The sequence below is a fragment of the Marinoscillum sp. MHG1-6 genome, from assembly GCF_024714475.1.
In the GTDB taxonomy this organism is placed as follows: domain Bacteria; phylum Bacteroidota; class Bacteroidia; order Cytophagales; family Cyclobacteriaceae; genus JAMZMI01.
In genome coordinates this window covers 689,464-804,806 of record NZ_JAMZMI010000002.1, presented here as the reverse complement: position 1 = coordinate 804,806, position 115,343 = coordinate 689,464, and the positions used below count along the sequence as shown (strand labels likewise).

Genomic DNA, 115,343 nt, shown 5'->3' with positions numbered 1-115,343 from the left:
AACGTGCCACAAAGTTTGGCAACCTCTCTTGAGTGCTGGAGAAGATTCTGTCCGTAGGAGGAGCGGAATCTCATTCTGCCAACATACTTAATGAGCTCAGGGTGAAGTCCGTGAATGCCAAGATCAATAACTGTTCGTTCTCCTATCTCGACAATTTCCTCTTCGATATTTTTACTGGTCTTGCCCACAATCTCTTCAATTCGGGCAGGGTGGATCCTGCCGTCCTGAACAAGTCTGTGAAGGGATAGCCTGGCAATCTCTCTTCTTACCGGATCGAATCCTGAAATGATAATTGCTTCAGGTGTGTCATCTACGATGATCTCAACACCAGTGGCAGCTTCAAGGGCACGTATATTTCTTCCTTCACGCCCAATGATCTTCCCTTTGATGTCGTCACTTTCAATGTTGAAAACGGAGACACAGTTCTCGATGGCATGTTCAGTGGCCGTACGTTGGATCGTTTGAAGCACAATCTTTTTAGCCTCTTTAGTGGCTGTGAGTTTGGCTTCCTCAATAATGTCCTTAATGTGCGCTGAAGCATCTGTGCGGGCCTCATCTTTCAGGGTTTCGATAAGCTGATTTTTGGCTTCCTCGGCTGTCAGATTTGACACCTTTTCAAGGATCGCGATTTGCTGATTTTTCAGCTTTTCATATTCCTCTTTTCTTGATTTGACTACCTCCATTTGAGCTTGAAGGTTTTCTTTCATTGAGTCAAGTTCAGCTTCTGCTCGCTTGTTCTGCTCAATTTGTTTGGAGAGGTTGGACTCCCTTTGCTTGAGCTTGTTTTCGTTGTTGATGATTTGGTTTTTCTTACGATTAGCCTCTTCATCAAATTCCGTTTTAAGTTTTAGAAACTTCTCTTTCGCTTCTAATATCCTGTCCTTTTTGATACTTTCAGCGGTGACCTCCGCCTCTTTCAGGATAAGCTTTTTTTGCTCCTCCGCCTCTTCCAGGTTCTTCTTCAAAATCTTTTTTAGAAGAACGCGATCGATACCTACACCCAGTATGATACCGATTATGCCTAATACGGCATATATGATTACATCATCCATTTGTTTATGTATATATATTGATAGTCAGCGAGTGGAGCTAACTCAATGATGGATGTCTACAGAAAGGAAAAGATTTTGTATTACGTTGCGTCGACAATTAGCTGATTAATCGTGCGAATTTGGTTGAGTGCGAACTCATCCGTGGTTTCAATGGTTTCATCACTTTTCATCTTATCCACGAGAAAATCAAACGCAACCATTGCCAACAGGTCCTGATAATCATCAATACCAAACTGATCCTTATAGGATCTGATTTTTTCATTGATCATTTTTCCTGCCCGCCTAATGCGTTCTTCATCTTCGGCTTTCACCTTCATGGGATACTCGCGATTCCCAATCTTCAGCTTTATTGATAATTCTGCCATTCGGTTTATGCTTCACCCAAATGAGCTATACATTTATCTATTTCCTTGATGTAGCCCTCGATCACTGTCTTCAATTCATTTGAAGTCTTCCCCTCGGCTAACATGCTATCTACAAGTCTACTAATTTTCGCTTGATTTTGAAAGTTTGTCAAATGCCCATTTTGGGCGCTCAGTTGACTTTTCAAATCTTCGTTGGCTTTTTTTAGTTGCTGAATTTCAGATTTCAGTGCGGAATGCTCACTAAGCAAAAGTTTGACCCTTCTTTCAAGTTGACTTAACTCCGTTCTTAGTGTTTCGTTTCCCATTTACTTTCTGATTAATGCACCAATATTTGTTTCAAAAGCTCTGATTAGGTTATTCATCGTTTTGTCGATCACCTTGTCGCTCAGAGTTTGCTCTTTGTCCTGCAGGTAAAAACTAATAGCATAAGATTTTTTGCCAGCATCCAACTTGTCTCCCTTGTAGACAGAAAAAACATTAAGACGATTTAACAATTTTTTTTCAAACTTAAAAGCTAATTGCTTGATCTCCTTATAACTAACGCCCTCATCGATCACCAAAGACAGGTCCCTGCGAACTTCCGGGTATTTTGATAGCGGTGAGAATTCATATTGCGTTTTTGCCCCTTTGATCAGTTTTTTCCAAAGTAATTCAGCATAGAACACTTCCTGATCTATATCAAAATATCCGGTCAACTTGTTATGAAGCTTACCAATCTTGCCAATAACTGCATTGTTATAAGTGACTGTCAGGCCATATGAATAATTTTCGTCGATTAGTTCTTCAAAAGTGGGCTCGTCCATTTTCAGGGAACTGAATACAGAAAGAACAGTTTGCATCAAGTCATAAAAAGTGATTGGATTAGCACTTTTATTCCACGATGCCTCGTTACTCTCACCGGTCAGGTAAAAACTAAGCAGCTCTGTTTCCTTGTAGGTGTCAGCTTTCTGATAGGTTTTAGAAAACTCAAAAAACCTGAGGTTCTTCTGTCTTCTGTTGATATTGTGTCGTAGTGATTCCAAACCCGTGTAAATAGGTGTGGTCTTCATGTAGCCGAGCTCTTCGCTGGACTTATTAAGAATTTCAACCGGATTTTCGCCAACTGGTATTTTATGGAAGTATTCCGGATTGGTAAGAGAGTTGGTTTGGATTTCCGAGTATCCCGATCCTGCCAGATATTGAGAAACATTTTCCTGAAGCTTGTAAGGTTCTTTCTCATTGAAATGAGCCATATATCCTGCAGAGAGCGTTTCCTCTAGCGGGATATTGTTGAACCCATATATTCTAAGAACTTCCTCGACAAGGTCAGCCTCTCTCGTTACTTCGCTTCTGTAGGCCGGAACCACAGCCGTGAAGCCTTCTTCTGTCATTTCAACTGTCTCAATATCTAATCCGTTCAGAATTTCAAGAATGCGTCCGTTAGGAATCTCTTCACCAATCAATCGATGAAAATTATGGAAAGTAGTTGGAATTTTTACTTTCTCGACTCTTGATGGATAGATGTCAGTATAGTCCGACGCCAGATACCCACCGGCATATTCTAATATGAGGGTGGTGGCCATATCAAGTGCCTGGATGGTGATCTCTGGATCTGTTCCACGCTCAAATCGGAAGGAGGCATCTGTTGAAAGGCTATGTCTCATCGCCGTAGCACGAACCCAGTCGGCAGAGAAATAGGCGCTCTCCAGGAAGATGTCCGTGGTAGAGTCTTTTACGCCTGAATCCACTCCTCCAAATACGCCAGCAATGCACATTCCACCTTTATCATTACAGATCATCAGGTCCTTTTCATGCAGCGTTCTTTCGACCTCGTCCAGCGTTTTGAACTTAGTGCCGGACGAAAGCGTACCCACGGTGATCTTTTCACCAGTCACATCTGCATCAAAAGCATGCATGGGTTGCCCCAAAGACATCATCACGTAATTGGTGATATCCACAATATTATTAATTGGAGAAAGACCTACCGCACGTAGTCTCCACTGAAGCCAGTCAGGTGAAGGACCAACCTTCACTCCTCTGATGGTTGCTCCGGAATATCTCGGGCAGGCTTCTGTGTTCTCTACAGAAACTTCAATTGGTCGATCAATCTTTTTTTCAGGAGTCTTAAAGTCCGTCTCAATTAATGGACGATTAAAGTAGGCACGTAAATCCCGTGCGGCCCCTAAATGCCCCGTCGCATCTCCACGGTTAGGTGTTAAGCCGATTTCGAATACGAAGTCTTTTCCAGTATCAAATAACTCTTTAATCGAGGTTCCATTAGGTTTGTCCGTATTCAGCACTAATAAACCATCGTGACTTGCGCCCATGCCGATCTCATCCTCAGCACAGAGCATACCCTCAGATACTTCGCCCCTGATTTTTGATTTTTTGATTTTGAAGGGTTCCCCGGAAGACGGATAGATCATGGTGTTTACTGTGGCCACAATCACTTTTTGGCCGGTGGCTACATTTGGTGCTCCGCATACTATTGGAAGTGGCTCTCCATTACCGACATCAACCCTGGTCAATTTAAGCTTGTCCGCATTTGGGTGTTGCTCGCAGGTAAGGACTTCTCCCACCACAAGCCCCTCAAGCCCACCTTTAATTTTTTCAACTTCATCTATGCTTTCAACCTCTAAACCTGTTTGGGTAAGAATGCTGCCAATTTTTTCAGGGGTTTCATCTATTTGAATGAAATCTTTTAACCAGTTGTAAGAGATTTTCATGGATATTGATTCAGTTTAATAGGTGAGTGATCATATTGTACCTCACCTGTGATTTGTGTTAGTCGGCAAAAATATTAAAGTGGGGTTACTTGCCCTAGCAATTAATGTTTATAATCCATTTCCCCAGCCTCTATTCCAATGGGCAGGATGTTTTCTGCAGGTGGAATTGGGCAAGAGTAACCGGTGGTATAAGCGCAGTATGGATTATAGGCCATATTGAAATCAATAGTTATGTTGTCCGACTTTCCAATTTCAAGGTCAATGTACCTGCCCCCACCATAGGTTGAGGCACCACTGGTTTCGTCTGCAAAACCCAGGAAGTAATGTTCATCAGCTCCAAAACCAGTGGGCTTCAGAATGAGTAATTGATGAGCCTCGCCTTGTAGTTTAAATTTTGCATAGGCGAATTTTATGAAGCTCTTGGTAACTCCATCGCTTGTTTGAAGAATTACTCGTTCGGTTTTCGAGAAACGTTCCAAATTGGCTCGCACTCTGTAGTCAGTTGAGACAGGAAAGTATTTTGGTTCTTCAAAGGGCACATCAAACCTGTTGAAGGGGCTGTCATCAGCTGTTTTGAGATAGGTAATTTGCTCTTGTCGTCTGGCCTGGATTTGATTAATATAATCCTCAGACGAGCCGCTAAGCATTGAGTACCCAATGATGACTATAACGATTGGAATGACCAGGTAAAGAATTTTTTTCATGGTTGATTAATGCGAAACTTTCAGGTTTCGGAATTTAATAAACCATAAAATTACTCCTGCTTGTTCGCTTATCCTATTCAGTTGTCAAAGGGCTTCCGGATATAATGATTGCATAATGGGATGAAGTGAAACATGGAGGGCTGAGCCAGTCTCTCATTGGGGTGGTCAATTAATGTTTCTTCATCATGGCTTTTAGTTGACATCCTGGCTAAAAACCGGTCGCATTGTGTAAGTTCCTGGAGTATTATATTGGAAGGCTCTAGATGAAAGATTTCATTGAGTGTGGTTTTGTATCTTTTATAATATCGGTCATGCAATTTTAAGTGGGACATTGAATCAAAATACAATTCAAAGACTTCCTGATCCCCTTGCCCAGTCAATAATTTTTGGGCAAGTGAATCAGTGTAGTTATTTCCTGTCAGAAGACACCATACCTTTAGAATTGGCTTGTTCATATTTTTTTCAGAAAAATACAACAAGTCTGTTCTGTACATGGAGGAAACCAACAAAGCCTGGTTGAGTGTCATAGCTTCAATGAGGGACCGGAATTGATGCGCGCTGTGGTTTTTAAACCGAAAGGAAGGGGCATGCCAACCTTGAGCGCTTATGTAGCGGAGATTTTTCATCGTAGGGGTGTTAATGTCAGATAGAATTTACTGAATTTATTATAAGTTATTATTATGATCTATAATAAATATTGATCAGTCATGGAGTCTGCTGATGGCTAGAGCAGCGACTCATCCGCGAAGCTTAAATAGCCATTATCGGTGAAAATAATGTGATCGAGTACGGGAATGTCCATGGTTGCTCCAGCTTCTTTGATTTTCCTCGTAAGGCTCAAATCAGCCTGACTTGGTTTGAGGTTGCCAGAAGGATGGTTATGAATCAGGATGATGCTACTGGCCATTTCTTCCAGGGCGCTTTTAAGAATTATCCTGACATCCACAAAGGTGCCTGAAATGCCTCCGGCACTGATCCGCTTTTTCTTAATGATTTCATTGTTTCGCTTTAAAAGGAGTATCCAGAACTCCTCGTGCCTCAAATCCAAAAGCTCCGGACGAATGTATTCATAAACATCTCTGGATTGTTGAATGGTTGGTTTTGCAGTTGGGGTTTCACTCTTTCGTCTTCTGCCAAGCTCTAATGCGCTGACAATTGAGATGGCCTTAGCTTCACCAATGCCCTTAAATTTTATAAGGTCTTTTACCGAAAGTTTGGCCAGCTTGTTCAGGTTATTTTCTGTGGCGTGCAAGATTATCTTGGCGACATCTACTGCGCTGAGCGTTTTTGTACCTGATCCAATTAGAATGCCAATGAGCTCGGCATCGGAGAGGGAGGCTTTTCCCTTAAGTAGGAGTTTTTCTCTGGGGCGATCTTCTTCTGCCCAGTGTTTGATGGAGAAGTTGTCTGACGTTAATTCCATTATGTGTAAAAATGAATTAAATCAGGCAATAAAAAAACCCTGTCCAGTAAAATGAACAGGGTCAGTATATTTTAATACCGCAGTCTAACTTAAAGCGCGTTTACTTTTTGAGTAAGCTTTGATTTAATGTTTGATGCTTTATTCGCGTGAATGATGTTTTTCTTAGCCAGCTTATCAAGCATGCTAGAAACTTGAGGCAATAGCTTTTCAGCTTCAGCTTTATCTGTAGTTTCTTTTAGTCTCTTGATATACGTTCTGGTTGTTTTGTGCTGATACTTATTCAACACACGTTTAGCATCGTTTGAACGAATTCTCTTTAATGCGGATTTATGATTTGCCATGAGCTTTTAAATTCTTCTATCCTGTAAAAGGAGTGCAAAGATAGAATAATTGTGGATAAAACAAAAAAGAATAAATAAACCTTATGTAAAAATATTGAATAGAATTTGATCAATTTTCAAGGATGAAATTGAAAAAGGTATTTTCAGTCTTTCTATTGGTCGTGGTCTCTGTTGGGGTTAGTGGTTGGGGCTTCTTTGCTCATAAGAAAATCAACCGTTTGGCAGTCTTTACCCTTCCTGTGGAAATGGTAGGTTTTTACAAACGAAATATTGCTTATCTCTCAGAAAAGGCAGTAAACCCTGATATGCGGAGATATGTGGTCAAGGAGGAGGCTTGTCGACATTACATTGATCTGGATAAGTATGGAGATAGCGCAGCGAATAGACTTCCCCGTTATTTTAAGGAGGCGGTTGCAAGTCTAACATTGGATACTATGCAGTTGTATGGGATGGTACCCTGGCATATTGATAGGGTTCAATATCGGTTGACTCAAGCTTTTTTGACACAAGATGCAGAGGCGGTTCTTCGTTTGTCGGCAGACCTTGGACATTATATAGGTGATGCGAATGTGCCGCTTCATACGACCTCCAATTACAATGGGCAAAAAACCGGTCAGGATGGGATTCATGGATTTTGGGAATCAAGACTACCAGAGTTGTTTTTTGAGGATTATGATTTTTTCGTTGGAAAGGCTGAGTACGTTCATAATACACAGCTTCGTTCCTGGGAGGCTGTGAAGGAAGCTCATGCAGCACTGGATTCCGTATTGTTAATGGAGAAATTGCTCACAGAAAAATTTCCCGACTCTAAGAAATACAGCTTTGAAGCGAGGGGGGCATCAACGGTACGAGTTTATTCATTTGATTTTTCCAGGAAATATCATGATATGCTAAACGGCATGGTTGAGCGTCAGATGAGAAAGGCTGTAAAAATGACCGGTGACTTTTGGTATACCGCCTGGGTAGACGGAGGACAGCCTCGAATCAATGATTGGGGGGTAAGGCTTGATACTCTTATTGAAAGCAATATGATGAAAGCGGAAATATTACATAGAAGTCACGAGAGTGGGGAGATAATTGAGTGAAACATTCATTTTTTTGGGCTAAAAATTGGATTGTTACATCTGAAAACGTTAACTTATTCTATTATTATCAATTACCAACCAGAAATGACAGTAAAAATTGAGACATTTTTAATGATATGTCTTGCTTTTCTCATTTCCCACAATCTATATTCGCAACAGCAGAATGTTTCAGAAAGCGAAATTGACTTTAGTGTGATCAAGTGGCACTACCACGAGTACCCAAAGTCATCAAATGTAGTATGGAACATTTTTGTGTCACCTGAGAAGGAAACCGTTTATAGAGCTTCTTTTGAGTTTAAGGGGAGAGAAATGACGGCATGTTATGACGAGTCAGGAGAATTGCTGACAGAGTATGAGCACCTTGATGACGAATTACCCATCTCCATTCAGTATTATCTGGAGGGGGAGTATCGAAAGTACAAGGTTATTTCCTTCGTGAAGCAGACAGATTTCTCTACCCAGGATATCTGGTATACGCTTCAGGTGAAAACGAAGGATCAGGGAGAACAGCAGATTGAACTGGACAAAAATCTGATTCCTTTTAAAACAGAATTGCTTACCAGATTCTAACAAACAACTAACAACTTACCTAAAATGAAAAGGCCGACCTGAATCTCAGGTCGGCCTTTTTCGTTGTGGAATTTCATGATTACTTGCCAGCGCTATAAAGCTTGCTTACCTCATCCCAATTGATGACATTGAAGAAAGCAGAGATATAGTCAGGTCTTCTGTTTTGGTAGTTTAGGTAGTAGGCATGTTCCCATACGTCCAATCCAAGGATAGGCGAGCCGCCACAACCAATTCCTGGCATTAATGGGTTGTCCTGATTTGCAGAGGAGCAAACCTCAACTTTACCTCCCTTTTGAACACACAACCATGCCCATCCAGAACCAAACCTTGTTGCTGCGGCATCACTGAAGGCAGTTTTAAATCCTTCGAAGCTTCCGAAGGCCTCATCAATTGCAGCAGCTAATTCGCCAGATGGAGTGCCACCACCATTTGGACTCATGATAGTCCAGAATAAGGAGTGGTTCCAGTGACCCCCACCATTATTTCTTACAGCAGGTATGTCGCTGTGTTCTTTTACAATCTCGTCGATGCTTTTCCCAGCCATCTCAGTGCCTTCAATTGCACCATTTAGTTTTGTGATGTAAGCATTGTGGTGCTTGCCATGGTGGATTTCCATGGTAGCTTTATCGATATGTGGTTCAAGTGCATCGTGAGCATATGGTAATGCTGGTAATTCAAATGACATAATGTTAAGTATTTAGGTGTTAAAAATTCAACTATAATTCGAATATAGAACATTCGTGTTTAGGAATCGTTCCCGCGCATCTTACGAAAAAAAGATTTTACAAGCTCAGAACATTCCTGCTCCATGATGCCGTTCATAATCTCCGTTTTCGGGTGCAGGATATTTTCGGATAATCTTTGATAGCCGCGAGATTCATCACGCGCACCGAAGACCACCTTTTTTATTTGACTCCAATAGAGCGCTCCACCACACATGACACAAGGCTCCAGTGTCACGTAAAGAGTGCATTCATCCAGGTATTTCGATCCCAAAAAGTTTTGAGCAGCAGTAATGGCCAACATTTCAGCATGGGCGGTCACATCATTGAGTTTTTGAACCTGGTTGTAGGCTTTAGCGATGACCCGGTTTTGACAAACTACCACGGCACCTACCGGGATTTCACCATCTTCGAATGCCTTTTCCGCTTCGAAAAAAGCCAGCTTCATGAAATGGTCATCACTATATATGCTTAGATCACTCATTCTTTAATGCGAATGCTTTGCATGATCTCGTTAGCAGGTTGTTGCCATTTTGCTCTACCGGTAGCCCCACAGGTGAAATTGAACAGGAGTACATTTCCTTGATGAAGGGTGTACATAATATATGAGTACTTACTTACGGCTTTATTAAGGCTGCCGAACGTACTTTCTTCATCGTCGATTCGAGAAACAAATTCGAGTACAGCAAAATCCCTACCTGAGATGTTAATAATGTCGTCCTGTATAAACTTAACTTCAGTGAATAGATTGAGTACATTGGCCTTGTAAAAATCTTTCAGGATGGTCAGATCATTTCCCGCCCAGGGGCTGCTGTTTTTGTTGATGCCAAAATCTACTGTTCTATCCTCGCTTGTGAACATGGCTAAGGGGGTTCGATAGGACATGTATTTATTGATCATTTCCGCTTCGGTCATTGGGATAAAGGACTCAGGCATTTTCAGGGAAATCTCATCATTGACCTTAAGCCTGATCATGTCTACCTGAGCGGAAGCCTTACAAATCAAAAAAAGAGAAAGAAAACTAACTACACTAACTGTCAGGGTACGCCTCATCGCTGATTGTTTTATTTTCGTTTCAAAGCTAAAACTATTGTTAAATTTGCGCCTGTTTATTTGAATAGTAGATTAGAATATTAAAGAAAATGTTGAGAACACATACCTGTGGAGAGCTTAGAGAGGAACATATTGGGCAGCAAGTAACCCTGACGGGTTGGGTCCAAAAGATTCGTGACAAAGGCGGCATGATTTGGATTGACGTTCGGGACAGGTATGGTGTGACGCAACTGATCTTTGAGGAAGGAAAAACATCAAAGGAGGCCATTGAACTTGCGAGGCATGCCGGACGAGAGTTTGTGATCTCTGCAACCGGAGAAGTGGTAAAAAGGCTCGCGGTCAATGATAAAATTCCTACGGGGCAGATTGAAGTAAAAGTTGCTGAGTTTAAATATCTCAATAAAGCGAAGGTTCCGCCATTCATGATTGAGGATGAAACCGATGGCGGTGAGGATCTTAGAATGAAGTATCGATATCTTGACCTGAGAAGAGGGATCGTAAGAAAAAATCTGGAGATTCGACATGAAATGCTTCAGAAAACCAGGAGTTATCTATCCAATCAAAAATTCATGGAAGTTGAGACTCCTGTGCTGATAAAATCAACTCCTGAGGGTGCCAGGGATTTTGTGGTTCCTTCTCGCATGAACCCGGGACAGTTTTATGCTTTGCCACAATCGCCTCAGACTTTTAAGCAGTTGTTGATGGTGTCGGGTTTCGACCGATACTTTCAAATTGTAAAATGTTTTAGGGATGAGGATCTGAGGGCGGATAGGCAGCCGGAGTTTACTCAGATAGATTGCGAAATGTCCTTTGTTACCAGAGAGGATATTCTGGAAACTTTTGAAGGTTTGATCAGATACCTATACAAAGAGATCAAGAATGTGGATCTTGGTGAATTGCCTCATATGCCTTATTCGGAAGCGATGAGTAAATATGGTTCTGATAAGCCGGATACGCGTTTTGGGATGGAGTTTGTCGAGCTGAATGAGTTGACTCAGAACAATGGCTTCGTGGTATTCGATAGTGCCGAGTTGGTGTTAGGAATAAATGCAGAGGGATGCGCTGAATACACTCGCAAACAGATTGATGAGCTTACTGATTTTGTAAAAAGACCTCAGATTGGAGCGAAGGGATTAGTTTACCTAAAGTGTAATGCTGATGGAACCTTCAAGAGCTCAGTTGATAAATTTTTCAGTGAAGAGGACCTGAAAAAATGGGCAGAGAAATGTAATGCTAAACCGGGTGACCTGATCTTAATTTTGGCTGGTGATGCTGATGCTACTCGCAAGCAAATGTGTGAGTTAAGGCTGGAAATGGGTAGTAGATTGGGCCTAAGAGATAAAAATAAAGTTTCTGCGCTATGGGTAGTGGATTTCCCTCTGCTTGAGTGGGATGAAGAAACGAAGCGATATCATGCTATGCACCATCCGTTTACTTCCCCTAATCCGGAAGATATGGAAAAACTCAATTCTGATCCGGGTAACGTCAGGGCCAATGCCTATGATATGGTTATCAATGGCGTGGAAGTAGGAGGAGGATCTATCCGAATTTATGATCGTGATGTACAGGCCAGAATGTTTGAAGTTCTTGGTTTTACCAAAGAGGAAGCTCAAGCTCAATTTGGCTTCCTGATGAGTGCATTTGAATATGGTGCGCCACCGCATGGAGGGATTGCATTTGGTTTTGATCGACTTTGTGCATTATTTGGTGGGCAGGATAGTATCAGGGACTTCATAGCTTTCCCTAAAAACACTTCAGGAAGAGATATTATGATTGACTCACCAAGTGCACTGGATCAAGCTCAGTTAGAGGAATTGTCCATCGGCGTAGCAGTAAAAGAGACGAATGATTAATTATTTCTTTGGATGAGGGTTTTGATTAAATTTATCCAACCTTAAGGATGAAACCATGACTAGAAAATTCATCATCTACTCGATGCCCTTTATGATTTTATTTCTATGTGTGGCTCTTTTTGAGCCATGGATTTATAGAAATATTGTAGTGAGTCCAAAAATTGACAAATCCCTCAAAGATAAGTATGTAGAGGTGATTGCTCATAAAGGAGCTTCAGCCCTGGCGCCGGAGAACACTATGGCCTCAATTGGGCTGGCATTGCAAATGGGTGTGGACATGATAGAAATTGATGTCCGGAATACCAAGGATGAGCAAATAGTTGTTTTTCATGATGAAACTCTTGATCGCACTACCGACGGTACGGGTTTAGTCCACGATTATACCCTTGAGGAAATAAAAAAGCTTGATGCAGGTGCCTGGTTCGGGGATGCCAAGTATGTTGGGGAGAGGGTGCCAACCCTTAAGGAGGTCTTAGACTCAATCAATGGAAGATGCAAAGTGCTCATCGAGATCAAACATATGGATCATCCTCATTACCATGACTTTGCTGAAAAACTTATTGATGTGATCCGAAAAGAAAAAAATGGCTACGATTGGGTGATTTTGCAGTCTTATGAAGATAAATATCTCGAGGCGGCCCATGAATATGATGATCACGTTCAGACTAAAAAAATCCTGATAGGAGAAGATTCAACTCCATTGATTGCCTTCTATGTTGAGACAAGACTACATCTTGGTAGGGCTAAGTTGGAAGGCAGGCTGTCAGCGTTGAACCCTGAATTTTCAACAATCTCTACAAGAAGGGTTTTTAGAATGCATGCTCATGGATTTAAGGTGTATACCTACCCGGTCAATACAAGGGAGGACATGGTGAAAATGATGCATATGGGAATCGACGGTATTATCACCGATCATCCCGAGATTATGATGGAGTTGCGTCAGGAAATCAACGCTCTTTAATTGATTAGTTTGGCTGGAGGTTTTTCAATTCAACCTCTGCAGCAATGTATTCGTAAGAATCCCATGTTTCTCCCATGAGAATTCTCTCGAAGATTTTTACTGCTTTCATTTTTTCGCCATTGACTAAATACCATGTTCCTACTCCATAGGATAATACCGGCTCAAGACTATTATCAGGTCGCTCAGAATAAGCCATTAAGTTGTGTGCCTTGACAACTCCCTGGTAGAGCAAAATCCTATTGTAATGATCCGAATAGCTTTTAACCTTTGCGTTTCTTGGGATGGCCATTAGTAATTCTTCGGCTGCCTCATTGTTTCCAAGCTTGCGATAGGTCAAATAGAACCAATCGATAATAAATACCTTTAATTCAATATTGTCTGCATACTTCATGCATTGCTTGAATGAGCTGATCGTTTTGTCGTAGCTCCCCTTGAGATAGTTGACCATTCCCAGGCAGAAGAAAATGTTAAATTTTTCATTACTTCTCGATTCAGTATAGAAATTAGTCAATGCGTACCCCGAGGTTTGCTCATTGATGGCCGGTCGGGAATAGAAAGCGGCCCGCTGAAGGTCTTCCAACGCGAGGTCAAACTGTCTGAGCGTAATGTAAGATTGCCCTCTCAACCTCAATAGTTTGAAAGAGGTAGGGTTTTTATCCAGGCCTTCCGAATAAACGCGTATTGCCTCGTAATACCATCCTAATTCGGATAGCGTTTGACAATATTCTATGACGTTCTGAATATCTGATGGATTTTCGGTGTATCTCAATTTGTTGATTTCCAACTTTCGATTCAGGCTCTTCTGTTTTTCTGCCGAGAGTTTTTTTGCGGGAAGGGGAGTTCTGAAAACTGAGAAAACGGTATTAGAATCTACATCAATATCTTTCTCGGGTGGGTTATAATTATCAAGCGAGGTTTTTTTGTATCCTTTGCTGGACTGGGTTTCTATGCATCCCGTTAGCAGGATGAATAAGGTGATATGATATATGGTGCTTTTCATCCGATCGTAGAAACACAAAATAAAGATAATTATCAGATTTCCTCAGTTATTAAGATCTAAAGTTCAGAATTGGTGGAGGTCTCCCTTTAGCTGTTATAATTTTGAGACATTAAACCAAAATATAATCAAATGGCACTTACACCATCAAACATGTTGCCTTTGGGGGAAAAGGCGCCAGACTTCGATCTGGAAGATACTATTTCTGGCAAATCAGTCGCTTATCAAGATATCAAAGGTGAGCAGGGGACTGTTGTTATGTTTATTTGTGTTCATTGTCCCTATGTAATTCATATTCAGGATGAACTTGCCAGCGTTGCAAACTTTTATAAAGAAAAGGGGATTGGCTTTGTGGCGATCTCCTCGAATGATGTCGAAAAGTATCCACAGGATGCCCCTGAATATATGAGGAAACAGGCTGAGGAGGTAGGCTTTAATTTTCCATACCTTTTTGATGAAAGCCAGGAAGTAGCAAAAGCCTATATGGCGGCATGCACTCCCGATATTTATGTCTTTGATGCTCGTGATCAATGCTATTATCGAGGACGTCTGGATGCTGCAACTCCGGGAAATGGGCAACCTAATGATGGAAAGGATTTACGAAATGCGCTTGAAAGTTTGCTTTCTGATCAAGCGGCTCCTGAAGAGCAGTTGCCAAGTATGGGTTGTAATATCAAATGGAAGCCGTCAGTAGTTTCCCGAGAGGGATGATTTTATTAGTTTTGCGCCTCTTAGCGTCTAATCCGAAGGATACATCAGTATGAGTTCAGCACAGGGCACTTTTAAAAAATTAACGACCCATCGACTTTTGGAAATGAAAGCAATGGGCGAGAAAATAGCGATGCTCACGGCCTATGATTTTTCAATGGCCAGAATTCTGGATGAAGCAGGCATAGATGTTATACTGGTAGGTGACTCTGCTTCTAACGTGATGGCAGGGAATGACACCACTTTACCCATCACCCTGGATCACATGATATGGCATGCTACCTCCGTGGTCAAAGCAGTGAACAGGGCTCTGGTTGTAGTGGATGTCCCATTTGGGAGCTATCAGGGGAACAGTTCTGAGGCGCTCAGGTCTTGCATTCGGATTATGAAGGAGTCAGGTGCTCATGCGGTGAAGATGGAAGGTGGTGTTGAAATTAAGGAGAGTGTGAGTAGAGTGCTCTCAGCGGGGATCCCGGTGATGGGACATCTTGGGCTGACTCCACAATCGATCTACAAGTTTGGTACCTACACGGTCAGGGCCAAGGAAGAGCAGGAGGCAGACAAGCTGTTGTCGGATGCAAAGTTGTTGGAAGAACTCGGATGCTTTGGAGTGGTATTAGAAAAAATACCGGCCCACCTGGCTAAAACAGTAACGGAAGAGCTTAAAATCCCGACTATCGGTATTGGAGCCGGTGCAGAAGTAGATGGTCAGGTTCTGGTTGTTCATGATATGCTTGGGATTACCCAGGATTTCAAACCCCGATTTCTCAGACAATATGCTGACCTCAATACGGTCATTCGTGATGCTACCACGAATTACATCAAAGACATAAAATCAAAAGACTTTCCTAATGATAAGGAGAGTTATTAATTCACAATACAATTCCGGTCTAATAAAATGACAAAAGCAGCTAAAATTATTTACACCATAACTGACGAGGCTCCGGCACTCGCGACCTATTCGTTCCTTCCGATATTGAAGGCGTTTACAGCTCCAGCTGGTGTAGAAGTAGAAACAAAGGATATCTCACTTTCGGGTAGAATTCTTGCCAACTTTCCAGATAAGCTTACAGAAGAGCAAAAGATAGGGGATGCCTTACAAGAGCTTGGTGAGCTTGCAAAAACTCCGGAAGCGAATATCGTTAAGCTGCCAAATATTAGTGCATCAATTCCACAGTTGACAGCGGCCATTAAGGAACTACAAGGAAAGGGCTATGATATCCCTAATTATCCTGCTGAGCCAAAAACAGAGGAGGAAAAGGAGATCAAGGCAAGATATGCGAAGGTTCTTGGTAGTGCAGTTAACCCTGTACTGAGAGAAGGAAACTCGGATAGACGTGCACCTAAAGCGGTAAAAGACTACGCTAAAAATCATCCTCACTCTATGGGAGCATGGTCAGCAGATTCGAAGACCCACGTTGCAAGTATGCCGGCAAAGGATTTTTACGGAAGTGAGAAATCTGTCACGATTGATTCACCAACTTCGGTAAAAATCGAGTTTAAGGGTGCAGACGGTTCTGCAAAAACATTAAAGCCATCTGTTCCATTATTAGCTGGTGAAATTATTGATGCTACCGTCATGAACATGGCGGCGCTGCAAAGTTTCGTGGCAGAGCAGATTGAAGATGCAAAGGCCCAGGGAGTGCTATTTTCTCTTCACATGAAAGCAACCATGATGAAAGTGTCAGATCCTATCATCTTTGGAGCGGTTGTGAAGGTTTTTTATAAAGAAATATTTGAGAAGTATGCTGACTTGTTCGCGGAACTTGGTGTGGATGCGAGCAATGGTCTTGGAGATGTTTACAGTAAGATTGAAGGACATCCAAAGCAAGCAGAAGTGGAAGCGGCCATCGCTGCTTTGTACGCCGAGAAGCCTGATTTGGCAATGGTAAACTCTGATAAAGGAATTACTAACCTTCACGTGCCAAGTGATGTGATCATTGATGCTTCAATGCCGGCCATGATCAGAACTTCTGGTCAAATGTGGAACAAGGATGGCAAGCAGCAAGACACTAAAGCAGTAATTCCGGATAGAAGTTACGCTGGTGTATATCAGGCAGTCATTGAAGATTGCAAGTCTCATGGTGCTTACGATCCTTCAACTATGGGTAGTGTATCCAATGTTGGTTTGATGGCACAGAAGGCAGAAGAATACGGATCGCATGACAAGACTTTCCAAATGGCTGCCGATGGTGTAGTTAGCGTGATTGATGAGGCTGGCAATGTATTGCTTGAGCAAGTAGTAGAAGCGGGAGATATCTTTAGAATGTGCCAGGTAAAGGATGCACCTATTCAGGATTGGGTAAAACTGGCAGTGAATAGAGCAAGCGCCACCGGAACTCCGGCGGTTTTCTGGTTGGATGAAAACAGAAGTCATGATGCTGAGTTAATCAAAAAAGTGAACAAATACCTTCCGGACCACGATACCGCAGGTTTGGAGTTGTTGATAAAATCTCCGGTAGAGGCTACGAAGTTTTCTGTCGAGAGAATCAGGCAGGGACTTGATACCATTTCCGTAACAGGAAATGTGCTAAGGGACTATTTGACTGACCTTTTCCCTATTCTGGAAGTAGGTACCAGTGCCAAGATGCTATCAATCGTTCCTTTGATGAATGGTGGTGGGCTGTTCGAAACCGGAGCTGGTGGCTCTGCACCGAAGCACGTTCAGCAGTTTGTGGCTGAAAATTATTTGAGATGGGATTCTTTGGGTGAATTTTTGGCTACAGCAGTTTCTTTGGAGCACTTGTCAAATGCTTTTGATAATCCGAAAGCGCAGGTGTTGGCGAAGACATTGGATGCTGCTACAGCAAAATTCCTCGAAACGAATAAGTCTCCTGCCAGAAAGGTGGGAATGATTGACAACAGAGGAAGTCATTTTTACCTTGCATTATACTGGGCGCAAGAATTGGCGAAACAGACTGACGATGCTGAGTTGCAGGCTCAGTTTAAGGATGTAGCTGAAGCCTTGACATCTAATGAAGCGAAGATCAATGAAGAGCTGATCGGTGCTCAAGGAGAACCAGTGGAAATTGGTGGATACTATCGTCCGGATTTCGAATTAGCAAGTAAAGCAATGCGACCTAGCGAGACTTTGAACGAGGCATTGATGGCCTTGGTTTAAGTCAGTAATATATTAGAATAATTCAATTGAAAGGCCGACCCATATTGGGCCGGCCTTTTCTTTTTTAGTTAGATCATTCTAATATTCTGCCTAATCGGGTATCTCAGAATAAAATTCTGTATTGAGGTATGATTTCGAAAAAATCGTCTATGAAAATAATGTAATGCACAATCCCCTTGTATAACGCCAATTATATAATGTTCAAAAAATTAAATTGATAATTATCAATATTTTATATTATTGGCTATTCTATTAGATTTTAATTCAGTGATTCTCCATTCTGTTGAAATTGATCTTAACTTTCGATCTTGGATAAAGACAAATGACGGACTACTATTATGGAGATTACAACCAACCAACCAATTGCTGTCCTTGCAGCTAATTTTGCCACTGTGGATACCCTATGGGTACTCATTGCCGCCGCGCTTGTATTTTTTATGCAAGCCGGATTTAAAGTTCTAGAAACAGGACTTGTCAAAGCCGAACACAGACCAGGTATCGGAGTTAAAAACCTGATGGACTGGGTTGCGGGGAGTTTGGCTTTCTTCCTGATTGGTTTCGGACTCATGTTCGGAACATCCGGTTCAGGCCTTATTGGTCTGAATTTCTTTTTGGGTGATGGATTTGATGACGGTTATACGCTGACCTTTTTCATTTTCCAACTTGCCTTTGCGGGAACTGCTCTAACGATTGTATCGGGCGCCATGTCCGGACGAACGGCGTTGTTACCTTACTTCATCACCTCGTTATTTACAGCAGTGATTATCTATCCCATCTTCGGACATTGGGCCTGGGGCAATCTTCTGGACGAATCGAATGATCCCTGGTTAGCGAGCATGGGATTCATGGATTTTGCCGGATCTACTGTGGTGCACTCTGTCGGTGCATGGGTAGCCTTTGTTGGGATTTATATGGTAGGACCAAGGCTGGGACGGTTTTCTGCTAAAGGGAAAGTGCAGCCGGTAAAGGCGTCAGACTATTCCTACAGTATCCTGGGAGTAATGATCCTTTGGTTAGGCTGGTGGGGATTCAATGGTGGAAGTACGCTGGCTTTCAATGAGGATGTTGTAAGCATTATTTTGAATACCAACCTTGCAGCTGCAGCTGCAGCTCTAAGTGCTTATTTGCATGTTAAGATATTTCAGAAGAATGCTGATGCTATTGAAAAGATCATTGGTGGAGCTTTAACAGGGTTAGTGGCCATTACTGCATGCTGTAATGTGGTAGATCCAATGATGAGTATCGTTATCGGGCTCATATCCGGGGTGATTCACAATGTGGCTTATGTGCTGATCATTGAGAAATTCAAATTGGATGATCCGGTTGGAGCTATTCCTGTGCATGGTTTCGGAGGGATCTTCGGAACCCTTTGTGTGGCCTTTTTCGGTAAAGAAGAGTTGTTGGCACATCCAAGATGGACACAGCTTGGGGTACAGGCCTTCGGGATTCTGGTTTGCTTCGTTTTTACTACATCCATTGCCTATGTGATTTTTGCCCTTGTGAAAGCCACTTTTGGATTAAGGCTTTCCCCTAAAGAAGAAATGGAAGGTTCTGTATTTGCCAACGTAGATACCGCGCAGGATCTGGAAGATATGCCCGAGAGTAGCGTAAGTCAGGTTTCTGTTAGAATCAGTGATAAAGCATATAACCTCCTTTCTGTTAAAGAATATCTGAACATGCCTCGTGAAACCAGGTTAAAGCTGGTAAGAGCTGAAGGAGTGCAATACCTGGATGACTACGGTAATTCAGTCTCCCCACTTAAGGCTGTCAGATACCTGGCCGGAGTATTGGAAGACCAACGCGACGAAGCCATCTCTGAACGTGAGATCGTGGAAGGAGTAGCTTACAATGAACAATCGGAAGTGATAGGTGGCATGCAGGATGTATTGCTAGGAGAAGAACATAGCATTGTGAGCGTATTCCCTGATAGTTTTGTGATGCTGAGCGCTAAAGGGAAGGTGTCCGCAGATTTTTACTGGCATAGGAAAGAGAAAGGTTACAAAATTGCCGTTGTGGCTTCTTGTATGGATAAGGACATTCCCAATGCCTTCTTGTCAGCGTTGACCATTTCCCTACTTAATGAAATTGTGGGTATGAAAAGTGTTTTGCCTCCAGAGAAGATTTTGGAATACCTGGATCAAAAACTCATTCTCGCCCTGGAGCAATCGAATAAAAAAATCAATACCTCCAGAGGGGTGGAAGTAGGGGTTTTCGTGCTTAATACATTTAATGGTAAAGTTTATTACTCAGCATCGGGGTCGCGAATCAAGCTGTATGTGAAGCCGAAGGAAGGAGGACTCGAAGAATATCTTGGTTTGGATATTCCGCTTGGGAAAAATACTGCAGGTGCCAAGCAGTTTGAGCGTCAAACCATCTCATATGAACATGGCGATGCTTTCTATATCTGTACGGATGGCTACGCCAACCAGATCAATGGTTCAGGCAAGAAATTTGGCGCAGGAAGATTGAAAGATAAAATAACCGGCATAGCTGAAAAGAGCATGATCCAACAAAAAATAGCTGTTGGAAGGGAGCTTGACGAATGGATGTACGGGATTCCTCAGGAAGAAGATATTCTCATTATGGGAGTCAAGCCTTAATGGATTTAGGCACTGATAATTGAGGGTCACTCACCTGGTGGGTGGCCTTTTTTATTCATTCCAGATCACAGGGACTTTCAATTTCTGTGCGATGCTGTTCAGGCTTTTGTTCAGAGCCCCTTTGTTCTTGCCGCTGACAAGGTAAAATTTTTCTCCAGTATCGATTTTAATATATGCCTGAAATTCCCTTGACCTGACTTCGTGGACCGCTCCGGAGTATTGATGATAATTTTGGGAAAGACCAACCTGGTTAACAAAAATTTTCTCCAGGGAATCAAAGCGTGTGACTTCCACATTGATTTTGAAGGTCATTATCCATATGTATTCTGAAATAGTTTTGGATTGGGTGTCGATCTCAATGATATAGAATGATGACCAAACCATTGGGAATGTTAAGCCGAGCATTATTACCACAGGGATGGCTAACAGCTCCGGTAAATAGTTAAAGGATAAAGCGATCAAAAACAGGGTTAGCAGGAGGATGCCCAAAATATACATCCCTGACAAAATACGACCCTGATTGATGCGTACCCTATTCATAGGCTCTTAAAAGAAGTAATTCAGATTTTTCATTACTTAGCCATAAGCTATCGCTACGAATTTTATAAGCAATAAAGTCAGAGGTGAGGCTCTCGAGATTTGGTTTTTCAGAAGTCGGACAAGCTTTTTTTGTTCTGGAGATTGCCTGAAAATCAATAAGGTCACCGGAGGCCTGATAATGTCCAAAGAATTGATTGCATCCGTCAAAGCCTTTGATTTTGACAGTGGACATAAAGTCAATCACTCCATCAGCTTTACTTTCTGGAGACCATTGACCAAGTAATTCATAGGCCGGGTTGGTGAAATGCCCACATCCCTTGAGCGTTTTCCCTCCCTTGAGAATGGTGACAGAATAGAAATCTTCGACATCGCAGCCTTTGTTTTCTATTGCTAAGCCCATATCCAAATTGATGGTCTTTCCGTTGTTGAACTGAAAATTGGATGTTTGGAATACGGAAGTATCTTCTTTGAAAATCAATGTGGACTCATTATCAAAATCGATAGTCAATGACCAATTTTTACCGCTTGCCACGAAGTCGATGTTAGAAGTTGTTGATTCTGGCTGAAGGATAGGTGTGTTAGAGACCGGTTCCTGTTTCTTTGTGTTTTTACATCCGTCAAGAACCATCAACACGATGATACACGTACAAATGAATGAGGTGAGATTGATTTTCATGTGGGGCAATTTAAACCCTTTAAATTTTTAGCTGTTAATAGGGTATGGAAAAAGAAATGGCGTTGTTTCCGTTGAATCTTGTGGCTTTTCCTGGTGAGCTATTGAATTTGCACATTTTTGAGCCACGATATAAGCAGTTGGTGGGAGACTGCATTCAGACCAAAACTACCTTTGGAATTCCCTCTTTTGCGCTCAATACCATTGAGTTTGGGACCGAAGTAAAAATCACTGACCTGACTAAGGTTTATGATGATGGGCGAATGGATATCAAAACCCAGGCGGTCAGGGTTTTTAAGGTTGTTGAGTATCAAAATCCCTGGGAATCCAAATTATATGCGGGAGGAGTGGTTGAATTGCTTCAGTTTGGAGATGATAAAGATTTTAATCTTCATGAAGAGATTGTTGATTTAATTCAGGATTTGTTCAGATGGCTGAAACAGGAGAATAGTATCGATTTGAATTATGATATGTCTATGTATCAGGTCATTCATAAGATCGGATTGAAGCTTGATGAGGAGTATGCCCTTCTTGCCATGGAGTCTGAAAAACAGCGACAAATCTATGTTCATGAGCATCTCTCAAGGCTGATTCCTATGCTTGAAAGGGCAGAGCAAGCCAAGGAAAAAATCAAGTTGAACGGCCATTTTAAACATTTGGACCCGCTTAAGTTCTAGGGTTTGATGTAATTTGCAACCATGATTGAAATTTCAGGCTTCGGAACGGTTTTACTGTTTCTCATTGGCGGAATTGCCTTTGTGATGGTAACGCTATTGGCTGGCAAGATCCTGCGGCCTGAGCGACCCAATGAAGAGAAACTTTCTACCTATGAGTCTGGGGAAGTTCCTGCAAGTTCTTCATGGAAAGTCTTCAATATTAGATTTTATATTGTGGCTTTGATATTCCTTCTTTTTGAAACGGAACTAGTATTTCTTTTTCCATGGGCGATTGTTTTTGGGAACAAAGAAATGGTGGCAGAAACGGATGGACTCTGGGGGATATTTTCATTAACGGAAACCTTTATTTTCATTATCATACTGGCTCTTGGTCTGGTATATGTTTGGGCCAATGGTATGCTTGAATGGGTGAAGCCAAAACCAAAACCATCGGATTATCAATCTAAAATTCCTTCAGGAGCGTACGAGAAATATAAAAATTAATGGGCGGTTTACTTGATCAACAATTCGGACAGGGTGGTGTGATCATCACCAAGGTAGATGACTTGCTGAACTGGGCTAGACTTTCAAGTCTTTGGCCCATGGGGTTTGGTCTGGCTTGTTGTGCCATCGAAATGATGGGAGCGATGACCTCCGGTTATGATATGGACCGTTTTGGGGTCATACCAAGACCTTCGCCACGCCAATCAGACGTAATGATCGTGGCTGGAACGGTCACTTTTAAAATGGCAGATCGGGTAAGAAGGCTTTACGAGCAGATGGCCGAACCTCGATACGTAATTTCAATGGGTTCATGTGCCAATTGCGGAGGCCCTTATTGGGAGCATGGCTATCACGTGGTGAAGGGCGTAGATAAAATCATTCCGGTAGATGTCTATGTTCCGGGCTGTCCTCCAAGACCAGAGGCGCTCATAGGAGGTTTTATGAAGTTGCAGGAGAAAATACGCGGGGAGTCTTTGATGAAACCGGAGGCGTTGAAGAAGTTACTTGATAAAAAGAAGACTAAAGTATCATGACCTTCGAGGAAATAAAGTCTTTAGTAGAAAAGGAGTTTCCAGGAGCAGTGACCGGAGAGGACCTTAATGCAACACCCAATGCACTGCTGGTTGATGCAGGAAAGGTTAGGGAGGTCTGTGAGCTATTGCATGCTGATGAGAGTACCTATTTTGACTCGCTCAGTTGCCTGACAGGAATAGATAATGGTCCGGAGGCTGGCACTATGGAGGTAGCCTACAACCTTTACAGTATTCCATTTGATGGGCACCTGTCTATTCGGTGTGTATTGGATAGAACCAATCCGGAGATAGCATCTGTATGTGATATCTGGCGCACGGCCAATTGGCATGAGCGCGAAGCATATGATCTGGTGGGGATAATATTTGTAGGTCATCCTGATTTGAGGAGGATTTTACTACCTAAAGATTGGGAAGGACATCCGTTGCAGAAAGATTATTCTGAGCAGGAAAAATATCACGGGATTACGGTGGTTTATGATAGGGAGGACAATAACAAGCAGTCGTTCTGATGGAGATTCAATACAAATACAATCCAAAGCATTTTGAGAATTCCGAGCCAACACTCTATGATCCGGAAAAGCTCGAGTCCGGAGAGATGCTTATCAATGTGGGTCCACAACACCCTTCTACCCATGGTGTGCTTAGGTTAGAAGTGATCACCGACGGTGAGATCGTGAAAGATGTTGTTCCCCATTTGGGATATCTCCATCGTTGTTTTGAAAAGCATACGGAATCAGTGCCGTTTAATCAAGGTCTGCCGTATGTGGATCGCATGGATTACGTGGCAGCCATGAATAGTGAGCACGCCTTTGCGATGGGTGTTGAGCGTATGCTGGGTATTGAAGATAAGATACCTAAGCGAGTTGAATATATTCGGGTTCTGGTTGCCGAGTTGAATCGACTGGCATCTCACTTTATTGCCATTGGTACCTATGGTCTGGATATTGGGGCATTTACACCATTTCTCTGGATGATGCGAGATCGCGAACATATTCAGCGATTGCTTGAATGGGTGTCCGGTGCGCGCATGCTATACAATTACATTTGGGTAGGAGGCTTATTTTATGATCTGCCTGTGGGCTTTGAGGAGCGCTGTAAAGAGTTCATTGCTTATTTAAAGCCTAAGTTGGAAGACGTTGAGAATCTTCTGATTTCTAATAAAATATTTATTGACCGTACCGCCAACGTTGGGGTCTTGACCTCGGATCTTGCAATTAATTATGGAGTCACAGGACCCATGCTTAGAGCGTCGGGCTTGAAGTTTGATCTGAGACGCGTTGATGGTTATAGTGTCTATCCGGAATTGGAGTTTGACGTTCCGGTTGGAACTGGAGCGGTTGGTGCCACCGGGGACTGTTGGGACAGAACATGGGTGCGAATGATGGAATGCAAAGAGTCTGTTAGAATAATAGAGCAGTGCCTTACCCAATTAACCACAAATCACAAGAGGACCAGGGAGTTTGATCCGAGGGAAGCGGTTCCTAAAAAGATCCGCCCCAAAGCTCAGGATTTTTATGTGCGTGCGGAAAATCCAAAGGGCGAACTTGGCTTCTATTTCCGAACAGACGGAAGGTCAGATATACCTGTGAGGTGTAAAGCCCGTTCTTGTTGTTTCTCCAATTTATCGGTATTACCTGAAATTTCTCGCGGCGTCATGATTGCTGACTTGATCGCAATCGTAGGTTCAGTGGATTTCGTTTTAGGTGAGGTTGACAGATAAATCATCCGCAACAGCACCCTTTTCGATTTCAGTTGGTATTATATTTAATATATGATCCCGATCCTCCAAACAGAGCAAATCCGGGCAGCTGATGCTTATACAATTCAAAACGAGCCCATTCCTTCCATTCAGTTAATGGAACGTGCATCGCATGCCTTTGTGGATCGCTTTCTTAAAATTGTTGATAGGGGGCGGAGGATGGTTATCTTTTGCGGAGTCGGCAATAATGGAGGAGATGGTTTGGCGATCGGAAGAATATTGTCAGAGCAAGGTTGGAGCGTGAGCATTTTTATCATCGGAGACGTGACTAAGGCGTCGCAAGATTTTGTGATCAACCACGAGAGGTACCCGGCTCAGGAAAGTATGAACTTTATTCAGACAGTGCGCCATTTTCCTCTTCTGGATAATAGGGAGATTGTAATTGATGCGCTTTTCGGGTCAGGTCTGAGTAGGCCCCCAAAGGGATTGTTCGAGGATTTGATCCATCATATTAATGGAGCGGGAGCCAGGGTAATTTCCGTGGATATCGCTTCCGGACTATTTGCTGATCAACCCGCCGGGCATGAGGCTATTATTAGGCCCTGGGCTACGATTAGCTTTCAAACACCAAAGCTGGTCTTTTTTCAGCCCGACTACCAGGATTATGTTGGAGATTGGTTCATTGAGGACATTGGTCTTCATCAAGGGTTTATCAATAGTCAGGATACGGCGTTTTTTTATAATCAGAAGTCTGATTTTGCCGCTTTGCTCAAGCCAAGAAAAAAATTTATGCATAAAGGTGATGCCGGTCGGCTGTTGATTGTGGCAGGAAAGTACGGAAGTATGGGCGCAGCTTTACTGTGCGGGCGGGCAGCCATGCGTTCAGGAGCCGGACTCTTGATGATGCACGTTCCTAAGAGTGGTGTGAGGATCCTTCAGGTTGGGCTACCTGAAGCCATGGTTGAAGCTGACATTCATCAGAATTGCATTTCTGAGGTAACCACTGATTTTGATTTCGATGTGATGGGAATAGGCCCTGGTATTGGTCAGGGAGAAATTACCAGAAAGGCATTGGAAGAGCTGTTGACCAGGACAAAAAATCCGGTAGTGCTAGATGCGGATGCACTGAATATCATCGGTGCGAATCCGGAGTTATTAGCCAAAGTTCCGGAGGGGTCAATCCTTACGCCCCATCCGGGAGAATTCCGTCGATTGGTGGGGGGCTGGTCAGATGATTTTGAAAAGCTTAAACTGCTTCAGGAATTTTGTAAAATACACCATTTGCATGTGGTGTTGAAAGGAGCTAATTCTGCGGTGTGTGATGCTGAAGGGAGAACTTATTTTAATCCTTCGGGTAATCCCGGAATGGCTACAGCAGGTAGTGGGGATGTGCTTACAGGAATTATCTCCGGGTTGCTCGCTCAAAATTATGAGCCATTTCAAGCGCTCTCTCTGGGTGTCTATTTGCATGGGTTAGCGGGAGATCTTGCAGCGGATACGTTGGGTGTTAATAGCCTGATGGCGTCTGATCTTATCGAATGGTTACCCGAAGCGATAATAACACTGACTTCATTTAAAAATGACGTGAATTAGGCTAAGTGCTTAAAACACAATGATTTATTGATATAATGTAATTATGTCATTTGTTAAAAAATGTGATTTTGTATGTTTTTTCTGTGAAAAATCCGTGAAGGTGTTAAACATTCATTAAAAATTTCCGTAATTTGTATGTAAATGCACAATAAGCTCATCATTATATCGTTCAGCCTTCTATTTTCCCTGGCAACCTATGCCCAGGAAGCTAGTGGTCCTGTGATCTCCGCAGAGAATAATCTCGTGGTAGAATCATTGGATGCTACGAACAAAATTGAGCTTTACCCAAACCCTGCTGTTGACTATCTTATTGTTAGCATCAAAAACAGCACCTTACAGAACACAGAGTTTGAGTTGCACAGCATCATTGGAAATGAGATCAAGGTGAAGCCCGAGGAGATTGGTGCTGGAAAATATCGCATATCTATTAAGGACTACGCTACTGGGTATTACTTCCTGGTGGTAAAAGATGAGTTCTTAAGATTCAAACAAGCGTATAAGTTTCTAAAAAAATAATTTATAATCTTATTCAATTAAAACCCTTGGGATTTCCGAAGGGTTTTTTTGTGTCTGGATTTTAGTTACTTTCCTATGCGGACAGATGTCATGCTAAGAGAACCACCTACATACTTGTCGTTGAAGATGTCTACATCCTCCTTGTCCTGTTGTAATCCCAGGCTATAGATCAGAGGGTAATAGTGATCGGGAGTTGGGATAGCATAATTAGCTGCAGGTCCCAGTTTCTTATAATCAATGAGATCAGGATGTTCCTTGTTCAATATTTTCTCCTTGAATTTGGCATTGATTTCATGCGCCCAGTCAAAGCCATAATTATCCACCTCCATATTTTTCCAATCTACCATTCTCAGGTTATGGATCATGTTTCCACTGCCAATAATCAATACCCTCTTTTTGCGTAACTGAGCCAACTCACTGGCCAGAGCATAGTGGTAGGAGGCCGGTTTGTGATAGTCAATACTAAGCTGCAACACGGGGATGTGTGCGTCCGGATACATGTGCCTGACTATCGTCCAGGTTCCGTGATCCAGTCCCCAATCATGATCCAATCCCACATTAGTGCTTAGAATTAACTCTGCAGTTTCTTTCGCCAATAAGGGATCTCCGGGTGCAGGATACTGCACTTCAAAGAGTTCCCTGGGGAACCCCCCAAAGTCATGGATGGTTTTAGGGTTATCCATTGCAGTGACATGAGTTCCCCTGGTTAGCCAATGTGCGGAAATCACAAGAACAGCAGATGGCTCAGGTATTTCATTAGCCAACTTTTTCCAGTAGTTGCTAAATTCATTATTCTCAATCCCGTTCATTGGAGAACCATGTCCAATGAATAATACCGGCATCAATTTGTCATCTCTTGACAGGGTGTCTGTAATTGTTTTGAATCCTCCCAGTGTAGTCATAGCTGCAAATCCTCCTAAGGTTTTAATGAAGTCCTTTCGTTTCATTTTAAGGTGTGTCAGGCTTCATCAAAAATCGAAAGACCATTGAAAAAGTTCATTATTCGGATCTAAAAAAAAATCAATGTGGCCCTGGTTATCTCTTGACGAATTTCATTTTTTCTGCTTGAGAAGGATGACCAGTCAATATGAAATAAATGCCTTTGCTTAGTGTTGAGACGTCAATGGTGATGCTATCGGGGTGGTCGAGAGTGTTGATTTCCAATACCTTTTCACCGAGTAAGTTAGTTACCTGAATGGAATTCATGCCACTTGGATGATATACCATTAGGGTTCCTGAAGTAGGGTTCGGGAACAGTCTGGGCATCTCATTTTTTCCCAGATTTAATGTTTCTGTGGTGTCAGTGGTATCAACCGGGATTTCTGTGTTCGTAGTATCCACAGGGTCTTCTGCGATAATCACTGAAGCTGGAATGGTGATTCCTATTGCAAAGTTGATGTTGATGACTTTCGAGCTGCCTTCTGCATCAGTTACTTTGAAGGTTACTGTACCAAGCCCGATTGTGCCAGCAGTTACTTTTAGATCCTCATCATTTCCAAGAATTTCCGCGGTACAGTTTTCATAGGACACAACGGTAAATACAGGACTTTCCGTATAGCCCCTGGTGTAATAGAGCATGTTGATAGTAATAAAACTGTCTGTAGGGATCATGAAATGCGGTGTCCCCATCCAGACCAGGTAATCTTCCAAATTGGTATAGCCATCACCATTCAAATCGCCATTGGCATCTGACAGATCATTTTCAGCGGATGAAGAGTTCAAACCTTTTTCGAATTCCCACCAGTCAGGTAATCCGTCCTGGTCGGTATCATAGTTCTCCGGCCGCATGAGTTCCGGGTAATTCTCCCATCCTCCAACGTCTTCATGCGCGTCCGGCATACCGGGTAGGTTGGTTCGACTTCCTCGATAGGTGAAGGTTCCGTTGACTGTTTCGTTGATGATCCTTATATCATGATCGTCAAAAACAGGTTGGACACATCCTACATCGGAGAGGACGTCTTTGTAGGCGTCATTGGCAGTCTGGATATTTCCTTGAGATGGAAAGAAGGGATTGTTAACAAAAACTTCCCAGTCCACTACCTGCCCACCTGAAGTAACATAGGTCCGGGCGCAGGTGTTATCTGATCCATCGCAGGCGAGCGAGCCATTAGTGTTTTCGAGTATGTTGCCGGTGTAATAATAGCTTTGAGAGCCTTTACCAGTACCTTCTAGTTGAGCTTTTAAAACGGTACTTTGAGAAGTGCCCGCTCCTTTTTTGTAATAGTTATTAACAAAATTGACTTCATGCGCTCCGCCATCGGTTGCTCTACCTCCCCAGTTGTAGACTACATTATTGAAAATATCTAATTCACCGGCATAGTAGAGTGATCCGTCCAAACCGCCGCCCAGGCTCCAGTTTCTCCCATAGTTGTGAGCTAGTAGGTTATGGTGAAAGCTACCAATACTACCGCCAATGGTAGCTGCGTATCCATGTCTGGCTCCATCAGGGTAATTTTGATGTCCGGCAGCATTGAGTGCCTCACTGATCAATGTGCGCTGCAAAGTTATGTTCAAGCCATTTCTGGAACTGAATGCCTCATCAATGGTCCAACTGATTGAGCAGTGGTCAATAATGCTGTGATTGCACCCTGACATTCCCATGCCGTCATAGGTTGGACCAGATCCCAGTCTCACGCGTATATTTTGAACGATGCAATCGTCAGCCCCGCTCAACCCGAAAGGTGCCTGTCTGATACAAATTCCTTTTCCAGGAGATGTTTGGCCGGCTACTGTTACGTAATCGTCATTTAGGCTCAAGCGAGATTCAAGGGTAATGATCCCCGAGACATCAAAAATGATAGTTCTGGGGCCGAGGTCTGTTTCGACTGCCTCTCGCAAGCTTCCCGGACCATTATCATGGAGGTTGGTCACGTGTACTACTTTGCCGCCACGTCCGCCCTGGGCATAACGTCCATAACCTTCTGCACCTTCAAAGGCGATTTGTCGAGGTTTGAAATTCCAGACTTCACCCTTTACTGTATCGGTGTCAAAGACCTGATCAATACGCCAGTAATATCTATTATTCCCGTTACCGAGCGTTACATTAGTTGTCGTTTCGGTCGTATTTTTGATAAATTCAGCTGATTCTGTGGTAGCAGTGAGCAATGCCGATTCGCTTGTGCCGAAATAGACATTTGAGGAAAGTGCGCTATTGATTGGAGACCAGTATAGATCAATATTGCCGGTATCTCCATTGGCATGTTCATCAGTGTGAAGTGGGATGGGTAATTTGGCCTGCCTCTTAGGATCGCCGGAATTTAGTTTGAATCCATTCAGGTGTACAGTTGAATTATAGGTTTTCCCCTCAACTACAATTGGAGTTGTATCTACAACATACCTGATGGCTGCAGTTTCTCCCACTGCGATGGTAAACTCGACATACGACGTCGCAACAAGGTCGTTTGCTGTAACCCGGTTACTTTGTTCAAGATCATCATGGATTTTTACCCCCTGGGCATAAATATCGATGGGCGCGAAAACGTTTGTCTCAGGACTCGAAAAAGTATTATGGTATGCCACGAAACTATGCGTCCCCGCTTTTAGCCCTTTGATATAGATGGTCACATCCCCTGACAGCAATCCATCACTAACTAATCTGGCAAAGTATGGCGACTGCATGGCAGTTTTATACCAACTGGAAGTATAGCCAACTGCCTCTACTTTAAATTCAACACCTGAAATAGCTAGGCTATCTGAAGTGCCCGGGGCAATAATCCATGAATTGAAAATGGGTTCGTGTACTTCACCTTCCTGACGTCCGGAAAAATTGAAGTCAACGGCTACTGCAGGTTCCTGTGCCTGGGCTGCATGAAATAAAGTCGCAATGAGAAGTGATGATAAGCAGAGATTTTTTAATCTGTGCAATGGGGTTTTTGAGTGTTGTTGCATGCTCCGGAATTGATATTAAAACAAAATCGAAGAACTTAGGCGTGTCAAAGGTACACTTAAAATCTGAGGAAACCTTGAGAGGCAGGAGGTGGGAAGGGTGAAGGAACAATAGGAATATTATTATTTGTGTTTTTCACATTTAATCTTTCACTTAAGAGCTAATGACTTGACATTTAATAAATTTTGTCCGTAATATTGTTAAAGTGTTAATAATACAATTCATATTATAGGTTGAATTGTTGAAATAATATTGCTTAACTCAGCCGATTTGCAGTCATATCATAATACATATCAAAGCAAGTTTTCCCCTTCCGAGTTGTGGCTTGAGTTTAAGTCTGGGAATCGGCAGGCTTTTGAACAGATATACCGCTCGCACTTCGCCCAGTTATACAATTATGGCATGACCATGCATCCAAAGGAACCAGCTGTTAAGGATGCTATACAACAGCTGTTTGTAGACCTTTGGCAGAGACGTTCAAACCTAAGTGATGTTGATAATCCTGCGTCATACCTGATCAAGTCCTTAAGACATAAATTGCTTTCAATCATCGAGGAGGATAAGCGATATGATCACAATACTGCTCCTGAAAATGTTGAGTTGGAATTTATCCCTTCCCAGGAAATGTCAATGATCAGTGAGCAGGATGGGTCATTAAGAAGAAACAGGATTAAATTGTTAATTAATGATTTACCTCCTCGACAACGAGAAGTCATTATGCTGATCTTCTTCGAGGAGAAAAGTTATGAAGAAGCCTCTGCTATCTTGTCAATGAGCATACAATCTGTCTATAGGCTCGTCTGGAGAGCTATTTCTTCGCTCAGGCAAAGCCTTCCCCGCTAGGTCATTGCTATATTTTCAATAAAATGGCTGTTTATATGCGGCGAAAAGGGTGATTTAATCTAAAAATCATTATCAGTCATAAACTTTCAGCTTTTTTCATCGATTCCTGGATAGAATCAGTCAAAATCATCCCCTTAATATCAAAGCGATAATTTTTATCACTCGATGACGAACTATAGCGATTATAAGGTTGAGGATTTTGTGGCAGACCACTTTTTTAAAAGTTGGGTGCTGAACCCTGATCGTAGTGCCAATTTATTTTGGGAAAACTGGCTGAATGAAAATCAACAGAAAGTAGGGGATGTGAAAATGGCCCGTGAAATTCTTTTGGGCTTGTCGCGGTATAGGTATAGTCCCTCGGTCGAGGTCGAAGATGAAATATGGAATAATATTGAATCTTCTATATCTGAAGATGTTGAGCCAAGTGTTATTCCTCTAGGGCCACAGTCTATTTTAGCTAGATACCCGGATGTAAACAGAAGATCCAGGAGTCTTTATTATGGTATCGCGGCAGCCATTGCCCTGGTTGTCATGGCTTCTTTGCCTATTGTAGTCGATTGGAATCCTGTGGAAGTAAACCAGGTTGCCGAATTTACCATTACAGAAAAGGAAAATCCTAGAGGGCAGAAGTCTACCGTATTTCTTCCTGATGGCTCCAAGGTCTTCCTGAATTCAGAAAGTAAAATATCCTATGACTCCAGGTTTAATACAAATGATCGGGTAGTTCACCTGACTGGCGAGGCCTTTTTTGAAGTGGCTGAAGATGCCTCAAGACCATTTACGGTAGTGACGGAATACATGAGTACTACAGCATTAGGAACATCATTCAATGTGAATGCTTATGAAGGCGCGACTCAGGAAGTAAGTTTAATGACCGGGAAAGTGCGTGTGGTATCCAACCAATCTAAGCAGGTTGAGGAGGCTATATTATATCCCGGAGAATTGGCTATTTGTAATGGCAGATCCATTAAAGAGCAAACTTTCAATCTTTCGGAGAAGGCCCTCTGGAGAAATCGGATCATCTATTTTAAAGACACACCATTGGATCAGGCGCTCAATGTCCTTGAGCGTTGGTATGATGTTTCTTTCGAAGTAAAGGGACAAAGACAGCAAAGCAAGGACCTGTTATGTACCGGTCAGTTTGAAGATGACTATTTATCCAATGTGTTGGAAAGCCTAAGTTATACCCTCGATTTTCAATATAAAATTGACGGGAAAAGAATCACCCTTGAATTTAACCCAAAACAAATAAGCCCATGACATAAACCCATAGCATTGCCCACTGACTTTGCGAAAATAAAAAAGGGCCTGAGTAACATGCGCCAACATATATCTCTCAGACCCAAATTCAGTGATCCATTGTTTCACTAAACCATATCAAATTTATGAAAAATAAACTTCTACCCTTCATTGTAATGTTTGGAAAAGTTTCTGTTTACGGTTTGGTTGTCTATGCTTTCATCATCAACGCCCTATTGGCGAGTGAAGGCAATGCCCAACGTGTATTAAGTGTAAAGGAGGCGAAAATTAGTCTCACTGCTGAGGGAATCAACCTTGAGAAGGCATTTAAGCTGATTGAAAAAAACTCAGATTATGTCTTCGTGTACAACAGAGAAAACCTTGACAATGAAATAAAACTAAGCCTGCAGGCCCGTGAGAATACGGTCGAATCCTTATTGATGGACATCTCTAAACAAGCGAATGTTGGATTTAAGCAGGTAAATAATCGCATAAGCGTAAAGTCCCACCAAACCGACGGTATCGAAGTAGTAATCGAACAGACCCCGATAAGTGGTCGGGTGACAGATGAAAGCGGCGAAGGACTACCAGGTGCTACAGTTTTGGTTAAAGGGACAAACGTTGGCACGGTAACAGATTTTGATGGATACTATAATCTGAATATTTCTGCCGGATCCGATCTGTTACTCACGGTCTCATTTGTTGGTTACCAATCTGTGGAGGTGCCTATTAACGGGCAGACTGAATTGAATGTGACCTTAAAACCCGATTTCACAAGCCTTGAAGAGGTGGTTGTTGTGGGATATGGAAGCATTCAGAAGAAAGACCTCACAGGTGCTGTGGCCTCTGTCGGTAACAGGGAACTCACAAAAGTGGGAGCCACCAGTCCGATGGGAGCACTGCAAACAAATATAGCCGGTGTGGATATTTCTCCGAGAACTGGTACAGTGGGTAGCGGCTTTACCATTCAAATCCGGGGTGCTAATTCTCTGAATGGAGCTTCGCCACTATTTGTGGTAGATGGGGTTATGACGGATGATATCAATTTCCTCAACCCAAATGATATTGAGCGAATTGATGTATTAAAGGATGCCTCTTCTACGGCGATCTATGGATCTCGTGGTTCCAATGGTGTGGTAATAGTTACCACTAAGTCAGGAGCCGGAGTTAAGAATAAGCGAACTACAGTGAACTATTCCGGTTTCGTAGGATTGCGAAAGGTGAGCAACATGCCTGATTTCCTCAATAGTTATGATGAAAGTGTAATGTGGAATAAAGACAGGCAAATGGCCAGAGACCTTGTTCAGGGCAATACCATTGTACCATCTACGCTTTATGGATTTCCATACATCACCAATGAAGATGGGATTGGCAGTTATTGGGGTGATGCCCTAGCTAAGAGAAGAGGTACTGATTGGGTTGATGAATTGATTAAGCCAAGTATCCAGCAAAACCATTTTGTATCTGCTGCTGGTGGTGGTGAAACTTCAAGCTACGTAGTTGGTTTTGGATATCAGGGTGATGATGGAAATGCCAAGGGCCAATACTACAAGAAGTATAATTTCAAGGCAAGTATTGATGCAAGACCGAATAAGATGTTTTCTGTAGGCTCCAATGTCAACCTCGCGTTTTCGGAAAGAGAACTGGTTTCCAGACAGGGCTATACTCGTCAGATTTTCAGAATGCCATCTTACGCTCCGGCCAAAGATGCTGATGGAAATTACATCCAGTCACCGATGGTGGGTATTTCCGGCAACGTGAACCCTTACGCCTACCTCGAAAGCAATTCTCAGTATAATGTGGAAGAGTACTATATCATTTCCAATTTCTACCTGAAATACAAGCCTGTTGAATGGTTAAGCTTTCAGTCTACCTTTTCACCAAATGCAAGATTCGTAAGGTCAGGTGAGTATTTTGATCGCTTTGCTACCAGATCGATTTCCGTAGCAAGAATGTGGAATGATAATTTCTTGTCTTACATATGGGACAACCAGTTGAACATTTCCAAAAAGTTTGGAGAACACAGCATGGGTTATGATTTTATTCAATCTTCTCAATTGAACCGAACGGAGAATGCATTTGCTTATGGTAGAGATGTGCCGTTTGAATCACTTTGGTATAATACTCAAAGTGCTCCTCAGAGGGATGCGAGTACAGGATTTAGTAAAAATACTTTGCTCTCATTTACCAACAGATTAAACTATTCATTCAGAGACCGGTATCACTTTACGGCTACGGTACGATGGGATGGGTCTTCTAAGTTGGCTGAGGACAACAAATGGGCCTACTTCCCATCAGCAGCTGTTGCCTGGAGAATGTCCGAGGAGGCTTTCCTTTCCAATACGATAGTGGACAATCTGAAATTGCGTTTGAGTTTTGGTTATACGGGCAACAACAATATTCCTGCTTATTCAACACAGTCATCCTTAAATAGACAGGCTTATTATGATTGGGATGGAAGCACTGCAGACGGATTTGTACCGAGTGCCATTTCCAATAAGGATTTGACCTGGGAGCGAACAAGAGAATGGAACCTTGGAACAGATTTCAGTTTGTTTAGAAGTAGGGTAAGTGGTGAAGTCAATGTTTACGACAGGTTGTCGCTGGATTTGCTCATGGAGAGAAAGCTGGCAATGCCTACAGGTTGGGGTACCATGATTGACAATGTAGGCTCGGTGAGCAACAAAGGAGTTGAAGTACAGCTCCGTACTGTGAATATTGATCGTGATGATTTTTCATGGGAGACCAATTTCATTTTCACAAAAAACATCAATAAAATCGTTGATCTCTATGGAGCGAAGGAAGATGATGTTCCAAACAGGTGGTTTATTGGTGAACCTGTTGACGTAATCTACTCTATGGTCTATGATGGTGTTTGGCAGGCTTCAGACACCTATGAATCAGAGGCAGATAAGCAAGCACTGGAAGGTACAGCCAAAGTAAAGGACCTGAATGGTGATGGAGCGATAGATATTGATAATGATATGAAAGTTTTAGGTTCACCGGCTCCAAACTGGATTGGTACTTTCTCAACTACATTCAGATACAAGAATTGGGATTTGTCTGCTACCATTTATACGAAACAAGGTATGTTGGTTTACAGCCCTTTCCATAGAGAGTTTACCGATTTCAATAGCAAGGTTATTCTTGATGTGCCTTATTATAAAAGAGATAATCCAATCTCGGGTCCACGGTATACCAATGAGTACCCTCAGCCGAGTTACATGGGGCAGTATTATGGAGAAGATGCTGAGGATTATGGGTATCCGGGATACAACAAGGATGTTTCATTCACTCGTATCCAGAACATTACCCTTGGATACAATTTACCTCGTGACCTACTAGGTAAGGTGGGTATCTCAGAAGTTCGGGTTTATTTCAATGCGTTCAATCCATTCGTATTCACGAAATATGAAGGTTTTGATCCAGAATGGGCAGGTGCAAGTATGTCTGGTGTAGATGCCACAAATACTTCATTCTCTATTTATCAGCTAGGTACTAACATCAAATTCTAAGATCATGAAAAGCATAAGATTATTTATATATATAGTTTTTGCGGGGACAATGATCTCCGGATGCTCAGGGTTTTTGGATGAAGAAAACCTTGGTAATACAACCGCTGAAAATTACTACAACACCGAAGCAGGTTATGAAGGGCTGGTCAATGCGGCTTATTCATCGCTTCGTGATGTTTATCAGCCAACACCGTTTGTGTTCTGTGCAGGAACCGACCTATTTTTCGGTGCTCATCAGGAGGTGCCACTGGGACTTTCGAGCTATCAAACGCTCACTCCCGGAAGCAGTGATGTAGAGCGATTGTTTAGCAGTCTCTATCAGAGTATTCAGATGGCAAATCTCGCGTTGGAATATTCCACCCAGACGGAAGCATTTCCCAATCTGGAAGTGAGAGTGGGAGAAGTGAAAGTGATTAGGGCCTTCTACTACTTTATGCTGGTACAGAATTTTGGTGATGTCACGTTAGTGGAGGATCTGATTACGACTCCAATCGTTCATTTTGACAGGGCTCCCGCAGCGGATGTTTATCAGTTCATCATTGATGAGCTGGAAGCGGCCATTGAAATTTTGCCATTGGAGCAAATTGACTTCGGGAGGGTTTCTAAACGTACCGCACAGCATATTCTGGCAAAAGTTTATCTCACGAGGGGATATGAGGACTATGGGGCTGCATCAGACTTCGCAGATGCAGCTACAATGGCGGATGCTGCTATTAATGGACAGGGTCTTAACCTAGGCTTTGATGAGTTGTTTGCCTATGATAATGATAACAATGAGGAGGTGCTTTGGTCTATACAATACGCCGGTTCCTCTACTCAAAACGGAGGAGCACACAATTGGGACTACCCATGGGGGCCTCTCGTTCAGGGAAGCGATGATGGGGTAAGCAAGAAAAATGTGCTGCATCCAACCGAGTATCTCTTCACTTTATTTGAAGATAATGATGAGAGATTCGAGGGAACCTTCCTCAGTGTAAGAACCAGTCCGTACTCTGGTTGGGCAATTGATCCTGACAACAGTACGGTTAATTATTACTATCCGCGTACTGCTACTCAATTGGCCGATACCGCAACATGGAGGGCCGAAGATCCTGACAACAGAGCAGGAACCGTGATCTCTCCTTTGGACGCCCACTGGTGGGACCCTTTGAATCAGGATGATTTCCCTGGTTTGAGAAAATTTGACCGGGTGCGAACAACAAGTGTGCAATACACTCATGACCTGTATCTGGCACGATTGGGAGAGACTTATTTGATAGCAGCTGAGGCTTACCTTCAGTCAGGAAATAGTGGTAATGCTATTGATAGAGTCAACACTGTTAGAGCAAGAGCCGGAGCGGGTACGGTTGCCTCGGTAGATATTGACTTCATCCTTGAGGAACGTGCGCGCGAGCTGGCTGGTGAAGGATTCAGGTGGTTGGATTTGAAACGTACTGGTAAGTTGATGGAGTACACCAAAGTTCGAAACCCGGATATCAAAACCCTCGTGGATGGTGGAATAGATCCATTCCTTGGAGCCAATGGAAATTATAAGATTCTAAGGCCAATTCCTCTTTCGGCAATATCTCTGGATGCCGGAGAATATCCGCAAAATCCTGCCTATGAATAAAGCAGGTTGAATCCAAATATTTGGAACATTAATGCTGGGAGGTGCCTCTTGTGAGAATTCAAGAGCTCACTTTCCGGCTATTTAAAATTGACTGGTAAGGCCTTAAAGGTGCTTTGAGCGCCTTCTGGCTAACACAAAATTTTTAAACAATCCAAAATGAAATCAATTGAACAGATAAAAACAATAAAGGGTATAATACTCATTTCATTATTAGCGATAATTACTTCCTGCAGTGAGGAAAAAGTGCCGGGAGTGTATCCACCAGTAGCGGACTTTGCGGCCCAGCTTGATGGAGAAGATGGTTTTACCTATCACTTTATCAATGCTTCAGCCAATGGCGTCTCTTATTCCTGGGATTTTGGAGATGGCGCAACTTCGTCGGATGAATCACCCGCTCATACCTATAGCGTCACGGGTACCTATAGTGTCACATTGACGGTAATAAGTATTGATGATAATGAAGACGTAATGACAAAAGGGATAACCATTGAAAGCCCGGGAGGAGTGCCAACGGCTCCTAGCATTATTGCAGGGGGCTCCATGGATGACGACCAATTGTGGACGGTACTTCCTAATGGAGAAGAAAGTAGGGCTATAGATTATGAGTTTACCTCATCAGGCACGCTATTCTTTTCCGGTCAGGCTACAGAAGCAAAATCCTATCAGGTAGTAGCCTATCAGCCGGTGGAGCTGAAGGCGAATACAGAATACCTTTTGTTGACAGACATCAAAGGTGGAAATTTCAATAATGCCTGGTTTACGATCATCATTGGGCCGGAGGAACCGAAAGCGGGAGAAGGATATGCTCCTGCTTGTCCAAGTACCGTTTATGGCATTGACAAGAATTCATCTAAGGTCATAGGACTTAATTTTTGGAAAGGCTGCGGTGAAGAGCCCTTCGAAGGTGACATCCGTGATGTGGCCTGTGATGGTATTGCTCAGGATCCTGATCCTAACGATCCTAACGACCCGAGTACTGGAGGCAGGATCATGGTAGATTCTGCAGGCACTTACTATTTCGCTATGCAGGTGGGCAACTGGAATGGATCTATGGGATCAGGAGTAACAATAGATAATGTCTTTTTAGCTGAAGTAATAGAATAGTTGTTAAAGTTGGTTTGGTAAGTAGTTGTTAAGTGATGTAATAACCCCGGCAAGTCCGGGGTTATTCATTGTATTCAAATCCAATAAATGCCATGAGGGAATTTGTAAAGATGACCTGAGGCCTATTTTGACAATTGCCTTTAAAAGCCGTAATTAAATTTACTTTTCTTGAGATCCTGCCTTACTCGATAACAACATTTGTATAACCCTGAAATAAGCATAATGAGACTTTTAGTCGCTTTCATATTAATTCATTTGATCACTTTCGTCGCTACCGCGCAATACCCTGAAATCCCACCAGGAGTACAGGCAGCGTCGGATGAGGAGATGGCTCAAGCACAGGAGCTGTCAGATCAGGCATGGGAAAAGGCATTGTCAATCGTTAGAGAAGATGCCAGGAATGGGAAACCCTATATCCCATGGGCAGCTAAGCCATCGGACTTGCCTCAGGCAACTATTCCGGCTTTCCCTGGTGCTAAAGGAGGAGGAGCCTATAGTTTCGGTGGACGAGGAGGTAAGGTGTTCGTGGTTACCAATTTGAAAGACCGAGGAAAGGGTTCTTTTCGATGGGCCTGTGAACAAGGCGGAGCAAGAATTATTGTTTTTAATGTTGCTGGTGTCATAAAACTGGAAAGCCCGGTTAGCATTCGCGCACCTTATGTGACCATCGTAGGGAATACTGCCCCTGGGGATGGGGTATGTATAACAGGTGAATCGGTTTGGATCGACACGCATGATGTGGTTATCCGACATATGAAGTTTAGAAGAGGGGCCACGGAAGTAGCCAGGAGAGATGATGCACTTGGTGGAAATGGTGTGGGTAACATCATGATCGATCATGTGTCAGCGAGCTGGGGGTTAGATGAAAATATTTCGATGTATCGTCACGTCTATGAGACTGAAGACGGACAAAGGATCAAGTTACCGACCGTCAATATTACTATTCAGAATACTATTTCCTCAGAAGCACTCGACACCTACAATCATGCTTTTGGCAGTACCATTGGTGGCTTGAACTGCTTGTTTTACAACAACCTGTGGGCATGCAATATCTCCAGAAATCCATCGATTGGCATGTATGGTCAATTCAACATGGTTAATAATGTACTCTTTAACTGGTGGAACAGGTCAGTGGACGGTGGTGATCATCGATCAAAATTTAATATTGTCAATAATTATTTCAAGCCGGGTCCCATTACTCCTGATGAGCCCATTGCCTACCGGTTGCTGAAACCGGAAGCCAATAGGAGCAAAACAGAAGAACCTGAGTACGGGAAAGCCTATGTAGGTGGTAATGTCACTGAGGGTTATCCTGAAGTCACAGCTGATAACTGGAATGGAGGAGTTCAACCTCAGGGAAGAACGGATTATGTCGAACTCTTGAAAAAGATCAAAGTGGAAAATCCTTTTCCACTTCCAAATCTGGAAATCAAATCAGCTGAAGAATCATTTGAGTATGTGCTGGCGAATGCAGGAGCAACGCTGCCCAAAAGAGACGCGGTTGACAAACGCGTAGTAGAGCAAGTGCGAACCGGAGAAATAAAATACGTGGAGGGTGGAAAAACTGAAATAGGCAAAGAATATATCAACAGAAGGTTGCCGGAAGACTCCTATAGAAAAGGCATCATTACCCATCCAAGCCAGGTCGGAGGACTACCTTCTTACGAAGGAAAGCCGTACAAGGATAAAGACAAAGATGGTATGCCGGATAAATGGGAAAAGAAATATGGCCTCAACCCTAAAGATGCATCAGATGCCACGGGGGACCTTTCAGGGGATGGCTACACCAATATTGAGAAGTTTATCTACAATATTGATCCGACCAAAAAAGTGGATTATACAGACCCTGAGAATAATAACGATACACTGAAATACTAAATCAAGTAAATTGATTGAGATTGAAATAACTGAGAAATGACTTTGACTAGAATATTTACGTCCTTCCTGATTATCACAATTTTCATTTCATCACCATTGTTGGCTCAGGATACTGTTCACTACACAGGAACAGTACTATCCAACATCGATTATCACACTGGCCAATTGAGGTCTGCTGTAGGTGTCCATAATGTTCAGGTGGCGAGAGCCGATCGGGAATACCCTGAGAAATCTGATGGTTATGGCTGGACCTACAATCATGCACCCATGATGGTTTATTGGAATAACACCTTTTACGTGCAATATCTAAGCAATCCTGTGGGAGAGCATATTCCTCCGGGTATGTCCTTTATGGTTTCATCAGAAGATGGTACTAACTGGACCAAACCTACGGTCATGTTTCCCATTTATCCAATTCCGGATGGAACCACAAAAGATGGTGTGGATGGCGTTGCAAAGGATTTGGATGCGGTAATGCATCAGCGTATGGGGTTCTATATAGCTGAAAATGGAAAGTTGCTGACCCTGGCTTACTACGGCATCGCGCTGAATAGAAAAGACCATCCAAATGATGGAAATGGTATCGGTCGTGTGGTCAGGGAAATCTATGAAGATGGTACACTTGGCCCCATTTATTTTATTAGATACAATCACGGGTGGAATCAGGAAAATACAGCCTACCCCTTCTACAAGGAAAGTGATGATGAGGGATTTGTAAAGGCCTGTGATGAATTGATGGCTGACCCATTAATGATGCAGCAATGGGTAGAGGAGGCAGATCGCGATGATCCTTTGATCCCACTAAAGGATGAATACAAGGCCTTTAGTTATTACCATTTGGATGATGACCGGGTGGTAGGGCTATGGAAGCATGCCTTAACTTCTATTAGCAATGACGGTGGTAAGTCGTGGGAGTACACCCCGTTAAGAGCCCCGGGCTTTGTAAACAGTAATGCCAAAATCTGGGGACAAAAAACCACGGATGATAGGTTCGCAACCGTGTACAACCCATCAGAATTCAGGTGGCCGCTTGCGATCTCTGTGAGTGAGGATGGATTGGAATATGATAATCTGCTTTTAGTTCACGGAGAGATTACCCCTATGCGATATGGAGGCAACTACAAGTCTTATGGACCTCAGTATGTGAGAGGAATCTTAGAGGGAAATGGCGTTCCTCCCGATGGTAACCTATGGTTGACCTATAGTGTAAACAAGGAGGATATCTGGGTGGCTCAGGTTCCGGTTCCGGTGACAGATGTGGTAGAGGGTCCAGTTAACGATGTTTTCTCTGAAATGCCGAATGGAGCAGAACTGGATGCGTGGAATACCTACAGTCCGATTTGGGCTACGGCCAAAATGGAAGGGAAGAAGGATAAAAAAGCATTTGTTCTCAGAGACAAAGACCCATTCGATTATGCGAAGGCTGAAAGAGTGCTGCCAAAAACGCAAGTCGGTTCAATAGAGATAGCTGTGATCCCCGGTCAGAATGATACTGGTCTGCTTCATATTGAACTTCAGTCAGGAAATGGCACTCCGGCCATTCGAGTGATTTTCGATGAGCGGGGAAAAATGCTGGTAAAGAATGGATATCGACTCAATGCTTTCGCGGATTATGAGGCTGGTCAGGCTTATAAGATCAGAATTGATTTTGATGTTCCCAACCGTGTCTATTCGCTCTATGTGAATGATAAGTTCGAGATCAGAAGAATGTTCTTTGCTCCGGTCCCTTCAATTGAAAAGCTCATGTTCCGAACAGGGGAGGTAAGACGTTTTCCCAATGCGGACACCCCGACAGATCAGGATTATGACCTGCCAGGCGCGGGCGAAGAGGTGCCTATGGCCTATTATAAGATCACTTCTGTGAAGATGAAGTAAGAGAACTTTCTTTTTGGAATGAAATCTGTTGTTATATTGCAAAACAATCGTTTGAACAGATATTAAACCCAATGAAGAATTTCTTTTTTACAGTCGTATTACTAACAGGTGCCATTTTCTGTCATGCGCAGGGATATGCTACAAAAATAACTGTTGCCCTTGATGGGTCGGGTGATTACTCAAGCATTAGCGAAGCGATTTTCGCCACCAAAGCATTCCCGGATGTACCCATTACCATTTATGTGAAAAATGGTGTCTACGAAGAAAAAGTGGAGGTTTTTTCATGGAACACACGCCTTTCCATCATTGGGGAGGATCAAGATAGCACGATCATAACATGGGAAGACCACTTCGGCAAAATGGCCAATGGCAGGAATGGTACTTTTCATACCTATACGATGTTGGTGGATGCGAATGATTTTCATGGCGAAAATCTAACTATTATCAATTCCTCAGGCCCCGTTGGTCAGGCGGTGGCTATTCATGTGGAAGGTGACAGGGTAAGTTTTACAAACTGTTCATTTCAGGGGCATCAGGATACGATGTACCTCACGGGTGAGGGCTATAGGACTTATTTCAAAAACTGCTTTATCAGCGGGACAACTGATTTCATATTTGGTCAGGGTACAGCCTGGTTTGAAGGCTGTGAAATTCGGTCACGAAGCAACTCTTATATCACTGCCGCCTCAACTGAAAAAGGAGATCAATTCGGATTTGTTTTTAGTAACTGCAAGCTGACTGCTGAAGACGGCGTGGATGAAGTTTATCTGGGGCGACCGTGGAGAAAATATGCCAGAACTGTTTTTATCAATTGCGAAATGGAGAAACATATACTACCTGTCGGCTGGCATGAGTGGAGCAATGAAGATGACCGCAGCACCACCTACTATGCTGAGTATAAATCTTTCGGCCCTGGCGCTTCTCCTGATACCCGGATATCCTGGTCAAAGCAATTGTCTAAGAAGGAAGCCAAAGCCCATACCAGAGATAAGGTGCTAAGAGGCTGGCAGCCCTAAAAAATACTTGTTCAAATTTCGGTTGTGGATCACGATGGATTGTCTCTCCTTTGTATGAGTAAACCTGAAACGCTATGCTCGTCGAGGATAAAAAGGATATCAATCTATATTATGAGGCACTAGTCAACAAAGACACTCAATACCTGGGTGTATTTTATGTCTGTGTAAAAACCACTGGGATTTTTTGCGTTTCCACCTGTACAGCTCGTAAGCCAAAGCCTAAAAATGTCATTTTTTTCACCACGTCAAAAGAGGCGCTGCAGCATGGATATCGTCCCTGCAAAGTTTGTAATCCAGCTCAAAAAGTAAAGCAAGTGCCAGATGAGGTTAAGCAGTTAATCCAAATGGTTGCTGAAAAACCTGAAGTGAGAATCTCCGACGGGGTCATTCGTAGCATGGGGATCCCACCGGAGAAGATCAGGCGTTGGTTTAATCAACATCATGGGATGACCTTCCAGGCCTATCAGCGTATGATCCGGATCAATTCGGCTTATAGTGAAATCAAAAATGGCAATAGCGTAACTTCAAGTGCATTCAAAACCGGTTATGATTCTCTAAGCGGATTTGGTTCGGCATTTAAAAACCTCTTCGGTATGGCTCCTGAAAATTCTACTACTCAAAATGTAATTCATTTACATCGATTTGAAACACCCCTTGGCCCCATGTATGCCGGCGCCACGGATGAGGGGCTGTGTTTGTTGGAGTTTACCGATCGCCGGATGCTGGAAACAGAATTTGCTGATCTAAGAAAAAGGTTGAATGGGCATATCCTACCAGGAGAAAACGAGTTTACCAAATTGGCTGAAAAGCAGGTTTTAGAATATTTTGAAGGTACACGGGCAAAATTTGATATTCCACTGGTTATCCCCGGGACAGAATTTCAGGTTCGGGTATGGGAAGAATTAGGGAAAATTCCTCCCGGAAAGACCAGGTCTTATCAGCAACAAGCTGAAGCCCTGGGCAATCCTGATGCGGTAAGGGCAGTAGCCCGTGCCAACGGGATGAATCGCATTGCCATTATCATCCCCTGTCACCGTGTGATTGGATCAGATGGAAGTTTAACCGGTTACGCCGGTGGATTACCTCGCAAAAAATGGCTACTGGAACATGAAGGGGCGATCGCAAAAGATTTAGAACTTTTTTAGAATCCTGTAGGGGGCAATTGAGGATATGGGATGAGCGCTTCAATGATCATGACCACACCACTTTTGGAGAGCATGGTCAGGGTAATAAGTATCGCACTTACAATAATGGCAACACCGATGTTGTTTTTCCTGATTTCTTCGAATTCATCAATTGGTGTGAGTTTCGAGTAGAGAAAAGTAGAAATAAGTCCAATCAGTACTGCTGCAACATAGGCGATAGCAATATAGACGGCTCCGGTCCCAATGTACTTGAATGCCAAAAGGAGTGTTCCTTCCTCTTTATTTAATAGTCGGAATGATGAGATCAAGGGTTGAATCACTCCACTGACCATTAGGCCTACTGATAGGATAATGGCCGCGGTGAAGATGCTGTAAGCATGGTTAAACTCCTTGATGCCATAGTATTTTTCGCCTACAAATTGTACGATTTTGTACGTGAGCGCGAGAATAAAAATTCCTATGGAGATGGCAGAAACGACTTCTATTATTCCAAGTAAAGCGATGTTATAGTTCATTGACTAAAGCTATTTTCCAATAATTTACATTGCTGCAGTCCGGTGGCAGCATGCCGATGGGCCAACCGGCGCCGGTGGTTTCCCAAAAGTAATATTTCTTTTTGCCGTGTTCGATGTAATCTCCCGAGGAAGGAATGTTGAGAGCAAGCATGGCATGGGCGTATTCATCACTCACTACGATCATCGGGTCAAAATTCATTTTTTGTAATATGGCATAAAGTAGAACAGCTCGGGTATCACAATCGCCATAAAGCGTGTGAAGAAATTCATAAGGCGATAAAATACCATAGGCCTGATTGCCAATGCAATCAAATCCTTGTGTGTTCCTGTTCCCACAATCATCACCTAGTACATAGCTGTATGGGATGTCCTGAATGAAGCTGACCGTCAACTCGGCCAGGGTAGAGGCATCCATGCCCATGGAAGTGGAAATATTCAGAAGTGAATCAGCAATAAAATCCAGATCGCCGTGACTTTGAGCGACAAGCTTCATGTAGACGGTACCCCAGAAGTTGTGATAATCGTCCTCATCGAGCACCATCTCAGTTCGATTGAGTGAGCGTTCCTCGCTGAGTTTAAAAATGGATTCATAATCAGTACAAAAATCACCACGTTTATCACCGAGTCGCCAATACCGAAAGTGGTGAGCATCTTTTGTAAAGGGGTTGACCTGGCTGTATTCGTCACAGTAGGCGTGTTCTCTCTTTGATAACTTTATCAAATTGATCAAAAAGCTGAATACAATGTAAATGACGATCCCATAGCCGAGGGTCCGAAAAATGTTTTTCATGAAGGCGAAAGATAACTAAGTCCATGAAAATATGGATACCGATAGATTTGTCTGCTGGCTGTCAAGCCCGGGCATTGAGTTGGAAAAACACAACTATATGAAGCTTGAGGAGTTTAACTTTCAGAATGAAAGGAATGAGACTTATGGCGTTATTGATAATACTATCACTTTTTTTCAGCACTTGCGGACCTTCATCTAATTCAGAAGGAAGGCAGACTGAGAAACTCAACCCCCAGCAACTGGAACAATATGAGACCGCCTATTTTGCCAGTGGATGTTTTTGGTGTGTGGAGGCCGTTTACGAAAGTGTTCGGGGAGTGAAAGAGGCGGTGTCCGGATACTCCGGAGGTAAGGAATCCTCCCCAACCTATGAACAGGTTAGTGCGGGAATCACCGGGCATGCAGAGGCGGTGAAGGTGTATTACGATCCTAAGGTCGTATCATTCAAAACTCTTGTGAAGGTCTATTATGGTTCTCAAAACCCTACTACAGTTAATGGGCAGCATCCGGATTATGGAACCCAATACCGATCGATCATCTTTTACCAAAATGAAGAAGAAAGGCGGATTGCTGAAGGTTTTAGGGATTCCCTGGATGCAAGTAGGGCCTATGATCAGCCAATTGCTACTGAAATTCTGGCCTTTAAAAAATTCTGGGAAGCCGAGGAATATCATCAGGATTTTGAGAAGAGAAACCCGTACCAACCCTACGTTCGTAGTGTGTCGATTCCCCGGCTTAAGAAATTTCAATCAAAGTTTCCCGAGCTGCTGAAAGAAGGAATTGAGTAAGGATCACTCCAGCATACGCCTCAGGTAGTTGATCTGTCCGAGGTGGTAGGAGAGGTGCGATGCCAAATGGATCAAAAAAAACCGGTTGGTCATCTCGTATCCTAGAACATTTTGCGGATGCTTTTTTTCCAGGTCTTCACTGGTGAGTGTTTCGAAAGTTTGTAATACAACTTCTTTTGTTTCATTCACCATCTGCACAAGCGTGGCTCTGGGGATGTCTTTTAAACTAAACTCAGCTTTACGATCTCTGGTGTATTTGATGCCACCCATATTATTACCTACGAAAGCCTTTAGGTTGCCGACGAGGTGCAGGCACAAGTTTCCAGAAGTATTGGTAATGGCTCCTTTGGTAACCCAAAGATTAGCTTCGGATTGAAAGGATTCGATTTCAGTCTTAAGTTTTTCGATGTCTCGTTCGAATATAGAGCGGAATTCAGCTATCATATTTAGAAGGTTTTTAGGTTCAACGATGTGCTGATTGTAGAGGTTGTAAGGCATAAAAAAAGCAGGCTTGAAAGCCTGCTTATATCAATATATTAAACTGAATTCGAGAAAGAAAAAGCGTCATACTCGGAAAATAGGCTTTAAATTAATCAAAAGCCTGTTTTATCGGGTATCTCATCGGGGTGGCCTTTGGGATTTCTGATATTTTTGTTCTTATTCGAAATGTAAAACCAATAATTCAGCATGGACGCCACCATGGAAGCTTTTTCTTGAAAATTACATCGTATTTTGGATAATCTAGTTTTGAATTCGTCTATAATAGGTGTCGAACAACTTTTCTAACTCCGCTGACTTTTCCCGATCACCGTAAGCTCGATAGGCTCTCGCAAGCTCATTGAGCGAAAGTATCCTTTTTTGTAATTCAGACTGATCCGTCATATTTCCATCCAGGTAATAATCCAGCATCTCAGCGCTTTCTTTAGCCGCAATATCAGTGATATAATCTGCGATTTCTTTGGCTTCAGAAACGTTTACTTCGGATGTAGCTGAGTCTCCCAGGTAGGTCGACATCTTGTCAATCGAGAGTAGAAGGCCTACCTGTTGAACATTGAAATAGTCGAAAGGAATAGATTCATTTGGCATAACATCCAAACTCTTCTTAATAACCTTAAATGCGCGCTCCACTTCTCGCTTTTCCAACAGGTTTTGAGCAAGTGTGTTAAAAGAAGATCTGTGATTCAAACAGAAGTTTCTATAATCCTCAGAATAATACACCTCAGGATTGTTAAGCTCACGCCACTGGTAGTTGTTCATGAGGTTGTCATACATCACCTCGGTACTTACTTCAAATTCTCTTCCACCTTTTCCATTGATTGGAAGCAATCGGAAGGCAATACCCTCCTGAACCACGTATTTCTTGAGGTTCATGTTAAGGCTATTTATACTGGTAGTATTGAAATAGATTGGTCTTTCCCAGTTTGAGTTGACTATGAGATCCATTACTGCCAGACTGTTTTTTTCCATTCCACTACCAGAAACCGTCCATTCCATTCGGTCCACAATCTTATTTTCCATTGCTTTTGGAACAATCCCTAAAGATTTTACTTTCTCTACGTCCACATTCAGGTAGAATTTCCTTGACGGGATAGAATTATAGTATTTTCCGTTTGAAAGTGGAATTCGCAATTTCGGCTCATTGCTTTTAAGAAGCTGCAGATATTTATCAGCACTAATCCCGGCTTTTAAACTCTCATTCTCAACGACAGGCAGGTAGTCGTTCATCCCACCCTGCTGATAATGTTTGAGTCTCAGGCTAAATGGTAACGCCTCAGACTCATAGGCGTCGCGCATCATCTGCTGAATGTACCAATCTGTGTTAAAGTAACTCAGTACGATCACACGTACATCAGTTCTGAAACCTTCCACTTCCTGCGCATACCAGAGAGGGAAGGTGTCATTGTCACCCCCGGTGAAGATCATGGCATTTGGAGCACAGGTGGCCAGGTAATTCTTGGCCGCATCCACTGAAAAATAGCGATCTGAACGATCATGATCATCCCAGTTTTCACTCGCCATAATGGCAGGGATTGGCACACTTATTAAGATGGCCAATATCACTGCAACTTTCCCCTTTTTGGTGGCAGCCTTTATCCATTCATAGATGGTCAACACACCAAACCCGATCCAAATAGCAAAGACGTAATACGATCCTGCATAGATGTAATCTCTTTCTCTTGGTTCAATAGGAGGAGAGTTTAGGTAAAGTACCAGAGCTGCTCCTGTAAGGAAAAAGAGTAACAAGGTGGTGTAAAAATATCTTTGATCCTTGCTGTACTGGATGAACATACCAAGTATCCCGAGTATCAGCGGCAACGCAAAGTAGATGTTTCTTCCTTTGTTGTTTGCCAGGGTTGGAGGGAGCTCATCGAAGGCTCCTGAGATACCCACCCATTCAGCATCCTGAATATCTGACTCCCGACCGGAGAAGTTCCATAAGAAATACCTCATATACATGGTCCCAAGCTGGTGACGGATCATAAAATACAGGTTGTCAGAGAAACTTGGCTTTTCCCCGTCTCTCAGGCCTGTGATTTGCATATATCTCTTTTTGTGGTGATCCTGGGAACTGTACATCCTTGGAAGGATCGTTGTGTGTTTTGGATCATAGACGTAGTCCATTTTTTCCTCTTTCACGATGTACTCATCCTCACCCCTCATGTAAGTCTTTCCGGTGGTTTTCTGCTCTACCACCCTTGCGGTATAATATTGTCCATGGAATAACGGTCGGCTACCGTATTGTTCACGTTTTAGGTAGGATACGAAAGTTACGATGTCATCCGGGTCGTTTTCGTCGATTGGTGGATCGTAACTACTTCTGATCGGGATTATGGTGTAGGAAGCATATCCAATGATAATAAAGGTGAATGCTAACAGAATCACATTTAGGCCAACCTTTTGCTTTTTGACAGAATAGTATAATCCGTAGATCAGTGCAGCTATGAATACAACTCCGAAGAAGATCACACCAGAGCCAAATGGCAGTCCCAAAGAGTTAACAAAGAATACTTCCAGAGTACCCGCAATAGAAGGAAGTCCCGGAATGATTCCAATCAAAACAGTTATAACTATCACACCTCCTGCCAGTAAAGTAAGGATGATCCCATTTCTGGAAAGCGTTTCGTTTTTCTTGAAGTAAACAATCAATGCCATCGCTGGAATGGTCACGAGGTTCAACAAGTGGACACCGATTGATAATCCGACCATGTAGGCAATTAGGATTAACCATTTATTGGCCTGAGCCTCATCTTCAATGTTCTCCCATTTGAGGATGGCCCAGAACACAAAGGCAGTAAAGAAGGATGACATACCGTACACCTCGGCCTCGACTGCTGAGAACCAGAATGAGTCACTAAAGGTATAGGCAAGTGCACCAATAAGTCCGGCACCCATGATCAATGTTATTTGCTCAGAAGTCTCTTCACCTTTGCTGATGTGAAGTACTTTTTTGACCAGGTGTGTGATCGACCAAAACAAAAACAAGATGGTAAAGGCACTACTCAATACACTGATCATAGTGACCCAATAAGCCACCTGCGTTACATCTCCACCCGCAAACATGGAGAAAATGCGTCCAATAAGCAGGAAGAACGGCGCACCCGGAGGGTGAGGCACTTCTAGTTTATATGAGCAGGCAATAAATTCACCGCAATCCCAAAAACTGGCGGTAGGTTCAATAGTGAGCAGATATACAACAAGCGCAACAATAAATGTTGCCCATCCGGTGATTACGTTAATCCTTTGGTATCCCATCAGTTAAGTTTTGTGTGAGTCTGGCGAAATTACTAATTATGAATAAATAACAGGTACGTTTCAAAATGAATGTCTGTTTCCCGAAAAATGACCCAACCGTCTTATTTTAACCACTTTAACAAAGTTTAATAGATTGTGAGTGTGTACCGGACCCGCCACCATGATTATTGTATGATATTTGTATAAGCTAATGTACAGGCAGAACTATTTCATTACCTGTACGTTTTGCGAAAAGGACTCTATGAAAAGGATTATCATCGTTGTTTTATTGGTCGGATTATGTCGGGTTTCTTCCGCGCAGCTACTTCCACCTGAAATAGACAGTACTTACAGTCTGCTTTCCAATGCTTACGTGCAAATGGAAGCCACTCAGGCCATCAACGACATGTATAACTTTCGCTTTGAGCGATCCCTCAGACATTTTAATTACCTCAAAAAACAATATGGCTGGCATCCGCTTCCATATTTTATGATGGGGCTGAATTATTGGTGGCGGATTGTTCCCAATTTCCGGAATGAGACCTTTGATGATACGTTTTACGCCTACATGGATACGGCTATTGTGTTAGCCCAAAGACTTCATGATGAACATAACCCCGTGGAAGGGGCCTTTTTTCTTTCCGCCGCCTATGCATTTAAGGGCAGGTTATATTCGGAAAGGCACGATTGGGGCAGAGCTGCAGCAGCAGGGAAAAATGCTATGAACTACCTTGAAGAGTGTAGAGGTCAGGAAGACCTGAGTCCGGAACTCCTCTTTGGAGATGCATTATTCAATTACTATGCTGAATGGATACCTGAAAATTACCCGTTACTTAAGCCGATTATGCTCATGTTTCCGGACGGGGATAAGGAACTGGGGATACAGCAGTTGAAGGAGGTAGCCCGTAATGCTTTTTATACCAGAACAGAGGCGCAGTATTTTCTTATGAGGATTACAGCACTAGAAGAACAGGATGTTGAGACCGCCATGCAGGTAGCGGAATACCTTCACAGAACTTTTCCGGGTAATGCGTATTTTCATCGTTTTTATGCAAGGTTACTCTATACGTCAGCACGTTACAGGGAGTTGGTTCCTGTTTGTGAGTCTATATTAGAGGCTCTGGAGAATGGTGAGGAAGGTTATGAAGCAAATTCAGGACGATATGCCGCATTTTTTCTGGGGCATGTTTACAGAATCCGGCGTGACTATGATCAGGCAATAAAATATTACGAAATGGCCAAATCCTTTGGGGAGGAGGCGGAGGCCACGGATATGGGCTACTACATTTATTCTGTGGTGCATTTAGCACGAATCGCTAATCTGACTGAAAATTATGAAGACGCTACAACTTACTATGAGCAGGTGAAGGATATTACCAAGAGAAGGGATGATGCCAACAAAGAGGCCAGGGAGCAGCTCAAAAAACTAAAAAAGCTTTAAAAATTTCTCTTTCGTAGCCTCCACAGAATATTGCTCTACAATCAATTTTCTCCCATTAGCTCCCATTGATGATCTCAGATCGGGCTTGTCGATTAATTTTTTCAGACTCTCAAGCCACTCTTCCTCATTCGAAGCCAGGTAGCCCGTTTCTTCCTGTAAAACCAATTTTGTATTGACTCCAACTGGCGATGCAACCGCAGGAATTCCTAAGGACATATACTGGATCAGTTTGAAACCACATTTCCCCTTGGCCCAGGGGTCATCAGTGAGTGGCATGACACCAATATCGATGCTGGACAAGTCAGCTATTTCTGTTTCCTTTTTCCAGGGGATGAATCGATCGTTTTTTAAATCGAGTTGAGGGTCTTTGTTAGCAATGACCACAAACTCAAAATTGGCGACCTTTTCTAAAGCCTTGAGGGCTGGAACAATTTGATCGAGATAGGGGAGCGTAGAGTGTGAGCCGGTCCAGCCAATCACAGGTTTTTTGGATACTGGTTCTGTATTGATTGAGGTATGAATCTCTGTATCTACAACTGTTGGTATGACTTCCACCTGATGGCAGAACTGATTGGCATAGTCTGCCAGAAATTGGTTTCCAACTGTTACCTTCCAGCTCCATTTGCTGATATTTCTAACCTTTGATCTCCATTTTAGAGCTTTCCAAAGAAAGTTTTCCCGGTGATGATCAGCCATCCATATGGCATCATCAAAGTCATAAATAATTTTTTTGCGAAGCAGTTTCGCAATGATCCATTCAAAGATGGGCGGACCAAAGGGTGTAAGCTCCCGGTGGATAAAAATGTGAGAGAAGTTACTGACCTGAAAAAGCATTTTTATTCTTCTGGCGAAGCCTTTGAAAATGGCTACTAATTTTTTGAGCGAATGGCCCTGGCTGAAAATGAAGTCCCATTCAGACTCGGAAAGGAATGACTGAAATTCCCATGCGATACCATTTTCTTCCATAAATTTGAGATAATGCTCAAAGCGAAATCGCTGAGATGGAGCACGCTGCAATGGATAGGGCGCAAGGATAAGAATATTCATTGGCGGTAAATTTAAAAGAATAATTAAGTGGGCGTTCAGGATTTATTTATCACACCAATCTATTTGTTCCTGTTTGTCCTGGGAGCCTACCTGATTCGTCCCCATGTTACCAGACCGGAAACACGCAAATACTTTATTCCTGCCTTATTGGCTCGATTTGCTGGAGCGATTGCTCTTGGGTTGATCTACCAATTCTATTATGACGGTGGAGATACTTTCAATTATTTCACTCATGGTAGCCGCTGGATCTGGGAGGCCTTTATGGATGATTTCGCAACTGGATTTAAGCTGCTCATGGAGTCAGGAGGCTCAGTAAGAAGTGGAGACACCTTTGAGTTTAGTCAGCATATCTGGTATTACCGGGATCCTAATTCATTTGTCGTTGTTCGTATTGCGGCATTGATTGACCTGCTGACTTTTCACACATACACCGCCACCGCTTTGTTTTTTGCATGTTTCAGTTTTAGTGGACTTTGGGCTTTTTATTCTGTGGTGGTTAGCAAATATTCCGGCAATTATTTTTGGTTCGCGATTGCCATATTGTTTGTGCCAAGCACGGTGTTTTGGGGCTCCGGTATTTTAAAGGACACGATGACCCTGGGTGCTTTAGGTTGGCTGACCTTTGGAGTCATTAGAGCCATTGATTTTCATAATAGGAATTTGACCAATTGGCTTATTATCCTTTTTTCAGCTTACCTGATCTACTCGATAAAATCCTATATCATTATTTGTTACGTGCCGATGATTTTTATTTGGCTATATTGGAAATATCAAAGTCGAATTCGCAGTACAGCCCTTAAGATTTTGGTTGCCCCAATGTTATTAGCACTTTTTTTACTGGCTGGTTATTTTACGCTGGATCAGGTCAGTTCTTACAGTCAAAAATATGCCTTAGACACGATCGCCGATCGCGCAGCGATGACGGCCTATGATATCAGGTATGGCTGGGGAGCCAGAACAGGAGGAGAAGGAGGATACGACATCGGTTTGCCGGATGGAACCTGGGGGAGCATGGTGGGTTTAATGCCCAGGGCCATTAATGTCAGTTTATTCAGACCTTACCTTTGGGAAGTGCGAAACCCATTGATGTTGTTAAGTGCAATAGAAAGTTTGACCCTTTTGATACTTACTATTTATGCGCTGGTCGTCAAAAAGGGATTTCGTCGAATATTTCAAGATCCGTTTCTGGTATTTTGTCTGGCCTTTGGTTTGGTTTTTGCCTTTGCGGTAGGGCTAAGTACTGCAAACTTTGGTACTTTGATGAGATATAAAATTCCGATGATGGGGTTTTATATGTTGGTTTTGATAAGTGGAGGACTTGATAAAAAGGATGGATAACCCAATATTTCAAATAATAGGTAGAATTCTAAAGATTTTGCCTCCTAATTTCAAAAAGCAAGCAGCGGGACTTTTTTTAGGTATAGTGACTAGTTCGTTGCTAGAGATTGTGGGTCTGGCGTCTATACTACCTCTGTTGGCCGCCATACTCAAGGATGGTTTTATTCATCAAAACAGCATTACTCATTCGGTCTTTACAGCTTTGGATTTTGAAAATGACAACATGTTCATTTTGTTTCTGTCTGGAGCAATCCTCCTATTTATTGCGATCAAAAATCTCTTTGCTATATGGGTTCAAAAATGGCAGGCGATGTTTTGTTGGGATTTGCATGAAAAACTTTCTTCAAAGGTTTTTAGGGCTGCCTATGAAAAAGGCTTTTTATATTTTACCGGTAATAACTCTAATAAGGTATTAAATAGGATTAATACCGTGCCTCAGCAGTTTGCCCAACAAATGTTAGTGAGTGTGTTTTTATTTCTTAATGAGATAATCATTTTGATATTGATTATTTCATCGCTCCTTATTTATGATGCTTGGGCCTTACTACTTCTTGTGGGAATTGTTTTACCAGTGTTTTTACTTTTTTACCGGATCAATAGGAATAAAATTAATCTCTATGGGCGTTACTTGAATGAATTGGGACCTCAAATTTCCAAACCTGTTTATGAACTGGTATTTGGCTATGTTGATGTTGCGATTAATGGAGTATTTGGAAATTTTAAAAAAAGATTTCTTTCAAATATTAGGAAGGCCAGTCATTATAGAGTGGGCATGCTAGTCTTGCTAAATATTCCGAACCGACTTGTGGAAGTTTGTGTCATTATTGCCATTTTGATCATGTTGCTTTACGGTCTTTTTGCGCTTAAAGATCCTGAGAAAATATTAGCACTGATGAGCGTTTTTGGTTTGGCGGCATATCGATCAATACCATCCATTAACCGATTGATGCAATCGGTAATGAATATTAAAAACTTTGAGTTCTCTCTTGAACTCTTAGAGGAGTATGTTCCTGCAAGTAAAGAAAGCCAGATTATCGCGGTCAAAGAGATCTCATTTGATGAGAAAATTGAGCTGAAAGAGATTGCCTATCAATACCCGAATGCCAAAACTCCCATTATTAAGGATTTTTCTCTGGTAATTCGAAAGGGGGAGGCAGTTGGAATAATGGGAAAATCCGGTTCAGGGAAGACAACTCTCATGAATGTTATGCTGGGTTTTCTTAGCCTGAGACACGGGAAGTTATTGGTTGATGATGTTGATATATCTAAGGAAACCTTATCCTCCTGGCAAATGAAATGTGGTTATGTACGTCAGGATGTTTTTCTTATAGATGGGTCGTTAAGAGACAATATTGCATTTGGTATAGAACCAGATCAAATAGATGAAATGAAGTTGATGGAGGTGCTGAGGAAATCGCAACTTCTCGATATGTTGGATTCCTTGCCTGAAGGCCTTGATACCAACATAGGTGAGCGAGGTGCTAGAATTTCGGGAGGTCAGCGCCAAAGAGTAGGTATTGCCCGTGCATTATACCATGGAGCGGAGGTGTTGTTTTTTGATGAGGCGACATCAGCCTTGGATACAAAAACAGAGGAAGAGATCACCGAGTCAATAAGATCATTGCATGATAATAATATTACCATGGTAATTATTGCCCATAGGGAGAGTACGTTGAAGTACTGCGATAGGGTTATTGCGATTTGATGAAATATCGTTGCGACATTAACTGGCCTTTTATGACTTTGACCCGCTAAAGGAATATTGTTCGACGAATTAGGAGTGAAATAGGGTGAGAATTGAAAATGTTGGCCATATAAAATGCATTTTTTATGTATATCCATTTATTAGAATGCATCCGTAAATTTCGGTTGATATGATGAAGGTACTCCATATTACAAATTGGTATCCTACAAAGGAAAATCCATATGCTGCGTTGTGGATAAAAAGACATATCCAGGCACTTTCAAAACATACTAAAAACGTTGTTTACCATTTTGAGATCGTAAAGGGTCCCTTTAGATTTAAAAAGGAAAGAATTAGTGATTTTGAATTAAGTTATACACTAACTCTACCCATTAAGTTTTGGAAACTATATGAATTTTTGGGATTCATTTTTTTTTGTTATTTCTTTTTTTGGAAAACGAGGGTAGGTAAGCCTGATTTGCTGAATGTTCATATAGCGTACCCTTTGCTGACCTATTTTAATTTGGTTAAAAAATATGTTCGAATACCGGTTGTAATCACCGAGCACTGGAGCGCTTACCATTATCACTTTAACATACCAGGTTCTTCAAAACTCAATGCCATTCGTAGAATTTTCAAACAGGGTATTCCGGTAATTACAGTTTCTAAGGCACTTGGCGATGATATAGCTCATTTTGCTAATGTTCCATTAAACCTATATGCTGTTCCAAATATTGTAGATTCTGAAGTTTTTAAGAATGAAAAGCCCTCTGTTCAGAATGTGAATGATCGCTTTTTCTTTATGGTAAGCCAATGGAAATCACCAAAGATTCCAATGGTTGCTATTAGCGCTTATGCTGAGTTAGCCAAAAGAAACTCAAATATTTCCCTGAAAATTGCGGGATATGGACCTCTTTTAGATGAAATGAAATCTTGTTCATTAGATTTAGATGTTCAGTTTTTAGGGCAACTGGATTCGAAAGAAATAGCAGGTTATATGCAACATGCAATAGCCCTAGTCCATGCGAGTGAATATGAGACATTCTGCGTTGTCTGTGCTGAAGCTTTAGCTTGTGGTTGTCCGGTAATTGCAAGTGCTGTTGGTGGAATACCAGAGTTTGTCAATGAGGATAATGGTTTTCTTGTAATGGAAAATACTTCAGAAGCGTTTACCAAGGCAATGCAAAGCTGCCTTTCAGAATCCCCGAAAATGGAACATGTTCCTAACCTCTCGCCTCAAGCGGTGGGTTGGAAATATTATGAAGTGTTGAAGGAAATCGAATCCAAGTACCATGCGGACAGTTAGTTGGCTAAAACGAATTAAGAATATTATTTCCAGGGTTGATCGGGTAATTGGTGGGTATATTTTTATTGATCTTTTTGGTTTTATTCAGCCGTTCATGCGGGTAGAACATTACGAACAGGTTGATGGGAACTTTATTCAAGAGTTTTATCCAGGTGTCAAGGCATGCTCAAACAAGTTGGAGAATTTCCACTACTCATTATTTGAGTCCTACATTTATTCCTTAGACAAGCCTGTAGTTATAGATTCTTCAACGGGTTGGTCGTTTGCTTTTCGAGGTATTGTTCCACTATGGTATTCATTCCCATATGCCAAATTTCCATCTGGCTCCTTTTTGTATCCAACCTTAATTTGGATGCAAATCAAAAATCTTACATCTGTCTCTTCAAAAATTGAATATTCTAAGGCAGTTAACATGCTATGGTATGGTTGGTCTAATTATTATCATTTTTTTACCGATGTTATCCCAACCTTGTTATTCATTAGTAAAATAGGTCTAAAAGATGTTGTAATACTGATACCGAAGAATGCTTCTCAAAAATCTTTTGTAAATGAATTTTTCGGGATGTTTCCCGTACTAAAGGAATTGAAAATTGACTCTATTCCTTCTGGCACACAAGTCAAAATAAACTCAAAGGTTTTTTTCTCGAAGGCCTCTAGATACCAATATCCAATTAAATATTTAAATGATAGTCCATTTCGAGAGGTACTTTCACTGATTGGGAGCCGAGCTGTCAAGAGAATATTTCTGTATCGACCGTATGGTACTAGAAGATATTTAGCCAACACTTCTGAATTATCAGAATTTCTAAAATTAAAAGGGTTTGAATGTTATGATACAAGCAAAATGCCCCTGAAGGAACAAATAGCCCTTTTTAAAAGTGTGGAAATATGCGTAGGTGTTCATGGAGCTGGTTTAACAAACCTTGCTTTTTCTGATCAAACTTATACCCTCATAGAAATAGTACCGGAGTCAAAGTATACTCCACTACATTATGAACATCAAACTAAAATATTGGGGGGGAGCTATTTTAGGATTTGTGGAAAATACACCCAAAAAAGTGATGTATTTGCGGTTGAACTTGATGAACTCAAGGATTTAATTGAAAGCCTTGGTATATAACTTATGAAGTTTATTTTAATCGTATATAGGAGATTGTTGAAAGTGCTATGGGAGAGGTGGGTTAACAGTTCGGGACAGGTTGTTGATAGAAATTCATTGATTCAAAAATATCAGGTTAATAATTACTCAATTGAACAAGCTGTTAGTTTTCATGGTCGTACGCACAACTTTTACCCAAAAAAGTTTGAGAAGAAATTTGGTTGGCTGAATGATTATAAAAAAACACAAAGAATTGATAAACCATTTTATGTAAATATTAGAAATGCGGAGTTGAGAGGTAAACGCTGTTTGGCAATAGATTGTAATGGGAGTCTCATTTTGGAGTCTTCGGGTAATTCACTTGGATACCTGTTGAGGTCTGGAGATGCTAAATATGTTATGTTCCCTGGATTATTTAAAGCTTCAAAATCCGTTGGCTCAGCGTTTTCTCTTGTTGATTCACTCTCTCTCAATTATTATCACTGGGTGAATGATCTTTTACCAATGTTGGAGGCATATGAGGTTTTTGAGAGATTGACTCATGAAAGGCCAAAAATCATTATTGATAATGATGCTCCAAATTACCAATATGAGTTTCTAGAGGCACTTGGCTTTGGTTCAGAAATTTTTACATGGACTTCAAACCGATCTAAAGTGGATAGTCTGCTGGTAACATCTCGTAGATACCTTCAAGTGCCTTCCGAAGATCCAAAATGGGCCAAAACTCATATTTTATCAAAAGCTGGGTTTGATTGGTTAAGGAATAGATTGCCAAGAAGTACAAAATTGAATAAGAGAATTTATGTTTCAAGATCTGATGCGGGAGGAAGGAAAGTGGTCAATGAAATCGAGTTGTTGAGAATGTTGGAGGAATATCGTTTTGATATGGTAATACTCTCAAACATGAAGGTTTTGGATCAAATCCAGTTGTTTCAAGAGGCCTCGATTGTTGTAACGGCTCACGGAGCGGCTCTCACAAACACAATCTTTTCTGATAGTTTAGATGTGGTGGAGTTGTTTCCTGAAAGAAGGTATACGGAGAGCACTAGTACTTTTTATCAGATTGCGCATTACTATGGACATCAATACCATGTAGTTGCTTGCCAGCAAACAGAAAACGAAAATATTATAGTTGATATACATCTTGTTAAGGAGATTGTCAGCAAAATTTTAGAATAAAGAATTCGGTGATGCAGCCCAATGGGAAAAACATCCTTCTAATCTCCCCAGAGCCCTGGGATCATATTTTTGTGTCCAAGCACCATTATGCCAGGGTACTGGCCGAACGGGGTAACCACGTTGTTTTTGCGAATCCACCCAAGGGAAATTGGAAGCTTTCTGAAAGCGAATATGTTAATCTCAGTATTCTCGATTATCCTAAATTCATGAAAGGATTGAGAAAATTGCCTTCCTTTATTTCCAGTCGATTGATCCGTAATAGGTTGAAGAAGATTGAGAATTATTGCAAACGACGATTTGATATTATATGGTCTTTCGATAATTCGGTTTTTTTTGATTTTAGCTTGCTCCGAACATATAATATTTCTCATATCGTTGATCTCAATCAAAATTTTGAAACAGCCAGGGCTGCTGGTACGGCAGATGTGTGCTTTTATACCACTCAATTCATAGGTGAGAGGCTTAAAACCTATAATCCGAATGCTCACTTTATTCATCATGGTTATAATGATGGAGGAATTTCTGATCCAATTGAATTACCCGGTGAGCAATCGGTGAAGATCCTATATGCCGGTAATTTGAATATGCCTTATTTAGATTGGAAAAGTTTGAGTGACGCCATTTCGGAGAACCCTAATGCCGACTTTATTTTCGTTGGACCTTTGGCTGACGGTGAAATGATGTTGAATACAACGGAACAGTATTTCAACAAAGTTCGGTCAAATGAACGAGTACATCTTTTGGGCAAGGTGGATGCTGATGATCTTCCAGGATACTATGCTACTGCTGACGTTTTGATTATTTGCTATCAGGAAGAACATCATATGGACCAGGCCAATCCACATAAAATGATGGAATACCTGGGAACTGGAAAATGTATCGTTGCTACTTACACAGAAGCATTTTCTGAGTATCAAGACACCTTGATCGAGATGTGTGATCGGAATACTGAATTTCCGGATCGTCTTAAAATATGCATTCAGGATTTGAGTAGGTATAACAGTGCTGAAATCCAACAAAAACGTCGACAATTAGCTTTGGATAATACTTACACGCGACAAGTGGAACGCATTGAATCAATTATTGGGTTAGATGTCTGATTTGGTTTCTATCATAATGCCGGTATTTAATGCAGAGAGATTCGTGGGTGAGGCCATCAATTCTGTTTTGAATCAAACCCATCAGAATTGGGAGTTAATTGTCGTGAATGATGGTAGTACAGATCGCTCAGCCGAAATCATTCAGCGGTATAAAGATGATCGTATCAAATATTTTGAACAGGAGAATCATGGCGTAAGTTATGCAAGGAATAAGGGACTGACCGAAATGCAAGGCAATTTTCTGTGCTTTCTGGATGCCGATGATTTGTTGACAGAAGTCTCTTTGAGCTCACGTCTTGAAAAGTTTTCGGATAATAAGGAGTTGACCTTTGTGGATGGAAAGGTGCTGAAAGTTGATGAGGAGAGGAGGGATACCATTGGAAGTTGGCAACCTTCATATTACGGTAACCCAATAGAGGATCTTGTGGCCCTTGGAGGTCGGTCCTTTGTGGGTATTAGCTGGATGATTAAAAATCCAGACAATGGGATCAGGTTCAGGGAAGATATGACGCATGGTGAGGATTTACTCTACTATATTGAGTGGAGTAGAAGAGGAGGCCTATATGACTTTACGGATGAGGTGATATTAAAATACCGAATACATACCAGCTCGGCGATGTCCAGTTTGGGCGGTTTGGGAGAGGGTTATCGAAAGCTTTATCATCACTTACAAAACCTGAAATTGTCTGCAGACTTAATTAAGCAATTTCGATCCAAAGTCAGATCCATTATGTTTAAATCTTATTTACGAAAAGGAAATGTTGTGAAAGCATTGTCCTGGGCATGGAAAGTATGAAGATTCTCTTCTTTGGATATTGGGGCGCAAATGATGGTCTAAGCCAGGCCACTATTAATCCACATTTGACAATTTTAACTCAATTCGAAAAGGTTGAAAAAATAATCTATGTATCAATTGAGCGTCGAGAAGAAGGAGGATTTCTGGTTCCGAAAAATGCCAAAATAGAACATAGGCCTTATAGCTCTCGAAAACGCAGCAGATTTCTTTCGAAAGCTTCTGATTTTTTATCGATCCCATTTTTCCTAAAAAGAATAATCAAGCGAGAAAGTATTGATCTCGTTATGTGCAGAAGCTCACTGGCTGGTGGAATCGGGTATTGGGCTCATCGATTGACCGATGTGCCATTTACGGTTGAATCATTTGAGCCTCATGCAGATTATATGGCAGGTTTGGGGATATGGTCCAAATATGGTTTGAGTTACCAACTTCAAAAGTATCTGGAAACTTGTCAAAAGAAATATGCCATTCGTTTGATGCCACTGACTTTAAAGGCGAAGGAAAGGCTTATTAAAGAAGGGATCGATGAGTCAAATATTTCTGTCATGCCATGCGCTGTTGATTCAAAACAGTTCTCCTTTTCAGAAAAGGATAGAAATGATATTCGAAAAGGGCTGCGGCTGACCGACAGAGATATAGTTGGGGTTTATGTGGGTAAATTTGGAGGGCTGTACCTGGATCAAGAGGCATTTAGGATATTTCAAAAGGCCTTCGAGTATTTTGAAGGCTTTTATTTGATCCTGATTAATGTCCAACCAAAAACGCTGATTGAAGCGAGATGTAAGGAGTTTGATTTGAAAGCCGATAGGATTATGCATACATCGGTAGCTCACCATGAGGTTGGTAAATACCTGAGTGCCTCAGACATTGCCTTTTCTTTTCATTGCCCTTTTGCTTATTCTTATGCATTTAGTCCTATAAAAAATGGGGAATATTGGGCCAATGGCTTACCTGTGGTGATCTCTCCGAGTATAGGGGACGACAGCGAAATTATTGAAAGGGAAAATCTGGGAGTCGTATTAGATAAAAATATGGATATTGAGTGGAGTAGAGTTGTAATTCCGGATGTCAATAATAGAACCGAAAATGCTCAGGTTAAGGCAGCCACAGATTATCGTGGGGTTGAAAATACGAGAGAAGTTTATAAAAGCGTTTTGATTGAATGAACAATAAAAGGGAGGTTGACTGTTCGATCGTTATTGTGAACTACAATACGAGTAATTTAATTATTGACCTTATAGAAGGCATTGAGTCCTTCAATAACAAGTACTCCTATGAATTCATAGTAGTGGATAATGCTTCTCCAAATGATCAGCCTGAGTTAATCAAAGGAGCTTCATCCAATGTTGAATTAATTAACAATGATATAAACGAAGGTTTTGGCAGGGCCAATAATATTGGAATCAAGCTAGCAACGGGCCGGTATATTTTATTGCTCAATTCGGATACCGAGGTATTTGACAATGCACTTGACAAATGTCTCGAATTCATGGAGTCAAAATTTTCTATCGAGAATAACGTTGGTTTGATGGGTTGTCAACTGCTGAATAAAGATGGATCTCATCAACTTTCGACTTTTCAGAAATTCTATTTATGGAATTATCTGATTGCCAGTAATTCCCTCTTGAGTCGGTTTAGAAAGCGAGGATCCATTAGCTCAAAACAAAGCGGGTTTGTTGCGGGGGTCTCTGGTGCTTTCATGCTTTTCCGAAGCGAAGTTTTTCAAAAGGTAAAGCCATTTGATCCAGATATATTTATGTATTCAGAAGAAACGGAATTGTGTCGAAAAAGAGTAGGAAAGTTTTTCAATATATACTATTGGGCAGACGCAAGTATTATTCATCATGGGGGAGCATCCACTAAGAATCAACTTATTTTACAGGAAATGGTCTCCTTTGCGCTGATGTGGTATAAAAAGGGCCCGATTTTATACTTCATTTTTATCGCATCAACTGTAATTAATCGTGTTACAGATTTATTATTGATTGCATTTATGAAAGCTGATAACCGTTACAATTGTTGGAAAAGGCTTAAAATGACTCCGAGGTTTTTGTACTATCTTTTTTTTGAAATTCCTCGCTTCTCTGGTGAATGGGGAGGGAGGCCGAACCCTCTAAAAGTAGTTTAATGAGGGGCTATTCAAATTCATTTACCGCAATACGTCTTTTGGCTGCTTTTTTTGTGGTGTTCTCACATTCATTTGATTTATTGGGGCAGCCTGAACCTTTTGAGGGGTTAACCGGGATGAAATTGAGCAAGGTTGGTTTATGGATTTTCTTTTCTATTTCTGGCTATCTCATAACAGGAAGTGCTACTCATTCAAATAATATTAAATCCTATATCCTAAAGCGAGCAATACGAATATTTCCAGCTCTGGTGATTGTGGTTCTGATTTGTTTTTTGATTCTAGGGCCGATTTTATCCTTGATTCCATTTGATGAATACTACCGGTTGAATTCAAGTTGGGCTTATTTGAAGAATATCTTATTGTTTCGAAATGTGTATTCTATTCCGGGTGTATTTGAAGACAATCCAGCCGGTTCTGGGATTAATGGGTCTCTATGGACGCTAGCCTATGAATTTACGTTGTATATCCTGGCTGGGGCTTATCTAATAATTGATAAGAAAAGAATAATGTCTTATTGTCTGTTCATATTTCTGGTTATGTCCTCTTTCTATTTTGTAGGGAAGGTTTATCCTTTACTTACGGTTCCGGCACTTTACTTAAATGTGAAACATCTAGCGGAGTTTGGTATATTGTTTTTCATCGGATCTCTTATTTACCAGAGTAATAGATTTTCAATACATAAAACTAATTGGAAGATCGCAGTGTGTATGGTTGTCTTTCTTTCTGGCTTGTTGTTCATCCAAATGAATGAAATTGTTCTATTTCTTTTTTGCCCAATCGTGTTAATTATTGGCTTAAGAGAAACATGGTTTACTAAGCTTGATAATCTTGGGGATATTTCATACGGCGTTTATCTATATGCATTCCCCATACAACAGACCCTTATTTTCTTTTTTTATCCAAATATTTCGGTTTGGGTGCTATTTATTTTATCGATGTTCCTTTCTTCCGTTTTGGGATATCTATCATGGATTTTTGTGGAACACCCAGTGTTGAAATTAAAAGCTAAGATTTAATGTATTATTCCTATACTAGAAGAGGCCTAATTAAGTACATTCCTAATAAACCTAAAACGGCCTTGGATGTGGGGTGCGCGGAAGGAAATTTTGGAAATGCATTGAAAGAAGAGTTTGGATGTGATGTTTGGGGAATTGAGCCAGTCAATGAAGCCGCTGAAAAGGCAAAGCCTAAATTAGACAAGGTCATAAGTGATTTCTTTTCAAGAAAATTAGATTTACCAATCAAACATTTTGATCTTGTAACTTTCAACGATGTTCTTGAACATATGATAGACCCCTGGGATGCATTGGATCACACCAAAAATTTACTTTCAGAAGATGGTAGAGTGATGGCATCTATTCCGAATTTTCTGTATTTCTATGAATTCGTGCCATTTATGATATCTCAGGATTGGAAATACAAATCGGGTGGGACGTTTGACAAAACTCACCTCAGGTTCTTTACTAGAAAAAGTATAATACGATTATTTGAGGAGACGGGGTATGTAATTGAATATATGACTGGAATTGGCAAGGTAAAATCCAAAAAACTATGGTTACTCAACCTGTTGACGTTGGGCTTTTGTTCTGATATGTACTTTAATCAGTTTTTGGTTGTGGCCAAGCCAAAATTGAAACATAGGGAGAATTTATCGAAATTTGATTCTCAGGGATCATAACTTAGTATGAGGCATCACATCGATTCCGATATTCTTAATGGATTAATTTTACTCATCGTTATCGTCTGTTTTAATGGTGGTGTATTCGCTCAAGTATCTGCCAATTTTATTATCTCGGAAGACTCCGTATGTCAGAATGCATTCATTGAAATCAATAATGAATCATTCATGGCGGAGTCTTATTATTGGGACTTTTGTGGTGGGGAATTTGATCTTGCTCCGGCAAAAGTTGTCAAATCAATTCCAGAGAGTTATGGTAGCAATATATATGGACTAAAATCTATTCAATACCAAGGAGATGAGTATTTGTTTATAGTTGATCGTACTGGAAGAGTTTTCCGAATAAAGTTTTCGGGTGGGCTTATAATAGATAGTGAACTTATTGTTTCCTCTGGCCTTTCCTTGCCTTGGGATATAGACATAATTCAAGACCATAACGGTGAATGGTTTGGTTTTGTGGGAAGTGAAACTCAAGGTTTTGGGTTAATAAGACTCAACTTTGGTAATAGCATTACAAATAGTCCGTCCATTGATACTCTGGGAGTTTTTAGTCAAGGGGCTTCGAGGGTCCGGAGTGTTCACGTAGTTAATATCAATGATCAGTATAAGTTATTGCTTACTATTCAGGAAAGTAAAAGAATTTTGGTTGTTGACTTTCTCTCAGATTTATCAAATAACAATCCTACTTACAACGCTTATGATTTAGGCGGTGTACTGGGAATACCTGTTGATGCAGAATTCATTTATAAAGATGGTTCCTGGTTTGGCTATGTTCTGGAATTCTTATCAGACCGGGTTTATAGAGCGGATTTTGGAACAAACTTTTCTGCTATCCCAACCAACGTTACTCAAATAGCATTACCCGAAAACACATTAGGAAGACACCTTGAAATTGTTGATTTATCCGATACGATTTTTGTTCAGGTTTCAATGTTCTCAAATGGGCAGGCTAAGTCATATTGGTTAAGTCCTCCAACCGGGGGCAATACTGCAAATTACATTGACCACACTATTACGACAGGGGGGCATTTCTCCTTTTTATATGACAGTGGTCAATATAGGGGATACTCTTTTGAAGGCGGGTCCTTATATGAAATACGATATACTTCAGATTGTGGTGAAAACCTGGCCTTTTCTGGCGCTTCAGATATTGGGTGGCTGAAATATAATGTTGGGGGTGATAAACAAATTAGGTTAATCGCTGAAGCAAGTGATGATACTTATTCTGTATTGTCTGACACCATTCATGTTACAACTGATATAGTACCAGATGTGGTTATTAATATTGATGATAACAAGTGTTTACTTAATGCCAACTTATTTGGAGTAGATAATTCTCTAGATCTGACCTCCTTTTCCTGGGATTTTAACAATGACGGAATTGAAGACAGCAATCAAGAAAACCCTCAGGTGCTTTTTGATACATTGGGTGGGGTAGGATCCTACACCGTGCGGTTAGACGTCACCAGCGACAATGGCTGCCACAACTTCACCACACAAGACATCACTATTTACCCTGAGCCGCCAGTGCCTACCTTCGACATTGTAACTGATTTTTATTGTGTTGAGAACCAGATCTCTTTAGTCAATACCACGGACGATTCCGGTTATGATGGATTAGTTGATTATCACTGGACTGTCACGGACTTGGGAGATAGTACGACCACCGATTGGGACTTGCAATTCTCATCACCAGGTGAAAAAATCATCTCAGTTTACTCGTCTATTCCGGGATGTGAGTCGGTCACGGTTAAGGACACTCTTACTATTCTTGATTCACCAACGGTCGGTTTTTCAGCTTCCCAGACTTGCGATGGAGATCTCACAACTTTTACCAATAATAGTGTGGCCGATACCTATCAATGGGATTTTGGTGATGGAACCTTTAGTTCCGAAGTGAGCCCTGATCACCTGTATGCGAATGCAGGCACTTTTGAAGTGGTATTGATCGGAAGGGATTTGAATGGTTGTCCCAATACTGAAACACAAACGGTCAAGGTGGATGACCTGCCGGTAGCGGATTTTTCTTATTCTCAATTGTGTGCCGGTGAGCCAGCTGGTTTCACAGACCTTTCGTTGGTCAATGGAGGAAGTATTGTTGCCTGGAAGTGGTACGTTGACAGTAGTATCGTCTCTACTGCGCAAAACCCGGACATTGCCTTCGAAACGGGGGGTACACATTCAGTGCAGTTGGTAGCTTATGGCAGCAATAGCTGTGAGGATAGTATCTCGGTAATGGTGGAGGTGCAGGAAGAGCAGATCATTTCATTGAGTACGGAACTGAATTGCCTGGGACAGCCTTCAGTGTTTTTAGATGAAACGAGCTATGCGGTACCTGTTCAATCCCGCTTATGGTTAGTTGACGACGTGCTAATTTCCGGTGAGAGTGGAATTTCCTTGTCTCATGAGTTATTAGTGGCTGGAGAGCATAGCACCATGCTGATTGCGAATTTGGAAAATGGATGCACCGCTATCAAAGAGGTTACTTATACCCTCCCTGAAAATCCGGAATTTCTTTATACCACCAGTACATTATGCGATAATGAAGCGATTTTACTGACTGATACAACAGAGCAGATTGTTGGGAATGAAATACTCACAAGGACATGGTTTGTAGATGGCAAGAATGTGGGTAGCGGCATTTATGTAACAGTTCCGGGGCTTAGTTCAGGGAATCACCAGTTATCGGTGGTGTTGAGTACCGCCTTTGAATGCGAATTGGAAGTGATTGGCAATCTTGCTGTGAATGGGTCTCCCAACCCTGATTTTGTGTTGAGCTCTGATTATGGGATTCCTCCATTTAGCCTTTCTGCGACTAACCAAACAACCAATGCAACCTCCTACGAGTGGTATTTGGATGATGAACTCATTGCGACTTCTATGGATATCACCACCACGATTATCGATGAAGGGCTGAAGGAATTAAAGTTGGTGGCCTATAATGAGGAGGGTTGTATGGACAGCGTGATTGCAATTATCAATTCTGCACTGCCTCTCATAGACCTGGAATTGCAAGAGCTTCAATTATCTGACAACGGAAGCCAAAAAGAGATTTTAGTTCAGGTTCAGAATAAAAGTAATCTTCCGGTCGAAGTGATAGATTTTAATCTAACACTAGAAAATGAGTTTACGCTGAGCGAAAGGGTGCTAAAGAGGATTGATGTCGGTAAACAAACTGTTATAAAGCTCAAAACGACTATTCCTTCACAGTCAACAGCTATTGGCTATTTGTGCGTTACGGGTAGCACAAGTTATGAAGTGGAGGATGTTACACCGGTTAATAATGAAATTTGTGCCTTTGTATCCGGAAGTCGTGCGGTTGTCGAACCACCGTATCCCAACCCAGCCAAAAACAGTGCTTCCATCAATGTTATTTTACCTGAGCAGGGTAATATCAAAGTCAGCATTTTGAACCTCGCAGGCGATGAAGTTGTTAAAAAGTTAATTTTAGATGCCAAACAGGGGTTGAATGTTTTTGAAGTCAGCCTACTAAGGATGGAAGCGGGTACCTATATTATTATGGTTGCCTTTGATGGAGGAAATAAGCAGTTTCGCATAATAAAGCACTAATAATGTTCTGTTTGTGAGCATTTTCCTGTCTTATAATTGTTATTTCAGAAGATTTAAGTATATTTTTCCAAATAATAATCACATAAATTATTTTGCTAGCAAATAAAATTTGGGATGAAGCTCAATTCACTACATTTGAAATTGGATGAGATCGATCGCAAGATTTTGGACATTCTGCAGTCCAATGCGAAGATCACCAATGCACAGCTATCCAAGGAGATAGGACTTTCTCCGGCTCCTACCTTAGAGCGGGTAAAAAAGTTGGAGAATTCCGGGATCATCAACAGCTATCATGCGATGTTGGATACCGATAAAATTGGGCTGGGGGTACATACGTTCGTACAGGTCACCTTAAAAGGACATAATAAGAAGAACATCGAATTATTCCTGAATGAGATCAATATGATTCCCGAGGTGATTGAATGTCATCACATTACAGGCTCAGGAGATTTTATTTTAAAAGTGATAGCAAAAGATATCACCTCCTACCAGCGCATCATGCTTGAAAAGGTAAGCGAAATTGAGGTAGTCGACAGCCTTCAATCTATGGTGATTTTGAGCACCTTCAAGAATAGCAAAGTAATGCCCATTCCTCAGATATGATTTCAACTGACAATCTGATAATTCCTGAAAAAACCGTCCGGCAAATCATCAAAAGGTTTGCCTACGAAATATTTGAAAACAACTTCGCTGAGAAGGAGATCGTCCTTGTGGGTGTCTACGATAAGGGCTACCAAATGGCTTCTCTTATTCAGGATCAACTTAAGGAAATTTCGGACTTTTCTAAAATTGCTTTGGTTAAGCTGAGCGTAAATAAAGAAAATCCACTTTCTTCTGAGATCCAGTTGGATCAGCCAATTGATGAGCTCTCAGGTAAATCCGTAGTACTAATCGATGATGTATTGAACTCAGGAAGGACCCTGGTTCATTGCTTAAAAGCATTGATGGAGACGGATGTCAAGAAGATAGAGACGGTTGTTTTGGTAGACAGAAGCCATAAGCGCTTTCCTGTGCTGGCCAATTATAAGGGTTACGAGTTGTCCACCACCCTTGATGAGCATGTGGAAGTGAAGCTGGATAGTGATTTTGGCGTGTACCTTTACTAGGAGCGCTTACTACTGATCCAGTACTCATCTTTGTACAACCCGGGATTTTTTGTCACCATATCCAGACTCAAGCGAACCAACTGACCCATGTTTTCGCATTTTAAAAAATCCGGCTCATCATAATGTATAGAGAGGTCCTTGGATAAAGAGATGATATTCTTTTCACTGGAGAGGGTTTCTCCGGACATCACCTCCATGAGGTCATCAATCCTTGTTTTTTCCATTTTTACCCGGTTGGCGATCAGTGCCCGCTCCTCACGCTGATATTGATGAACAGATTCCGGGGTGAGGTATTTTAGGCCAATTTTGATGATTGGGTTGTTTTGTTTGAAATACTGAGGAAGGTAAACAGCTTTCCGGCCTTCGTAGGATTGCTGGTCAAAATCAATTGCTCGTAGTCGATAGTCAACATCCTCGAAATCCGGGGTAATGTCCACCACAAAATTGCTGGAGTGCATATCCCCCAAAAGTCTAACAAAACACCTCTCGTTAAATTTGACAAACTCCTTTGCCAGTCGGATTTTATTAAGGTTAGGGTCCTGAAGATGTGTTTTAATAAACTGCTCTGCAGGAATGCCTACGATATGTTCTTCTATCAGGGTGTTTTCAAACACGACATAACTAATCCAGTTAGGCGATAAAAGATGCTCCAGCTCTAAACCATAGATTCTGGAAGCGTCACCCTGTTTGATATAGAAGTAGTCGAAGTTGTCGTTGAGGTGGTTGACAATACGCACCCTGAAGGGCTGTGTATTGCCATATACGCATAAATCAACGCGATCAACAAAAAGATGGTCCATGACTCCTAAATCGCCATCAGCCTTGAGGATTGCGTAGATTTTCTTGAGCGCAAAATGAATGTCGGACATTTCCTCTTGTGGATAGAAAACCGTTTCCCACAGCGTGTCATTCCCATGTCGGTCATATAGCGGAATGCTATTATCGTATCGTGTCAAATCCATATACCTTATGGGTAAGTCCACCAGCCGATCATACTTGCGCAAATAGGTTCTCAGGCGATCACTGATTTTGAATGGTATTTTCTTTTTGCTGATAATCGCCATTAGCTCAAATGTTTGATAAAATACTTGGGTGCTTCATCGGCCCATTTTCTAAACCATCCGGAGGTGTCCTTATATGTTGGAATATAATCAATGAGTTTGCTGATCTCAAATTGGTCGCTGGATATACCCGCGCCAGCCTTCATGGCATCTATGGCGTTGCAGGCCTGCTCATAATGCCCTTCTACCGGCACCATCAGTACGGGTTTGCCCATGTACATAGCTTCGCAAACAGACTCGAATCCGGCGGTGGTGATATAGCCCTTTGCTGAAGCCATCTTCTGAAGGAACTTTTTATCGTTCAACTGATGAAAAGTTAAGGTGTCATCCGCCACATATTCTTCAGGCCGGTCCTTCATATCCCAAAAACAATGCAAAGGCTGATCGGGTTTTTCTTTATGAAAATGCTCCACTTCTTCTCCATACCCGGGGTTCACCATATACGCGAGGATATGTCCTTCATTGGATATCTCTAAGGATTTGATTTCTTCACGCAGTAGGGGGGGGACTACAAAGAGCTTTTTCTTTGGAAAATCCTCGAAATATTGAAAGGACAAGCATAATATTTTATCCGCGCCCATGCTTGCGACCTTATTGCCCAGCTTCAGAGATGCTTTGTCGAGCTTACGCCCTGAAGGGAAGTCAAACTCTGGATGAGCCAAAAGGAACTGATGTGCTATGCAGACGAATTTAGCTTTCGGCTTTTTAATGAAATTGTAAATCCCACCCAGAAAGTCATAAAAGTTGATGATCACATCAGGTTCATCTTCCTTCACAATTTTATGAATGGCTTTGATCGACTTTCTGAATTTTTTGGTTTGCAGTATCGATTTGATAACTGTCTTTACAGGTTTGACAGATTTTTGGTTTTTATCCGTCTCAAAGTTGGGGCTTGCCAGATGTTCAATGGGTGCGCCAATTTGATCTACAAAAAATGCCGGGAGATTTCTTCTTTTACTTTTCCCAACGATAACCCTGCATACCTGATGGTTGCTTTGTCGGAGCATATGTGCCAGAGACAATGCCTGTGTCATGTGACCACGTCCCTCACCCTGAACGATGAATAAATACTTCATGCAATGAAATTTAGCAGGCATGTTGGCCTACCCAAAGTTAATTCCAACCTTTCAGGTTTTGGTGAAAGGAAGCTTTAAAGCTTTGTTATTAATTATTGGGAACAAATAGGCATGTTTGATCTTCTGGATTTTGAGAAGAAAATGTTGTATCTTTTAGAAACAACAAAACCCAAAAATAATGAGTGCAATTTCAGAAATTGAACATTGGGGTGATAGCCATCGCATGAACTGGATGGTGGCCCTAAGAGTGGCTTTAGGGGGCTTTCTCCTTTACAAGGGCATCTTTTTCGCAATGAATTTGGAGATGCTTCAGGAGATGTCTCGTGAACTGGCATTTATGTCCATGGGAGCTGCTCATTATGTGTTATTTGCTCACTTGCTCGGGGCGCCCTTGATTATTCTTGGATACTATACCCGGACGGCTTGCATTATGCAAATCCCGGTCTTGCTCGGAGCTGTCATTTTTGTCAATGCTCCAGCCGGGTTTATGTCTGTAGGCAATACCTATGAATTTTGGGTGTCGATAGTCACGCTTCTCTTGCTCGTTTTGTTCTCCATTTTTGGTGGGGCGAAGTATTCTTTGGATGAAATGAGAAGAAACCGTGATTTGAGGCAGGGAAATAATGCCCAGTAAGAAAGCATTACGTATTCTCAACCATTGTTGTACAGATCCAATAGCTGTTGATCTTGGTTCAATTCAATACACCCAAATACTGTCCTTTTGACGCTAGGAAAAATCTTCCTTCCTGTCATGTTGGACTAAAACCAAGAAGATATCCCACTTGCCTTGAGATAGATAGTATTGGGGTGTTTTAAAATGAATATTGTATGTTGGGAGTTACAGGATCAGTTGAAAAACTTGTGGGGGACGGTAAAAGGGTCTATTCAACTCAAGAATCACAATGGCTTGTTAACACAAAAAAATGTCTAGTTTCGTTTAGCGGGAGGGTCATCCAAGGCCAGCGTGAACTCTTTTGACATTGGAAAACTCTTATTGAGTAATTCAAATGACATAGTCAAAATAGTTTTTGGCGTTGGTGCCTTTTTTTTGCTTCATTTTCTTTTGGGCAAGCAAAAGAAAATGAAGGATACCTATTCATTTTTTAACAATTTGTTCGAACTATAGGTATTCATTGCGTTGGACAAATGGCAATATCTCAACGGAAATTTTGCTTGATCCGAGTTGCACTCCTTCCCATCAATAAAAATTGCCGGTATTTTTCTTTTGGCTATGTGCTCCGGTAGAAGCAAAAGAAAATGAGGTCGAATACATAATTTGTATTCTTGATCAATATCATAAGCTAAGCGTTCTGACATCATAGGTGATGACATCTAAATTTTGCAACTTTTAGATGTGCACCAAACTCCAAATATGATGTCTACATTTTCAAAAATTGAGCATTGGGGTGACGTCCATCACATGAATTGGATGGTGGCCCTAAGGGTATGTCTGGGATCTTTTCTTTTGTATAAAGGGATCTATTATGCCATGAATTTGGCAAAAGTGCAGGAACTGTCTGGTGAAATGTCATTTTTCGCTGTTGGGGTATTTCATTATGTACTCTTTGCACATTTGCTTGGAGCACCCCTAATTATTCTGGGGTATTATACTCGTACTGTGAGTATCATTCAGATTCCTATAGTTCTTTTCGCAATCATTGTTGTAAATGCTCCGGTGGCGTTTGGAGGGGGAAACTCCTTTGAGTTTTGGGTATCCCTAGTAACCCTTATTCTGTTGGTTGTTTTTTCCATTTTCGGAGGAGCGAAATATTCTTTTGATGAAATGAGAAGGAGGTGGGATAAGGATCATCCCGGACATTAGTAGATCAGGCGATAAATTTCAGGTTAAATTCCGTGCCCTGATTCACAATGGACTTCACAGTGATGGAGCCATTATGGTAACGCATGATCTGTTTGGAAAGGCTCAACCCTATCCCAGATCCGTTTTGCTTGGTCGTGAAAAATGGGATAAAGATCTTCTTCAGTGCATCTTCATCTATACCGGGTCCATTGTCAATAATGCTAATGATGGCGCCACCTTCTGGTCTTGAGGTGGCTTTGATGGTTAGGTTTTTGGGCTTTTGACTATCCTCATTTTCTGCCAACGCCTGAACCGCATTTTTGACAAGGTTGATAATCACCTGCTCAATTTGTTGTTCATCAATATTGATTTTAATGTCTTTGGGTACCTGACAATCCACGATAACGTCCTCCGCGTCAATGTCCGGCTTTAAAAGGGAGAGAATGTGCTCAATCAGTTCACGGGCGCAAACTTCCTCAAGATTGGGAAGGGTGATATGGGTCATATTTCGAAAGTCGCTAACAAACTTGATCAGGCTATCACTGCGTCTATGAATGGTATGTAGGGCGGTATGAAAGTCTTCCACCGTGTCATTGGTAATGCTGTTGATGTTCTGCCCATCAGCCAGCCATTCCCGCATTTCGGATTCCATTGTTCCTGCAAGGGAGCTAATAGGGGTTACTGAGTTCATGATCTCATGCGTCAGGACTCTGATCAGGTTCTGCCAGGCCTCCATTTCTTTTTCTTCCAGCTCACTCTGAATATTCTGTAACGAAACCAGCTTGAATTGCTTTCCCTGCATCACTAGTTCGATAGCATAAACTGCTAATTGGACCTCTTCTTCTTCAGATTTAGTGATTTTGATCAAATCTCTTCCCCCGGTCCTCAGGTTTTGAAGCTTGCTCACTAATTCGGTATTGACGTCCTCCAACTGTTGAATGTTTTTCAGTTGACGTTTTCCAAGTAAATGCTTGGCGGCTGCATTGATAATCTGGATTTCGCCATTGGGCTCGAATGTCAAAATCCCTATTCCAACATGATGCACGATGGTTTTAAGGTAATTATGCTGTGCTTCCTTTTCAGCCCTGATTTCGCGGAATTTTTTCATCACGTAATTGAACTCCCGGTACAGGTCGTCCAGGCTGGTCGCAGTTTTCCGATCCGGATAGGAATGTGAAAAGTCATCCCATTTGATGCTTTCAAGAAAGCCGATGACTTCTCTGTTCGATTTTTCCAAATACCTGTAGAGGTAATAGATTTCTGTGGCGACAAGCCCAATGACAATTAGGATGGTGAAAGCGTTACTATCGCCATAAAACAGGCCCGTTAATAGGAAAATCGTTGCGACCAATAGGCCAATTCTGCCTGCAAGCTGGTATTTGAAACTCTTAAAGTCCATATTTTTCCAATCTCCTGTAGAGAGAAGCCCTTGTTAGCCCAAGATCCTTCGCCGCTTTGGAGATGTTACCGTGGTGCTTGTTGACAGCCTTTTGAATTACGTTCTTTTCTACATCATCCAGATTGAAATTATCTGCTTCAACAGAATTGTTGGTATCTGGTTTTTGAGCAAGAAAGAAAAAATCTTCCGGGTTTAACACATCCGAATCGGTCATTATAATTGCCCTTTCAATCGCATGCTGAAGTTCCCGGATATTTCCCGGCCAGCTATACTTTTCAAGTTTTTTAATAGTTGACGCAGCCAGTTTCTTGATGTTCTTGCGATACTTATTGTTGTATAGCTGTAGAAAATGCTCGGCGAGGAGACCAATATCTTCTGAGCGTTCCCGAAGAGGAGGAAGGTGAATCTCAACCGTATTGATTCGGTATAGTAAATCCTGTCTGAATTCATTATCTCCTACCATGTCATAGATTGGCATATTAGTAGCGCAAATCAACCTGATGTCTATGGTGACTGCCTGATTGGAGCCGATTCGCGTAACTTCTCGTCGTTGGATAGCAGTAAGTAGTTTGGACTGCAATGGCATGCTCAGGTTCCCAATTTCATCAAGGAATAAGGATCCATTGTTAGCTACCTCAAATCGCCCTGCTCGATCTTCTTTAGCGTCGGTGAAGGAGCCTTTTTTGTGACCGAAAAGCTCGCTTTCAAATAAGGATTCCGTAATGGCGCCCATATCAACCCCGATAAAGACATTGTCCTTACGTAGTGATTTTTGATGAATGGCCCGGGCGATCAACTCTTTTCCGGTTCCATTTTCTCCAAGAATCAAAACGTTGGCATCGGTGCTTGCTACTTTATCAATGATTTTGAAAACCTCTTTGATCTGATGACTATTCCCGATGATGTCTTTGAACGCATAATTGCTGCTTTCCTGTAGTACCTTGCTGGTTTGTTTGAGCTGGCTGACCTCCTTGTAGGAGGCCTTTAGTTTGGCTGCGCTATTAAGAGTGGCTATGAGCTTTTCATTTTGCCAGGGTTTGAGAACGAAGTCAGTGGCTCCTGCTTTTAATGCCTGAACGGCCATTTCAACATCACCGAAAGCCGTAATCATAATCACAACCGCCTGTGGATCTTTATCTAAAATTTGTTCCAGCCAATAAAATCCTTCCTTGCCGCTGGTAATATCCTTGCTGAAGTTCATGTCCAGCAATATCAGGTCGTAAGCATCATTATTGAGGAGGAAGGGGATTTTCTTAGGGTTCTTCTCTATTAAGACCTCTTTGGCATGCTTTTTTAACAACATCTTGGCCGCTAATAACACATCTTCATCGTCATCAATGATCAGGATTTTGCCCAGTTCTTTATCCATGTTCTAGTGTAAATAGGTTTTTCCAGCCTGCAAAGGCCAGAATCATACCAAATCAGCGCAAGCTTGTTTGGAGCTTATCTGAGGTGATTTGCTTTTTAAATGTAATCAAAAAGTGTTCGAAAATGAACGATAATTACAAAAACAGCTGTTCTTATTCGTACAGTGCGGAGTAGGATAAGGAGGTTAACCCAACGACGTATGGCAATGCGATTCGAAGCTTCTGAAGCTTGGCTTCAGCATCGAGTAACTTCATCTTCGATGCCAGAAGTTTGTCTTGCTGAGCATTGAACTTGAACAGATCACTTTGTCCATTAGTAACATTGAGCAATTCTGCCTGCAAAAGGGTTTCATAATTACTGGCGATTTCCTGGTACTGACTCACCAGTTGTTCACTAATCTGAAGCGTATTGTATGTGCTTTTTATGTCTGCCTCAATTTGCCGTTTTTGTTGAGCAAGGTCAAAATCTACACTTTGTTGGTATAGACGCGTTTTTTGGAGACCGGCACGTTCTTTTCTCAGATAAAGTGGAAAACTAAAATCCATTCCAAACTTGTAGTTGTCCTGCCATTTAGGCAAGCTTAATCCGTCGTAGTAGATCGGAGCATCAATCAGAGAATAGTTTAAATTGATTTCAGGCTTTAGACTTTCCTTTTTCCATTTTTCCTGAATTTCCAATTGTTCTCTTTTGCCTTCCAGTTTTAAAATTTCCGGATGGTTTTCCTGTGCCCAAAAGATCAATTTTTGAATTGAAGTGTCCGCAGGTGTGAATTCGTAGGGGTTAATATATTCGGGCTTGACATTTTCTGACAACTCCATTGGGATATTGTCAGGTCCCCATAAATGTATAGAGAGTTGCAGCCGTGATTGAATGAGTTCTTGTTTCTGTTTTTGTGCTTCTGAGCGTCTGGTTTGCAAAGTGATCAGCGCCTGAATAGTGTCGACGGCTGATGAAGCACCTAATTCATAGTTCATTCGGGTTTGATTGTACAGGGTCTCCGCGACCTGGATGACCTGGTCAAACACATCATACTTGAGGCTGGCATAATGCCAATCCCAATAGCTTTTTATGATGGTGTAAAGCACCTTGTTTCCCAGTTTGATCTGTTCTGCCATGGCCATGTCCTGGTAAACTCTTGCCTGCTTGATCAAGGACCGCCGTTCATCTATAAAGAGTCCCTTTCCTATGGGAAGGCTTACACCCGTGGTGATTTGCCAATAATCAGTAGTCGAAGAGATGTAGTTCTCAGGATTCAAATAGTCCCCCTGATTTTGTGAGACTTCAATTTTCGGGTCAATAGGAAACCACAAAGGGACTTTTATTGAAGTCTGAAATTTTTGATAATAGTCGGTGTCTTTAAATGACTTTTGGCTGTAGGCACTCACGATTTTTGGATCGAGTTGACCTTTCGCAGCAAGTAGTTCCATTTTCGCAAATTCCTCCTGCAGGTTGGCCTGTCGAAGGACCGGATGGTAGTTCGTGGCCAGATTGATTACCTCTGCCAGACTCAGGGTCGTACTGTCCATGGAAAAGGTATCCGACTCCTGTCCCAGCACATAGGATGCAGGCCATGCAGCAATCGCAACAATTAGAATGAATTTATTAATCATTTTGATTTATCCGCTTTTTTGGTTGTATCAGGCATGGATCCTTCTGCGTAAAGTCTTGGAGGGAAACCATTCAGGTTTCGCCAGAGTTCAAACCAGACCGGCACGTCATCCAGCATCACCCATCCTTTAATTCCGGAGCCGACACGTAGCTGCTCTGGCCATTCGTCATCATTAGGATCCGGTTTTACAAGAATCCTGAACTTACCTTCATAGCTATCCACACGATCTATGGTCTGAACGATACCTCCAAAAGTTCCGACGGATGCATTAGGCCAACCACTGAATTGGATCGAGGGCCATCCGTCAAATTGGACTCTGACTTTTCTACCTGTATTTATGAAAGGCAGGTCCATGGCCTTAATGTACATCTCCGCACATAGATCAGAGGCTGCAGGCATGATGGTAGCTACGGCTTCACCTTCTTTTATTGTTTCTCCAATACCTGATTTTAAGGCTTTTACCAAGTAACCCGATTGAGGAGCTACGATGTTGTATTGCTCATTACGTATGGAGAGGTTGGCATATTCATTTTTGAGCTTGGCCAACGATCCCTGTGAATCATATAAATCTGAAAGAGTAGCATTCAGGTCTGATTTAGACTTACTTATCTTTTCAATGTAGGCAGCCTCAGTACCCGCAACATCCACTTCTGCGTTGATGAGTTCTGTCTGGCTTTGGATCCATTTGTTTTCTGCTGAAACCCGCTTCGCTTTGGCAAGTTGTATTTTCGATTCCATTTCGTTGAACTTGTTTTTCGAAATGTTACCGGCTTCAAAGAGTTGCTTGTTTCTTTCAAAAATAGCTAATGAATTATCATACGATATCTTTTCTGAGGCAAAGCTGATGCTATCACTTTCCAATTTCAAGTGCGCCTGACGAAGCTTGTTTTTGGCTTGCGTAATTTTGACTTTCATGCCTCGCTCCAGTGCGGCGATTTGATTGCTTAGGGCATTCTTCTTTTGAACTTTGGACTCTATGCTACTTTCCTTGGCAGCAATTTGTTCTCTCATACGAGCCAGGAGGTTCGGGTCGAAATATTTTTCCTTCACCTCAGATAGTGTGAGTATGGTGTCCCCCTTATTGACAAACTGGCCCTCCATGACTTTCCATGAGGCGATTCTACCTGCAATGGCGGACTCAATGGTTTGTCTTCTATTAGCAGGATCAAGGGCTGTTAAAGTCCCGGACCCACGAATATTCTGCTGCCAGGGCAGAAACATCCCCATTAGGATAACTGCTGAAAAGACAATCAACACCCTCGCCAGATTCCTTGCCAGGTGAGGAGTTTTGAGCGTGTTCAATGAATAGAACTGGTCATCATTGATCACTTTTTTAAGCTCATCATTCATGAGGTTCAGCATCTCAGAAAATGTTTTTAGTTATGGTTTCATTCTTAACGATCTCTTCGAAGGTGCCATCTTCCAGGATTTCTCCATTTTCCAGGAAAAGCACACGGTCACAGCAGGACATAATGAGTGGGTCATTACTGATGACAATAAATGTCCACTTGTTATCCGCTTTGGTCAGGTAATGGATAAGTTCCAGCTTCTCGCTTTTAGTAAAATTGGTAAAGAAATCATTGAGTATTAATATTTTAGGCTGCTTGGCAATACACCTGGCCAGTATGATTCGGTTGATCACGGAATTAGGGATTCCTTTACCGCCACTGAGTACATTGGTATTGATTCCTTCCGAAAGGCCATGAATATAGTCAGTAAGCCCGACTCCCTCAATTGCTGAGATGGCGTTTTCTATCTTGGCGAATTGCTTACCCACAAGGATGTTTTCAAGAATGCTTCCTTCGAAAATATCCTCCTGAGAAACATTTTTACCAATCTTATCTCTTAGATAGGTTTTGTCCAGATCACGTAAAGAGTAGTTGTTATAAGTTATCACTCCTTCATAATCAGTGTGGATGCCGGCAATGAGGTTGGATAACGTTGTTTTACCCGAAGCGCCTCCGCCACTGATGCACAGGCGTTCACCATTATTAATTTTCAAATTGATACCACGTAGGGAGTAGTTTTTGTTGTCAGCATACTTGTATTTCAAGTCCTTGAGGCGGATTGATATGCCGTGGTCCTGCAACTGCTGTTGCGGGATGTCTATTCCTCCGGTGGATTCTAGTGGAAGGTCAGTGACCTGTGAGATTTTGTCTACCGCTGTCAGCATATCATATACCGTGTCCATATACATGATAATCTTCTCCACGGAATTTATGATTAGGATGATAATTACTTCAGAGGCCACAAACTGTCCAAGTGTAATTTCCCTCTCAACTACCAGCACGGTTCCTAAAATCAGCAATCCACCTGTTACAACCACCTTGAAAAGGAGAACATAACTGTATTGATGGATCAGCACTCCAAAGTGAACCCCTCTGTTTTTCAGGTAATTGTTAACATTATAGTCGGTCTTTTTTATGGGTAGAGAGGTGTTGCCGGAGAGTTTGAAAGAGTATAGCGTTCTGGCCATTTCTTCAAGCCAATAGACCACTTTGTATTTGTATTTCGACTCTACAATGGAAGACTTAAGTCCCTTTGGTCCTGTGGTATAAAAAATCATAAACAGGATGAGTAGCAACAGCATTCCGAAGAAGACGAAAAACGGGTGATAAAATGAAAGCAGGATAAGTCCAAAAACGATTTGAATGATACCTGTACTTAAATCGATCAGGAGCTTTGGCAAACCTTTTTGTAATGTCAACACATCAAAAAATCGGTTCATCAACTCAGGTACGTGAAGGTTGAAAACGGCCTCCATTTTTATTCTTGGCACCCTGAAGGCAAATTCAAATGCTGCTTTTGTAAAGACGCGCTGCTGTAAGTACTCAACAATGGTGATCTGAAAAACCTGGAGTACCCCAGAGGCCAAAACCCCCAAAATAATTACGGCGATAAGAATATAGACCGAACTAAAAAAGACCCCTCCGGAAATCAGTTCAATCGCTGCCTGTATACCCAAGGGTAATGTCAAACTTAAAATACCGATCAGAGCGGCGTACACGTAGACATAAAAGATGTCGTGCTTTTCGGCGGCCAACAATTTGTAGAGTCTTCTTACAGGACTCATAGGTCCCTTGATTTCTTCTGCATCTGTATCGCTCACGAGGCTTTTGTAATCAAATACTGAGATAAAAATTACTTCAAGTGTATCTGTACAAGCCAGATTGAGATGGTCAATAGAGTCGTAGGTTTCTTTGATCGTCTCGTCCTCTTTTACCGTGTAGGTGGTGAACTTATTCTTTTTTCGTTCGATGATGACCGGTGAGAGTTCATCCAGTTTACTGAATACAATTATTGGCGTCGCCTGAAAGGCCCGCACGAACTCTTTGAACTTTTCTTTCTTCAGATGCTTTTCCAGCATGATCATGCTGGATTCATTTCCGGCTTCAACCAAATCCCTGATGAACTCATTGAGCTCCTCATTTTGATATTCCCTGTACAGGTTGTCGAGGGAAGCCAATACGTCACTTCCTAAATCTAATTTGAGCAAGGAAGCACTCTTTGAAAGCGTTCTCGTTATTTGGTGATTATTCATTATGCTTCAGCATTTAATGCGTTAGAGAGGAGGGTTTTCATAAACTCATAATTTTGCTGGAAGGGATCTCCATTAGCATCAATTTCAGTGAGTGACTTCAGGTGCTGGGAGAAAAAAATCTGCTGATGGGAAGCTTCCAATAATGTGCTGGACAGTGCCCTGGAATACTTGAATCCGGGATTGATTTCCAGCATGATATCAGAGATTTTCTTGCAGATTGACTTGTAACCTTTGAATAGACCTACCTGATTGTCCTGATCCACCTGTTTTGTCAAATAAATTTTGTCCGTTTCCGCGATCACAATTTTCTGCAAGGCTCCTTCATCAATTTCCGGGAAGGTGATATCGGCTTGAGCTCGATGAGTAATCACCCTGAGGGCCGCTTCCAGTTTTTCCTGAGGAACGATCAGGTTGTTGGTTTCGTAGTCGATTTTGAACTCAATCCAGGCCCAATACCTGGCAATGAGATAGACTAGTAGCCGATGCTTATTCTCAAAATATCTATAAATGGAAGCTTCGGTAGAGCTGATTCGCTCTGAAAGCTTTTTGAAAGTAAATCCCTCAAAGCCGATCTCACTAATCAGCTGGGTTCCTTCTCCTACAATGCGTTTTCCCAGTTCAGTGTTTTGGGGATCGCGGAGAAATAGGTTTTTATTTAGGTCAAGTCGTAATTGTATGGCTGTCATATTTGGTAGTACTATTTATCGTATATGATAGTATTACTATTAACCAAAGTTAGTTAGGAATGTTTCAAACGCATATGATTTGAGAAAATGATATTAATTGAAGCTATAAGAGTGGATAAAAAATGAAATAATAGATAATGACTGTAGTAAAATGAAAAAATTATAACCAAGTCCTTTGATCTGATTTTAAATATTCTATATTTACTACTCTATTAGTCCTTTTATTTTGAGTTTTTGACCTAAAGTCCGGTTTTCACAAGAAGCCGGACTTTTTTTGTGTCCGATATCGTACGCTACCTTGTATCAAAGTGTACAGATTAATGTGGGTCAATTGAATTAAATATTCATTAAACAATTGATTTTCAATTGTTTAAATTCATTGGCACCTTGTTTGGCATAGGTTGTCGAGATATTGTTGTTCTATGGACAGAAAACTAGAAAAGAAGAAATTCACGACTAAAAAGGTCATCATCTGGGGAGGTTCTGCACTGATCGTAGTTTTTGCGCTGTACAGCTTTATTCTCGCCGAGGGAGGATCTAAACTGAATGTTGAGCGTGATAAGATTACCATTGCCACTGTAGTAGAAGGTGAGTTTCGAGAATTTATCCCTGTAGATGGGTCGGTTATGCCTATCAAGACGATCAAGCTGGACGCAATAGAAGGTGGGGTAGTGGAGAAAAAGTATTTTGAGGGTGGAATCTTGGTAGATAAAGGGGATACTATACTAAAGCTGTCCAACAACGACCTTCTTCAAAACTTCGTAAGAGAGGAAACGCAGGCTTTTATTCTGGTTAATAATCTTGAAAATACTAAGCTCAGTTTGAAACGTAATCAGTTTGATCTCAAACGTATGCTGATCGATGTGGACTATCAAATAGACGCGGCTAAAGACGCATTGCAACGCGGGGAGAAGCTTTATGAAGACAAGATTATTTCTGAGCAGGAATACCTCACCTTGAAAAGAACTCACGATCAATTAATGGATAGTAGAAAAATTCAGGTTGAGAGTGCTCGGTTTGATTCGCTGAATGCTCGTTTACAAATAGCTCAGGCTGAGGCGACGCTCAAAAGAACGAGGGAAAACCTGGCTATGATCAAGAAGAATCTTGAAAACTTATATATCAAAGCTCCTATCTCAGGTCGCTTAAGTACCGTAAACGCCGAGGTAGGGGAGTCGATTAACACTGGTCAGAATATTGGTCAGATTGATGACCTGGATGGGTTTAAAGTGCGGGCCAGAATTGATGAGCATTATATAGCTCGTATCTATGAAGGACTAAGAGGCACATTTCCTTTTGCGGGAAAAGACTATGAGCTGGAAATCACCAAAGTGTACCCGGAAGTTAACAACGGACTATTTTCAGTTGACATGGCTTTCCTGGACGAGGATTCGGTTCCGGAAGGGATCAGAAGAGGTCAGACCTTGCAGGTCAGGCTTCAACTGAGCGAAAATATTACTGCTGTACAAATCCCAAGAGGTAGTTTTTATCAGGAAACTGGTGGCAACTGGATATTTGTAATAAACGATGATGCTGAGGCCGTAAGAAGGGACATTCGCCTGGGTAGACAAAATCCAAGATTCTATGAAGTTTTGGAGGGCGTGCAACCTGGGGAACGAGTGATAGTCTCTTCCTATGATGGCTATGTAGATAAAGACAAACTTATTTTGAAATAAACCAAAACCGCAAATAACATGGAAAACTCCAACTCACTGATCAAAACCAAGGATCTTAAGAAATTTTATTACACTGATGAAATTGAAACTACTGCCCTTGCCGGCGTAAACCTGGATGTAAAAGCAGGTGAGTTTGTGGCAATTATGGGGCCTTCCGGTTGCGGTAAGTCGACCTTGTTAAATATTGTGGGCCTCCTGGATAACCCTTCCGATGGAGAGTTTTGGTTTACAGGTCTGGAGATTTCCGGTTATTCCGAGCGAAAGAGGGCAGAACTCCGAAAAGCCAACATCGGGTTTGTATTTCAGAGCTTTAACCTGATCGATGAGTTGACGGTTTATGAAAACATAGAACTTCCATTGATCTATTTGAAATACTCTTCTTCCGAAAGGAGAAAAAGAGTGGAGGAGGTTATGGAGCACATGAAAATCATGCATCGTAGAAATCACTTCCCTCAGCAGCTCTCAGGTGGACAACAACAACGTGTAGCTATTTCTAGGGCAGTTGTAGCTAAACCTAAATTGATACTTGCTGATGAGCCAACGGGAAACCTGGATTCAGCAAATGGCCAGGAGGTAATGAATTTGCTTACAGACCTCAATGAAAGTGGCACTACGGTGGTTATGGTAACACACTCACCAGTGGATGCTGAATATGCGCACAGAGTGATCCATCTTTTTGATGGACAGATTGTATCAGAAAATATTAATAGTAAGAGCAACGCTCTTGTTTAAGATCCTCTCTTGTATGCTTGGCTGTCCGTCATCAGGCGGATGGCCTTTTTTCAAACTTATTTGAAATGAGGAATTTACTTACCGGTCTTTTGATGATTATGGCGCTTGCAGTTAATGCACAGCGAGACTCAGTCCTGCTTACGCTCGATCATTGTATTCAAGTTGCTTTGGAAAATAACATTGCCTTGCAGCAGGCAGAAAATAATGCGCTGATTGCAAAGTCAGCAAAGAACCAGGCGGTAATGAATATCTTGCCTGACTTGAATGCCGAATGGAACTTTAACCTTCTTTACGGTACCTTTTGGGATAATGTGGCCGCGCGTCAGGTGACCCAGCAGCGCAGCTCAAACCCCAATATCAATTCTTCATTTACTGTTTTCAGTGGTCTGAGCCAGAAGCACAATGTCAAAAGTAGCCAGCTCAATTATGAGGCGGCGGAATATAATATTGAAGCCACAACCCTTACCACCAAGACGAATGTGCTGACAGCGTATTTAGCGGTAGTGCTGGATAGGGAAAATATTGGGATTTCGGAGAAGAGGTTAAAATTATTGAGTGCCCAACTGGACCGTGAGGTCAAACGAGAGTCGGTGGGTGTAGGGAATATGGAAACGGTCTACAATTTCCGATCCCAGGTCGCCAATGAAAAGCTTTCCCTGACCAATCTAAAAAATCAATTGAGGAGTGATATGCTCACCTTGATTCAGCTTTTGAGGTTGGACCCATCTGTAAGATATGTTTTGGAGGTCCAGGAGGAAAATAATATCGACCTTCTGATGGAACCTGATACTTATTCCGATGTGTTGGATGAAAGCTTAATTGCATCTCCTTCAATTAAGGGGTCTCAGGCGAGTCATGAGGCCAGTATTTATAATTACAAAATGGCCAAATCCAGTTTGATGCCCACCGTAAGCCTTTATGGTGAAATTGGTAGCAGGTACTCTTCGCAGGGAGCCGCTAATCCCGAAAATAACCTGATCCCGGAGAAGGCGCCCTATTGGGACCAGATGGACTGGAATGAATACCAGTTTCTTGGAGCGAGTGTGAGACTGCCCATATTTGCGAGGTTTCAGCGATCCAACAATATTCAAAGAGCCAAGCTCACCATGCTTAATGCGGAGCTACAAAATTTACAGTCAGAGCAAAATGTGACCAATACCGTGCAAAAAGTTTATCTGGATTTGATTTCTTCCCAGGAATCGTATCGCACCGCAATGGAAAACTTAAACGCGCTGGAGCAGTCATTTGATTTTGTGACTAAGCGATATGAAACAGGAAACACTGATTTCTACACCTATCTGGAAAGTCTGAATAATAAGAATAGGGCTGAAATCGAGTTAGTAAATGCTCGATACAGCATAATTTTCAGAAAGAAGATATTAGACCTTTACAGAGGAGATCAGTTGAATTGATAGATTTCGATAGTATTTCTGGTAAAGAAAAAATACCTGGTGCCTATAATCACTACTGACCGAAAAGCTCCTTTTGGAGCTTTTCTTCTACCAATAATTTCAAGCGTAAAGGGGTTGATATAAGTGATTTGAGATCCGTCAAAAACAATGACCTGATTTTCATGTATCTGAACTTCCGAACTTCCGGAAATATTAACATTACCTTGAAGCACCCCATACTGATCAAAAAACCATAGACCTGACGCTTGATCGGTAAGTATGAGCAAATTTTTAAAAGCTCTGAGATAGGTGGCCTCGGTTAGAGCCATATTGGAGGGTAGCACGATCCTAAAAAGTACATTCAGGTTCTGGTCGTCGTATTTTATCAATTCTTTGAATTCCGTACTCAATGCCCAATAGCTGTTATCAACTCCCGGTGCGAAAAGTGATGCATACTGAAGTCCAAAATCTCGAAGGTTCACATTTCTGGGTGTTGCCGTGAAGCGATCAAGAATGGAAATGCTTTGTTGCTCCCTGAAAAAACTAAACACCTTTAGCCTGTTCCAGGCTTGTATTATGCTTACAGTTGAGTTGTTCAGCTGGGAGAAGTATTCATCTTCCTGTCCCAGGCTGTCATAGCGAATGATATTTCCTTGGGTAGTCCCGACATAGGACATTCCTTTTGAGTCTACGGAAACAGTGGATATCTCCTGATCCAGAGGAATTTTTTTTATGAGTTCCCAGGATTGAGCATTGCATGCGAAAACAGAAAAGAGGAGTGCTATGGTAAGATTAGTCTTCAATTTTCAAAACCTTTACTTCAGTTGAATCAATGGCGACATAGGTGCGATCATTCAACCAGTCTCCCAAATTGATGTATTTGGCGGTTTCATTGATCGGCATTTCATATTGCAAATGTCGATGTCCAAAGATGTAATAGTCGTGATGTTCGGTGGATTCCTTTTCCTTACACCACAGATAGAGGGGCTCCCGCTCTCCAAGATAGGGGTCGGGTCGAGACATATTTTTGGTCCAGCTCTTTTTCGACCAATATCGACCAAGCTTCATTCCGATGTCAGGGTGCATCCATCGAAAGAGCCATTTATTCAGTCCGAACGTGAATACTTTCTTAATCATCTTAAATTTTCTGTCTCCTGGTCCGAGCCCGTCGCCATGACCAATCATGATTTTCTGATTGCCAACCTGAAAGCTTTGTGGGCTGCCATAAATGATTGCTCCGATTTCTTTCTCGAAGTATTCCTTCAGCCACAGGTCATGATTTCCCTTAAAGAAGATAATGGGTATCCCATAGTCTGCTATTTCTGCCAGTTTCCCGATGAGTCTGATAGCTCCTTTTGGAACCACTGTTTGATACTCGAACCAAAAATCAAAGACATCTCCGGCCAAGATTATGGCCGCTGCGTCCTCTTTGATCATTTCCAGCCACCGAACAGCTAAAGATTCCCTTTCCGATTCCATATCCGAGGGGACACCGGTGAGATGAAAGTCACTGGCGATGAAAACTTTTTTGTCCTTGGGGATTTTAGAGAATTGTTCGATCATTAAAATAAAAAAGGGAGCAATTAAGCTCCCTAAATTATGATGTTTCTTTGTAAAGATTACTTCGTATCCTCCACCTCTTGCTTGGTGGATTTGTCATCATCTTCAGTGGTTTCCTCTTTTTCCACTTCAGTCTTTACGCTTTTTTTGATTTCTTCCAGATCAGTTGGCTCTTCAGAAGGCTTTTCTTCGGCCGTATAGCGCTCATATGTGGTTTGATGAGCAAAAGGTCTTTTTCCTATCAATCTCTCTAAATCGCCCTGAAAGATGATTTCTTTTTCAAGCAGTTCATTCGCCACTATCTCCAGCTCATCAGAGTGTTTTTTTAGTAGATCTTTGGTGCGAGTGTAGGCATCGTCGATCAGTTGCTTAACCTCTTTGTCAATCAGCTCGGCAGTTGCATCAGAATAAGGCTTTGTAAAGTTGTAATCTGACTGCTTGCTATCGTAGAAAGAAATATTACCGATCTTATCATTCATGCCATAAATGGTAACAATGCTATATGCCACTTTGGTGATTCTTTCCAGATCACTTAGTGCTCCGGTAGATATTTTTCCGAAAATTAATTCCTCCGCTGCACGACCACCAAGCGCCATACACATCTCGTCGATCAGCTGCTCTGTTTGGTAAAGGAATTGTTCTTTAGGTAGGTATTGCGCATATCCTAACGCGGCAACTCCTCTTGGCACAATACTCACCTTTACTAAAGGATCTGCATGTTCAAGGAACCATCCTGCCACTGCGTGACCAGCTTCGTGATAAGCCACAATCCTTTTTTCTTCAGGAGAAATGATTTTGTTCTTTTTCTCCAGTCCACCAATGACCCGGTCAATAGCATCCTGAAAATCGGCCATGTCCACCTGTTTTTTATTTCTACGTGCAGCAATAAGTGCCGCTTCGTTACAAACATTGGCAATTTCAGCTCCGGCAAAACCCGGTGTTTGAGCTGCAAGTTTTTTAGGATCTACACTTTCGTGAAGAGTCAACGTTCTCAGGTGTACTTTGAAGATCGCCTCCCGACCCATAATGTCCGGCTTATCAACACTGATTTGACGGTCAAATCTTCCCGGACGAAGTAATGCAGAATCCAGTACATCCGGTCTGTTAGTCGCCGCCAGGATAATAACACCTGAATCAGTGGAGAATCCATCCATCTCTACAAGTAAAGAGTTTAGGGTATTTTCTCTCTCATCATTAGAGCCAGGCATTTGACCTCGGCCTCTGGATCGTCCAATGGCATCAATCTCATCAATAAAAACAATACAAGGAGCCTTTTCCTTGGCTTGTTTAAACAGGTCCCTCACACGGGCTGCACCTACTCCAACAAACATTTCCACGAAATCTGATCCGGATAATGTAAAGAATGGAACGCCTGCTTCTCCGGCTACTGCCTTTGCAAGAAGGGTTTTACCAGTTCCCGGAGGGCCTACAAGTAAAGCTCCTTTGGGGATTTTACCTCCCAGCTTGGTGAATTTTGATGGGTTCTCCAGGAACTCCACAATTTCTTTGATTTCTTCCTTGGCCTCTTCAAGTCCTGCTGCATCTTCAAAGGTGATTTTCACTTTGTTTTCCGCATCAAACAATGCCGCTCTGGATTTACCAATATTAAAGATTTGACCACCAGGACCCCCACCCCCAGTCATTCTTCTCATTAGGAACCAGAACCCGAAAATAATTAGGAATAAAAACCCTGAATTTAAAAGCAAAGAGGTGAGGTCTGATCTTTCTTCTGGTTCATAGCTGAACCGCTTGTCTTCAGGAAGTTCATTCATGAGTTCATTGAACTCATCATGGAAAATCTTCGTGTCAATGATTTTAAAATAATAGTGAGGACCGTTTTCAGATATGAATTGTTGATCCTGCAGGTCATGGTATTTTGCATTTTGGAGGGCATCCTTCTTAAGTGTGACTTCCACCAAATCCTGGTTGGTCACCAACACCACTCTTCTTACGTCGTCAGCCAAAACCATCTGTTCGAATCTTTTGTCAGTGATTTTGATTGCCGCGGTATTGTTGCTAAAGAAGGTGTAGCCAAGCACTAACGCTATTACACCAATAATGATGAATAACTGATAGTTTGGTTTATTTGGCTGACCTCCGGCCATATTTTTTTTCTGTCTTGGTTGTTCCGCCATTTGATTTTTGAGCTAAGTCTTTAATGATCTCCTGTTATTATTCTTCTATACGGGTAATTTTAGCGTCTCCCCATAGTTCTTCGAGACCATAAAAATTGCGTTTTTCCTTGTTGAACACGTGAGCTACAACGTCTACATAGTCAATTAAGATCCACTCTTTATTGTTTTTGCCCTCACGCTTCCATGGATTTTGTTTAGATTCCTTGAAAACTTTTTCCTCTATCGAATCAGAAATGGCATCAATTTGTGTGTCAGAGTTACCTGAACAAATAACAAAATAATCAGCAACAGCGTTTGGAATTTTTCTCAGATCCATCAGCACAATGTCTGAAGCCTTTTTGTCGAGCATCCCTTCTACAACCATCTGGCTTAATGAGACTGACTTAACGGCTTCACTTTTAGTATCCTGCATCCAATAGAGGTTTATATTTTTGTCTTCAAAACTAATGAATATAAGTTGCATAAATACTTTGCCAAAACGCGAATTCTAGGTAAAAAGCTTCATTACCTGACACAATGTCACTCAACCAACGAAGAAATGATGTCATTGATTGAAAATGGCGTGGCAGACGAGGGACATCTCATTGTGGCCGGATATCAAACCGGTGGTAAGGGGCAGAGGGGAAGTAGCTGGGAGAGTGCACCCGATCAGAACCTCCTTTTTTCTATACTGCTAAAACCGAACTTTTTAACCCCTCAAAGGCTCCATGTGTTGAATGTAGCCGTCGCTGTCGCTTTGAACAGGGCTGTCAATAAGCTTTTGCCTGCCCATCAGGTTGAGGTCAAATGGCCCAATGATATTTATGTGGATGGAATTAAAGTGGCCGGTGTACTCATAGAATCCAGCATTAGTAACCAGGTCGATGAAGCAATAGTAGGCATTGGTTTAAATGTGAATCAGGCAGATCAATTGCCACATGGCGCATGCTCATTAAAATCTGTTGTAGGGAAGGACTTTGATTTGGGAGAAGTACTTCAGGTTATACTAGAGCATCTGGAGGAAGCTTATTTGGAATTAAAAGAAAGTGGATCGAAAAGGCTGTTGTATGACTATCATCAGGTGATGCATTGGAGGGGAGAGATCCATGAGTATGAGGATAAATATGGAGGCGTTTTTACAGGAGAAATTATTGGCATCAATGATCAGGGACAGCTGATGATGAAACAAGAAGACCGGCTGGTGAGTTACGATGTAAAGCACATTAAGTTTCTAAACTGATGAAACCGGTATTTTTACTAATTTTGCCATTCCAAAAATAAAAATCCATGATTGAAGAAAAGCTAAGCTATAAAGTAAAAGACATCAGCCTTGCTGATTGGGGTCGTAAAGAAATCAAATTGGCCGAGGCAGAAATGCCCGGATTGATGTCTCTTAGAGAGGAGTATGGTGCGTCAAAACCATTGAAAGGAGCAAGAATTGCAGGTTGTCTGCACATGACGATTCAAACGGCGGTTTTGATTGAGACCTTGACAGAACTTGGAGCAGAGGTAAGCTGGTCATCATGTAATATTTTCTCGACTCAGGACCATGCGGCTGCTGCGATAGCAGAAACCGGGGTGCCCGTGTATGCCTGGAAAGGAATGAATGATCAGGAGTTTGACTGGTGTATTGAGCAGACACTTTTCGCATTCGAAGGTGGGCAGCCATTAAATATGATTTTGGATGATGGTGGTGACCTGACAAATATGGTCCTTGACAGATACCCTGAATTGGTTGCTGGAATCAAAGGAATTTCTGAAGAAACAACCACCGGAGTTCATCGACTTTATGAAAGAATGAAGAATGGCACATTGCCACTTCCAGCGATCAATGTTAATGATTCAGTGACGAAGTCCAAATTTGATAACAAGTATGGCTGTAAGGAATCTTTGGTAGATGCGATTAGAAGAGCTACAGATGTCATGTTGGCAGGTAAAGTAGCTGTTGTTGCCGGTTATGGAGATGTTGGTAAAGGTTCAGCAGCTTCGCTGAGAGGTGCTGGTGTTAGAGTAATTGTTACTGAAATCGATCCGATCTGCGCCCTTCAGGCTGCAATGGATGGATATGAAGTGAAGAAAATGGCTGATGCGGTTAAAAGAGCAAACATTATAGTTACAGCTACAGGAAATAAGGACATTATTGCTGGTGAGCACTTTAAGGCAATGACTGATAAGACGATCGTCTGTAACATTGGCCACTTTGATAATGAAATTGACATGGCGTGGTTGAACAAAAACTATGGTTCAACTAAAACTGAGATCAAACCACAGGTTGATCTTTATAATGTTGATGGCAATGAGATCATTGTTTTGGCTGAAGGTCGATTGGTAAACCTTGGTTGTGCTACGGGTCACCCATCATTTGTAATGTCCAATTCATTCACAAACCAGACGTTGGCTCAACTTGAGCTTTGGACCAGCTCTGGAAATTATGAGAATGCAGTTTATACGTTACCAAAGCATCTTGATGAAAAGGTGGCTGCATTACACCTGGCTAAAATCGGTGTGGAGTTAGAAACTCTTACAGAAGATCAGGCCAAGTATATAGGTGTGGAAGTAGAAGGGCCATTCAAGCCGGATTTCTACAGATACTAAGATTTTAGAGTTATCGAAATTGAACGGCCATCCTATCCAGGATGGCCTTTTTGCGTTTAAGGCGGTCGCGTCCTGAAATAAATAAGAAGAATTGTTTAGAAACATTCTAAATAATTAAACGTTTCATTAACATGTACGTACATTGATTAAATGATACGAGGTATACACCCTTTTGGGGTGATTTAGGGGTTTTTAAATAAACAAAAGCATGCAGGAGGTGATTATAGATAAAATGCAAGATGATAAGCCAGTAAAATATACCTACACCCACCGTGAGAAGGATAGAATCTTCGAGAAAGAATTTATGCCTCACTTGGATGCTATGTACAATTTTGCTTACCGTTTGACTTATGATGAAGATGATGCCAAGGATTTGGTTCAGGATACCTATCTCAAAGCATATCGTTTTATCCAATCGTTTCAGGAGGGCACGAATGCCAAAGCCTGGCTCTACAGGATACTGAAAAATTCCTTCATCAATGACTACAGAAAGAAAAGTAAGCAGCCTGGTAAGGTGGATTATCAGGAAGTAGAGAACTTCTACAACTCAGATGATGTTGATGAATCAATTACGGTTGATCTTAGGGTTGATGCGATCAAGGATATGATAGGTGATGAGGTGAGTATGGCACTTAATTCCCTGGCCATTGACTTTAGAACTGTAATCATTCTGTGTGATCTGGAAGGCTTTACTTACGAGGAGATGGCAAAGATTTTAGATATTCCGATAGGTACCGTTAGGTCAAGACTACACAGGGCTAGAAATTTATTAAAAGAGAAGTTGCATTCCTATGCCAGTAGCATGGGTTTTAAATAATGATTATTTTGCCGAAAATTTATTTTGTATGAAAGAGCAAGCTGGTAAAGACAGCGTTGGCTGTAGCGAGTTTCAAAAATGTCTGACCATTTTACATCTCATGTTGGATAATGAAGCTAGTGAAGAAGAGGAGAGTTACTTGCACAATCATATTGAAAAATGCATGGTTTGCTTTGAGCAATACCAGGTAGAGAAGCAAATCCGGGAGTTACTCAGGACCAGAATGAAAAAGCTGGAGGTTCCTTCTGATTTGGCAAATAATATTAAAACCAAAATATCGCAACTGGCCTAAATGTCCTCAAGTGGAAAAGCGGTGATTTTCTGCGCCCCATCGGGTGCAGGGAAGACCACCATCGTAAAACATCTAATTCAAAATCTTCCTACACTGAGCTTTTCGATCTCAGCGACCACCAGATCGCCAAGATCGAACGAAGTTGATGGGAAGGATTATTATTTCCTGTCGGAGAGGGATTTCAAACAAAATATCGAAACCAATGATCTGTATGAGTGGCAGGAGGTGTATCCGGGAATGTTCTATGGTACCCTGAAGGCAGAAGTAGAAAGAATCTGGGCCGAGGGAAAGCATGTCATATTTGACGTGGATGTCATCGGAGGATTGAATTTGAAAAAGGTGTTAGGAGATAGAGCCCTTGCTGTTTTCGTAAGCGTGGAGAGTGTGGAAGTTTTAGAGCAAAGATTGAGAGCGCGTAATACTGAATCGGAAGAAACACTTCAGATTCGAGTGGGAAAGGCGAGCGAAGAAATGAAAACGGCCGATCAGTTCGACTACATACTGGTGAATAGGGAATTGAAGGAGGCTTTTGCAGAAGCGGAGCAGGTTGTTGGTGACTTTATAGCTTCCTGATGAAAGTTGGTCTGTTTTTCGGTTCGTTCAATCCAATTCATGTAGGCCATTTGATCATTGCGAATATTGCCTACGAATCGATGGGGCTGGACGAAGTGTGGTTTGTGGTGTCACCTCAGAATCCTCTAAAAAAGAATAAGAACTTGCTTCATGAATTTGACCGTTACGATTTAGTTCAGGCTGCGGTCGCTGATGACTTTAGGTTTCGAGCTTCCGATATAGAGTTTAATCTTCCTAAACCAAGCTATACGATAGATACGCTGACTGTCCTGTCCGAAGAGTATAAGCAACATGATTTTTCATTGATTATTGGTTCGGACAATCTGGTAGCTCTACCTAAGTGGAAGAATTATCAAAAGATACTTGAGCACTTTAAACTGATCGTTTACCCACGTCCCAATGCTAAAGATTCAGAGTTATTGACTCATGATCGGGTTGATATGATAGATGCACCTGAAATTGACATTTCAGCCACGCTGATTAGAAAGATGCTAAGGGAAGGACAATCCATTAAATACCTTGTTCCTGAATTGGTACTGGAACGAATTCTGGCTAAAGGATTATTTACAGAATAAAAAAGGGCTTATAAGCCCTTTCAATTATACTGTCATGATATCTTTTTCCTTTTTAGAGAAAATCTCATCTAATCTATTAGTGTGATTATCTGTTATTTTCTGAACTTCTGCTTCCGCATCCTTAATCATATCCTCAGAAGCGCCATCCTTCAGTAATTTTTTCAAGGAGTCATTCACCTCTTTTCTTACATTTCGGATACTGATTTTCCCATTTTCAGTCTCGGATTTGGCCTGCTTCACCAGGTTGATTCTTCTTTCTTCAGTAAGAGGAGGGATGTTGAGTCTTACAATCTCACCATCATTCTGAGGGTTCAGACCCAGGTCACTGTTGACAATTGCTTTTTCAATATCCGGAATAGTTCCTTTCTCCCAGGGCTTGATCATGATGGTTCGTGCATCCGGAGTAGAAACGGAAGCCACCTGATTTATTGGAGTCGGATTTCCATAATAAAGCACTTCCAGACCATCCAGCATGTTGGGCATTGCTTTTCCTGCTCTGATCTTGGTCAATGCCGAGATGGTGTGGCTAACAGATTTGTCCATCATTTCTCTCGCATGATCCAGATAAAAATCTATTTCTTCCATGTTTTTAGTTGATTAGCGTTCCTACTTCTTTTCCGGCAACGATATCAGTCAGGTTACCGGGCTTATTCATATCAAATACGATAATAGGTAATTTATTTTCCTGGCAAAGGGTAAATGCGGTCATGTCCATAACATTCAGCCCCTTTTCATATACTTCCTGGAAAGAAACATTAGAATACCTTGTGGCATTTGGGTCCTTTTCAGGATCTGCACTATAGACACCATCTACTCTTGTTCCCTTAAGTACAACATCTGCTTCAATTTCTATGGCACGTAGGCTGGCTGTTGAATCGGTTGTGAAATATGGATTACCAATTCCGGCACCAAAAATCACAATGCGACCTTTTTCCAAATGTCTGATGGCACGTCTTCTAATAAAAGGTTCACAAACCTGCTCCATCTTAAGACCTGACATAAGCCGGGTATACATGCCATGCTTTTCTAAAGCACTTTGAAGGGCCATGGCATTAATAACTGTTGCTAACATGCCCATGTAGTCTCCCTGCACACGGTCAATTCCGGATTTCTCCCCGTCCACACCTCTGAAGATATTTCCACCACCTATTACAATGGCGAGTTCAAGGCCGGTGTCCTTGGCCCTTTTAATTTCCTGGGCGTATTGTGTAAGCCTGTCCGAATCAATTCCATGGTTCTTCGTTCCCATCAAGGCTTCACCACTAAGTTTTAGGAGAATTCTTTTGTATTTCATTAATGACTAAAATGAGGTCTATAAAAATTGCTCAAAAATATAAAGAATGATCTTTCCGTCATGCAGATAGAATTCAAAATAGTCATATCACGTAACATTTATTTAGAGATGCTCATTTAAACGGAATGGAGGAGGTTTTTATTCTCATCATTTCATTATAAAAGCGTTATATGATAAAAAATAAAAATAAAGCTTTGAAAATATGCTTGGAGATTTACGATCAAAAATTTGATTAAAATAAAAATCCGTATAATTTTGCAATCCCTTTTTCCGGCAGTAGTCGACAAACAGGGAAGTACATTGATAATTTTTAGATAATAGTTGGGGGGATACCAAAGCGGCCAACTGGGACGGACTGTAAATCCGTTGACTTATGTCTTCGCAGGTTCGAATCCTGCTCCCCCCACGTTTTTGAAGCGGGTGTAGCTCAGTTGGTAGAGCGACAGCCTTCCAAGCTGTAGGTCGCGGGTTCGAGCCTCGTCACCCGCTCAAAATTTTATCTTAACCCAGCAGCCGATGTAGCTCAGGGGTAGAGCGTTTCCTTGGTAAGGAAGAGGTCACGGGTTCAAATCCCGTCATTGGCTCATTGTACGAGCAGCCCGTGATGGGTTAGAAAAGTATTTATTTAAACTGATTATAATTTTAAGATTTAAAACCGAGGATTTTCAAACATGGCTAAAGAAACCTTTGATCGTTCAAAACCACACGTTAATATCGGTACTATTGGTCACGTTGACCATGGTAAAACCACATTAACTGCAGCAATTTCTTCAGTACTTGCAAATAAAGGATTGGCGGAGATGAAAGACTTCTCAGCGATCGACAACGCTCCTGAAGAAAAAGAAAGAGGTATTACTATCAATACTTCACACATCGAGTACCAAACTGAAAAAAGACACTACGCTCACGTTGACTGTCCAGGTCACGCCGACTATGTAAAGAACATGGTAACTGGTGCGGCTCAAATGGACGGAGCTATCATCGTTGTAGCTGCAACTGATGGACCAATGCCTCAAACAAGAGAGCACATCCTTCTTTCTCGTCAGGTTGGTGTACCTGCTCTAGTTGTTTTCATGAACAAAGTTGACTTGGTTGATGATCCTGAACTTCTTGAGCTAGTTGAAATGGAAATCAGAGAGCTTCTTTCTGATTACGATTTCCCAGGTGATGATATTCCTGTTATCCAGGGTTCTGCTCTAGGTGCGCTTAACGGCGAAGCTAAGTGGGTAGAGAAAGTAGAAGAATTGATGAATGCTGTTGATGAGTACATTCCTCTTCCAGAGCGTTTGATCGACAAAGACTTCTTGATGCCAGTTGAGGACGTATTCTCAATCACTGGTCGTGGTACTGTTGCTACTGGTAGAATCGAAAGAGGTGTTGTCAACACTGGAGATCCTGTAGATATCATCGGTATGGGTGCTGAAGGTCTTAAGTCTACTATCACTGGAGTTGAGATGTTCAGAAAGATTCTGGATAGAGGTGAAGCTGGTGACAACGTTGGTCTTCTTCTAAGAGGTATCGAGAAAACTGATATCAAAAGAGGTATGATCATCTGTAAGCCTGGTTCTGTAACTCCTCACGCTCACTTCAAAGCAGAGGTTTACGTTCTATCAAAAGAAGAAGGTGGACGTCACACTCCATTCTTCAACAAGTACCGTCCTCAGTTCTACTTGAGAACTACTGACGTTACAGGTGAGATCAAACTTCCTGAAAACATCGAGATGGTAATGCCAGGTGATAATGTAACTATCGAGGTTAACCTATTGAATGCAGTAGCATTGGAAAAAGGTCTTCGATTTGCGATCAGAGAAGGTGGTAGAACCGTAGGTTCTGGTCAGGTTACTGAAATCCTTGACTAATAAATAATCAATAAATAATGCGATCTAGATTTTATTTAGATCGCATTTGTTTATAAATACGAATTAATCTAACTTTGCAGTCCTTTTTGGGCTGCTAGTTTTTTACGGGTGTAGCTCAATTGGTAGAGTAGTGGTCTCCAAAACCATTGGTTGGGGGTTCGAGTCCCTCCTCCCGTGCTAGATAAATAACTATGGATAAGGTTATTACATTTTTTAAAGAAGGCTATGATGAGCTGGTACATAAAGTAACTTGGCCTAAGGTTTCTGAGTTGCAGAGTAGCAGTATTTTGGTGTTGGTAGCCTCTTTGATTTTCGCGCTAATGATTGGTGTTTTCGATCTTGGATTCGAGAATGCCATGAAATGGTTTTATAACGAATTCTAAGATGGGTGAGCTAAAGTGGTATGTGGTTCGTGCCGTTAGCGGCAAGGAGAAGAAAGTGAAGGAGGCGTTGGATTCTGAAATAGCCCGTCAGGGGCTGGAATCGGTGATTCCGCAGGTTCTAATTCCATCTGAAAAAGTTTATGAAATGCGTAATGGAAAGAAGCGGGTTCGTGAGCGAAACTTCTTTCCTGGTTATGTTCTCGTTCAGGCAGATTTTACGAACGGGGAAATACAGCATATGGTCACCAACAAGGAGTTGATACCTAACGTAATTGGTTTCCTGGGTGAAGGATCTACAAGTGCTTCCAAAGATCCGGTTCCTTTGAGACAAAGTGAGGTAAACAGAATTCTTGGTCGGGTTGACGAGGTTGAGGAGTATGAGGAGAAACTGGATACACCTTTTATTGTTGGAGAGTCTGTAAAAGTTATGGATGGTCCGTTCAGTGGGTTCACTGGTACAGTAGAAGAGGTATTCGAGGATAGAAAAAAGTTAAACGTAACAGTAAAAATATTCGGAAGGAATACCCCTGTAGAGTTGAATTACATACAGGTGGAAAAACAAGATTAATCAAATGGCAAAGGAGATTACAGGTTATTTGAAACTTCAGGTCAAAGGTGGTCAGGCCAATCCTTCACCACCCGTAGGTCCAGCGTTAGGTTCTAAAGGACTTAACATCATGGAGTTTTGTAAGCAGTTTAACGCCAGATCACAAGATAAAATGGGTCAGGTTTTGCCAGTGTTGGTAACAATCTACTCTGACAAGTCTTTTGATTTTGTTATTAAAACTCCTCCTGCGGCGGTTATGATCATGCAAGCAGCGAAGTTGAAGAAAGGTTCTTCAGAACCTAACCGAGTGAAAGTAGGATCTATCACGTGGGATCAGATTAAGGAAATTGCTGAGACTAAAATGCCTGATTTGAACGCATTCAAAGTTGAATCAGCGATGAGACAGGTTGCAGGAACAGCCAGAAGTATGGGGGTAAAGGTTTCAGGAAAAGCTCCTTGGGCTTAATTATTATCGATAATGGGAAAATTGACTAAAAACCAAAAGAAAGTAAAAGAGCTCCTGGATGTAAACATGGAATACTCTTTGGAGGATGCTGCGAAACTGGTAAAGGAAATCACTTTCACCAAGTTTGATGCATCTGTAGATGTTGACATTAGATTGGGTGTAGACCCAAGAAAAGCTGACCAAATGGTAAGAGGCGTTGTGGCGCTTCCTCATGGAGTTGGTAAAGATGTTAAAGTACTTGTGCTTTGTACTCCTGATAAAGAGGAGGAGGCAAAAGCTGCTGGTGCGGACTTTGTTGGTCTTGATGACTTTATTACAAAAATTGAAGGTGGTTGGACTGATATCGATGTGATTATCACCATGCCTACGGTTATGGCAAAAGTTGGTAGACTAGGTAGAGTTCTTGGACCAAGAGGTTTGATGCCTAATCCAAAATCAGGTACTGTGACTATGGAAGTAGGAAAAGCAGTGACTGAGGTTAAAGCTGGTAAAATCGACTTCAAAGTTGATAAAACCGGAATTATTCATACGAGCGTTGGTAAAGTGTCTTTTGACGTTGATAAGATCAGAGATAACATTACCGAAATGATACAAACTGTAGCGAAGTTGAAGCCATCTTCTGCAAAAGGAACGTACTTCAAATCGATCACTGTATCTAGCACTATGAGTAAAGGTATTTCAATTGATAAGAGTACAATAGCTGGAATATAAGATCATGACTAGAGAAGAAAAAGCACAAGTAATTGCTGATCTAACTGAGAAATTTCAGCAAACTGATCACTTCTATATTACTGATACATCTGGTTTGAGCGTGGCGGAGATCAATAACTTCCGTGCATCATGTTTCAAAAACGGTGTGGAATACAGGGTAGTAAAGAACACTTTAATTAAAAAGGCTCTAGAAAATCTAGAGACGGATTATTCTCAGATGGATGAGGCCCTGAAAGGAGTTTCAGGTATCATGTTCGTCAATGAGAATGCTAAAGTGCCTGCGCAGGTTATCAAGGATTACAGAAAAGCTGATCCAAAGGATAGACCTGCATTTAAAGCGGCTTCCATTGATTCAGATATATTTATCGGTGAGGAAAACTTAGAGCTATTAAGTAAGCTTAAGTCTAAGCAAGAACTTATCGGTGAAATCATCAACTTACTACAATCACCTGCGAAGAATGTTCTTGGTGCGCTATTAAGCGGAGAGCAGAAACTGGCTGGTATTGTAAAAACACTTTCAGAAAAAGAATAAGATTATTAACGAAATTAACTATTAAGTAAAAATGGCAGATCTAAAAGAATTCGCAGAACAACTTGTAAACCTATCTGTTAAAGAGGTAAACGAACTTGCTGCTATCCTTAAGGATGAGTACGGTATCGAGCCTGCTGCTGCTGGTGCAGTTATGGTAGCTGGTGGTGCTGCTGGTGGTGCTGATGGCGAAGGTGCAGCTGAAGAGAAATCAGCATTCGACGTAGTACTTAAATCAGCAGGTGCATCTAAACTTGCAGTTGTTAAGCTTGTAAAAGAATTAACTGGTCTTGGCTTGAAAGAAGCTAAAGAACTAGTAGATGGTGCTCCTGGTACTGTTAAAGAAGGAGTAGCTAAAGACGAGGCTGAGGCACTTAAGAAACAGCTTGAAGAAGCTGGTGCCGAGGTTGAGTTAAAATAATTGATTTTAAAACAGCTAAGGTAGGCCTGGCTCCCAATCCTGACTCAGTCTGGATCGGGAACAGGTCTTTTGCTGTTTGTGCACACTTCACATCGTTCTTGATTCTTTTTTGAACTAAAACATTAAAGCTTTGGCTATAACTAAATCGGAGAGAAAGAATTTCTCATCTATTAAATCAGTGATAGACTATCCTGATTTTCTAGACTTGCAACTAAAGTCCTTCCAGGACTTTTTCCAACTTGATACTCCTACAGATAAGCGAAACGATGAAGGCCTTTACAAGGTGTTCATGGAAAACTTCCCTATTTCCGATTCCCGGGATAATTTCGTTCTAGAATTTGTGGATTATACTGTAGATCCTCCGAAATACTCTGTTGATGAGAGTGTTGAAAGAGGTCTTACCTACTCCGTGCCTCTCAAGGCAAAACTTCGATTGCTTTGTAATGACGAAGAAAACGAAGATTTCGAAACTATAGAGCAGGAAGTTTTCTTAGGAAACATCCCTTACATGACCGCTAAAGGGTCATTCGTAATCAATGGAGCTGAACGAGTGATCGTTTCTCAGCTTCATAGATCTCCGGGGGTTTTCTTTGCCCAAAGCAAGCATACTAACGGGACTCTTCTTTATTCTGCAAGAATTATCCCATTCAAAGGATCATGGATAGAATTTGCGACAGACGTTAACAACGTGATGTACGCGTACATTGATCGTAAAAAGAAATTTCCAATCACGACGCTTTTAAGAGCTATTGGTTACGGATCGGATAAGCAGATCCTTGACTTATTTGGTCTTTCTGAAGAAGTTGAGGCTACTGATAAAGCATTGAAAGATGTAGTAGGTCGTCGATTGGCTGCAAGGGTACTTCGTACCTGGACAGAAGACTTTGTGGATGAAGATACCGGTGAGGTGGTATCTATCGACAGAAACGAGGTGATTCTTGAAAGAGATAGCATCATTTCTGAAGATGACATTGAAGTAATTAAAGAATCTGGATCAAAATCGATCATCCTTCATAGAAAGGATGTAAACGTTGCTGATTACAGTATCATTTATAATACCCTTCAAAAAGATAACTCAAACTCTGAAAAAGAGGCAGTTGAACAAATCTATCGTCAGTTAAGAAACACTGATGCTCCGGATGAGCAAACTGCAAGAGATATCATTCAAAATCTTTTCTTCTCTGATAAGAGATATGATCTTGGTGAAGTAGGTAGATATAGAATCAATAAGAAGTTAGGACTTGATCTTGGTTACGATCATAGAACGTTGACGACAGAGGATATCATCCTTATCGTGAAGTACCTGATCGGATTGATCAATAGTAGAGCGGTGGTTGATGATATTGACCACTTAAGTAATAGAAGGGTAAGAACAGTTGGTGAGCAACTTTATGCTCAGTTCGGTGTTGGTTTGGCTAGAATGGCAAGAACCATCCGTGAAAGAATGAACGTTCGCGATAATGAAGATTTTAAGCCTGTTGATTTGATCAACGCGCGTACACTTTCTTCAGTGATCAACTCATTCTTCGGAACCAACCAGCTTTCTCAGTTCATGGATCAAACTAATCCACTTGCTGAGGTGACTCACAAAAGAAGAATGTCAGCCTTAGGGCCAGGTGGTCTTTCGAGAGAAAGAGCTGGTTTTGAGGTTCGAGACGTTCACTACACGCACTACGGACGACTTTGTACGATTGAAACCCCGGAAGGACCAAACATCGGTTTGATTTCTTCTCTATGTGTTCACGCCAAAGTGAACCAAATGGGATTCATCGAAACTCCTTACAGAGTTGTTGACGAAGGTAAAGTGGACATGTCTGGAAATGTTCTTTACCTAACTGCTGAAGAAGAAGATACATTCAATATTGCTCAGGCCAATGCTCCTCTTGAGGACAATGGTAATTTCGTTAATGATAAAATCAAGGCAAGATTTGAAGGTGATTTCCCTGTAGTAGGACCTACTGAGGTGAAATACATGGACGTGGCACCAAACCAAATTGTATCGGTAGCGGCATCCATGATCCCATTCCTTGAGCATGATGATGCCAACCGTGCTTTGATGGGATCAAACATGCAGCGTCAGGCTGTGCCACTATTGAGGCCACAAGCTCCTATCGTAGGAACTGGTTTGGAGGCTCGTGTGGCGATCGATTCACGTGCTTTGGTAGTAGCTGAAGGATCAGGAGAGATTGAATACGTGGATTCTAAGAAGATCGTGGTTAAATATGATCGTACGGACGAAGAATTGCTAATTGCATTCGAAAGCCCGAGCGTGACTTATGATCTGATCAAATTCAGAAGGACAAATCAGGATACTTGTATCAACCTTAAGCCGATTGTTTTCAAAGGGCAGAAGGTACAGAAAGGGCAGCCATTGTGCGAAGGATTCGCTACTGAAAACGGTGAATTGGCACTTGGCAGAAACCTTCGAGTGGCCTACATGCCTTGGCAAGGGTACAACTTTGAGGATGCGATTGTCATCTCTGAAAAAGTTGTTCGTGATGACATCTTTACTTCTATCCACATCGATGAGTATGAATTGGAAGTAAGGGATACCAAGCGAGGTGAAGAAGAATTGACTTCTGAGATTCCGAACGTAAGTGAGGAAGCTGTTAAAAACCTTGATGAAAATGGTATCATCCGAATAGGTGCTGAAATTAAAGAAGGTGACATTCTGATTGGTAAGATTACTCCTAAAGGTGAAACTGATCCAACTCCAGAAGAAAAACTTCTAAGAGCCATCTTTGGTGATAAGGCTGGTGATGTAAAGGATGCTTCATTGAAAGCTTCGCCTTCATTAAGAGGTGTTGTAATCGATACGAAATTGTTCTCAAGACCTAAGAAGGACAAAGACCTTAGAGCAAGAAACAAGAAGGAAGTTGAAGCACTTAAAGCTAAATACAGCAAAGATCTTACTGATGTAAGAAATCAGATGATCGATAAATTGGCAGAGCTTCTTGAAGGAAAAACAAGTACTGGCATCAAGCACAAGTTTGGTGATGAAGTAATGTCAAAAGGATCCAAATTCAGCAAAAAGAATATTGAGGCCAATTTATTCCCTGCGAAAAACATCTACAGGGATGAAAGTAACTACAATGTTCCGGAAGAGGCGAATTTGGTTTCTGACTTGATGATAGAAAACTGGACCAGCGATGAAGCAACAAATGATTTGATCTTCAAACTGGTTAAAAACTATATCAATAAGAGAAATGAAATCTCTGGTCTGTTCAAGAGAGAAAGATTCACTCTTGAAGTAGGTGATGAGTTGCCTGCAGGTATTGTTCAACTTGCTAAAGTTTATGTTGCTAAGAAGCGTAAACTAAAGGTTGGTGATAAGATGGCAGGTCGTCACGGTAACAAAGGTGTTGTTGCCAAGATTGTAAGAGAAGAGGATATGCCGTTCATGGAGGATGGAACACCAATGGATATCGTATTGAATCCACTGGGTGTACCTTCAAGGATGAACATTGGTCAGATTTACGAGACTGTTTTGGCATGGGCCGGTCTGGAATTGGGTAAAAAATATGCTACTCCAATCTTTGATGGTGCAACAGAAGAGGAAGTTCAGGCGGAATTGGCGGAAGCAGGTCTTCCATCATTTGGTAGAACGTTCCTATTCGATGGCCTTACAGGTCAGCGTTTCGATCAGCCGGTTACCGTAGGTGTAGCATATATGCTGAAACTAGGTCACCTGGTAGACGATAAGATGCACGCAAGGAGTATCGGACCTTACTCACTTATTACTCAACAGCCGCTTGGTGGTAAAGCACAATTTGGTGGACAGAGATTCGGTGAGATGGAGGTTTGGGCACTTGAAGCATTTGGTGCGGCCAACGTCCTTCAGGAAATATTAACGATTAAGTCGGATGACGTAATCGGTAGAGCGAAAGCATATGAGGCCATTGTAAAAGGTGAGAATATGCATAAGCCGAATATTCCTGAATCGTTCAATGTATTGGTTCACGAGCTACGTGGACTGGCACTTGAAATCACTCTTGACTAATTTTTTGAAATAATCCCCCGAGAGGGGGAAACTCTATAGATCATTTAATTATGGCATTCAGAAAAAATAAAAAACTCAACAATGACTTCTCTAAAGTGACCATCAGTTTGGCTTCACCAGAGTCTATTCTGGAGAGTTCACACGGGGAGGTTACTCAGCCTGAGACCATTAACTATCGTACATACAAGCCTGAAATGGGTGGTTTGTTTTGCGAAAGGATTTTTGGTCCTGTTAAGGACTGGGAGTGTCATTGTGGAAAATATAAAAGAATCAGATACAAAGGCATCATCTGCGATAGATGTGGTGTTGAAGTAACTGAGAAGAAAGTAAGAAGAGAGAGAATGGGGCACATCGAATTGGTGGTTCCTGTTGCTCACATCTGGTACTTCAGATCTCTTCCTAACAAAATCGGATACCTACTTGGTCTTCCTACTAAGAAGTTAGATCAAATCATCTATTATGAAAGATACGTGGTTATTCAAGCAGGTATCAAGGAAGAAGAAGGAATAAGTCAGCTAGACTTCCTTACAGAGGAAGAATACCTGGATATTCTGGATAAACTTCCGCGTGAGAACCAAATGCTTGACGATGAAGACCCTCAGAAATTCATCGCTAAGATGGGTGCTGAGGCATTGGAAATGCTTCTTTCAAGAACTAAGCTGGACGAGCTTTCATACGATCTTCGTCACCAGGCTGCTACCGATACTTCTCAGCAAAGAAAGGCAGAAGCGCTTAAGAGATTGAGAGTAGTAGAAGCATTCAGAGATGCCAAAACACGCATCGAAAACAAACCAGAATGGATGGTTATCAAAATGGTGCCGGTTATTCCACCGGAATTGAGACCATTGGTGCCTTTGGATGGTGGTCGATTTGCTACTTCAGATTTGAATGATCTTTACAGACGTGTGATCATCAGAAATAACCGTCTAAAAAGACTGATCGATATTAAAGCTCCGGAAGTGATCCTTCGAAATGAGAAAAGGATGCTTCAGGAAGCGGTTGACTCTTTGTTCGATAACTCAAGAAAAGTTAACGCAGTAAGATCAGATGGTAACAGAGCTTTGAAATCGTTAAGTGATATGCTTAAAGGTAAGCAAGGGCGTTTCCGTCAAAACTTGCTTGGTAAGAGGGTTGACTACTCTGGTCGTTCAGTAATTGTTGTTGGACCTGAGCTGAAAATGCACGAATGTGGTCTTCCGAAGGATATGGCTGCTGAGCTTTTCAAACCATTTGTGATCAGAAAGTTGATTGAAAGAGGTATTGTTAAGACAGTAAAGTCAGCTAAGAAGATCGTTGATAGAAAAGATCCGGTTGTTTGGGATATCCTTGAAAACGTATTGAAAGGACACCCTGTACTACTTAACCGTGCTCCAACGCTTCACAGATTGGGTATCCAGGCCTTCCAGCCAAAACTAATCGAAGGTAAAGCGATCCAGTTGCACCCACTAGTATGTACAGCATTCAACGCCGACTTTGACGGTGACCAAATGGCGGTACACGTACCTCTGGGTCATGAGGCAATTTTGGAAGCTTCATTATTGATGCTTTCCACTCACAATATCTTGAACCCCGCGAACGGTGCTCCTATTGCGGTACCATCTCAGGATATGGTATTGGGACTATATTATATAACTAAAGGAAGAAGACATACCGAAGAGAAGCCAGTACCAGGTGAGGGTATGACTTTTTACAATGCTGAAGAGGTTATCATTGCTATCAATGAGGGCAAACTTTCACAGCATGCATATATCAAGGTAAGAACTCAGGTAAGAAACGAGCAAGGTGAGCTTGATACGAAAGTGATCGAGACGGTTGCTGGTAGAGTGTTGTTCAACCAACATGTTCCGGAAGAAGTTGGGTTCGTGGATGAACTTTTGACTAAGAAAAAGCTTCAGAAGATCATTTCTCACGTGTTCAAGATTTCAGGAATGGCGCGAACGGCACACTTCCTTGATGATATCAAGGAACTTGGTTTCCAAATGGCCTACAAAGGAGGTCTTTCAATGGGACTTGATAACATTCAGATCCCTGAAGAGAAAGAAGGACTTGTTGCACAGGCGAAAGAAGAGGTTGATGCTGTTTGGAACAACTACCTGATGGGTCTGATCACGGATAATGAGCGTTACAACCAAGTGATTGATATCTGGACAAGAACGAATACATTATTGACCAACACGCTAATGAAGCAGTTGGAAGAAGATGATCAGGGATTCAACTCCATCTATATGATGATGCACTCAGGTGCAAGGGGATCAAGAGAGCAGATTCGTCAGCTTGGTGGAATGAGAGGATTGATGGCGAAGCCTCAGAAAAATCTTCAGGGCTCTGTGGGTGAGATCATCGAAAACCCGATCCTTTCAAACTTCAAAGAAGGTTTGGATGTAATCGAGTATTTCATCTCAACACACGGTGCACGTAAAGGTCTTGCGGATACAGCCTTGAAAACGGCCGATGCTGGTTACCTAACTCGTCGTTTGGTGGACGTAGCACAGGACATGGTTGTGAACGAGGAAGATTGCGGAACACTAAGAGGTCTTTCTGTACAGGCACTTAAAGATAACGAAGAGGTTGTTGAAGCACTTTCTGAAAGAATCCTTGGTAGAGTTTCTGTCCATGACATCTACGATCCAATTTCAGATGAATTGATCATCGAGTCAGGCGTAGAAATCACGGAAGAGATCGCAGAGAAGATCGAAGCAACAGCTATCGATGAGGTGGAGATAAGATCAGTATTGACTTGTGAATCAAGAAGAGGTATCTGTGCGAAATGTTACGGCCGTAACCTTGCTACTGGTAGAATGTCTACCATTGGTGAGTCAGTTGGGGTAATTGCGGCCCAGTCTATCGGTGAGCCTGGTACTCAGTTGACGTTGAGAACCTTCCACGTTGGTGGTACGGCTTCTAACATCGCTGTTGATGCAAACATCAAGGCCAAATTTGATGGAACACTTGAGTATGATGAACTAAGAACGGTTGATTCTACTGATGAGGATGGTAACAAAGTCAAAGTAGTAATGGGACGTTCTGGTGAGATCAGGATTATTGATAAGAAAAAAGATAGAGTATTGATCAGCAACCACGTGCCTTACGGTGCTATCCTTAAGGTAAATGATGGTGATCAGGTTACTTCTGGACAAGAGCTTTGCTACTGGGATCCGTATAATGCGGTTATCGTAGCTGAGTTTGAAGGAAAAGCAGAATTTGACTCTATCATCGAGGGTATTACTTTTAAAGAAGAATCTGATGAGCAAACAGGTCACAGAGAGAAAGTAATCATCGAGACAAAGGATAAAACCAAAAACCCTGCTGTAGTGGTAGCCGGTAAGGATGACTCCAAAGGATATAACATTCCAGTTGGTGCTCACCTTGCAGTGTCAGAAGGTGATAAGATCAAACCAGGTCAGGTTTTGGCTAAGATCCCAAGAAGAACTGGTAAGTCCAGAGATATCACAGGGGGTCTTCCAAGAGTTACCGAGTTGTTCGAGGCTAGAAATCCTTCGAATCCTGCAGTAGTTACTGAAATCGACGGTGTGGTTACATACGGTGGAATTAAGAGAGGTAACAGAGAGATCTTCATCGAATCAAAAGATGGTGTGAAGAAAAGATACCTTGTTCCGTTGTCTAAGCACATCCTTGTTCAGGATAATGACTTTATCAAAGCTGGTGAGTCACTATCTGATGGAGCGACAACTCCTGCAGATATCTTGAAAATTCAAGGACCTACTGCAGTTCAGGAATACTTGGTGAACGAGATTCAGGAGGTATACCGACTACAAGGTGTGAAGATCAATGATAAGCACATCGAAGTAATCGTTCGTCAGATGATGCAAAAGGTAATCATCATCGATGCTGGTGATACCAGCTTCCTTACTAATCAAACTGTTGACAGGTTTGCATTTATGGAGGAGAACGATGAGATCCTTGACAAGAAGGTAGTTACTGATCCGGGAGATTCTGAATCCCTTAAGGCTGGACAGATCATTACGACTAGAAAACTTCGTGATGAGAACTCTAACCTGAAGCGAAGAGACTTGAAATTGGTTGAAGTGAGAAGTGCAGATCCTGCCGTATCACAGCCGATTCTTCAGGGTATTACTCAGGCTTCATTGGGTACAGAGAGCTGGGTGTCTGCGGCATCATTCCAGGAAACCACCAAAGTATTGAGTGAAGCTTCGATTCGTGGAAAGGCTGACGGCCTGAATGGATTGAAAGAAAACGTAATCGTTGGACACTTGATTCCTGCTGGTACTGGTATCAGAGCTTTCCAGAACCAAATTGTTACTTCCGACGAGGAGTTCGAAAATTTGGTAACTGCAAGAGAGGAATTCGAGAAGAGTAAAGAATACGAATCCTAATAATGGATAACAAGGACGATAAAAAGGACCAAAAGGCGGCGAATCAGATAAACATCGAGTTATCTGAGGAGACCGCCGAAGGTGTTTACGCTAATTTGGCCATGATCGCTCACAGTAGTAGTGAGTTTGTGATTGACTTCATTAGAATGATGCCGGGTGTTCCAAAGGCCAAAGTGAAATCACGAATTGTTATTACTCCTGAGCATGCAAAGCGCCTGCTTTTAGCTCTGGAGGACAATATCAAAAAATTCGAGAGCACTTTCGGAGAGATCAAAGCTGTTGAGGGTGCCCCAAAATTCCCAATGAATTTCGGTGGTACGGTAGGAGAAGCTTAAAATTCACATATATTTTGTTTTTAAGCATTGTGATTTAAAAATCAATATCTCTATCTTTGCGTCCCTGAAATTGTCAGGACTGTATTTAGTAAATAAGAAATAAGTATATAATGCCAACTATTCAACAATTAGTAAGAAAAGGCAGAACGAAGTTAACTTCAAAATCCAAGTCACCGGCTTTGGATTCTTGTCCTCAAAGAAGAGGTGTATGTACAAGGGTATATACCACCACTCCTAAGAAACCTAACTCTGCCATGAGAAAAGTAGCAAGGGTAAGGTTAACAAATGGAAAAGAGGTTAACGCTTATATTCCAGGAGAGGGTCATAACCTTCAGGAACACTCTATTGTCCTAATCAGAGGTGGTAGGGTAAAGGACCTTCCGGGTGTGAGATATCACATCATCCGTGGGGCTCTGGATACTGCTGGTGTAAACGGTAGACTTCAGAGAAGATCTAAATACGGAGCGAAAAGACCAAAAGATAAAAAGTAATATCTAAGAGATGAGAAAAGCGAAACCAAAGAAAAGGTACATCTTACCTGATCCTATTTATAAGGATACTTTAGTTACCAAGTTCGTAAACAACCTAATGCTACGTGGCAAAAAGAGTGTTGCTTACGGAATATTCTATGATGCTATCAAATTGGTAGAATCTAAGACTAGCGAAAACGGTCTTGAGACATGGAAAACTGCTCTTAGCAATATTGCCCCTTCAGTAGAGGTTAAAAGTAGAAGAGTTGGTGGTGCTACTTTCCAGGTTCCTGTGGAAGTAAGACCAGAAAGGAAAATGTCTTTGGGTATCAAGTGGATGATCAAATACGCCAGATTGAGAGGAGAGAAGACAATGATGGAGAGATTGGCAGCTGAAATTATTGCAGCGTCAAAAGGCGAAGGTGCATCTGTGAAGAAGAAAGATGATACTCACAGAATGGCTGAGGCGAACAAAGCATTTTCTCACTTTAGATTCTAATGAAGACTCAAGATGGCAAGAGACTTAAAACTTACTAGAAATATTGGTATCGCTGCCCACATCGATGCGGGAAAGACTACGACTACTGAGCGTATTCTTTACTACACAGGGGTTAGCCATAAGATAGGTGAGGTTCATGATGGTGCAGCCACTATGGACTGGATGGAGCAAGAGCAGGAGAGAGGTATTACTATTACTTCTGCAGCGACTACCGTATTCTGGAACTACAAAGGAGAGAAATATCACATCAACATCATCGATACTCCGGGACACGTTGACTTCACTGTTGAAGTAAACAGATCTCTTCGTGTATTGGATGGTTTGGTTTTCTTGTTTAGTGCGGTTGATGGTGTTGAGCCTCAGTCAGAAACTAACTGGAGACTTGCTGACAACTATAAAGTAGCTCGTATTGGTTTCGTTAACAAAATGGACCGTGCCGGAGCTGACTTCTTGAAGGTTTGTAAGCAAGTAAAAGATATGCTTGGAACTAAAGCAGTTCCACTTCAGCTTCCAATCGGTGCTGAAGAAACATTCAGAGGTGTTGTTGACCTTGTTATTAATAAGGCATATATCTGGAATGAGGAAGATATGGGAATGACTTACGAGGAGATTCCTATTCCTGAAGATATGGCTGATGACGTAGCGACATACAGAGAGCATCTTCTTGAATCAGTGGCAGAATATGATGAGGGTTTGATGGAGAAATACTTCGAAGATCCTGAGTCTATTTCTCGTGATGAAATTATCGCTGCTCTTAGAGCTGCGACTATCGACCTTGCATTTGTTCCTATGACATGCGGTTCTGCATTCAAGAACAAAGGAGTTCAGTCAATGTTGGATTATGTGATGGAATTGCTTCCTTCACCACTTGATAGAGATAGCATTAAAGGTACTAACCCGGATACGGAAGAGACTATCTATCGTAAGCCTAGTACTGAAGAGCCGTTTGCGGCACTAGCCTTTAAGATTGCTACTGACCCGTTTGTTGGTAGACTTTGTTTTGCTAGATCGTATTCTGGTATGTTGGATTCTGGTTCTTATGTGTACAACACTCGAACAGGTAAGAAAGAACGTATTTCCAGAATTTTCCAAATGCACGCTAATAAGCAAAACCAAATTGACAAGTTTCATGCTGGTGATATCGCAGCGGTAGTTGGATTTAAGGACATCAAAACAGGCGATACACTATGTGACGAGAAATCGAAAATCGTTCTCGAGTCAATGGTATTCCCTGATCCGGTTATTGGATATGCAATTGAGCCTAAAACTCAGGCTGATGTTGATAAGCTTGGTGTGGCTATCGGTAAGTTGGTTGAAGAAGACCCAACCTTGCAGGTAGAAACGAACCATGAAACTGGCCAGACGATCCTAAGAGGTATGGGTGAGCTTCACCTGGATATCATTATCGACCGTTTGAAGAGAGAGTTCAAGGTTGAGATCAATCAGGGTGCTCCTCAGGTGGCTTACAAAGAAGCTATCCAGGGTAACATTGAGCATAAAGAAGTTTATAAGAAACAAACTGGTGGTCGTGGTAAGTTCGCGGATATCGTATTCGAAATGAGCCCGACTGATGAAGAGTTTGAAGGAAAGACTGGTCTTCAGTTTGTTAACAATATTGTTGGTGGTGTGATTCCTAAGGAATTCATCCCTGCGATTGAGAAAGGTTTCAAGGAGGCTATGAGAAATGGTCCACTTGCAGGTTATCCGGTGGATAATATCAAAGTGAGATTGTTCCACGGTTCATTCCACGATGTTGACTCTGATGCGCTTTCTTTCGAATTAGCTGCGAAGATAGGTTTCAAAGAGGCTGCTAAAAAGGCGTCTCCGGCATTGCTAGAGCCAATAATGGCAGTGGAAGTTGTGACTCCGGACGAGTATACAGGTTCTATTACTGGTGATATGAACAAGAGAAGAGGTATCATGAAAGGTATGGATACCAGAGGAACTTCTGCAGTAATTAAAGCGGATGTACCTCTTTCAGAACTTTTCGGATATGTTACTGACCTAAGAACTATGAGTTCTGGTAGAGCAACAGCTAACTTGACGTTCTCTCACTACGATCAGGTTCCTAAGAACATTGCTGATACGGTTATTGCTGAAGTAAACGGCGCGAAAGCCTAAACGATATTTGAATCATGAATCAGAAAATTAGAATTAAACTAAGATCTTACGACCATAATTTGGTTGACAAGTCTTCTGAGAAGATTGTAAGAGCGGTGAAAACTACTGGAGCTGTAGTTAGTGGTCCTATTCCACTTCCAACAGTTAAGGAAAAGTTTACTGTATTGAAGTCTCCTCACGTAAACAAAAAAGCTCGTGAGCAATTCCAGCTTTGCACTTACAAGAGACTTGTGGATATCTACTCAAACAGTGCAAAAACTGTTGATGCTTTGATGAAGCTTGAGCTTCCTAGCGGGGTAGATGTAGAGATCAAGGTATAGTATTTAGAGACCTTTTAGGGAGAACCAATAACCGATGGGTTATTGGTTCTTTTTTTGCGTCAAAATTTGATGCAAATCTTTTGATGAGAAAGTGGAATTGCTATCTTTGCAGTCCTTTTCACGAAAAGTTTATTCGGAAACGGAGAAATTATAATTATTAAGCAAAATGCCTGGTATAATCGGTAGAAAATTAGGGATGACAAGCCTCTACGACGAGAGCGGTAAAAGTATCGCCTGTACGCTTGTTCAAGCTGGTCCTTGTGTAGTAACTCAAGTGAAAAATGAAGAAACTGACGGTTACCGTGCAGTTCAGTTGGCTTATGGAGAGAGAAAGGAGAAGAATACTCCTAAGGCGCTTAAAGGGCACTTTGCCAAAGCCAAAACTTCTCCTAAGAGTAAATTGGTTGAGTTCAGGGATTTCCGTGCTGAGTTTGAAGATAAAGTACAGCTTGGTAATACTATAACAACACAGGATGTATTTGTTGAGGGAGACTTCCTTGACGCAATTGGTACCTCTAAAGGTAAAGGTTTCCAGGGTGTTGTTAAAAGACATGGATTTGGTGGAGTAGGTCAGTCTACTCACGGTCAGCACAACAGACTAAGAGCACCAGGTTCGATTGGTGCGTGTTCTTTCCCATCAAGAGTTTTCAAAGGTCTGAAAATGGCTGGAAGAACTGGTGGAGATAGAGTGAAGGTTTTGAACCTTAAGGTGATGAAAATCTATCCTGAAAAGAATTTGGTACTTGTAAGTGGTTCTATCCCTGGAGCTAAAAACTCTTACGTAATCCTAGAGAAATAAGATGAAACTTTCAGTTTTAAATATAAAAGGAGAAGATACTGGACGTGAGGTAAGCCTCGACAAAAGTGTATTTGGTATTGAGCCAAGTGAGCACGCAGTATACTTGGAAGTGAAGCAATACCTTGCTAACCAAAGACAAGGTACTCACAAGACTAAAACCAGAAACGAAATTGTTGGTTCAACTAAAAAGTTGAAAAAGCAAAAGGGAACTGGTACTGCAAGAGCTGGTAGCATTAAGTCTCCTGTTTTCAGAGGTGGAGGTACTGTATTCGGCCCTACTCCTAGAGACTATAGCTTCAAGTTGAACAAGAAGCTTAAGCAATTGGCTAAAAAGTCTGCTTTGTCGGCTAAAGCCAAAGAAAAGAAAATCAAAGTATTAGAAGACTTCAGTCTTGATGCTCCTAAAACAAAGGAGTTTGTTTCTATACTTAAGAATCTTCAGTCTGATTCTGTGAAGTCTTTGATAATACTTGGAAATGGAAATGACAATGTATTCTTGTCTTCAAGAAACATTAAGAATATAAAGGTATCTCCTTTAGATGGTATCAGCACTTACGATTTAGTAAATGCTCAGCAGCTTATTTTGATGGAGAGCTCTATTGATGTAATCAAAAACACTTTGAACTAAAATGGGAGTATTAATTAAGCCTTTGGTTACTGAAAAAGTTTCTGCGATGAACGAAAGCGGTAAATACGGTTTCGAAGTGAGTAGAGATGCTAATAAAGTTCAGATTAAAGCTGAAGTAGAAAAAACATACGGTGTTACTGTAGAGAGTGTAAACACCATGGTGCAGGCGGGTAAGAGCAAATCAAGATACACCAAGTCTGGTGTGATTGAAGGTAGAAAGCCTGCGGTAAAGAAAGCGATCGTAAAGGTGGCTGAGGGAGATATCATTGATTTTTATAGCGGAATATAAATAGACAGATAGATGGCTGTTAAGAAACTTAGACCCGTTACACCTGGACAGAGATTTAGAGTAGCTCCGG

At 41.8% G+C, this 115,343-nt stretch carries 104 protein-coding genes and 4 tRNA genes (2 of these 108 only partly in view); 73 read left to right on the top strand and 35 right to left on the bottom strand.

Going from position 1 to position 115,343, the window contains the following annotated elements; all coding sequences use genetic code 11:
• The 8 genes from rny to rpsT form a co-directional block, all read right to left on the bottom strand.
• Nucleotides 1-1,052: the 5' portion of a ribonuclease Y gene (rny, locus tag NXR94_RS07390; protein WP_258103959.1), read on the bottom strand. The gene continues 514 nt to the left of window position 1, outside the view; 1,052 of the gene's 1,566 nt are visible here — the first part of the coding sequence; the start codon lies at nt 1,050-1,052; its stop codon lies off the left edge, out of view.
• Between the two features lie 80 nt (nt 1,053-1,132).
• A complete protein-coding gene (locus NXR94_RS07385) occupies nt 1,133-1,417 on the bottom strand; it encodes a cell division protein ZapA (RefSeq protein ID WP_258103958.1) in 285 nt (94 codons plus the stop codon).
• Between the two features lie 5 nt (nt 1,418-1,422).
• Complete coding sequence (locus tag NXR94_RS07380; RefSeq protein ID WP_258103957.1) at nt 1,423-1,722, bottom strand: hypothetical protein; 300 nt, start codon at nt 1,720-1,722, stop codon at nt 1,423-1,425.
• Nucleotides 1,723-4,122: a phenylalanine--tRNA ligase subunit beta gene (pheT, locus tag NXR94_RS07375; protein ID WP_258103956.1), complete on the bottom strand. Its 2,400-nt coding sequence runs from the start codon at nt 4,120-4,122 to the stop codon at nt 1,723-1,725.
• Between the two features lie 101 nt (nt 4,123-4,223).
• Complete coding sequence (locus NXR94_RS07370) at nt 4,224-4,826, bottom strand: DUF1684 domain-containing protein (protein ID WP_258103955.1); 603 nt, start codon at nt 4,824-4,826, stop codon at nt 4,224-4,226.
• Nucleotides 4,827-4,903: 77 nt separating this feature from the next.
• Entirely contained in the window at nt 4,904-5,452 is a 549-nt protein-coding gene (locus tag NXR94_RS07365) for a hypothetical protein (protein ID WP_258103954.1), read from the bottom strand.
• A gap of 98 nt (nt 5,453-5,550) precedes the next feature.
• Nucleotides 5,551-6,249: a DNA repair protein RadC gene (radC, locus tag NXR94_RS07360; protein ID WP_258103953.1), complete on the bottom strand. Its 699-nt coding sequence runs from the start codon at nt 6,247-6,249 to the stop codon at nt 5,551-5,553.
• A gap of 89 nt (nt 6,250-6,338) precedes the next feature.
• Nucleotides 6,339-6,590, bottom strand: coding sequence for a 30S ribosomal protein S20 (rpsT, locus tag NXR94_RS07355; RefSeq protein WP_258103951.1), 252 nt, complete (start codon nt 6,588-6,590; stop codon nt 6,339-6,341).
• A gap of 122 nt (nt 6,591-6,712) precedes the next feature.
• Here rpsT and NXR94_RS07350 point away from each other — a divergent pair, with 122 nt between their 5' ends.
• Entirely contained in the window at nt 6,713-7,675 is a 963-nt protein-coding gene (locus NXR94_RS07350; RefSeq protein WP_258103950.1) for a zinc dependent phospholipase C family protein, read from the top strand.
• A gap of 84 nt (nt 7,676-7,759) precedes the next feature.
• Nucleotides 7,760-8,245, top strand: a complete 486-nt coding sequence (locus tag NXR94_RS07345) for a hypothetical protein (RefSeq protein WP_258103949.1) — start codon at nt 7,760-7,762, stop codon at nt 8,243-8,245.
• A gap of 79 nt (nt 8,246-8,324) precedes the next feature.
• Here the strand turns inward: NXR94_RS07345 and NXR94_RS07340 are convergent, their stop codons facing one another.
• From NXR94_RS07340 to NXR94_RS07330, 3 genes are read right to left on the bottom strand one after another with little or no spacing between them, the layout of a single operon-like run.
• Nucleotides 8,325-8,930 (bottom strand): superoxide dismutase, encoded by a 606-nt coding sequence (locus NXR94_RS07340; RefSeq protein WP_258103948.1) that lies wholly within the window; start codon nt 8,928-8,930, stop codon nt 8,325-8,327.
• Nucleotides 8,931-8,989: 59 nt separating this feature from the next.
• On the bottom strand, nt 8,990-9,451 hold the full coding sequence (locus NXR94_RS07335) for a nucleoside deaminase (RefSeq protein ID WP_258103947.1): 462 nt from the start codon (nt 9,449-9,451) through the stop codon (nt 8,990-8,992).
• Nucleotides 9,448-10,020 (bottom strand): hypothetical protein, encoded by a 573-nt coding sequence (locus NXR94_RS07330; protein ID WP_258103946.1) that lies wholly within the window; start codon nt 10,018-10,020, stop codon nt 9,448-9,450. Before NXR94_RS07330 ends, NXR94_RS07335 begins: the two co-directional genes overlap by 4 nt.
• An 89-nt stretch (nt 10,021-10,109) precedes the next feature.
• Between NXR94_RS07330 and aspS the strand changes: the two genes are divergently transcribed.
• Nucleotides 10,110-11,873: an aspartate--tRNA ligase gene (gene aspS / locus NXR94_RS07325; protein ID WP_258103945.1), complete on the top strand. Its 1,764-nt coding sequence runs from the start codon at nt 10,110-10,112 to the stop codon at nt 11,871-11,873.
• Nucleotides 11,874-11,928: 55 nt separating this feature from the next.
• The gene (locus NXR94_RS07320) at nt 11,929-12,834 is read left to right on the top strand and encodes a glycerophosphodiester phosphodiesterase family protein (protein ID WP_258103944.1); all 906 of its coding nucleotides are present in this window, start codon (nt 11,929-11,931) and stop codon (nt 12,832-12,834) included.
• Between the two features lie 4 nt (nt 12,835-12,838).
• Here the strand turns inward: NXR94_RS07320 and NXR94_RS07315 are convergent, their stop codons facing one another.
• Nucleotides 12,839-13,834 (bottom strand): M48 family metallopeptidase, encoded by a 996-nt coding sequence (locus NXR94_RS07315; protein WP_258103943.1) that lies wholly within the window; start codon nt 13,832-13,834, stop codon nt 12,839-12,841.
• 129 nt (nt 13,835-13,963) lie between these two features.
• Between NXR94_RS07315 and NXR94_RS07310 the strand changes: the two genes are divergently transcribed.
• The 4 genes from NXR94_RS07310 to amt all read left to right on the top strand — a co-directional run bounded on the left by NXR94_RS07310 (nt 13,964) and on the right by amt (nt 20,260).
• Nucleotides 13,964-14,542: a thioredoxin family protein gene (locus NXR94_RS07310; protein ID WP_258103942.1), complete on the top strand. Its 579-nt coding sequence runs from the start codon at nt 13,964-13,966 to the stop codon at nt 14,540-14,542.
• A gap of 49 nt (nt 14,543-14,591) precedes the next feature.
• Nucleotides 14,592-15,410 (top strand): 3-methyl-2-oxobutanoate hydroxymethyltransferase, encoded by an 819-nt coding sequence (gene panB / locus NXR94_RS07305; protein ID WP_258103940.1) that lies wholly within the window; start codon nt 14,592-14,594, stop codon nt 15,408-15,410.
• 27 nt (nt 15,411-15,437) lie between these two features.
• Nucleotides 15,438-17,660: an NADP-dependent isocitrate dehydrogenase gene (locus NXR94_RS07300; protein WP_258103939.1), complete on the top strand. Its 2,223-nt coding sequence runs from the start codon at nt 15,438-15,440 to the stop codon at nt 17,658-17,660.
• A gap of 338 nt (nt 17,661-17,998) precedes the next feature.
• Entirely contained in the window at nt 17,999-20,260 is a 2,262-nt protein-coding gene (gene amt / locus NXR94_RS07295) for an ammonium transporter (protein ID WP_258103938.1), read from the top strand.
• Nucleotides 20,261-20,311: 51 nt separating this feature from the next.
• Here the strand turns inward: amt and NXR94_RS07290 are convergent, their stop codons facing one another.
• Nucleotides 20,312-20,800 (bottom strand): hypothetical protein, encoded by a 489-nt coding sequence (locus NXR94_RS07290; protein ID WP_258103937.1) that lies wholly within the window; start codon nt 20,798-20,800, stop codon nt 20,312-20,314.
• Nucleotides 20,793-21,476 (bottom strand): META domain-containing protein, encoded by a 684-nt coding sequence (locus NXR94_RS07285; RefSeq protein ID WP_258103936.1) that lies wholly within the window; start codon nt 21,474-21,476, stop codon nt 20,793-20,795. The genes NXR94_RS07290 and NXR94_RS07285 overlap by 8 nt, the downstream gene beginning before the upstream one ends.
• 44 nt (nt 21,477-21,520) lie before the next feature.
• Here NXR94_RS07285 and NXR94_RS07280 point away from each other — a divergent pair, with 44 nt between their 5' ends.
• The 7 genes from NXR94_RS07280 (at nt 21,521) to NXR94_RS07250 (ending at nt 26,974) form a co-directional block, all read left to right on the top strand.
• Nucleotides 21,521-22,150 (top strand): LON peptidase substrate-binding domain-containing protein, encoded by a 630-nt coding sequence (locus NXR94_RS07280; RefSeq protein ID WP_258103935.1) that lies wholly within the window; start codon nt 21,521-21,523, stop codon nt 22,148-22,150.
• A 21-nt stretch (nt 22,151-22,171) separates the two neighbouring features.
• A complete protein-coding gene (locus NXR94_RS07275; RefSeq protein WP_258103934.1) occupies nt 22,172-22,633 on the top strand; it encodes an NADH-quinone oxidoreductase subunit A in 462 nt (153 codons plus the stop codon).
• Nucleotides 22,633-23,166, top strand: a complete 534-nt coding sequence (gene nuoB / locus NXR94_RS07270) for an NADH-quinone oxidoreductase subunit NuoB (RefSeq protein ID WP_258103933.1) — start codon at nt 22,633-22,635, stop codon at nt 23,164-23,166. The genes NXR94_RS07275 and nuoB overlap by 1 nt, the downstream gene beginning before the upstream one ends.
• Entirely contained in the window at nt 23,163-23,675 is a 513-nt protein-coding gene (locus NXR94_RS07265; RefSeq protein WP_258103932.1) for an NADH-quinone oxidoreductase subunit C, read from the top strand. Before nuoB ends, NXR94_RS07265 begins: the two co-directional genes overlap by 4 nt.
• A complete protein-coding gene (locus NXR94_RS07260; protein ID WP_258103931.1) occupies nt 23,675-24,886 on the top strand; it encodes an NADH-quinone oxidoreductase subunit D in 1,212 nt (403 codons plus the stop codon). Before NXR94_RS07265 ends, NXR94_RS07260 begins: the two co-directional genes overlap by 1 nt.
• 51 nt (nt 24,887-24,937) lie before the next feature.
• Nucleotides 24,938-26,458, top strand: a complete 1,521-nt coding sequence (locus NXR94_RS07255; protein ID WP_258103930.1) for an NAD(P)H-hydrate dehydratase — start codon at nt 24,938-24,940, stop codon at nt 26,456-26,458.
• 141 nt (nt 26,459-26,599) lie between these two features.
• Entirely contained in the window at nt 26,600-26,974 is a 375-nt protein-coding gene (locus tag NXR94_RS07250) for a T9SS type A sorting domain-containing protein (RefSeq protein WP_258103929.1), read from the top strand.
• 65 nt (nt 26,975-27,039) lie between these two features.
• Here NXR94_RS07250 and ygiD read toward each other — a convergent pair whose 3' ends face one another.
• Together ygiD and NXR94_RS07240 are read right to left on the bottom strand one after the other, a co-directional pair.
• Nucleotides 27,040-27,876 (bottom strand): 4,5-DOPA dioxygenase extradiol, encoded by an 837-nt coding sequence (ygiD, locus tag NXR94_RS07245; RefSeq protein ID WP_258103986.1) that lies wholly within the window; start codon nt 27,874-27,876, stop codon nt 27,040-27,042.
• Between the two features lie 133 nt (nt 27,877-28,009).
• Nucleotides 28,010-30,862, bottom strand: coding sequence for a T9SS type A sorting domain-containing protein (locus NXR94_RS07240; protein ID WP_258103928.1), 2,853 nt, complete (start codon nt 30,860-30,862; stop codon nt 28,010-28,012).
• Nucleotides 30,863-31,112: 250 nt separating this feature from the next.
• On the opposite strand from NXR94_RS07240, the gene NXR94_RS07235 reads away from it, so the two are divergent.
• The 9 genes from NXR94_RS07235 to NXR94_RS07195 all read left to right on the top strand — a co-directional run bounded on the left by NXR94_RS07235 (nt 31,113) and on the right by NXR94_RS07195 (nt 45,084).
• Entirely contained in the window at nt 31,113-31,703 is a 591-nt protein-coding gene (locus NXR94_RS07235) for a sigma-70 family RNA polymerase sigma factor (protein ID WP_308706259.1), read from the top strand.
• A 165-nt stretch (nt 31,704-31,868) separates the two neighbouring features.
• On the top strand, nt 31,869-32,963 hold the full coding sequence (locus tag NXR94_RS07230; protein WP_258103927.1) for a FecR family protein: 1,095 nt from the start codon (nt 31,869-31,871) through the stop codon (nt 32,961-32,963).
• Nucleotides 32,964-33,088: 125 nt separating this feature from the next.
• Nucleotides 33,089-36,457: a TonB-dependent receptor gene (locus NXR94_RS07225; RefSeq protein WP_258103926.1), complete on the top strand. Its 3,369-nt coding sequence runs from the start codon at nt 33,089-33,091 to the stop codon at nt 36,455-36,457.
• Between the two features lie 4 nt (nt 36,458-36,461).
• Nucleotides 36,462-38,066 carry a RagB/SusD family nutrient uptake outer membrane protein gene (locus NXR94_RS07220; protein ID WP_258103925.1) on the top strand — a complete coding sequence of 535 codons (1,605 nt, stop codon included), beginning with the start codon at nt 36,462-36,464 and terminating at the stop codon, nt 38,064-38,066.
• Between the two features lie 156 nt (nt 38,067-38,222).
• Nucleotides 38,223-39,170 carry a PKD domain-containing protein gene (locus tag NXR94_RS07215; protein ID WP_258103924.1) on the top strand — a complete coding sequence of 316 codons (948 nt, stop codon included), beginning with the start codon at nt 38,223-38,225 and terminating at the stop codon, nt 39,168-39,170.
• A 222-nt stretch (nt 39,171-39,392) separates the two neighbouring features.
• On the top strand, nt 39,393-41,048 hold the full coding sequence (locus tag NXR94_RS07210; protein WP_258103923.1) for a polysaccharide lyase family 1 protein: 1,656 nt from the start codon (nt 39,393-39,395) through the stop codon (nt 41,046-41,048).
• 36 nt (nt 41,049-41,084) lie between these two features.
• Nucleotides 41,085-42,923, top strand: a complete 1,839-nt coding sequence (locus NXR94_RS07205; RefSeq protein WP_258103922.1) for an exo-alpha-sialidase — start codon at nt 41,085-41,087, stop codon at nt 42,921-42,923.
• A gap of 71 nt (nt 42,924-42,994) precedes the next feature.
• Complete coding sequence (locus NXR94_RS07200; protein WP_258103921.1) at nt 42,995-43,939, top strand: pectinesterase family protein; 945 nt, start codon at nt 42,995-42,997, stop codon at nt 43,937-43,939.
• Nucleotides 43,940-44,013: 74 nt separating this feature from the next.
• The gene (locus tag NXR94_RS07195; protein ID WP_258103920.1) at nt 44,014-45,084 is read left to right on the top strand and encodes a bifunctional transcriptional activator/DNA repair enzyme AdaA; all 1,071 of its coding nucleotides are present in this window, start codon (nt 44,014-44,016) and stop codon (nt 45,082-45,084) included.
• On the opposite strand, the gene NXR94_RS07190 is transcribed toward NXR94_RS07195, so the two are convergent.
• Nucleotides 45,081-45,599 (bottom strand): DUF350 domain-containing protein, encoded by a 519-nt coding sequence (locus NXR94_RS07190; protein ID WP_258103919.1) that lies wholly within the window; start codon nt 45,597-45,599, stop codon nt 45,081-45,083. The two genes, NXR94_RS07195 and NXR94_RS07190, sit on opposite strands and share 4 nt — an antisense overlap.
• Complete coding sequence (locus NXR94_RS07185) at nt 45,589-46,389, bottom strand: hypothetical protein (protein WP_258103918.1); 801 nt, start codon at nt 46,387-46,389, stop codon at nt 45,589-45,591. Before NXR94_RS07185 ends, NXR94_RS07190 begins: the two co-directional genes overlap by 11 nt.
• A 125-nt stretch (nt 46,390-46,514) precedes the next feature.
• Between NXR94_RS07185 and msrA the strand changes: the two genes are divergently transcribed.
• Nucleotides 46,515-47,177: a peptide-methionine (S)-S-oxide reductase MsrA gene (gene msrA, locus NXR94_RS07180; protein WP_258103917.1), complete on the top strand. Its 663-nt coding sequence runs from the start codon at nt 46,515-46,517 to the stop codon at nt 47,175-47,177.
• 3 nt (nt 47,178-47,180) lie between these two features.
• On the opposite strand, the gene NXR94_RS07175 is transcribed toward msrA, so the two are convergent.
• The gene (locus NXR94_RS07175) at nt 47,181-47,621 is read right to left on the bottom strand and encodes a DUF1572 domain-containing protein (RefSeq protein ID WP_258103916.1); all 441 of its coding nucleotides are present in this window, start codon (nt 47,619-47,621) and stop codon (nt 47,181-47,183) included.
• Between the two features lie 297 nt (nt 47,622-47,918).
• Nucleotides 47,919-50,930 (bottom strand): DUF2723 domain-containing protein, encoded by a 3,012-nt coding sequence (locus NXR94_RS07170; RefSeq protein WP_258103915.1) that lies wholly within the window; start codon nt 50,928-50,930, stop codon nt 47,919-47,921.
• A 241-nt stretch (nt 50,931-51,171) separates the two neighbouring features.
• Between NXR94_RS07170 and NXR94_RS07165 the strand changes: the two genes are divergently transcribed.
• Nucleotides 51,172-52,350, top strand: coding sequence for a M48 family metallopeptidase (locus tag NXR94_RS07165; protein ID WP_258103914.1), 1,179 nt, complete (start codon nt 51,172-51,174; stop codon nt 52,348-52,350).
• Here NXR94_RS07165 and NXR94_RS07160 read toward each other — a convergent pair.
• A complete protein-coding gene (locus NXR94_RS07160; RefSeq protein ID WP_258103913.1) occupies nt 52,336-53,397 on the bottom strand; it encodes a glycosyltransferase family 4 protein in 1,062 nt (353 codons plus the stop codon). The two genes, NXR94_RS07165 and NXR94_RS07160, sit on opposite strands and share 15 nt — an antisense overlap.
• A gap of 27 nt (nt 53,398-53,424) precedes the next feature.
• Between NXR94_RS07160 and NXR94_RS07155 the strand changes: the two genes are divergently transcribed.
• The 14 genes from NXR94_RS07155 (at nt 53,425) to NXR94_RS07090 (ending at nt 70,381) form a co-directional block, all read left to right on the top strand.
• On the top strand, nt 53,425-54,735 hold the full coding sequence (locus tag NXR94_RS07155) for a hypothetical protein (protein ID WP_258103912.1): 1,311 nt from the start codon (nt 53,425-53,427) through the stop codon (nt 54,733-54,735).
• Entirely contained in the window at nt 54,728-56,440 is a 1,713-nt protein-coding gene (locus NXR94_RS07150; protein WP_258103911.1) for an ABC transporter ATP-binding protein, read from the top strand. Before NXR94_RS07155 ends, NXR94_RS07150 begins: the two co-directional genes overlap by 8 nt.
• Before the next feature lie 169 nt (nt 56,441-56,609).
• Nucleotides 56,610-57,725 (top strand): glycosyltransferase, encoded by a 1,116-nt coding sequence (locus tag NXR94_RS07145; protein ID WP_258103910.1) that lies wholly within the window; start codon nt 56,610-56,612, stop codon nt 57,723-57,725.
• A 94-nt stretch (nt 57,726-57,819) separates the two neighbouring features.
• Nucleotides 57,820-58,845 carry a DUF563 domain-containing protein gene (locus tag NXR94_RS07140; RefSeq protein WP_258103909.1) on the top strand — a complete coding sequence of 342 codons (1,026 nt, stop codon included), beginning with the start codon at nt 57,820-57,822 and terminating at the stop codon, nt 58,843-58,845.
• A 3-nt stretch (nt 58,846-58,848) separates the two neighbouring features.
• Nucleotides 58,849-60,003: a DUF563 domain-containing protein gene (locus NXR94_RS07135; protein ID WP_258103908.1), complete on the top strand. Its 1,155-nt coding sequence runs from the start codon at nt 58,849-58,851 to the stop codon at nt 60,001-60,003.
• Between the two features lie 11 nt (nt 60,004-60,014).
• A complete protein-coding gene (locus tag NXR94_RS07130; protein WP_258103984.1) occupies nt 60,015-61,103 on the top strand; it encodes a glycosyltransferase in 1,089 nt (362 codons plus the stop codon).
• The gene (locus NXR94_RS07125) at nt 61,096-61,899 is read left to right on the top strand and encodes a glycosyltransferase family 2 protein (protein ID WP_258103907.1); all 804 of its coding nucleotides are present in this window, start codon (nt 61,096-61,098) and stop codon (nt 61,897-61,899) included. The genes NXR94_RS07130 and NXR94_RS07125 overlap by 8 nt, the downstream gene beginning before the upstream one ends.
• The gene (locus NXR94_RS07120; protein WP_258103906.1) at nt 61,896-63,065 is read left to right on the top strand and encodes a hypothetical protein; all 1,170 of its coding nucleotides are present in this window, start codon (nt 61,896-61,898) and stop codon (nt 63,063-63,065) included. The genes NXR94_RS07125 and NXR94_RS07120 overlap by 4 nt, the downstream gene beginning before the upstream one ends.
• A complete protein-coding gene (locus NXR94_RS07115; RefSeq protein WP_258103905.1) occupies nt 63,062-64,027 on the top strand; it encodes a glycosyltransferase family 2 protein in 966 nt (321 codons plus the stop codon). Before NXR94_RS07120 ends, NXR94_RS07115 begins: the two co-directional genes overlap by 4 nt.
• Complete coding sequence (locus tag NXR94_RS07110) at nt 64,027-65,043, top strand: acyltransferase (protein WP_258103904.1); 1,017 nt, start codon at nt 64,027-64,029, stop codon at nt 65,041-65,043. Before NXR94_RS07115 ends, NXR94_RS07110 begins: the two co-directional genes overlap by 1 nt.
• Entirely contained in the window at nt 65,043-65,705 is a 663-nt protein-coding gene (locus tag NXR94_RS07105; protein WP_258103903.1) for a bifunctional 2-polyprenyl-6-hydroxyphenol methylase/3-demethylubiquinol 3-O-methyltransferase UbiG, read from the top strand. Before NXR94_RS07110 ends, NXR94_RS07105 begins: the two co-directional genes overlap by 1 nt.
• Nucleotides 65,706-65,711: 6 nt before the next feature.
• Nucleotides 65,712-69,275 (top strand): PKD domain-containing protein, encoded by a 3,564-nt coding sequence (locus NXR94_RS07100; RefSeq protein WP_258103902.1) that lies wholly within the window; start codon nt 65,712-65,714, stop codon nt 69,273-69,275.
• 114 nt (nt 69,276-69,389) lie between these two features.
• On the top strand, nt 69,390-69,878 hold the full coding sequence (locus tag NXR94_RS07095) for an Lrp/AsnC family transcriptional regulator (RefSeq protein WP_258103901.1): 489 nt from the start codon (nt 69,390-69,392) through the stop codon (nt 69,876-69,878).
• Nucleotides 69,875-70,381 carry a phosphoribosyltransferase family protein gene (locus NXR94_RS07090; protein ID WP_258103900.1) on the top strand — a complete coding sequence of 169 codons (507 nt, stop codon included), beginning with the start codon at nt 69,875-69,877 and terminating at the stop codon, nt 70,379-70,381. Before NXR94_RS07095 ends, NXR94_RS07090 begins: the two co-directional genes overlap by 4 nt.
• On the opposite strand, the gene NXR94_RS07085 is transcribed toward NXR94_RS07090, so the two are convergent.
• On the bottom strand, nt 70,378-71,445 hold the full coding sequence (locus NXR94_RS07085) for a hypothetical protein (RefSeq protein WP_258103899.1): 1,068 nt from the start codon (nt 71,443-71,445) through the stop codon (nt 70,378-70,380). The two genes, NXR94_RS07090 and NXR94_RS07085, sit on opposite strands and share 4 nt — an antisense overlap.
• Nucleotides 71,445-72,518, bottom strand: a complete 1,074-nt coding sequence (locus tag NXR94_RS07080) for a glycosyltransferase family protein (protein ID WP_258103898.1) — start codon at nt 72,516-72,518, stop codon at nt 71,445-71,447. Before NXR94_RS07080 ends, NXR94_RS07085 begins: the two co-directional genes overlap by 1 nt.
• Nucleotides 72,519-72,696: 178 nt before the next feature.
• On the opposite strand from NXR94_RS07080, the gene NXR94_RS07075 reads away from it, so the two are divergent.
• On the top strand, nt 72,697-73,152 hold the full coding sequence (locus tag NXR94_RS07075) for a DoxX family protein (RefSeq protein ID WP_258103897.1): 456 nt from the start codon (nt 72,697-72,699) through the stop codon (nt 73,150-73,152).
• Between the two features lie 738 nt (nt 73,153-73,890).
• On the top strand, nt 73,891-74,340 hold the full coding sequence (locus tag NXR94_RS07070) for a DoxX family protein (RefSeq protein WP_258103896.1): 450 nt from the start codon (nt 73,891-73,893) through the stop codon (nt 74,338-74,340).
• Nucleotides 74,341-74,344: 4 nt separating this feature from the next.
• Here NXR94_RS07070 and NXR94_RS07065 read toward each other — a convergent pair whose 3' ends face one another.
• The 6 genes from NXR94_RS07065 to NXR94_RS07040 all read right to left on the bottom strand — a co-directional run bounded on the left by NXR94_RS07065 (nt 74,345) and on the right by NXR94_RS07040 (nt 82,922).
• Nucleotides 74,345-75,718, bottom strand: a complete 1,374-nt coding sequence (locus NXR94_RS07065) for a PAS domain-containing sensor histidine kinase (RefSeq protein WP_258103895.1) — start codon at nt 75,716-75,718, stop codon at nt 74,345-74,347.
• The gene (locus tag NXR94_RS07060) at nt 75,708-77,087 is read right to left on the bottom strand and encodes a sigma-54 dependent transcriptional regulator (protein ID WP_258103894.1); all 1,380 of its coding nucleotides are present in this window, start codon (nt 77,085-77,087) and stop codon (nt 75,708-75,710) included. The genes NXR94_RS07065 and NXR94_RS07060 overlap by 11 nt, the downstream gene beginning before the upstream one ends.
• 151 nt (nt 77,088-77,238) lie before the next feature.
• A complete protein-coding gene (locus tag NXR94_RS07055; protein ID WP_258103893.1) occupies nt 77,239-78,696 on the bottom strand; it encodes a TolC family protein in 1,458 nt (485 codons plus the stop codon).
• Entirely contained in the window at nt 78,693-80,057 is a 1,365-nt protein-coding gene (locus NXR94_RS07050; protein WP_258103892.1) for an HlyD family secretion protein, read from the bottom strand. The genes NXR94_RS07055 and NXR94_RS07050 overlap by 4 nt, the downstream gene beginning before the upstream one ends.
• A 1-nt stretch (nt 80,058) precedes the next feature.
• Nucleotides 80,059-82,236: a peptidase domain-containing ABC transporter gene (locus NXR94_RS07045; RefSeq protein WP_258103891.1), complete on the bottom strand. Its 2,178-nt coding sequence runs from the start codon at nt 82,234-82,236 to the stop codon at nt 80,059-80,061.
• Nucleotides 82,236-82,922: a TetR/AcrR family transcriptional regulator gene (locus NXR94_RS07040; RefSeq protein WP_258103890.1), complete on the bottom strand. Its 687-nt coding sequence runs from the start codon at nt 82,920-82,922 to the stop codon at nt 82,236-82,238. Before NXR94_RS07040 ends, NXR94_RS07045 begins: the two co-directional genes overlap by 1 nt.
• 422 nt (nt 82,923-83,344) lie before the next feature.
• On the opposite strand from NXR94_RS07040, the gene NXR94_RS07035 reads away from it, so the two are divergent.
• From NXR94_RS07035 to NXR94_RS07025, 3 genes are all read left to right on the top strand, one after another.
• Nucleotides 83,345-84,598 (top strand): efflux RND transporter periplasmic adaptor subunit, encoded by a 1,254-nt coding sequence (locus NXR94_RS07035; protein WP_258103889.1) that lies wholly within the window; start codon nt 83,345-83,347, stop codon nt 84,596-84,598.
• 36 nt (nt 84,599-84,634) lie between these two features.
• Nucleotides 84,635-85,330 (top strand): ABC transporter ATP-binding protein, encoded by a 696-nt coding sequence (locus NXR94_RS07030; protein ID WP_374988000.1) that lies wholly within the window; start codon nt 84,635-84,637, stop codon nt 85,328-85,330.
• Nucleotides 85,331-85,395: 65 nt separating this feature from the next.
• A complete protein-coding gene (locus NXR94_RS07025) occupies nt 85,396-86,742 on the top strand; it encodes a TolC family protein (protein ID WP_258103887.1) in 1,347 nt (448 codons plus the stop codon).
• On the opposite strand, the gene NXR94_RS07020 is transcribed toward NXR94_RS07025, so the two are convergent.
• The 4 genes from NXR94_RS07020 to rsfS are packed head-to-tail and all read right to left on the bottom strand — an operon-like array spanning nt 86,730 to nt 90,828.
• Nucleotides 86,730-87,524, bottom strand: a complete 795-nt coding sequence (locus tag NXR94_RS07020; protein ID WP_258103886.1) for a hypothetical protein — start codon at nt 87,522-87,524, stop codon at nt 86,730-86,732. The two genes, NXR94_RS07025 and NXR94_RS07020, sit on opposite strands and share 13 nt — an antisense overlap.
• On the bottom strand, nt 87,514-88,284 hold the full coding sequence (locus NXR94_RS07015; protein ID WP_258103885.1) for a UDP-2,3-diacylglucosamine diphosphatase: 771 nt from the start codon (nt 88,282-88,284) through the stop codon (nt 87,514-87,516). The genes NXR94_RS07020 and NXR94_RS07015 overlap by 11 nt, the downstream gene beginning before the upstream one ends.
• A 56-nt stretch (nt 88,285-88,340) precedes the next feature.
• Nucleotides 88,341-90,416 (bottom strand): ATP-dependent zinc metalloprotease FtsH, encoded by a 2,076-nt coding sequence (gene ftsH / locus NXR94_RS07010; protein WP_258103884.1) that lies wholly within the window; start codon nt 90,414-90,416, stop codon nt 88,341-88,343.
• A gap of 37 nt (nt 90,417-90,453) precedes the next feature.
• Nucleotides 90,454-90,828: a ribosome silencing factor gene (rsfS, locus tag NXR94_RS07005; RefSeq protein ID WP_258103883.1), complete on the bottom strand. Its 375-nt coding sequence runs from the start codon at nt 90,826-90,828 to the stop codon at nt 90,454-90,456.
• 45 nt (nt 90,829-90,873) lie between these two features.
• Between rsfS and NXR94_RS07000 the strand changes: the two genes are divergently transcribed.
• The 6 genes from NXR94_RS07000 to nadD all read left to right on the top strand — a co-directional run bounded on the left by NXR94_RS07000 (nt 90,874) and on the right by nadD (nt 95,247).
• Nucleotides 90,874-91,635: a biotin--[acetyl-CoA-carboxylase] ligase gene (locus NXR94_RS07000; RefSeq protein WP_258103882.1), complete on the top strand. Its 762-nt coding sequence runs from the start codon at nt 90,874-90,876 to the stop codon at nt 91,633-91,635.
• A gap of 47 nt (nt 91,636-91,682) precedes the next feature.
• Nucleotides 91,683-92,990 (top strand): adenosylhomocysteinase, encoded by a 1,308-nt coding sequence (gene ahcY / locus NXR94_RS06995; RefSeq protein WP_258103881.1) that lies wholly within the window; start codon nt 91,683-91,685, stop codon nt 92,988-92,990.
• Nucleotides 92,991-93,222: 232 nt separating this feature from the next.
• Entirely contained in the window at nt 93,223-93,807 is a 585-nt protein-coding gene (locus NXR94_RS06990) for a sigma-70 family RNA polymerase sigma factor (RefSeq protein WP_258103983.1), read from the top strand.
• A 28-nt stretch (nt 93,808-93,835) separates the two neighbouring features.
• Nucleotides 93,836-94,099, top strand: a complete 264-nt coding sequence (locus tag NXR94_RS06985; RefSeq protein ID WP_258103880.1) for an anti-sigma factor — start codon at nt 93,836-93,838, stop codon at nt 94,097-94,099.
• The gene (gene gmk, locus NXR94_RS06980; RefSeq protein ID WP_258103879.1) at nt 94,100-94,672 is read left to right on the top strand and encodes a guanylate kinase; all 573 of its coding nucleotides are present in this window, start codon (nt 94,100-94,102) and stop codon (nt 94,670-94,672) included. It abuts the gene before it with no gap.
• Nucleotides 94,672-95,247, top strand: a complete 576-nt coding sequence (nadD, locus tag NXR94_RS06975) for a nicotinate (nicotinamide) nucleotide adenylyltransferase (RefSeq protein ID WP_258103878.1) — start codon at nt 94,672-94,674, stop codon at nt 95,245-95,247. Before gmk ends, nadD begins: the two co-directional genes overlap by 1 nt.
• Nucleotides 95,248-95,271: 24 nt before the next feature.
• On the opposite strand, the gene frr is transcribed toward nadD, so the two are convergent.
• Together frr and pyrH are read right to left on the bottom strand one after the other, a co-directional pair.
• A complete protein-coding gene (gene frr / locus NXR94_RS06970; RefSeq protein ID WP_258103877.1) occupies nt 95,272-95,832 on the bottom strand; it encodes a ribosome recycling factor in 561 nt (186 codons plus the stop codon).
• A 4-nt stretch (nt 95,833-95,836) separates the two neighbouring features.
• Nucleotides 95,837-96,541: a UMP kinase gene (pyrH, locus tag NXR94_RS06965; protein WP_258103876.1), complete on the bottom strand. Its 705-nt coding sequence runs from the start codon at nt 96,539-96,541 to the stop codon at nt 95,837-95,839.
• A gap of 323 nt (nt 96,542-96,864) precedes the next feature.
• On the opposite strand from pyrH, the gene NXR94_RS06960 reads away from it, so the two are divergent.
• From NXR94_RS06960 to rplB, 22 genes are all read left to right on the top strand, one after another.
• A tRNA-Tyr gene (locus NXR94_RS06960) sits at nt 96,865-96,947 on the top strand.
• 10 nt (nt 96,948-96,957) lie between these two features.
• A tRNA-Gly gene (locus tag NXR94_RS06955) sits at nt 96,958-97,030 on the top strand.
• A gap of 23 nt (nt 97,031-97,053) precedes the next feature.
• Nucleotides 97,054-97,125 (top strand) — tRNA-Thr (locus tag NXR94_RS06950).
• Nucleotides 97,126-97,212: 87 nt separating this feature from the next.
• Nucleotides 97,213-98,400: an elongation factor Tu gene (gene tuf / locus NXR94_RS06945; RefSeq protein WP_258103875.1), complete on the top strand. Its 1,188-nt coding sequence runs from the start codon at nt 97,213-97,215 to the stop codon at nt 98,398-98,400.
• 104 nt (nt 98,401-98,504) lie between these two features.
• A tRNA-Trp gene (locus NXR94_RS06940) sits at nt 98,505-98,577 on the top strand.
• Between the two features lie 14 nt (nt 98,578-98,591).
• Nucleotides 98,592-98,783, top strand: coding sequence for a preprotein translocase subunit SecE (gene secE, locus NXR94_RS06935; RefSeq protein ID WP_258103874.1), 192 nt, complete (start codon nt 98,592-98,594; stop codon nt 98,781-98,783).
• Nucleotide 98,784: 1 nt separating this feature from the next.
• A complete protein-coding gene (gene nusG, locus NXR94_RS06930; protein ID WP_258103873.1) occupies nt 98,785-99,351 on the top strand; it encodes a transcription termination/antitermination protein NusG in 567 nt (188 codons plus the stop codon).
• 4 nt (nt 99,352-99,355) lie between these two features.
• The gene (rplK, locus tag NXR94_RS06925; protein ID WP_258103872.1) at nt 99,356-99,796 is read left to right on the top strand and encodes a 50S ribosomal protein L11; all 441 of its coding nucleotides are present in this window, start codon (nt 99,356-99,358) and stop codon (nt 99,794-99,796) included.
• Between the two features lie 12 nt (nt 99,797-99,808).
• A complete protein-coding gene (rplA, locus tag NXR94_RS06920) occupies nt 99,809-100,507 on the top strand; it encodes a 50S ribosomal protein L1 (protein ID WP_258103871.1) in 699 nt (232 codons plus the stop codon).
• Nucleotides 100,508-100,511: 4 nt separating this feature from the next.
• The gene (gene rplJ, locus NXR94_RS06915) at nt 100,512-101,039 is read left to right on the top strand and encodes a 50S ribosomal protein L10 (RefSeq protein WP_258103870.1); all 528 of its coding nucleotides are present in this window, start codon (nt 100,512-100,514) and stop codon (nt 101,037-101,039) included.
• Between the two features lie 31 nt (nt 101,040-101,070).
• Entirely contained in the window at nt 101,071-101,457 is a 387-nt protein-coding gene (rplL, locus tag NXR94_RS06910; protein WP_258103869.1) for a 50S ribosomal protein L7/L12, read from the top strand.
• 130 nt (nt 101,458-101,587) lie between these two features.
• Complete coding sequence (gene rpoB, locus NXR94_RS06905; RefSeq protein WP_258103868.1) at nt 101,588-105,457, top strand: DNA-directed RNA polymerase subunit beta; 3,870 nt, start codon at nt 101,588-101,590, stop codon at nt 105,455-105,457.
• A 50-nt stretch (nt 105,458-105,507) separates the two neighbouring features.
• Complete coding sequence (gene rpoC, locus NXR94_RS06900; RefSeq protein WP_258103867.1) at nt 105,508-109,812, top strand: DNA-directed RNA polymerase subunit beta'; 4,305 nt, start codon at nt 105,508-105,510, stop codon at nt 109,810-109,812.
• Between the two features lie 2 nt (nt 109,813-109,814).
• Nucleotides 109,815-110,147 carry a DUF3467 domain-containing protein gene (locus tag NXR94_RS06895; protein WP_258103866.1) on the top strand — a complete coding sequence of 111 codons (333 nt, stop codon included), beginning with the start codon at nt 109,815-109,817 and terminating at the stop codon, nt 110,145-110,147.
• 110 nt (nt 110,148-110,257) lie between these two features.
• Nucleotides 110,258-110,638, top strand: a complete 381-nt coding sequence (gene rpsL / locus NXR94_RS06890; RefSeq protein WP_258103865.1) for a 30S ribosomal protein S12 — start codon at nt 110,258-110,260, stop codon at nt 110,636-110,638.
• A gap of 10 nt (nt 110,639-110,648) precedes the next feature.
• On the top strand, nt 110,649-111,116 hold the full coding sequence (rpsG, locus tag NXR94_RS06885; protein ID WP_258103864.1) for a 30S ribosomal protein S7: 468 nt from the start codon (nt 110,649-110,651) through the stop codon (nt 111,114-111,116).
• A gap of 12 nt (nt 111,117-111,128) precedes the next feature.
• Nucleotides 111,129-113,237, top strand: a complete 2,109-nt coding sequence (gene fusA, locus NXR94_RS06880) for an elongation factor G (protein ID WP_258103863.1) — start codon at nt 111,129-111,131, stop codon at nt 113,235-113,237.
• A gap of 14 nt (nt 113,238-113,251) precedes the next feature.
• A complete protein-coding gene (gene rpsJ, locus NXR94_RS06875) occupies nt 113,252-113,557 on the top strand; it encodes a 30S ribosomal protein S10 (RefSeq protein WP_258103862.1) in 306 nt (101 codons plus the stop codon).
• Nucleotides 113,558-113,723: 166 nt separating this feature from the next.
• On the top strand, nt 113,724-114,356 hold the full coding sequence (gene rplC / locus NXR94_RS06870) for a 50S ribosomal protein L3 (RefSeq protein ID WP_258103861.1): 633 nt from the start codon (nt 113,724-113,726) through the stop codon (nt 114,354-114,356).
• Nucleotide 114,357: 1 nt separating this feature from the next.
• Complete coding sequence (gene rplD, locus NXR94_RS06865; protein WP_258103860.1) at nt 114,358-114,984, top strand: 50S ribosomal protein L4; 627 nt, start codon at nt 114,358-114,360, stop codon at nt 114,982-114,984.
• Nucleotide 114,985: 1 nt separating this feature from the next.
• On the top strand, nt 114,986-115,273 hold the full coding sequence (gene rplW / locus NXR94_RS06860; protein WP_258103859.1) for a 50S ribosomal protein L23: 288 nt from the start codon (nt 114,986-114,988) through the stop codon (nt 115,271-115,273).
• Between the two features lie 12 nt (nt 115,274-115,285).
• A protein-coding gene (gene rplB / locus NXR94_RS06855; protein WP_258103858.1) for a 50S ribosomal protein L2 crosses the window boundary here: on the top strand, nt 115,286-115,343 show its 5' end (the start). It continues 764 nt past the right edge of the window; only the first 58 of its 822 coding nucleotides appear in the window; its start codon is at nt 115,286-115,288; its stop codon lies off the right edge, out of view.

What these genes read in the sequence shown, in the direction of transcription:
- gmk (WP_258103879.1), top strand. Translation starts at nt 94,100, where the DNA reads ATGTCCTCAAGTGGAAAAGCGGTGATTTTCTGCGCCCCATCGGGTGCA.
- NXR94_RS07200 (WP_258103921.1), top strand. Translation starts at nt 42,995, where the DNA reads ATGAAGAATTTCTTTTTTACAGTCGTATTACTAACAGGTGCCATTTTC.
- NXR94_RS07195 (WP_258103920.1), top strand. Translation starts at nt 44,014, where the DNA reads ATGCTCGTCGAGGATAAAAAGGATATCAATCTATATTATGAGGCACTA.
- NXR94_RS07240 (WP_258103928.1), bottom strand. Translation starts at nt 30,862, where the DNA reads ATGCAACAACACTCAAAAACCCCATTGCACAGATTAAAAAATCTCTGC.
- NXR94_RS07115 (WP_258103905.1), top strand. Translation starts at nt 63,062, where the DNA reads ATGAACAATAAAAGGGAGGTTGACTGTTCGATCGTTATTGTGAACTAC.
- NXR94_RS07035 (WP_258103889.1), top strand. Translation starts at nt 83,345, where the DNA reads ATGGACAGAAAACTAGAAAAGAAGAAATTCACGACTAAAAAGGTCATC.
- NXR94_RS07290 (WP_258103937.1), bottom strand. Translation starts at nt 20,800, where the DNA reads ATGAATAGGGTACGCATCAATCAGGGTCGTATTTTGTCAGGGATGTAT.
- aspS (WP_258103945.1), top strand. Translation starts at nt 10,110, where the DNA reads ATGTTGAGAACACATACCTGTGGAGAGCTTAGAGAGGAACATATTGGG.
- NXR94_RS07070 (WP_258103896.1), top strand. Translation starts at nt 73,891, where the DNA reads ATGATGTCTACATTTTCAAAAATTGAGCATTGGGGTGACGTCCATCAC.
- rplK (WP_258103872.1), top strand. Translation starts at nt 99,356, where the DNA reads ATGGCAAAGGAGATTACAGGTTATTTGAAACTTCAGGTCAAAGGTGGT.
- NXR94_RS07315 (WP_258103943.1), bottom strand. Translation starts at nt 13,834, where the DNA reads ATGAAAAGCACCATATATCATATCACCTTATTCATCCTGCTAACGGGA.
- rpsT (WP_258103951.1), bottom strand. Translation starts at nt 6,590, where the DNA reads ATGGCAAATCATAAATCCGCATTAAAGAGAATTCGTTCAAACGATGCT.
- NXR94_RS07185 (WP_258103918.1), bottom strand. Translation starts at nt 46,389, where the DNA reads ATGAAAAACATTTTTCGGACCCTCGGCTATGGGATCGTCATTTACATT.
- NXR94_RS07015 (WP_258103885.1), bottom strand. Translation starts at nt 88,284, where the DNA reads ATGATCGAACAATTCTCTAAAATCCCCAAGGACAAAAAAGTTTTCATC.
- NXR94_RS07145 (WP_258103910.1), top strand. Translation starts at nt 56,610, where the DNA reads ATGATGAAGGTACTCCATATTACAAATTGGTATCCTACAAAGGAAAAT.
- NXR94_RS07110 (WP_258103904.1), top strand. Translation starts at nt 64,027, where the DNA reads ATGAGGGGCTATTCAAATTCATTTACCGCAATACGTCTTTTGGCTGCT.
- NXR94_RS07095 (WP_258103901.1), top strand. Translation starts at nt 69,390, where the DNA reads ATGAAGCTCAATTCACTACATTTGAAATTGGATGAGATCGATCGCAAG.
- rpoC (WP_258103867.1), top strand. Translation starts at nt 105,508, where the DNA reads ATGGCATTCAGAAAAAATAAAAAACTCAACAATGACTTCTCTAAAGTG.
- nusG (WP_258103873.1), top strand. Translation starts at nt 98,785, where the DNA reads ATGGGTGAGCTAAAGTGGTATGTGGTTCGTGCCGTTAGCGGCAAGGAG.
- NXR94_RS07215 (WP_258103924.1), top strand. Translation starts at nt 38,223, where the DNA reads ATGAAATCAATTGAACAGATAAAAACAATAAAGGGTATAATACTCATT.
- NXR94_RS07350 (WP_258103950.1), top strand. Translation starts at nt 6,713, where the DNA reads ATGAAATTGAAAAAGGTATTTTCAGTCTTTCTATTGGTCGTGGTCTCT.
- pheT (WP_258103956.1), bottom strand. Translation starts at nt 4,122, where the DNA reads ATGAAAATCTCTTACAACTGGTTAAAAGATTTCATTCAAATAGATGAA.
- secE (WP_258103874.1), top strand. Translation starts at nt 98,592, where the DNA reads ATGGATAAGGTTATTACATTTTTTAAAGAAGGCTATGATGAGCTGGTA.
- rpsG (WP_258103864.1), top strand. Translation starts at nt 110,649, where the DNA reads ATGAGAAAAGCGAAACCAAAGAAAAGGTACATCTTACCTGATCCTATT.
- rpsJ (WP_258103862.1), top strand. Translation starts at nt 113,252, where the DNA reads ATGAATCAGAAAATTAGAATTAAACTAAGATCTTACGACCATAATTTG.
- NXR94_RS07150 (WP_258103911.1), top strand. Translation starts at nt 54,728, where the DNA reads ATGGATAACCCAATATTTCAAATAATAGGTAGAATTCTAAAGATTTTG.
- NXR94_RS07370 (WP_258103955.1), bottom strand. Translation starts at nt 4,826, where the DNA reads ATGAAAAAAATTCTTTACCTGGTCATTCCAATCGTTATAGTCATCATT.
- NXR94_RS07025 (WP_258103887.1), top strand. Translation starts at nt 85,396, where the DNA reads ATGAGGAATTTACTTACCGGTCTTTTGATGATTATGGCGCTTGCAGTT.
- NXR94_RS06895 (WP_258103866.1), top strand. Translation starts at nt 109,815, where the DNA reads ATGGATAACAAGGACGATAAAAAGGACCAAAAGGCGGCGAATCAGATA.
- ahcY (WP_258103881.1), top strand. Translation starts at nt 91,683, where the DNA reads ATGATTGAAGAAAAGCTAAGCTATAAAGTAAAAGACATCAGCCTTGCT.
- NXR94_RS06985 (WP_258103880.1), top strand. Translation starts at nt 93,836, where the DNA reads ATGAAAGAGCAAGCTGGTAAAGACAGCGTTGGCTGTAGCGAGTTTCAA.
- NXR94_RS07225 (WP_258103926.1), top strand. Translation starts at nt 33,089, where the DNA reads ATGAAAAATAAACTTCTACCCTTCATTGTAATGTTTGGAAAAGTTTCT.
- NXR94_RS07140 (WP_258103909.1), top strand. Translation starts at nt 57,820, where the DNA reads ATGCGGGTAGAACATTACGAACAGGTTGATGGGAACTTTATTCAAGAG.
- rpsL (WP_258103865.1), top strand. Translation starts at nt 110,258, where the DNA reads ATGCCAACTATTCAACAATTAGTAAGAAAAGGCAGAACGAAGTTAACT.
- pyrH (WP_258103876.1), bottom strand. Translation starts at nt 96,541, where the DNA reads ATGAAATACAAAAGAATTCTCCTAAAACTTAGTGGTGAAGCCTTGATG.
- rplC (WP_258103861.1), top strand. Translation starts at nt 113,724, where the DNA reads ATGCCTGGTATAATCGGTAGAAAATTAGGGATGACAAGCCTCTACGAC.
- rplL (WP_258103869.1), top strand. Translation starts at nt 101,071, where the DNA reads ATGGCAGATCTAAAAGAATTCGCAGAACAACTTGTAAACCTATCTGTT.
- tuf (WP_258103875.1), top strand. Translation starts at nt 97,213, where the DNA reads ATGGCTAAAGAAACCTTTGATCGTTCAAAACCACACGTTAATATCGGT.
- NXR94_RS07310 (WP_258103942.1), top strand. Translation starts at nt 13,964, where the DNA reads ATGGCACTTACACCATCAAACATGTTGCCTTTGGGGGAAAAGGCGCCA.
- ftsH (WP_258103884.1), bottom strand. Translation starts at nt 90,416, where the DNA reads ATGGCGGAACAACCAAGACAGAAAAAAAATATGGCCGGAGGTCAGCCA.
- NXR94_RS07205 (WP_258103922.1), top strand. Translation starts at nt 41,085, where the DNA reads ATGACTTTGACTAGAATATTTACGTCCTTCCTGATTATCACAATTTTC.
- NXR94_RS07105 (WP_258103903.1), top strand. Translation starts at nt 65,043, where the DNA reads ATGTATTATTCCTATACTAGAAGAGGCCTAATTAAGTACATTCCTAAT.
- msrA (WP_258103917.1), top strand. Translation starts at nt 46,515, where the DNA reads ATGAAAGGAATGAGACTTATGGCGTTATTGATAATACTATCACTTTTT.
- panB (WP_258103940.1), top strand. Translation starts at nt 14,592, where the DNA reads ATGAGTTCAGCACAGGGCACTTTTAAAAAATTAACGACCCATCGACTT.
- NXR94_RS07285 (WP_258103936.1), bottom strand. Translation starts at nt 21,476, where the DNA reads ATGAAAATCAATCTCACCTCATTCATTTGTACGTGTATCATCGTGTTG.
- NXR94_RS07040 (WP_258103890.1), bottom strand. Translation starts at nt 82,922, where the DNA reads ATGACAGCCATACAATTACGACTTGACCTAAATAAAAACCTATTTCTC.
- NXR94_RS07085 (WP_258103899.1), bottom strand. Translation starts at nt 71,445, where the DNA reads ATGGCGATTATCAGCAAAAAGAAAATACCATTCAAAATCAGTGATCGC.
- NXR94_RS07120 (WP_258103906.1), top strand. Translation starts at nt 61,896, where the DNA reads ATGAAGATTCTCTTCTTTGGATATTGGGGCGCAAATGATGGTCTAAGC.
- NXR94_RS07135 (WP_258103908.1), top strand. Translation starts at nt 58,849, where the DNA reads ATGAAGTTTATTTTAATCGTATATAGGAGATTGTTGAAAGTGCTATGG.
- NXR94_RS07300 (WP_258103939.1), top strand. Translation starts at nt 15,438, where the DNA reads ATGACAAAAGCAGCTAAAATTATTTACACCATAACTGACGAGGCTCCG.
- NXR94_RS07190 (WP_258103919.1), bottom strand. Translation starts at nt 45,599, where the DNA reads ATGAACTATAACATCGCTTTACTTGGAATAATAGAAGTCGTTTCTGCC.
- NXR94_RS07260 (WP_258103931.1), top strand. Translation starts at nt 23,675, where the DNA reads ATGGAGATTCAATACAAATACAATCCAAAGCATTTTGAGAATTCCGAG.
- NXR94_RS07330 (WP_258103946.1), bottom strand. Translation starts at nt 10,020, where the DNA reads ATGAGGCGTACCCTGACAGTTAGTGTAGTTAGTTTTCTTTCTCTTTTT.
- NXR94_RS07045 (WP_258103891.1), bottom strand. Translation starts at nt 82,236, where the DNA reads ATGAATAATCACCAAATAACGAGAACGCTTTCAAAGAGTGCTTCCTTG.
- NXR94_RS07320 (WP_258103944.1), top strand. Translation starts at nt 11,929, where the DNA reads ATGACTAGAAAATTCATCATCTACTCGATGCCCTTTATGATTTTATTT.
- radC (WP_258103953.1), bottom strand. Translation starts at nt 6,249, where the DNA reads ATGGAATTAACGTCAGACAACTTCTCCATCAAACACTGGGCAGAAGAA.
- NXR94_RS07055 (WP_258103893.1), bottom strand. Translation starts at nt 78,696, where the DNA reads ATGATTAATAAATTCATTCTAATTGTTGCGATTGCTGCATGGCCTGCA.
- NXR94_RS07255 (WP_258103930.1), top strand. Translation starts at nt 24,938, where the DNA reads ATGATCCCGATCCTCCAAACAGAGCAAATCCGGGCAGCTGATGCTTAT.
- NXR94_RS07170 (WP_258103915.1), bottom strand. Translation starts at nt 50,930, where the DNA reads ATGGGATACCAAAGGATTAACGTAATCACCGGATGGGCAACATTTATT.
- NXR94_RS07230 (WP_258103927.1), top strand. Translation starts at nt 31,869, where the DNA reads ATGACGAACTATAGCGATTATAAGGTTGAGGATTTTGTGGCAGACCAC.
- NXR94_RS07065 (WP_258103895.1), bottom strand. Translation starts at nt 75,718, where the DNA reads ATGGACTTTAAGAGTTTCAAATACCAGCTTGCAGGCAGAATTGGCCTA.
- NXR94_RS07125 (WP_258103907.1), top strand. Translation starts at nt 61,096, where the DNA reads ATGTCTGATTTGGTTTCTATCATAATGCCGGTATTTAATGCAGAGAGA.
- NXR94_RS07275 (WP_258103934.1), top strand. Translation starts at nt 22,172, where the DNA reads ATGATTGAAATTTCAGGCTTCGGAACGGTTTTACTGTTTCTCATTGGC.
- rplA (WP_258103871.1), top strand. Translation starts at nt 99,809, where the DNA reads ATGGGAAAATTGACTAAAAACCAAAAGAAAGTAAAAGAGCTCCTGGAT.
- NXR94_RS07130 (WP_258103984.1), top strand. Translation starts at nt 60,015, where the DNA reads ATGCAGCCCAATGGGAAAAACATCCTTCTAATCTCCCCAGAGCCCTGG.
- NXR94_RS07210 (WP_258103923.1), top strand. Translation starts at nt 39,393, where the DNA reads ATGAGACTTTTAGTCGCTTTCATATTAATTCATTTGATCACTTTCGTC.
- NXR94_RS07385 (WP_258103958.1), bottom strand. Translation starts at nt 1,417, where the DNA reads ATGGCAGAATTATCAATAAAGCTGAAGATTGGGAATCGCGAGTATCCC.
- NXR94_RS07090 (WP_258103900.1), top strand. Translation starts at nt 69,875, where the DNA reads ATGATTTCAACTGACAATCTGATAATTCCTGAAAAAACCGTCCGGCAA.
- NXR94_RS07345 (WP_258103949.1), top strand. Translation starts at nt 7,760, where the DNA reads ATGACAGTAAAAATTGAGACATTTTTAATGATATGTCTTGCTTTTCTC.
- NXR94_RS06990 (WP_258103983.1), top strand. Translation starts at nt 93,223, where the DNA reads ATGCAAGATGATAAGCCAGTAAAATATACCTACACCCACCGTGAGAAG.
- NXR94_RS07165 (WP_258103914.1), top strand. Translation starts at nt 51,172, where the DNA reads ATGAAAAGGATTATCATCGTTGTTTTATTGGTCGGATTATGTCGGGTT.
- NXR94_RS07100 (WP_258103902.1), top strand. Translation starts at nt 65,712, where the DNA reads ATGAGGCATCACATCGATTCCGATATTCTTAATGGATTAATTTTACTC.
- NXR94_RS07340 (WP_258103948.1), bottom strand. Translation starts at nt 8,930, where the DNA reads ATGTCATTTGAATTACCAGCATTACCATATGCTCACGATGCACTTGAA.
- NXR94_RS07175 (WP_258103916.1), bottom strand. Translation starts at nt 47,621, where the DNA reads ATGATAGCTGAATTCCGCTCTATATTCGAACGAGACATCGAAAAACTT.
- rplD (WP_258103860.1), top strand. Translation starts at nt 114,358, where the DNA reads ATGAAACTTTCAGTTTTAAATATAAAAGGAGAAGATACTGGACGTGAG.
- rsfS (WP_258103883.1), bottom strand. Translation starts at nt 90,828, where the DNA reads ATGCAGGATACTAAAAGTGAAGCCGTTAAGTCAGTCTCATTAAGCCAG.
- NXR94_RS07080 (WP_258103898.1), bottom strand. Translation starts at nt 72,518, where the DNA reads ATGAAGTATTTATTCATCGTTCAGGGTGAGGGACGTGGTCACATGACA.
- NXR94_RS07335 (WP_258103947.1), bottom strand. Translation starts at nt 9,451, where the DNA reads ATGAGTGATCTAAGCATATATAGTGATGACCATTTCATGAAGCTGGCT.
- rplW (WP_258103859.1), top strand. Translation starts at nt 114,986, where the DNA reads ATGGGAGTATTAATTAAGCCTTTGGTTACTGAAAAAGTTTCTGCGATG.
- nadD (WP_258103878.1), top strand. Translation starts at nt 94,672, where the DNA reads ATGAAAGTTGGTCTGTTTTTCGGTTCGTTCAATCCAATTCATGTAGGC.
- NXR94_RS07050 (WP_258103892.1), bottom strand. Translation starts at nt 80,057, where the DNA reads ATGCTGAACCTCATGAATGATGAGCTTAAAAAAGTGATCAATGATGAC.
- NXR94_RS07380 (WP_258103957.1), bottom strand. Translation starts at nt 1,722, where the DNA reads ATGGGAAACGAAACACTAAGAACGGAGTTAAGTCAACTTGAAAGAAGG.
- NXR94_RS07265 (WP_258103932.1), top strand. Translation starts at nt 23,163, where the DNA reads ATGACCTTCGAGGAAATAAAGTCTTTAGTAGAAAAGGAGTTTCCAGGA.
- NXR94_RS07250 (WP_258103929.1), top strand. Translation starts at nt 26,600, where the DNA reads ATGCACAATAAGCTCATCATTATATCGTTCAGCCTTCTATTTTCCCTG.
- ygiD (WP_258103986.1), bottom strand. Translation starts at nt 27,876, where the DNA reads ATGACTACACTGGGAGGATTCAAAACAATTACAGACACCCTGTCAAGA.
- NXR94_RS07075 (WP_258103897.1), top strand. Translation starts at nt 72,697, where the DNA reads ATGAGTGCAATTTCAGAAATTGAACATTGGGGTGATAGCCATCGCATG.
- frr (WP_258103877.1), bottom strand. Translation starts at nt 95,832, where the DNA reads ATGGAAGAAATAGATTTTTATCTGGATCATGCGAGAGAAATGATGGAC.
- NXR94_RS07220 (WP_258103925.1), top strand. Translation starts at nt 36,462, where the DNA reads ATGAAAAGCATAAGATTATTTATATATATAGTTTTTGCGGGGACAATG.
- rplJ (WP_258103870.1), top strand. Translation starts at nt 100,512, where the DNA reads ATGACTAGAGAAGAAAAAGCACAAGTAATTGCTGATCTAACTGAGAAA.
- NXR94_RS07365 (WP_258103954.1), bottom strand. Translation starts at nt 5,452, where the DNA reads ATGAAAAATCTCCGCTACATAAGCGCTCAAGGTTGGCATGCCCCTTCC.
- fusA (WP_258103863.1), top strand. Translation starts at nt 111,129, where the DNA reads ATGGCAAGAGACTTAAAACTTACTAGAAATATTGGTATCGCTGCCCAC.
- NXR94_RS07160 (WP_258103913.1), bottom strand. Translation starts at nt 53,397, where the DNA reads ATGAATATTCTTATCCTTGCGCCCTATCCATTGCAGCGTGCTCCATCT.
- NXR94_RS07060 (WP_258103894.1), bottom strand. Translation starts at nt 77,087, where the DNA reads ATGGATAAAGAACTGGGCAAAATCCTGATCATTGATGACGATGAAGAT.
- NXR94_RS07280 (WP_258103935.1), top strand. Translation starts at nt 21,521, where the DNA reads ATGGAAAAAGAAATGGCGTTGTTTCCGTTGAATCTTGTGGCTTTTCCT.
- nuoB (WP_258103933.1), top strand. Translation starts at nt 22,633, where the DNA reads ATGGGCGGTTTACTTGATCAACAATTCGGACAGGGTGGTGTGATCATC.
- amt (WP_258103938.1), top strand. Translation starts at nt 17,999, where the DNA reads ATGGAGATTACAACCAACCAACCAATTGCTGTCCTTGCAGCTAATTTT.